The sequence below is a fragment of the Deinococcus radiotolerans genome (assembly GCF_014647435.1).
Lineage (GTDB): Bacteria > Deinococcota > Deinococci > Deinococcales > Deinococcaceae > Deinococcus > Deinococcus radiotolerans.
On sequence record NZ_BMPE01000012.1, the window covers coordinates 1 to 101481 of the forward strand.

General features: G+C 68.2%; 85 protein-coding genes, 3 pseudogenes and 1 riboswitch. Of the genes and pseudogenes, 39 read left to right on the top strand and 49 right to left on the bottom strand.

What is annotated here, in order from left to right; genetic code table 11:
* On the top strand, positions 1-284 hold a 284-nt coding region (locus tag IEY63_RS22290), incomplete at its 5' end, for a hypothetical protein (RefSeq protein ID WP_229784755.1).
* 100 nt (positions 285-384) lie between these two features.
* On the opposite strand, the gene IEY63_RS15835 is transcribed toward IEY63_RS22290, so the two are convergent.
* Positions 385-1335 (bottom strand): tyrosine-type recombinase/integrase, encoded by a 951-nt coding sequence (locus IEY63_RS15835; protein ID WP_189069968.1) that lies wholly within the window; start codon positions 1333-1335, stop codon positions 385-387.
* A 146-nt stretch (positions 1336-1481) separates the two neighbouring features.
* Between IEY63_RS15835 and IEY63_RS15840 the strand changes: the two genes are divergently transcribed.
* Both IEY63_RS15840 and IEY63_RS15845 read left to right on the top strand, forming a co-directional pair.
* The gene (locus tag IEY63_RS15840; protein ID WP_189069969.1) at positions 1482-1733 is read left to right on the top strand and encodes a DUF8778 family protein; all 252 of its coding nucleotides are present in this window, start codon (positions 1482-1484) and stop codon (positions 1731-1733) included.
* Positions 1720-2073, top strand: a pseudogene (locus tag IEY63_RS15845) (type II toxin-antitoxin system PemK/MazF family toxin). The gene IEY63_RS15840 and the pseudogene IEY63_RS15845 overlap by 14 nt, the downstream one beginning before the upstream one ends.
* Positions 2074-2562: 489 nt before the next feature.
* On the opposite strand, the gene IEY63_RS15850 reads toward IEY63_RS15845, so the two are convergent.
* Positions 2563-3258: an SDR family NAD(P)-dependent oxidoreductase gene (locus IEY63_RS15850; protein WP_189069970.1), complete on the bottom strand. Its 696-nt coding sequence runs from the start codon at positions 3256-3258 to the stop codon at positions 2563-2565.
* Positions 3259-3364: 106 nt separating this feature from the next.
* On the opposite strand from IEY63_RS15850, the gene IEY63_RS15855 reads away from it, so the two are divergent.
* Positions 3365-4219: a helix-turn-helix transcriptional regulator gene (locus IEY63_RS15855; RefSeq protein WP_189069971.1), complete on the top strand. Its 855-nt coding sequence runs from the start codon at positions 3365-3367 to the stop codon at positions 4217-4219.
* 79 nt (positions 4220-4298) lie between these two features.
* Here the strand turns inward: IEY63_RS15855 and IEY63_RS15860 are convergent, their stop codons facing one another.
* From IEY63_RS15860 to IEY63_RS15870, 3 genes are all read right to left on the bottom strand, one after another.
* Positions 4299-4496, bottom strand: coding sequence for a helix-turn-helix transcriptional regulator (locus IEY63_RS15860; RefSeq protein WP_189069972.1), 198 nt, complete (start codon positions 4494-4496; stop codon positions 4299-4301).
* The gene (locus IEY63_RS15865; protein ID WP_189069973.1) at positions 4493-4921 is read right to left on the bottom strand and encodes a hypothetical protein; all 429 of its coding nucleotides are present in this window, start codon (positions 4919-4921) and stop codon (positions 4493-4495) included. The genes IEY63_RS15860 and IEY63_RS15865 overlap by 4 nt, the downstream gene beginning before the upstream one ends.
* Before the next feature lie 295 nt (positions 4922-5216).
* Positions 5217-5759 carry a dihydrofolate reductase family protein gene (locus IEY63_RS15870; RefSeq protein WP_189069974.1) on the bottom strand — a complete coding sequence of 181 codons (543 nt, stop codon included), beginning with the start codon at positions 5757-5759 and terminating at the stop codon, positions 5217-5219.
* A gap of 29 nt (positions 5760-5788) precedes the next feature.
* Between IEY63_RS15870 and IEY63_RS15875 the strand changes: the two genes are divergently transcribed.
* On the top strand, positions 5789-6394 hold the full coding sequence (locus IEY63_RS15875) for a TetR/AcrR family transcriptional regulator (RefSeq protein ID WP_189069975.1): 606 nt from the start codon (positions 5789-5791) through the stop codon (positions 6392-6394).
* A gap of 480 nt (positions 6395-6874) precedes the next feature.
* Here the strand turns inward: IEY63_RS15875 and IEY63_RS15880 are convergent, their stop codons facing one another.
* The 4 genes from IEY63_RS15880 to IEY63_RS15895 form a co-directional block, all read right to left on the bottom strand.
* A complete protein-coding gene (locus IEY63_RS15880; RefSeq protein WP_189069976.1) occupies positions 6875-7114 on the bottom strand; it encodes a hypothetical protein in 240 nt (79 codons plus the stop codon).
* 35 nt (positions 7115-7149) lie between these two features.
* Complete coding sequence (locus tag IEY63_RS15885) at positions 7150-7467, bottom strand: DUF6624 domain-containing protein (protein WP_189069977.1); 318 nt, start codon at positions 7465-7467, stop codon at positions 7150-7152.
* Between the two features lie 111 nt (positions 7468-7578).
* Positions 7579-8037 carry a MarR family winged helix-turn-helix transcriptional regulator gene (locus IEY63_RS15890; RefSeq protein ID WP_189069978.1) on the bottom strand — a complete coding sequence of 153 codons (459 nt, stop codon included), beginning with the start codon at positions 8035-8037 and terminating at the stop codon, positions 7579-7581.
* A 110-nt stretch (positions 8038-8147) separates the two neighbouring features.
* A complete protein-coding gene (locus IEY63_RS15895; protein WP_189069979.1) occupies positions 8148-9605 on the bottom strand; it encodes an Ig-like domain-containing protein in 1458 nt (485 codons plus the stop codon).
* Positions 9606-9820: 215 nt separating this feature from the next.
* A riboswitch (cyclic di-GMP riboswitch) is annotated at positions 9821-9904 on the bottom strand.
* Positions 9905-10871: 967 nt separating this feature from the next.
* Here IEY63_RS15895 and IEY63_RS15900 point away from each other — a divergent pair.
* The gene (locus IEY63_RS15900) at positions 10872-11759 is read left to right on the top strand and encodes a hypothetical protein (protein ID WP_189069980.1); all 888 of its coding nucleotides are present in this window, start codon (positions 10872-10874) and stop codon (positions 11757-11759) included.
* 860 nt (positions 11760-12619) lie between these two features.
* On the opposite strand, the gene IEY63_RS15905 is transcribed toward IEY63_RS15900, so the two are convergent.
* The 5 genes and pseudogenes from IEY63_RS15905 to IEY63_RS15925 all read right to left on the bottom strand — a co-directional run bounded on the left by IEY63_RS15905 (position 12620) and on the right by IEY63_RS15925 (position 19107).
* Positions 12620-14044 carry an Ig-like domain-containing protein gene (locus tag IEY63_RS15905; protein WP_189069981.1) on the bottom strand — a complete coding sequence of 475 codons (1425 nt, stop codon included), beginning with the start codon at positions 14042-14044 and terminating at the stop codon, positions 12620-12622.
* A 652-nt stretch (positions 14045-14696) separates the two neighbouring features.
* Positions 14697-15860, bottom strand: a pseudogene (locus IEY63_RS15910) (NF041680 family putative transposase); the annotation flags it as partial.
* Positions 15861-16220: 360 nt separating this feature from the next.
* A complete protein-coding gene (locus IEY63_RS15915; protein WP_189069982.1) occupies positions 16221-17099 on the bottom strand; it encodes a site-specific integrase in 879 nt (292 codons plus the stop codon).
* A 264-nt stretch (positions 17100-17363) separates the two neighbouring features.
* On the bottom strand, positions 17364-18323 hold the full coding sequence (locus tag IEY63_RS15920; RefSeq protein ID WP_189069983.1) for a hypothetical protein: 960 nt from the start codon (positions 18321-18323) through the stop codon (positions 17364-17366).
* 367 nt (positions 18324-18690) lie between these two features.
* Positions 18691-19107 carry a hypothetical protein gene (locus IEY63_RS15925; RefSeq protein WP_189069984.1) on the bottom strand — a complete coding sequence of 139 codons (417 nt, stop codon included), beginning with the start codon at positions 19105-19107 and terminating at the stop codon, positions 18691-18693.
* Between the two features lie 127 nt (positions 19108-19234).
* Between IEY63_RS15925 and IEY63_RS15930 the strand changes: the two genes are divergently transcribed.
* The gene (locus IEY63_RS15930) at positions 19235-19894 is read left to right on the top strand and encodes a hypothetical protein (protein ID WP_189069985.1); all 660 of its coding nucleotides are present in this window, start codon (positions 19235-19237) and stop codon (positions 19892-19894) included.
* A gap of 187 nt (positions 19895-20081) precedes the next feature.
* On the opposite strand, the gene IEY63_RS15935 is transcribed toward IEY63_RS15930, so the two are convergent.
* Both IEY63_RS15935 and IEY63_RS15940 read right to left on the bottom strand, forming a co-directional pair.
* Complete coding sequence (locus IEY63_RS15935) at positions 20082-21485, bottom strand: DUF945 family protein (RefSeq protein WP_189069986.1); 1404 nt, start codon at positions 21483-21485, stop codon at positions 20082-20084.
* Positions 21486-21711: 226 nt separating this feature from the next.
* Positions 21712-23700, bottom strand: coding sequence for a hypothetical protein (locus tag IEY63_RS15940; protein ID WP_189069987.1), 1989 nt, complete (start codon positions 23698-23700; stop codon positions 21712-21714).
* Positions 23701-23877: 177 nt separating this feature from the next.
* On the opposite strand from IEY63_RS15940, the gene IEY63_RS15945 reads away from it, so the two are divergent.
* Together IEY63_RS15945 and IEY63_RS15950 are read left to right on the top strand one after the other, a co-directional pair.
* Positions 23878-27783, top strand: coding sequence for a hypothetical protein (locus IEY63_RS15945; RefSeq protein WP_189069988.1), 3906 nt, complete (start codon positions 23878-23880; stop codon positions 27781-27783).
* Positions 27780-30563, top strand: coding sequence for a DEAD/DEAH box helicase (locus IEY63_RS15950; RefSeq protein WP_189069989.1), 2784 nt, complete (start codon positions 27780-27782; stop codon positions 30561-30563). Before IEY63_RS15945 ends, IEY63_RS15950 begins: the two co-directional genes overlap by 4 nt.
* A 160-nt stretch (positions 30564-30723) precedes the next feature.
* On the opposite strand, the gene IEY63_RS15955 is transcribed toward IEY63_RS15950, so the two are convergent.
* Positions 30724-31269 carry a GAD-like domain-containing protein gene (locus tag IEY63_RS15955; protein WP_189069990.1) on the bottom strand — a complete coding sequence of 182 codons (546 nt, stop codon included), beginning with the start codon at positions 31267-31269 and terminating at the stop codon, positions 30724-30726.
* Positions 31270-31286: 17 nt separating this feature from the next.
* On the bottom strand, positions 31287-32513 hold the full coding sequence (locus IEY63_RS15960; protein ID WP_189069991.1) for a polymorphic toxin type 15 domain-containing protein: 1227 nt from the start codon (positions 32511-32513) through the stop codon (positions 31287-31289).
* Between the two features lies 1 nt (position 32514).
* On the opposite strand from IEY63_RS15960, the gene IEY63_RS15965 reads away from it, so the two are divergent.
* Together IEY63_RS15965 and IEY63_RS15970 are read left to right on the top strand one after the other, a co-directional pair.
* Positions 32515-34317 carry a Tle-like phospholipase domain-containing protein gene (locus IEY63_RS15965; protein WP_189069992.1) on the top strand — a complete coding sequence of 601 codons (1803 nt, stop codon included), beginning with the start codon at positions 32515-32517 and terminating at the stop codon, positions 34315-34317.
* Positions 34318-34331: 14 nt separating this feature from the next.
* A complete protein-coding gene (locus IEY63_RS15970) occupies positions 34332-34751 on the top strand; it encodes a hypothetical protein (RefSeq protein ID WP_189069993.1) in 420 nt (139 codons plus the stop codon).
* A gap of 147 nt (positions 34752-34898) precedes the next feature.
* Here the strand turns inward: IEY63_RS15970 and IEY63_RS15975 are convergent, their stop codons facing one another.
* On the bottom strand, positions 34899-35669 hold the full coding sequence (locus IEY63_RS15975) for a hypothetical protein (RefSeq protein WP_189069994.1): 771 nt from the start codon (positions 35667-35669) through the stop codon (positions 34899-34901).
* Positions 35670-36475: 806 nt separating this feature from the next.
* On the opposite strand from IEY63_RS15975, the gene IEY63_RS15980 reads away from it, so the two are divergent.
* Positions 36476-37030 carry a hypothetical protein gene (locus tag IEY63_RS15980; RefSeq protein ID WP_189069995.1) on the top strand — a complete coding sequence of 185 codons (555 nt, stop codon included), beginning with the start codon at positions 36476-36478 and terminating at the stop codon, positions 37028-37030.
* A gap of 390 nt (positions 37031-37420) precedes the next feature.
* Here the strand turns inward: IEY63_RS15980 and IEY63_RS15985 are convergent, their stop codons facing one another.
* From IEY63_RS15985 to IEY63_RS16000, 4 genes are all read right to left on the bottom strand, one after another.
* Positions 37421-37810, bottom strand: coding sequence for an SMI1/KNR4 family protein (locus IEY63_RS15985; RefSeq protein WP_373290930.1), 390 nt, complete (start codon positions 37808-37810; stop codon positions 37421-37423).
* An 82-nt stretch (positions 37811-37892) separates the two neighbouring features.
* The gene (locus IEY63_RS15990; RefSeq protein ID WP_189069997.1) at positions 37893-38372 is read right to left on the bottom strand and encodes an SMI1/KNR4 family protein; all 480 of its coding nucleotides are present in this window, start codon (positions 38370-38372) and stop codon (positions 37893-37895) included.
* Positions 38373-38437: 65 nt separating this feature from the next.
* The gene (locus tag IEY63_RS15995; protein WP_189069998.1) at positions 38438-39118 is read right to left on the bottom strand and encodes an SMI1/KNR4 family protein; all 681 of its coding nucleotides are present in this window, start codon (positions 39116-39118) and stop codon (positions 38438-38440) included.
* Positions 39118-39615 carry a T6SS immunity protein Tdi1 domain-containing protein gene (locus IEY63_RS16000; RefSeq protein WP_189069999.1) on the bottom strand — a complete coding sequence of 166 codons (498 nt, stop codon included), beginning with the start codon at positions 39613-39615 and terminating at the stop codon, positions 39118-39120. The genes IEY63_RS15995 and IEY63_RS16000 overlap by 1 nt, the downstream gene beginning before the upstream one ends.
* Positions 39616-39904: 289 nt before the next feature.
* On the opposite strand from IEY63_RS16000, the gene IEY63_RS16005 reads away from it, so the two are divergent.
* Positions 39905-40297 carry a hypothetical protein gene (locus IEY63_RS16005; RefSeq protein WP_189070000.1) on the top strand — a complete coding sequence of 131 codons (393 nt, stop codon included), beginning with the start codon at positions 39905-39907 and terminating at the stop codon, positions 40295-40297.
* Between the two features lie 72 nt (positions 40298-40369).
* Here the strand turns inward: IEY63_RS16005 and IEY63_RS16010 are convergent, their stop codons facing one another.
* Positions 40370-40873, bottom strand: a complete 504-nt coding sequence (locus tag IEY63_RS16010; protein ID WP_189070001.1) for a hypothetical protein — start codon at positions 40871-40873, stop codon at positions 40370-40372.
* A 50-nt stretch (positions 40874-40923) separates the two neighbouring features.
* On the opposite strand from IEY63_RS16010, the gene IEY63_RS16015 reads away from it, so the two are divergent.
* The 3 genes from IEY63_RS16015 (at position 40924) to IEY63_RS16025 (ending at position 43003) form a co-directional block, all read left to right on the top strand.
* Complete coding sequence (locus IEY63_RS16015) at positions 40924-41652, top strand: hypothetical protein (protein WP_189070002.1); 729 nt, start codon at positions 40924-40926, stop codon at positions 41650-41652.
* 352 nt (positions 41653-42004) lie between these two features.
* Positions 42005-42271: a hypothetical protein gene (locus tag IEY63_RS16020; RefSeq protein WP_189070003.1), complete on the top strand. Its 267-nt coding sequence runs from the start codon at positions 42005-42007 to the stop codon at positions 42269-42271.
* A 180-nt stretch (positions 42272-42451) separates the two neighbouring features.
* A complete protein-coding gene (locus IEY63_RS16025; RefSeq protein ID WP_189070004.1) occupies positions 42452-43003 on the top strand; it encodes a hypothetical protein in 552 nt (183 codons plus the stop codon).
* A gap of 315 nt (positions 43004-43318) precedes the next feature.
* Here the strand turns inward: IEY63_RS16025 and IEY63_RS16030 are convergent, their stop codons facing one another.
* The 9 genes from IEY63_RS16030 to IEY63_RS16070 form a co-directional block, all read right to left on the bottom strand.
* Positions 43319-44284 carry a carbohydrate kinase family protein gene (locus tag IEY63_RS16030; RefSeq protein WP_189070005.1) on the bottom strand — a complete coding sequence of 322 codons (966 nt, stop codon included), beginning with the start codon at positions 44282-44284 and terminating at the stop codon, positions 43319-43321.
* Positions 44281-45138 (bottom strand): PIG-L deacetylase family protein, encoded by an 858-nt coding sequence (locus IEY63_RS16035; protein WP_189070006.1) that lies wholly within the window; start codon positions 45136-45138, stop codon positions 44281-44283. Before IEY63_RS16035 ends, IEY63_RS16030 begins: the two co-directional genes overlap by 4 nt.
* Positions 45138-46013 carry a carbohydrate ABC transporter permease gene (locus IEY63_RS16040; protein ID WP_229784758.1) on the bottom strand — a complete coding sequence of 292 codons (876 nt, stop codon included), beginning with the start codon at positions 46011-46013 and terminating at the stop codon, positions 45138-45140. The genes IEY63_RS16035 and IEY63_RS16040 overlap by 1 nt, the downstream gene beginning before the upstream one ends.
* A 28-nt stretch (positions 46014-46041) precedes the next feature.
* Positions 46042-46959 carry a carbohydrate ABC transporter permease gene (locus tag IEY63_RS16045; RefSeq protein ID WP_189070007.1) on the bottom strand — a complete coding sequence of 306 codons (918 nt, stop codon included), beginning with the start codon at positions 46957-46959 and terminating at the stop codon, positions 46042-46044.
* Positions 46943-48184 (bottom strand): sugar ABC transporter substrate-binding protein, encoded by a 1242-nt coding sequence (locus tag IEY63_RS16050; protein WP_189070008.1) that lies wholly within the window; start codon positions 48182-48184, stop codon positions 46943-46945. The genes IEY63_RS16045 and IEY63_RS16050 overlap by 17 nt, the downstream gene beginning before the upstream one ends.
* Positions 48185-48221: 37 nt before the next feature.
* The gene (locus tag IEY63_RS16055) at positions 48222-50516 is read right to left on the bottom strand and encodes a PIG-L family deacetylase (protein ID WP_189070009.1); all 2295 of its coding nucleotides are present in this window, start codon (positions 50514-50516) and stop codon (positions 48222-48224) included.
* A complete protein-coding gene (locus IEY63_RS16060; protein WP_189070010.1) occupies positions 50513-51943 on the bottom strand; it encodes an argininosuccinate lyase in 1431 nt (476 codons plus the stop codon). The genes IEY63_RS16055 and IEY63_RS16060 overlap by 4 nt, the downstream gene beginning before the upstream one ends.
* Entirely contained in the window at positions 51933-52955 is a 1023-nt protein-coding gene (locus IEY63_RS16065) for an ROK family transcriptional regulator (RefSeq protein WP_189070011.1), read from the bottom strand. Before IEY63_RS16065 ends, IEY63_RS16060 begins: the two co-directional genes overlap by 11 nt.
* Before the next feature lie 388 nt (positions 52956-53343).
* Positions 53344-54735 carry a replication initiator protein A gene (locus IEY63_RS16070; RefSeq protein WP_189070012.1) on the bottom strand — a complete coding sequence of 464 codons (1392 nt, stop codon included), beginning with the start codon at positions 54733-54735 and terminating at the stop codon, positions 53344-53346.
* A gap of 1341 nt (positions 54736-56076) precedes the next feature.
* Between IEY63_RS16070 and IEY63_RS16075 the strand changes: the two genes are divergently transcribed.
* On the top strand, positions 56077-56544 hold the full coding sequence (locus IEY63_RS16075) for a hypothetical protein (protein WP_189070013.1): 468 nt from the start codon (positions 56077-56079) through the stop codon (positions 56542-56544).
* Positions 56545-56843: 299 nt separating this feature from the next.
* Positions 56844-57659 (top strand): AAA ATPase domain-containing protein, encoded by an 816-nt coding sequence (locus IEY63_RS16080; RefSeq protein ID WP_189070014.1) that lies wholly within the window; start codon positions 56844-56846, stop codon positions 57657-57659.
* A gap of 464 nt (positions 57660-58123) precedes the next feature.
* On the opposite strand, the gene IEY63_RS16085 is transcribed toward IEY63_RS16080, so the two are convergent.
* Positions 58124-58702: a hypothetical protein gene (locus IEY63_RS16085; protein WP_189070015.1), complete on the bottom strand. Its 579-nt coding sequence runs from the start codon at positions 58700-58702 to the stop codon at positions 58124-58126.
* A 237-nt stretch (positions 58703-58939) separates the two neighbouring features.
* On the bottom strand, positions 58940-59596 hold the full coding sequence (locus tag IEY63_RS16090; protein WP_189070016.1) for an SMI1/KNR4 family protein: 657 nt from the start codon (positions 59594-59596) through the stop codon (positions 58940-58942).
* Between the two features lie 433 nt (positions 59597-60029).
* Between IEY63_RS16090 and IEY63_RS16095 the strand changes: the two genes are divergently transcribed.
* The 13 genes from IEY63_RS16095 (at position 60030) to IEY63_RS16155 (ending at position 71518) form a co-directional block, all read left to right on the top strand.
* A complete protein-coding gene (locus tag IEY63_RS16095) occupies positions 60030-60239 on the top strand; it encodes a hypothetical protein (RefSeq protein WP_189070017.1) in 210 nt (69 codons plus the stop codon).
* A 2048-nt stretch (positions 60240-62287) separates the two neighbouring features.
* Positions 62288-62632: a hypothetical protein gene (locus tag IEY63_RS16100; protein WP_189070018.1), complete on the top strand. Its 345-nt coding sequence runs from the start codon at positions 62288-62290 to the stop codon at positions 62630-62632.
* Positions 62633-62883: 251 nt separating this feature from the next.
* Positions 62884-63204 (top strand): hypothetical protein, encoded by a 321-nt coding sequence (locus tag IEY63_RS16105; protein WP_189070019.1) that lies wholly within the window; start codon positions 62884-62886, stop codon positions 63202-63204.
* A 279-nt stretch (positions 63205-63483) separates the two neighbouring features.
* The gene (locus tag IEY63_RS16110) at positions 63484-63993 is read left to right on the top strand and encodes a hypothetical protein (protein WP_189070020.1); all 510 of its coding nucleotides are present in this window, start codon (positions 63484-63486) and stop codon (positions 63991-63993) included.
* 129 nt (positions 63994-64122) lie between these two features.
* A complete protein-coding gene (locus IEY63_RS16115) occupies positions 64123-64767 on the top strand; it encodes a hypothetical protein (RefSeq protein ID WP_189070021.1) in 645 nt (214 codons plus the stop codon).
* Between the two features lie 138 nt (positions 64768-64905).
* The gene (locus IEY63_RS16120) at positions 64906-65553 is read left to right on the top strand and encodes a hypothetical protein (protein WP_189070022.1); all 648 of its coding nucleotides are present in this window, start codon (positions 64906-64908) and stop codon (positions 65551-65553) included.
* Between the two features lie 242 nt (positions 65554-65795).
* Positions 65796-66149 carry a hypothetical protein gene (locus IEY63_RS16125; RefSeq protein ID WP_189070023.1) on the top strand — a complete coding sequence of 118 codons (354 nt, stop codon included), beginning with the start codon at positions 65796-65798 and terminating at the stop codon, positions 66147-66149.
* Between the two features lie 179 nt (positions 66150-66328).
* Entirely contained in the window at positions 66329-66979 is a 651-nt protein-coding gene (locus tag IEY63_RS16130) for a hypothetical protein (RefSeq protein WP_189070024.1), read from the top strand.
* 832 nt (positions 66980-67811) lie between these two features.
* Positions 67812-68201 (top strand): hypothetical protein, encoded by a 390-nt coding sequence (locus IEY63_RS16135; protein WP_189070025.1) that lies wholly within the window; start codon positions 67812-67814, stop codon positions 68199-68201.
* 175 nt (positions 68202-68376) lie between these two features.
* Positions 68377-69552 carry a zinc ribbon domain-containing protein gene (locus IEY63_RS16140; protein WP_189070026.1) on the top strand — a complete coding sequence of 392 codons (1176 nt, stop codon included), beginning with the start codon at positions 68377-68379 and terminating at the stop codon, positions 69550-69552.
* On the top strand, positions 69552-70718 hold the full coding sequence (locus IEY63_RS16145) for a replication initiation protein (RefSeq protein ID WP_189070027.1): 1167 nt from the start codon (positions 69552-69554) through the stop codon (positions 70716-70718). The genes IEY63_RS16140 and IEY63_RS16145 overlap by 1 nt, the downstream gene beginning before the upstream one ends.
* 55 nt (positions 70719-70773) lie before the next feature.
* Positions 70774-71280: a hypothetical protein gene (locus tag IEY63_RS16150; RefSeq protein WP_229784759.1), complete on the top strand. Its 507-nt coding sequence runs from the start codon at positions 70774-70776 to the stop codon at positions 71278-71280.
* 55 nt (positions 71281-71335) lie between these two features.
* Positions 71336-71518 carry a hypothetical protein gene (locus tag IEY63_RS16155; RefSeq protein ID WP_189070028.1) on the top strand — a complete coding sequence of 61 codons (183 nt, stop codon included), beginning with the start codon at positions 71336-71338 and terminating at the stop codon, positions 71516-71518.
* A gap of 79 nt (positions 71519-71597) precedes the next feature.
* Here IEY63_RS16155 and IEY63_RS16160 read toward each other — a convergent pair whose 3' ends face one another.
* Entirely contained in the window at positions 71598-72131 is a 534-nt protein-coding gene (locus IEY63_RS16160) for a hypothetical protein (RefSeq protein WP_189070029.1), read from the bottom strand.
* A gap of 48 nt (positions 72132-72179) precedes the next feature.
* Entirely contained in the window at positions 72180-73718 is a 1539-nt protein-coding gene (locus tag IEY63_RS16165; RefSeq protein ID WP_189070030.1) for a S8 family peptidase, read from the bottom strand.
* A gap of 67 nt (positions 73719-73785) precedes the next feature.
* Between IEY63_RS16165 and IEY63_RS16170 the strand changes: the two genes are divergently transcribed.
* Together IEY63_RS16170 and IEY63_RS16175 are read left to right on the top strand one after the other, a co-directional pair.
* Positions 73786-74007 (top strand): helix-turn-helix domain-containing protein, encoded by a 222-nt coding sequence (locus tag IEY63_RS16170; protein WP_189070031.1) that lies wholly within the window; start codon positions 73786-73788, stop codon positions 74005-74007.
* A gap of 70 nt (positions 74008-74077) precedes the next feature.
* A complete protein-coding gene (locus IEY63_RS16175) occupies positions 74078-75067 on the top strand; it encodes a hypothetical protein (protein WP_189070032.1) in 990 nt (329 codons plus the stop codon).
* A gap of 408 nt (positions 75068-75475) precedes the next feature.
* Here the strand turns inward: IEY63_RS16175 and IEY63_RS16180 are convergent, their stop codons facing one another.
* The 4 genes from IEY63_RS16180 to IEY63_RS16195 form a co-directional block, all read right to left on the bottom strand.
* Positions 75476-75925, bottom strand: a complete 450-nt coding sequence (locus IEY63_RS16180) for a hypothetical protein (RefSeq protein ID WP_189070033.1) — start codon at positions 75923-75925, stop codon at positions 75476-75478.
* A gap of 701 nt (positions 75926-76626) precedes the next feature.
* Positions 76627-77748, bottom strand: coding sequence for an HNH endonuclease (locus IEY63_RS16185; RefSeq protein WP_189070034.1), 1122 nt, complete (start codon positions 77746-77748; stop codon positions 76627-76629).
* Positions 77749-79069: 1321 nt separating this feature from the next.
* Positions 79070-79327, bottom strand: coding sequence for an antitoxin Xre/MbcA/ParS toxin-binding domain-containing protein (locus IEY63_RS16190; RefSeq protein WP_308425234.1), 258 nt, complete (start codon positions 79325-79327; stop codon positions 79070-79072).
* A gap of 9 nt (positions 79328-79336) precedes the next feature.
* Complete coding sequence (locus IEY63_RS16195; protein ID WP_189070036.1) at positions 79337-79486, bottom strand: hypothetical protein; 150 nt, start codon at positions 79484-79486, stop codon at positions 79337-79339.
* 275 nt (positions 79487-79761) lie between these two features.
* Between IEY63_RS16195 and IEY63_RS16200 the strand changes: the two genes are divergently transcribed.
* Positions 79762-80187 (top strand): hypothetical protein, encoded by a 426-nt coding sequence (locus IEY63_RS16200; RefSeq protein ID WP_189070037.1) that lies wholly within the window; start codon positions 79762-79764, stop codon positions 80185-80187.
* Between the two features lie 94 nt (positions 80188-80281).
* Positions 80282-81346, top strand: a complete 1065-nt coding sequence (locus tag IEY63_RS16205) for a zinc ribbon domain-containing protein (protein ID WP_189070038.1) — start codon at positions 80282-80284, stop codon at positions 81344-81346.
* Positions 81347-81634: 288 nt separating this feature from the next.
* On the opposite strand, the gene IEY63_RS16210 is transcribed toward IEY63_RS16205, so the two are convergent.
* From IEY63_RS16210 to IEY63_RS16245, 8 genes and pseudogenes are all read right to left on the bottom strand, one after another.
* Positions 81635-81958: a hypothetical protein gene (locus tag IEY63_RS16210; RefSeq protein ID WP_189070039.1), complete on the bottom strand. Its 324-nt coding sequence runs from the start codon at positions 81956-81958 to the stop codon at positions 81635-81637.
* 32 nt (positions 81959-81990) lie between these two features.
* Positions 81991-82476: a GNAT family N-acetyltransferase gene (locus IEY63_RS16215; RefSeq protein ID WP_189070040.1), complete on the bottom strand. Its 486-nt coding sequence runs from the start codon at positions 82474-82476 to the stop codon at positions 81991-81993.
* Positions 82477-82523: 47 nt separating this feature from the next.
* Positions 82524-83101 (bottom strand): annotated as a pseudogene (locus IEY63_RS16220) (transposase family protein); the annotation flags it as partial.
* An 18-nt stretch (positions 83102-83119) separates the two neighbouring features.
* Positions 83120-84775 (bottom strand): COG1361 family protein, encoded by a 1656-nt coding sequence (locus tag IEY63_RS16225; protein ID WP_189070041.1) that lies wholly within the window; start codon positions 84773-84775, stop codon positions 83120-83122.
* 178 nt (positions 84776-84953) lie between these two features.
* Positions 84954-87446 carry an ABC transporter substrate-binding protein gene (locus IEY63_RS16230; protein ID WP_189070042.1) on the bottom strand — a complete coding sequence of 831 codons (2493 nt, stop codon included), beginning with the start codon at positions 87444-87446 and terminating at the stop codon, positions 84954-84956.
* A 135-nt stretch (positions 87447-87581) separates the two neighbouring features.
* Complete coding sequence (locus IEY63_RS16235; protein WP_189070043.1) at positions 87582-88496, bottom strand: class I SAM-dependent methyltransferase; 915 nt, start codon at positions 88494-88496, stop codon at positions 87582-87584.
* 209 nt (positions 88497-88705) lie between these two features.
* Positions 88706-90349 (bottom strand): S8/S53 family peptidase, encoded by a 1644-nt coding sequence (locus tag IEY63_RS16240; protein WP_189070044.1) that lies wholly within the window; start codon positions 90347-90349, stop codon positions 88706-88708.
* Between the two features lie 54 nt (positions 90350-90403).
* Positions 90404-92773 (bottom strand): tetratricopeptide repeat protein, encoded by a 2370-nt coding sequence (locus tag IEY63_RS16245; RefSeq protein ID WP_189070045.1) that lies wholly within the window; start codon positions 92771-92773, stop codon positions 90404-90406.
* A 372-nt stretch (positions 92774-93145) separates the two neighbouring features.
* Between IEY63_RS16245 and IEY63_RS16250 the strand changes: the two genes are divergently transcribed.
* Genes IEY63_RS16250 through IEY63_RS16265 form a run of 4 tightly spaced genes read left to right on the top strand, consistent with a single transcriptional unit; the run spans position 93146 to position 100402 of the window.
* On the top strand, positions 93146-94561 hold the full coding sequence (locus IEY63_RS16250; RefSeq protein WP_189070046.1) for a DUF4384 domain-containing protein: 1416 nt from the start codon (positions 93146-93148) through the stop codon (positions 94559-94561).
* Positions 94562-94577: 16 nt separating this feature from the next.
* Complete coding sequence (locus tag IEY63_RS16255) at positions 94578-96551, top strand: caspase family protein (RefSeq protein ID WP_189070047.1); 1974 nt, start codon at positions 94578-94580, stop codon at positions 96549-96551.
* Between the two features lie 18 nt (positions 96552-96569).
* Positions 96570-99188 carry an RHS repeat domain-containing protein gene (locus tag IEY63_RS16260; protein WP_189070048.1) on the top strand — a complete coding sequence of 873 codons (2619 nt, stop codon included), beginning with the start codon at positions 96570-96572 and terminating at the stop codon, positions 99186-99188.
* Positions 99189-99214: 26 nt separating this feature from the next.
* Positions 99215-100402: a S8 family peptidase gene (locus tag IEY63_RS16265; RefSeq protein ID WP_189070049.1), complete on the top strand. Its 1188-nt coding sequence runs from the start codon at positions 99215-99217 to the stop codon at positions 100400-100402.
* Positions 100403-101481 lie beyond the last annotated feature (1079 nt).

Genomic DNA, 101481 nt, shown 5'->3' on the forward strand with positions numbered 1-101481 from the left:
CCGACGGCTTTCGAGGAGCAGGCTTACATCCTGAACTGAGGCTCCACCAAACCCTTGACAGATCAGTTCTCCTCCAGGTGCTCGACGCTCATGTCGGCAGCGTCGTGATTGAGGTGAGGGAGGGCGAGCAGTTGGTGTCACCGTATGCGTACACGGACGCATTGGGCGCCTTCTATGACACGGAAGACGAGGATGGCTGGATGGCGATGTACAGCCAGCAGCGGCGGACGGCGTTGATGTCTCCCTCCAGCCATCCACGCGCAGCTCCAGGAGCCGAGCTGTAGGTGAGCTCAAGAAGACAGGCGACCAAAATGGGTCGCCTGTGATGTTGAAGAGGATACCGCGGTATGCACGTGGGCGCCAGGACATGCGGCACACTTGCCGTTAGAAGTCCTCGACTTCGTTCTGGACGTCGTTTTCTTCCAACGCGACGTAGCGGCGCGTGGTATCCACCGATGAATGGCCCAGGAACAGCCCCACCCGGGTAAAGTCTTTGGTTGCTCGGTACAGGCGCGTCCCCGAGTGCTTCCGGGCGGCGTGGAAGCCCCGCCAGGCGAGGCTGTGCCCGGCGGCTTGGAAGGCCAGGCGCATGCGGTACTGCACCTGGTGGTACTGCCAATCGAACAGCCGACCGTCCAGCGTGAGTGGGAAGAGCCCGTGCAGGGCCGTGCGGACCCGGCGGCCCAGGGGCACGCGGCGGACCTTGCCGCCCTTGCCATGCACGGTCAGCTGCGCCCCCTGGATGTCGCTGACCTTGACGTTCAGGGCTTCAGTGACGCGCAGGCCCGCGTGGGCACAGAGGAGGAGGAGCGCGGCGAGCCGGGGGTCGCAGTGCGGGAGGACGTCATCGACCTCGCGCATGTAGGGGGGGTTCTTAACGATGCCGGGCGTAGGGTCCGGGGGGACGTGGGCATCCTCGAAGGGCTGGGCTTCGGTGGCGCCCGCCCAGCGCAGGGCGCGGTAGAGGGCGCGGGCGCCGGCGACGTACTGCGCGACCGTGGCCGCAGAGAGGGTCCCTGACTTTCCTCGACCCTGGGACGGGCGAGTCTGAAGCTGGGCGACGTAGCGCCCGCCATCACGCCGACCCGGCCGCAACAGCTGCACACCGTTCGCCTGGGCCCAGGGGACGAAATCGCGGACGGCCAGGCTGTAGGCGGCGAGGGTCTTGGCACTGGTGCGGGCACCTTTCCGACTGCCGGTGGTCATGTACGCCTGGGTGATCTGCACGAGCGCTTCAGTGTCGTACGTGCTGGCGGCTTCGACGGCGCGGATCCGGAGGGCCTGGTCGGTGAGGTTGGTCAGGGCGAGGGTGTCGCTGCGGCGGACGAGCGTCATGGCTGGGCCTCGGAGATCACGGATACCCGATTTTCGCACTAACAGATATTAGTGTGACTACGATGGCATTACGCCGCGGAAAGATGCCAGCCCGGCAACCTATTCTTCCTACATTATTTTCTTCCAAAAGTACGTACTCTTTTCGTATGACCGTTCAGAAAACCAGTGTGAGTCTTGATACTCAGCTGCTGGCCTTCGCCGAGCACTACCAAATCACCCACCAGCTCCGCTCCCGGTCCGAAGTCTTCGCCGCTGCCCTGACGCTTCTCCGGGAACGGGAACTCGAAACGCAGTACGCCGCTGCCCTCACCGAATGGAATGCCACGGAAGACGCCGACCTGTGGGACTCGGCCGCGGGCGACCTCATGACCAGCGGAGTGCCCAGTGCGCCGAGGTGACCTCTACCTCGCTGACCTTGACCCCGCCCGGCCCAGCGAAGCGGATAAGAGGCGTCCCGTCGTCATCGTCAGTAGTGACGCCATGAACCGAACCGTAGATCGCCTGGGCGCCGGGGCTGTCACGGTGGTGCCCATCACCTCGAACGTCGCCCGCATCTACGATTTCTAGGTGCTGCTCCCGGCCGATCAAACGGGCTTGGCTCAGGACAGCAAAGCCCAAGCGGAGCAGATTCGCACCATCAGCCACAGCCGCCTGAGCCCTGCGCCCATCGGTGTCGTCCCACCGGAGCTGATGCGCCAGCTCGATCACGCGTTGCGTCTGCATCTCTCCCTGACATAACGCTTTTTGACCCGTCCTGTACCCCTCAACTCCTGCCGCAGGCCCCTTCCTGAGCCTCCTGTGAGGCTACGCCTTTCTGATTCGTCCTGCACGTACTTTTTTAATTCCAATGTTTGGCGTTCAGCGATCGGGAGGTCAGGCGCTGCCCGCCAGACCTGCAGCGGCCCAGACATGCCCACCTGAACGTCCTCAAAAGTGCAGGGTTTGCCTCACTGGTCGGCTCAGCGCATAGAGATCCCTTACGTCTGGACTCACGTTCTTGGCGCCAGCAGACTGACTGAGACCGGTCGACGGAGTGGCGGAAACCGTTGCCTGGGAACAACCGTCCGGTCCTGTGGTCGTCAGGCGGCATGGGGCTGCCGTCCACGCCCCACGGTGGCCGGCCCTGTGGACGACCCGGGCGGCCGCGTGAGCGGTGAGGTCAGCGCCACCTGAAGTCCGCTGTACCACGCCCAGGCCCTGTGGACCTGGCTCTGCGCCACGTCCTCGTCACCAGGGGACTCCGCCAAACCGGTCGATCAGGCGTCCGGTTCCTGCTTCGGCAGGCTCGGTTGCGAGGGTGACGATGGCGTCGGTGCCTTCTTCCAGCGTTTGTGGGCCACTGTGGCCGTTCAGGTCCGTTGCGGTGTACCCGGGGTCGGCCGCGTTGAACCGGATGCCGGGAAAAGCCCGGGCGTACTGGGTGGTCAGCATCGTGACTGCGGCCTTGGACGCGGTGTAGAGCGGCGCGGTCACCCTGGATTCGACGCGGTCCGGGTCGTGGGTCACCGCGAAGGACCCCATGCCGCTGCTGACGTTGATCACGACAGGGTGGCTGGAGCCCTGCATGAGGGGCAGGAACGCGTGTGTCACGCGGACGATCCCGACCACGTTCGTTCCGAAGACCTCCATGGCCTGCGCGCCGGTCAGTTGCTCGGCCGGCACGTGCGGGCCGATGATGCCCGCGTTGTTGATGAGCACGTCGATCTGCTCCTCGTGCGCCGCGACGTCCTGCGCCGCGCGGCGCACAGAAGCGTCGTCTGCAACGTCGATCTGCACGAATCGCACGCCCAGCTGCTCCGCAGCGGCCCGGCCCCGTTCAGCGTGTCGTGCGCCCAGCAGGACGGTGTGCCCCAGTTCGCTTAATCGGCGGGCCGTTTCAAAGCCCAGGCCCTTGTTCGCTCCGGTGATGAAGGTGATCGTCATGGGGTGAGTGTGACGGCCCGTTCGCTGCCCGCCCAGGGAGGACGCGACCATAGGACCGTGAGTCCTCCCCTCACGCGGCGCGGCCGCAGGGACTAGCATGAGGCGCATGACGGACCAGACGAGCCTCGCGGCGACACTGCGCGTGTGGCGGGAACGGTTGACGCCCGATCAGGTGGGCTTACCGCTCCGGCCCTCCCGCCGGACAGCCGGGTTGCGCCGCGAGGATCTCGCCGAGCGCTCTGGGCTGTCAGTGGATTACGTGATTCGGCTCGAGCAGGGCCGCGCGACCACACCGTCTGGGCAGGTGGTCGCTGCGCTCGCGGGCGCCCTGCAGCTGAATGTCACAGAACGCGATCACCTGTACCGCCTGACAGGGTTGCAGCCTCCGGGCGACCGGCTGGTGCGTGACTGTCTCACGCCCGGCGTGCACCGCCTGCTGACGCGGCTGGGGGACGTGCCGGTTTCGGTGTTTGCGGCTGACTGGCAGCAGATCTGGTGGAATGACAGCTGGGCAGCGTTGATCGGCGATCCTTCTGCCGTTTCTCCGGAGCACCGGAACTTCGCGGCCTCGCGGTTTCCCGTCCCAGGGTGTCCCGCACGGGTGGAGGCCTGGCCTGTCCGGGTCACCGACCTGGACGCTTCAAAGCGCGGTCTCGTCGCGGACCTGCGTCGTGCCAGCGCCCGTTATCCCACCGACGCGCGTCTGGGTGCCCTGATCCAGCGGCTGCTCGGGGGGAACGCCGAATTCGTCCGGATGTGGCAGTCCGGAACGGTCGGCGAACACACGGAGGACCAGAAGGTCGTCGAGCATCCGGTCGTCGGTCACGTGCGCGTCGACTGTGACGTGCTGACGGCCGGTGATGCCGACCTCAGGATTGTCGCGCTGACGGCCGAAGCGGGGAGTCCCGACGCGCACCGCATCGAACTGGCTCGACAGGTGGCCCGGACCGGAACGACCTGAGGATTTGGCCGTGACCGGGAGGCCCCTGACGTCACGGCGGAAGTGCACCGACGGCCCCTGCGCTGGGGGCCTGTCAGCGTCAGGATGGATCTGGGTGGAAGATGGCCTCAATCGGCTGGCCAAATTCACGGGCGATCCGGAACGCGAGGGGGAGGCCAGGGTCGTAGCGGCCGGTCTCCAGGGCGTTCACCGTCTGCCGTGACACGTTGAGGCGGTCCGCGAGGGCGCCCTGCGTCCAGCCTCGCGCCTCGCGGAGTTCCCGCAGGCGGTTGTTCACGCGCGCTCCGCCTGAGCGGCGAGCATCGCCGTGGTGACGGCCCACGAGAACATCCCGGCCGTGAAGGGCACCCAGGGCAGCGCTGGGTGCTGGAGCCCGGCGAGCGTCAGGAACGCGACCGTGATGGAGGTGGCCATGGCCACGACGAAGCCCACACCCAGCCCGCGCAGGAGGATCAGTTGCTGGTAGTCGTCGCTGCGTCCCAGGTGTCGGACGCTGGCGCGGATGACCAGCAGCAGTGGCAGCACCGGCAGGATGGCCCACAGGAAGCGCCACGCACTGTGGCCTTTGAGGTCCCCCCAGGTGATCACGGCCGCCAGGATGATCAGGTAGCCGAGGATGCCGGGCCAGAACTCGCGGGCGTAGGTGCGGGCGCGGGTCCGGTCGCCGGTGGACGGCGCCGTGCTGTCAAGTTTGTTTGTCATGCCTGATCATGGCGCGGGTACGCCGGTATGTCAAGCTTACTTGACAGGGCGTCGTGGAGGGCCGCGGGCGGTCTGTCCCTCAAGCCAGCCCGCGCGCCCGAATCACCAGCCGACGCACCAGTGGTTTGGCCCATGGAAGGCCCGCGTGGTCGGCACCGAGTGAGGCACGCTCCAGCATCGACCGATGCGTCCCGTGGGTGCTGCTTGGGCGGGGTCGTGCTGCCCACGGCGTCTCCAGGGCCGCCTGAACGGTCGGACGGTGATGCCGCCGTGGAGGTGGACGCCACCGTGATGCTCAGCGTGGGTGTGCCGCCACGACATAGCTGGCCTGCACGAGGCCGCTTGGGAACGCCTGGCTGCTGGTCAGCTGCCACTGCTGTTCAGTGAGGGTGCGGCTGAACAGGGCAATACCAGAGCCGAGCATGATCGGCAGCCAAGAGAAGGTCAGGTGGGTCACCACGCCGGCCTGAAGGGCCTGACGAACAACGTGACCGCCGTCGAGGTAGATGTGATGGTGTCCGGCCAGCCGGACCTGCTGCACGAGATCGCTGAGCTCGCCGTCAAAGGTCTCCTCGCCGTGGCGGGCCAGAAGTGGCCGGCTCGTCAGGACCACGACGCGCTTGCCCGTAAAAGGCCACTCGGGGAAAGTGGTCACCACGTCGTAGGTGGTTCTGCCCAGCACCATGACGTCTACAGACGCCATCAAACTGGAGTACCCCGTGTCTTCCGGTGGGTCGGTCTGAACGATGCTGAGCCAGTCGAGACTGTGGTTCTCGCGGGCCAGGTAGCCGTCGAGACTGATGCCGAGAAACACGCTGACACGCAGGGCAGGCGTCATGACCTAATTCTACATCGTAGAATTAGGTCATGGTGCCGCACGCCACAGGAGACGGACAGAACCGCCCAGCCCTCCGCAATCGCGGTCGCCCCAGGACCGGCAACGCGCTGACCGAGGCGGCCATCCTCGAGGCCGCCCTGACCCTGCTGGAGTCCCGAACAGTCACGTTCTCCCTGCGCGCACTGGCCCGGCACCTGAAGACTGATCCCATGGCGCTCTACCACTACTTCCCCAACAAGCAGGCCCTTCTCGCCGCGGCCGTTCACTCTGCTTTCAGCCAACTGGACCTGACTGAGGCCGATTTCCAGCCCGAAGATGACCTGGTGAAGCGCCTGGAGACGCTCGCAGGACACTACGTGGCGGCCATCGAGCGGTACCCCGGGCTGACCGTCGACATCATCGCCGGCCACGTGCCGGCCCAGGCCGTCATGGCCCACTTTGACCGGCTGTTCGCGCAGGCCACCGCACCGCTGAATCTCCCCCGCACGGCCGTGTCCGAGGCGGGCCACGTCCTGGTGGATTATCTGCATGGGGTCATGCTGGCCGGGCAGGTGGCAGGTCAGGTCTGGCGGACCGGCGTTCGCCTGATCGCGGCGGGCATGCATCACCAGCAGTCCAGCGAGCGTCGAAGCTGATCCACCGCACCGCACCGCGCGCTCGCCGCCCACTGATCCGGCCTGCAGCGGCGCGCCATGTCCACTGGGGATCGTCATCCGACGCTGGGCTCTGCACCGCCACCTGCTGCCCTCGGCCACGGGTGGCGGGCGGCCCCACCAGGGTCAGGAGGACGATCAGGCCTCACGGTATTCACAGGACGACCAGAAGTGCAGGGGGTTCTGCGGACGCCGATCAGCCGACGGAGCAGTTCGTGGATCTGTGTCGGCCGAGTGGGCCTCAGGGCACGTGGGACGCCAAACTGTACGCCCGGCTCAGCATTCCGTCCTCTCCGGTCAGCTGCGCCCATCGTGAGCCGGGAGGGCCCCTGTGAACAATGCTCCCATCATGACCCGGCGCAGTGGGCTGGATCGAGGGCAGAACGAATACGGTGTGCCGCGCCCGCCGCGGGTGCTGGCCAGAACCCGTGGCGGGCGGACGTCGGTCCCTCAGGTCTCGTCTCACTTGATGAGCTGGCGCACCTCCCGGAATGCGGCGGCAAACTCGTCCGTGTCGGGCAGTGGTGGCGCACGACGCTCCTCAGCGGGCGGCAGGATCAGTGGCGGGGGGCTGCCCTGCCCGAGCAGACCGTTCACCGCGACAGCCGCGTTCCCCACGCCCCGCAGCAGGCGGTTCGCGTGCAGGCGCTCCCGCAGTGAGCAAGGAGTCGGTTTGCGCGTGAGTTCGCTGTGGTCATCCATGGCCTCTCCTGACTGCTCGTCTGCCGCTGGCGGACTCACCGGCGCCGCTCGAACCGCTTGAGGTAGTCCGCGAGCGGCTCGAGACCAACCGCCGCGCGGCGCTGGTCGACCCTGGTGGGATCGTCCAGGCGGATCGGGGAGGCTCTGTTTTGCACGCCGCCGTAATGCACCTGCGTGCCGTACACCTGCGACTCCCCACGGCCAAGCCGCACCCGGTCCGTGAGATACGCGAAGTGCTGCGCTTCCCGGAGGGTGCTACGCTGCTGCGTGATCAGGTCCAGCACGCATGCCTGCACCATCAGCGCCTGGTCGGCGTGCTGCGCGAGCAACCACGCGTCCAAGGGCAGGTTCACCGACGTCGCCTTACGACGTGAACCGCCGCACCACTCAGGTCAGGTGCGCCTCAAACCAGCGTCGCGCGGCGGTCCACCGGCTCAGGTCAGCTGGAGTCGGCACAGGGTCCGTCATGACGCCTGTACGGGAGGTGCACCGAAGAGCTGCGGGCGGTCCAGTGCCTTGCGGAGCAGGGCCGCCAGTCGGGCCTGTTCCGTGGCGCTGAGGTGCGCGAACAGCGAGGTCTGCCGGGCGGTCATACGGGCCAGTGGACGCCGCAGCGCCAGCTGACCCGCATCGGTGAGCACCGCACTGTCCATGCGCCGCGTGATGAGCCCCTGCGCGGTCAGGTCCGCGAGGAGCTCGGTCAGGTCCCCGATGAACCGGAGGCGGGCGCTCAGCGCCTTCAACGTGAGCCCTGGCGACGCCTGAATGGCCGCGAGCAGATGAACGGCCTCCACGCTCAGCGCGGACGAGGCGACCTTCGCGGCAAGGTGCACGTGCAGGTCATGGGCGAGCCGCACGACCAGGGTGGAGAGGTCTGCCGAGCGCCGTTCGGTGCGGGAAGACAGGGATGAGTCGACCGACATGCGCCGACCCTCCCGGCTGGCGCGAACGACAGGGTGAGCAGGTCGCGTCCGTGGTGCTCATGAACAGCCCCCACCAGATGGTGGGGGCTGTGGACCAGGACGCTGCGTGCTTAGTGCAGGTGTGCCTGAACGTCAATCACAGCGTCGCTGTTGCTGACCATGGTAATGGTGTAGTCGCCAGGCTGGTACTGGTCGCCGAATTCGATGTAGCCGGTGTTGTTACCGCCGTAGAAAATCGGCTGGTTGGAGCCGTCAGGGGCGGTCAGCGTGGCGGTGAAGTCACCGGGGCCGCTCAGGACCGACATCCAGACGTGCATGTAGCTGTAGCTGCCGTCCCAGTGCACCTTGAAGGTGTTGACCTGCCCGGCCATAAATGTGACGGCGTTGGTGTTCCAGTCGTAGGCGGGCGTGATGTTGTAGGTCACGCCGGTGGGCGTGGTGGCGGTGATGGTCTGCTCAGCGCGGGTTTCGTTGCCGCTGGTGTCCTCCGCGATCACCACGACGCTGTAGTCCCCGTCCTTGGCGGGCGTCCACGCGGCCGTCCAGTTGCCCTGGCTGTCGCCGGTCAGGGCCGCGACGCCGCCACTCTGCTCGGCGGGGTTGTTGCTGGCCACGAGGTTGCCGTCCACGTACGCACGGACGTTCTGCACGCCCTGGTCGTCCCCGACCGTACCGGTCAGGTTCAGCGCGGCGCCCGTCGAGGCCGAGGCGGTCGCGAAGGTCAGCGTGGGCATGACCGTGTCGGTGGTCAGCCCGTTGGTCTGGATCTGCTTGGCGAAGCTTTCGCTGACCGTCTGGTAGCTGGCGGTGTCCGTGCCGGCGACCTGCACCCACGCCTGGAAGGTGGCGGTGACGTTCAGTTCACTGTCGGTGTCCGTACCGCGCGACGTGACGTTCACGCCGATCTTGCTGCCCGCGCCGTTCAGCACGCCGTCGCTGACGTTACCCAGGGTGTAGGTCACGGGGCCGATGTCGCTGGTGGGGACGGTGGCGGACGCGCCGCTGTTCACGGGTGCGGTTTTCAGGTTGAGGCTGAGGTTGAACGTCGTGTCGGTGTACAGCTCGTTCATGCTCAGGCTGGGTGCCAGGGTGCTGGTGGCCGCGTCGTACACCGCGTGGGATTTGATGCGGATGACGGTGTTGTTCTTGTCGACCGTGCCGGCGTTCTCCGCGGCGGGGCCGTACGCGAGGAGGGTGGCGCTGGTCGCGTCGTCCTTGACCTTGTTTTCGAAGGTGTAGTCCCCTTTGGGGAGGAGCAGGAGGCGGTGGTAGCTGTTGGCGCTGTTCAGGGTCAGGGTGGTGGCGCCGGTGCCGGTGGGGTCGTAGGTGGTGCCGTTGAAGGTGACGGTCTTGCCGGCGCTGTCGCGGACGGTCACGTCGTAGTGGCGGGCGGGGGCGTCGCCGGTGAGGCCCTGTGCGCCGAGGCCCTGCCCTGCGAAGGCGGGCGCGCTGACCTCGACCTTCATGAGGGGTCCTTTGGCGGTGGGGGTGACGGCGCGCTGGCCGCAGGACGCGAGGGCCAGGGTGAGGGTGGTCAGGGCAAGGGTGGTGTTGAGGACTGAACGCATGGGTGCTCCTGTGGCGCCTTCCGGGGAAGGGGCCGTGCGTGAAAGGCGTGGTGTGATGCGCGGTGGGCGCGGTCGAACGCAGGCAACTTAGTGAATGTGTCGTTAGCGCAGCGTTAAGAGCCTCGGCAGGGGCGGCAGGAAGGAACGCGTCAGGACTCCAGGCCGGTGTGCAGGCACGCCAGCGGAAAGAACTCGACCCGGGGGCCGTGGACGGGGAGACGCTGCGGTGGGCGCACCACTGGCTCAGTCGGACCAAGGTGCCCGGGTAAGGGCCCGACATCATCGCCTCGCATCAGGTTGCTGTTTAAAAATTCACCTGTGCCTCATACTCTGCGGCTGGTCATTTCACAGAAACCTTACAACGTGAGATGGTTCCATGAGTCTGCAGTGGGCCCTTCCCTGAGTTGCCCTGCCATCCTGCTGACCACAACGCACGCGTGGAAGCCAGGCGCCGCCTCGATGGTGGGCAACGTTGACCGGACGCCCAGGGCCACGCCAGGACACGCCGTCCGGCAGTCGAATATCCCGACGCTCCTCCTTCTGGCGCCACACGCCGACCACCCGCGTCACCGCCTGCCGCGTGGCCCGGAGCAACAGGCCCAGGCCAGCGGCCCGGAGCCGATATGCCAGGGCTGACCGGGTACCGTTCAACCCCCGCTGCCGCAGCACCTCGCGGCTCACGGGGACCAGCCCGGCCGCTCTCATGCAGGGTCCGCGCATGACACGTGAGGCCTTCTTCCGGCGCGGTCGTCATGAAGCAGGTCACCGTCACGCCCAGGTGCACCGCGAGGTGCTGCAGGGAGACGCAGTTCATCTGGCCGTGCGCTTCAGTGTCTAGGTTCAGCGCCAAGGTGTCCATTTCGATCCTGGGCACGGCCAGGCGGGCTGCTGTAGTAATGCAGTCGTCATCATATCGGGCCTGACAACTGACTCGGTGTACACGCCAGTAGCCCCCTTCCTCGAGCACCGCCCGGGATGAACAGTGAGAAGCCCACACAAGGTCGCCGTTTCCCCGCTTTCAGCGTTTGGTGACGTGAGGGGCGAGGCCACCGCTGCCGATAGGCGCTTTCCTGCCGCGCTCATCTGGTCGGGTGCGCCGCGTGTAAGGACGCTGTGACCCGCCAGCCAGCAGAGTATGAGGCAAGAATGAAGTTCTTCACCATTCCTCCCGGTGCGCTCGCCCAGGCCTTCCCGACCCGGGCCAGGGAGGCTCAGCCGTCCACCCGTATTCACCAGGCGCCCCGACGCTCCTGGACAGGAGTCTCCATGCGCCGCACCGTCTCTGCTCTCGCGTGTCCATCCCTCGCCCTACTCCTTGCGTCCTGCGGGCACAGCACCGCCACACCCACCGCCAGTCCGCTTACCGAACTGCGCCTGAGCGCCACTGGATTCATGGTGGGCGCCGCCCCCCAGGACCTCGGTGGCCTCGGCCTCACCAGTGACGCTCCGGCTCGCCACGTCGTCGTCACCGTACGTGACGACTCCGGCCAGGTCGTCACGTTCAACGGCACCACCTACGACCCCACCGGCACCGGCGCAGCCACGGTCGAACTCAACAGCGGCAACCTGTTCCGCCGCACGCTGCTGCTCCCCTCCGGCACCTACACCTTCGAGAACGCCGTCAAGGACGACGCCACCAACGCCACCCTCCTCGCATATGGCCCCGCTGCCGAGAACGCCGGTACCCTCACCACCACCGGGGGCAGCGTCCGCCTGACCGCGCACGCGGTCATGGACCCGGCCAGCAGCGTCCTGGCCCCCACCGAGAACGTCCCCCAGCTGTTCACCGACAGCACCGTCAACCTGGCCCTCAGTCCCAAAACGGCGGGCGTGAACGGCGCGTCCGCGACCGTGCCCACCAGCGACATCAGCGCGGTCACCTACAGCCTCGGGAGCCCAACCGACGGTGTCCTCAACGGGGCGGGCAGCAAGGTGGGCGTGAACGTGACGGCGCGTGGCGCGGCCGATGACACCACGCTGAACGTCACCGCCAGCTTCAGCGCCTGGATCCGCGTCGCCGGGACGGACACGGCCACCTTCCAGAGCGTCAGCGTGAGTTACGCCCAGGGCATCGCCATGTACGCGGTGGTGCAGCAGGCGGCGCCGCTCATGGGCTTCGCGCCCATCTCCGGTCCGCCGCTCAACCGGGGCTGACAAGCCCCGCGACAGCTGACACGCAAGGCCGTCAGCGCCCCACTGTCATACACGGGGCGCTGACGGCCGGCCCGCTTGCGCGCCACGCCAGCACGGGGTGACGGTGGACAGATTGAACGCCTGGAGACCCACGCAGTCACCCATGGGCAGCAGTCCTGATCGGCAGGCGGTCCTGCCCGGCCGCAGGGGCAGGGCGGCCCGCACCAGCCAGACCGTCCACCTGCGCGGGGACAGCACGAGGTGGACGAGCAGATCACGGTGTCCGCCCACCTTGACCGATGGGGCAACGGCAGGCCGCCTCGATGCCGCGGTCCCGGTCAGGATGTCGGGCGGGCAGGGCCCGGCAGCAGAAGCGCGGTGTCCCCCAAGCGTCGCGGCCACCAGACCGGCTCGGGTGCCGGTTGCAGAGACGGCCGAGCCCTCACCGGGCACCGCCACGGACACCGGTGACGCCGTCCACCTGATCCGCAGGGCCACTGCGCTTACCGCCGGCATGACCCCAGCGAACCGTGCAGCTCCGGGACGGGTCTGCGGCCGGGGTGAAGAACGGCGTGCGAGCGGGCCCATGCGCGCGCCGCTCTTCGGACCTCGTGGTTCAATCCTCTGTCCGCAATGCGGCATGCGCGTTCTCAGGACCTACCGGCTGGAGCGGAACCGGCCTGATCCACGGGTGCGTGCAGTCGGTAGCGTTTGCTCCTGGCCTGAAAGCACCACTGATCGGGTCGCCGCAGGATGTCCGCGTCAGACATGAGTCCTGGTGGGTAACCCATTCGCTGGTGGCCGGGCCGCCGCCCCATGAATTCATAAGGAACGCCCACCAGGGGCGGGCGTTCTTTTTAGACGAGCTGGGGGCGTCTGACTTACTGGGCCCAGATCTGGACGGTCTGGTCGACGCTGGACACCACCGTGAAGATGTAGCTTCCGGGTGCCCCCGTCAGGTTGTACAGCTCAGCGTCGTTGTTGGCGTCGTAATAGGGATCCGTCGTCAGCGTCTGACCGGCGCTGTTCTTGAGAACGCCGGACAGCGTCGAGCCGGCGGACCAGGTGTAGTTCCAGGCGTAGATATAGGTCCTGGCGCCGTTGATCCTGAAGGTCTGGGGCACGCCCGCTTTGAACGCGAAGTCCTGGTAGTAAGCCCCGCCCGTTACGTTGATCTCTTGGTAGTCGTTGGCGGTAACGGACTGGTCGACGCGGGTTTCGTTGCCGCTGCTGTCCTCGGCGATCACCGTCACGGCGTACGTGCCTGCGGCCCCGACCAGCCACGGCGCGCTCCAGCCCCCGTTGCTGTCGCCGGTCACCGCGGCGACGTTGTCGCTGGGGTCCATGCTGGCGACCAGGTTGCCGTCCACGTACACGCGCACGCCCTGCACCATCACGTCATCGCCGACTGTGCCCGCGAGGGTCGCGGTGGTGTTCACGGTGGGCGCCGCGGCGTTCAGGCTCAGGGTGGGCATGACCGTGTCGGTGGTCATCACGTTCGTCTGGATCTGCTTGGCAAACGCGATGCTGACGGGCTGGTAGCTGGCCGTGTCGCGGCCACTGTCCTGCACCCAGGCGCTGAAGCTGGCCGTGACGTTCAGTTCGCTGTCGGTGTCCGTGCCGCGGCTGGTGACGTTCACGCCCACCTTGCTGCCTGCCCCGTTGAGCACGCCGTCCGTGACGTTGCCGAGGGTGTAGGTGACCGCGCTGATGTCGCTGGTGGGCACCGTGGCCATGGCCGCGCCGAAGGTGGCGGTCTTGAGGTTGAGGCTGAGGTTGAACTTGGTGTCGGTGTACAGCTCGTTGAGCGTCATGCTCGGGGCGAGCGTCGTGTTGGCCGGGTCGAGCACCGCATGGGACTTGAGGCGGATCAGGGTGGAGGCCGCGTCCACGGTGCCCGGGTTCTCGCTGCCGGGACCGTAGCCGAGCAGGACGTTGTTGGCGTCGTCTTTGACCTTGTTCTCGAAGGTGTACTGCCCGGCGGGCAGCAGCAGGGTCTGCTTGAACTGGTTGGCGTCGTTCAGCGTCAGGGTGGTGGTGCCGGCGCCGGTGGGGTCGTAGGTGGTGCCGTTGAAGGCGACGACCTTGCCCTTGCTGTCGCGGACGGTCACGTCGTAGTGGCGGGTGGGGGCGTCGCCGGTGAAGCCCTGCGCACTCAGGCCCTGCTGAACCCCGGAGAGTGTGCCCATGGGGGCGGCGACGTCCACCTTGACGAGCTGGGCGACGGGGGCGGTGGAGGTGCCGCAGGAGGCGAGGGCGGCGGTGAGGGCGGTGAGGGCGAGGGTGAGCTGAATGCGGTTTTGCATGGGGCTCCTGGGCCAGGACGGTGGGCGTCCCAGCGGCATGGGGGAAGTTGCGGGGGTCGCACCACTCGCTCGGTTCACGCCAGGTGCCCGGGTACGGCGTGAAATTCATTGCGTCGCCCCATGAGCATGCCGTGAGTTTTCTTACAAAGTTCTTTTTTCACTCACCCGAATGGGGGCCCCACCTCGCTGGGTGCTGCGCCGAACGATGGAGGACAGTGTGCCTGACCTATCTGGCCCTACACTCCTGTCCCCAGGTCAGGCCATGATCCTGTGCCCTGCCGCGGTACCGCCTTGCAGCGACGCACCTCGCCGGGCGGGTCGAAACCATCTCTGCTGGACCACACCCGTTCATGACGCAGGCGCCTACGACAGAGCGGCGGTTCCAGGATGACCGGGCTGGTGGCCGCTCCAGTGGATTCAGACGACCGGGCAGCGGTGATCAGAAGGCCTTCTCCATCAGCCCGCAGCGGCACCAGTCGGTGATCACAGGCCGCCCGCGCACGGTCCTGCCCTGACTACAGCAGCGGCCCCCAGCGCGCAGTTAGGCCCGTCGGGCGGCAGCATTGGGTGCCCTTGAGGGTGCTGGTGACCTTAGCTCGTGATTTAAGCCGACCGCGCATGTTGCGGTCGTTTGTTCTAGGATCGGAAGTCGTCAGGCGCTCTTCTTCAAGGCGGGGAAGCGAGGCGCTCGGCCTGAACCCTTCCCTTTCGGTCGTCCGGGTGAACGGCCCGACGGTTTTGGCGCGCACGCTGGACTCCCTAGGGGTACCAGCAACTGGACAAAACCCTGCCGGACTCGACTTGGCGTCAAGCGACCACGTTCCTGTGGTCGCTGCCACGGAAGACGGGTATCGGTCACCACTGGCTGGGCCAAGCGCAGTTGGGTGAAGGCCAGCAGCACCAACAGCGTCCAACGGTCCGCTTGCTCCGGATGACGCAGACGTGGTGTTTCCCAGTTCAGCGTCTGTTTGCAGAAGCGGAAGGTATGTTCCAGATCGAACCGACGCGTGTAGGCGCGCCACAACATCGCCAGATCCGGCACGCCCGGTCCCCGCCACCAGAGCCAGAACGCCTGCGGTTGACGCGTTTCCCGGGGCAACTTCGCCACCTCCAACAACAACACGGTCCCGCTGTACGTCGGCTTGAAGTGACGCGATCCTGGCCGAGTGTCCTGAGTGGTCTTGACGTGGAGCCCTGTCCAGGCACGGACATGGACGGTCCCGTACTGCTCCGTGGTTTCCAGATGCTCCAGATGGGGTGCCGGCCAGGTGGTCTGATCCGCGCACAGAAACTTGGCCCCATGAATGCGTGGGCGACCTCCCTGGGGACCCGGACGAGTCGTAGCATCGAAAAAGAACCGTCGATTGCGCCGCACACGGACAAGGACGCTGACTCTGTCAGCGTCCTTGAGCTTCGACAGGCGGACAGGATCGTACCCGCCATCGAAGACGAGTAGCGGCGATGCGCCGCCTGCGGGAAGCACATTCACAACGTGTTGAACCTGTTCGTCAGCCAGCTCGTGCGCTGTTCGGCCAGGAGCAACTCGACGCACATCAAGGGGTGCAGTCCAGCTGCTGCTGACGGGTCCAAGCTGGGCGACCCAAGAGTAGGACCAGCCCGCGACAACAGGTTTTCCAGCGCTGTGACGACTCGGATGATAGAAGTACCCCCGCTGTGGACTGGTCTCGGCATCGTTCCGGACCCAGGTCGAGGTATCGATGGCAAAGACGAGTGGATGGTCGGCGTTCAGGGTGGTGCCGACGAGTGCTCGAACACGCTCGGCATCGAGCGTGCCCTTGGTCAACGCTGCGTACAGGTATAGGTTCTCCGATGAAGCTATCCAGATGGGCCAGTCCCAGCTCTTTCAGGAGCAGACTGAGTGGTGCGGCAGATCCGGCGAAATCTGCTCAGGCCCGTCAGAACCGCCTTCGTGTACACAAGCGCGAGATGTTCAATGTTATTCACACTCGCACAGGTCGCCCCTCCCGACCTCCACCGCGACCAGGTCAGTCAATGCCGCCCCTTGAGGCAGACGAGGCATCTTGAAGTTGTGGTCGTACTCGAACGTACGGAGGAGCCGTCCTGGCCGGAGTCGGGTGTGGGTCGAACTGAGCGGGCTGGCTCCGCCGTATGGCGAGATACGACCTGGGTTGGTCTGACGTACAGAGTGCTGCGGTTATGGCTCGTCGCGTCGGTGCTTGTCGACGACCTTACCTGCGAGACGCAGGGCGCGCCTATACGCCTGGTCGTTGGTGAAGCCGCTGGCCGCCATGCGGGCAGGGTGGTCGCGGAGGCTGGCGCGGCGCAGGGCGCTGAGGGGAATGTGGGGGATGTCGGCGACCTTGCAGGCTTTCCAGAGCTGCATGCGGAGGTCCTCGGGGGTCATGGGGAAGATGGGCAGGGCCTTTTCGGTGGCGTAGAGGGGGCCACCGGCTTCCTTGAGGAGGGGTTCCAGCGCGCGCTGGGCCGGTTGGGAGAGGACCGTCACGGTCCTGGCGCGGAGCAGTTCGCCCGTGCTGGGCTCGTACCTGGACCAGTTCAACCCGAGCAGTTCCCTGACCTGGAAGGCGTGCTCATCGATGAGGGTGAGGGCCGCGTACAGCTCGGGGCCGCTGGTTTTCGCCGTCTTCAGGAGCTGTTCGATGTCTTCGCGGTCTGGGATGGGGTCGCTGGCGTGTTCGCTGCCGGGGTTGGGGTAGCCGGTCATGGGGTTGATGGTGAGGACACCTTCGGTGATCAGGGCGTCGTAGAGGACGCGCAGCGTGACGACGCGGGCGGTGAGGGTGTTGATTTTGAGGGGGCCGGGGCCGCGGTTGGGGGTGGAGAGCGGGCCGGCGAGCCAGGTGTGGAAGTGGGATGGGGGCTGGAGCAGGTCGATTTCGTCCACGTGTGCCTGTGTAAAGACCTGTTTGAGGTTGCTGTGGACCTGGGCGAGGGGGCGGCTGAGGGCGTCGACCCCGAGGGTGGCGGCGATGGTGTCGAGGTCGTAGTCGCGGAAGGCTTTTGTCAACTTGAGGGCGCGTTCGTCGGCGGGGTGGAGGGTGTCGCCTGGCATCTCACCAACAGTGTATGGGACTGTATAGAACAATAGAACAAAGGAGCGACTCTGGCCAACTTCCTCATTCCTCAGCTGCCAGGACTGGAGCTCAGGTCGGTGGGAGGATCCCACGTCGATCACAACAGCCAGCAGATAGCGCTCACGCCAGAGCCCCAGCCCTACGCCTGTGGAGAGAACCCTGTTCCGGGGTCGCGACAACGTGACTCCGGAACAGAGCTGGAGGGCGTCTCCTGGCCTGAACGCCGTTTCACTCGGCTGGTTTCACGAGTGCTCCACATCAGTGGGCCTGTCCCCTGTGCCCCGTTGCTGTTCAGCTGACTTAAACGCGGGGCCGTGCCCTGACGGTGCTGGGGCTGGGTCGTGGTGGGCGACCGCCTGGGCGAACTGGACGACGCGGTCATAGTGCGTCCTGTTGAGGTACCCGAGGTGAGTGGCGCTCTGCGCGTGGTCCCTCAGGGCGGCGCGGCGGAGTGCGCCTGGGGGAATGAAGGGGAGTTCCGCGTGGCGGGTGACCTGCAGGATGCGCAGCCGCAGGGCGTCTTGTGAGTCGTACGGGAATATGCGCAGGGCCGCCACCGTCTCCAGGGTGCCGTCGAAGAGCGGGTTGTAGCCGGCGCGGTGATGCAGGCGTTCCACGGCGGTGGCGGCTTCCGGCGTGAGTGGACTGACGACGTCGCCACGCAGCAGCGTGCGGCCTTGCGGGTTGAACGCCGCCCACTTGATTCGCAGGAGGGACGCGACCGGGACAGCGTGATGCCACAGCAGCAGCAGCGCGGCGTGCAGGGCGGCATCTGAACGGGCCGCGTGCACCAGCGCGGCCAGGGTTTCCCGCGGCGGCAGGGGATCGGTGCGCCGCTCAGGGGCCGGGGAGTGAAAGTCGAGGAGTGGGTCGCCCTGGATGACGCCGAGGTGCCGCAGGGCCCGGTACAGGGCGCGGAGGGTAAGCACGCGGCTGGTGCGGGTGTTGGGTTTGGCAGGAGTGCCGTCCGCGTTGATGAGGAGGACCTCACTGAGCCACGCGTGAAAATCCGCGGGCGGGCGGAGCAGGCTGACGTAGTCGCGCTGGGCGGCCGTGACGATGGGGCGGAGGTTACTGATGAGCTGAGCGGGCCGGCCCGCGAGTATGCCCTGGGCGTGCAGGGTACTGACGAGCGTATCGAGGTCGCCGGTGTGGAGGGCGTGGGTGAGGGTCCGGGCCTGCTCATCCGCGGGGTGAACCATACTGAAATCATATCTCAATGACAGATATGAGGTAGTATGAAACATTGTCTATTAGTACGAGCCGCTCAACACGATACCTTGCGCTTCAGCACGGGCAGAAGCAGAAATGAGACTCTGACTGGATTGCGCATCCATGGAACGCAAGCGGACAGCTCAAAATCTTCTCATATCTGTATCCACATACATACCGAGCAGATGCGCACTGCTGCTGAGTGACGCCAGCTGGGGCACCACCCGTCAGAATCTCATGAGGGAAGCCATGACCCAGACCTGCCGCGCGACAGGCACCTACCGAGGTCACACCCAGGTACCTATGCGAGTCACGCGGGCTGTCTGGGCGCCCCGGACATCCCCGTACGTGATTCAGTCAGAACTGAGCAACGATCTTGCCATCAACAAAACGGACGTTGACCGGCTTCAGGAAGGTCGTCGTCACCGGCACGTCAAGGCCAGTCGAGAGATTCTGAGTCTGGCAGGTCAATGTGTACCGGTAGGTGTCTATCCCGGACGGATCATAGGGGTCCAATCGCACGATCGAGGTTCCTGGCGCAGTGACGTCAAACGAGGGGACTGCGACGGCCGGGACGTTCCCCTCACTGATGTTGGTGTACGTGTACTTGCTGGTCACGTCCGTTCCGTTGTTCAGCACCTGAATGGTCCAGTTAACGGTCTGACACTTCGTGATCGCCGATCCCTCAACCTGAATCACGGGCGTGTTCGGTGCAAGTGGGGGCGCGTAGGGACCACACGCGGTCAGTGTGGCCGCGCCGATGGCGACAGTCATGAACTGGTGGCTCGTCAGGAACGGTTTGTCAGTCTGAATGGCCCGTGTCGAACATCATCTGCTGGTGATAGAGCGCATCGCACACCTGACCGGCCTCCTAGGAAAGCGTCGCCATAGACTCGACCTTGTGAACCTCCCAGACATCGGCATGAGTCCCGAACTGGCCCGACTGGACGACGCAGCCCGCGCTGTCGCCGATCACTGCAAGCGCGCCCCAGACCAGAGAATCCAGGGGCTCCAAGACCCAACCTTCCAGTATCAGATTGAGGCCATGCGCTACCGACTTGCGCTGACCGACCGGGTGGCCGAGTTAGAACGACAGTTAGTGGGTCGGTACTACAAGCATCTTCCGGTGCGTTGGTTCAGTGAACTGAATGCCGAAGAGCTGCTTCGTGTGCTCCCCACCCTCATCGAGGCGACCTTGGACTGGGGCCACGGCAACGGCTATCTGATGTGGTTCGCGTATGGCTGCCTGGACAGTCTGCCGCGGGATCAGGCGCGCGACCTCTACCTCGAGGTCTTCGCCCGGTCCATGCGGGTGTATGGCATGACGGGTGAATCGCTGAACGAACGACTGATCCACTCGGCAGAGACGTTCGTCACGAGTCAGCAGATCTACCACTCGAAGACCGGACACGAGTGTCAAGCCGCACTGCGGGACGTGATCCGGGTCGAAATGGGCGAGCATTTCGTGACCCTCTACGATCAGGAGTGGGTGAGCATTCGGGCGGACGATGCAGCGGACACAATGTCTGATGGGCCCACGAAATGGACAGACCAAACTTGACGGCCCACTGGAGGGTGAATGTCACAAGGATCCTCATGTAGGGAAGCGAGAGGCTGGACTTATGGCGCTCACGCGACCTCGCTCCTCTGCCTGATGCTCTTCAAATGGCACGGTTAATGGTAGTGAATAGGATGCGTATGCGCCAGCACGGGCGCTCCCACGACACCGTGGGGGCCGGACCCGGCGCTTACTGCATCGGCACGCCGTTGACTTTGACACCGGTCTGGTCGAGCTGCACATCGGTCACGAGGCGGCTGCCTTTCTTGACCAGAATGCCCTGCTCCTGAGCGGCCTGCAGCATCATACCCACGTCCGACTCGCCCGGGGCGAGGTCCCCGGCCAGCGCCTCGATCGCCTGCGCCTCACCTTCAGCGTGCGCCTGCACAGTCAGCAGGGACATCAGGGCGGCGGGGTTGAGCATCAGGGTGCTCCAGTCGACGTTCGCGCCGGCCTTCAGGGCGGCTTTGGCAGTGAGCTGCACCTCGTCCTTGCCGCTCCCCACTGAGAACCGGTCGATGGACACGGTGGGCGCTCCTTTCAGCACCGCTTCGATGATCGGGTTCAGGACGTCCGGATCGAAGTCCTCAGCTTCGAGGTCGAGTCGGCTCAGTTTTGCCAGCGCCTGGCGGTCGAGGTGCCCCACCGTGACCTTCAGGTTCAGGTTGTCGAGCGCCTGGTCTTCGAAGGCCGCTGTGGCGACGTGGTAGGTGGCGCTGCTGGACACGAACTTCGCGTCGCTCTGGACTGCACTTTCGGCTTTGACCGGCCCGAAACTGAACAGCGTCTTGCCATCCTGGGTGGCCTGGACCGCCCCGACGTTCAGCGTGGCCGCAGCGTCCCCCAGCCCGTCGGCGGCGTTCTCGCCGGTCATGAACCACGTCGAGCTCCCGACCGTCACGAGGCCCCCGTCACCTTTCATGGTCAGCCCGGGCCACTGCCCGTCGGAGCGGACACGGTCACCTTCGGCGGTCACGGTGCCGCTCGCGGCCTTCCAGGTGGCGGTCATACCGTCCTCGGTGAACTGGCCTTCCGGCACGCGGTAGGTCGTGACGCTGTTTCCCCCGAACTTGACGAGGGTCTGCAGGCTGATCTTCTGACCGCCGAACGCCTGGTCCAGCGTCTTCTGAACCTCCGCCGGGAAGGTGACGTCCGTCGTGACCGTCGCTGCACCGAACGCCTTGCCCTCGGGGAACGGACCATTGTGCACGTGGCTGGTCAGCGTGATCACGAAGGGCTCGTCGCTCTCCGGCATCAGGGTGAGGGTGGTGACCTGCGTGCCACCCAGGGCGTTCCCCTGGTACGGGCTGCTGACCATGGTCGCCAGGCCGGAGTCTTCCAGGGCCTTCTTGGTACGGCCGAGCTGTTCCTGCACGTCCCGCTGGGTCTGCTGACCGGCGACGACGGCAAGGCCTGCGCCTCCCAGGAGGAGGGCAGCGGTGGCGATCAGGGCAATTCTGACTGGGGCGCTCTTCATCTCGCTTCCATGGTGGGTGACGCCCGGGTGGTTGTCTGCCTCATGTGTGGCCGCGCTGGCGGGGAGGGTCAGGCCGGCGGGAAAGAAGCGCAGGTCCACGTCGCTGTCGGAGCGCACCTCCAGCGCGAGATGACTTCACTTCCGTGGTCGCCGCCTGCGCGTGGATGGGCCGACATCGTCGGTGGTCACGCGATGCCAGAACGCGGCTCGGCATGGAAGAACCGTGAGGCGGCTTCACCACGACCCATCATCTGCCCGCCCACTCAGCACACCATGAAAAGACTGTCTAGGACAATCTTTTCTTTTCGAAAATGGGCACTGAGGGGACACGAACGGATACAGGTCAATGGGCCGCCGCACCCAGCTGGCGGCTGACCTGATGCATGACCTGCCACGCCACGCTGGACGGGGAGAGGCCCCCGGGGTGCATCACGAACGGGACGTGCAGGTCCTGCGCGACGTCGCGCAGGGTGCTGTGGGCGTGACCCATCCAGCGGACTGCGAGGATCACGAGGGCGGTGTCGGGGGTCACGTGGGCGCGGGCGTGCGTGCCGTGCGCGTACGCGTCACTCCCGATCCAGTCGAGTTCGCTCAGGTGGAGGCTCCGCGTCAGGGCCGCGTGGTGGCTGGGACTGGGAACACCACCGAGCAGCACCACGCGGCGGCCTGCGAGCAGCGCCCGCGCGGCCCGCACGTGTGCCGGCTCAGCCGGGTCAAGGTCTGTCTCGTCAGCGGAGGGGGGCCGCACGTCCACGACAGGTTCAGGGACGTGCGACGCGGCCACCTCCGCCTCATCCCCGGCCGAGCGTTCATCCGCTGCAGCAGCCTGCGCCTCAGCGGCCAGTTCGCCCAGCAGTGTGACGAGTTCTGCGCGCAGGTGCCGCTGGCGGGCGGGGGTGAGGGGCAGGGCCTGCAGGGGCCCGAACCGCTGGAAGTACGTCTCGAGGAAGGTCTGCCCGGGGAGGCGAAGGCCCGCCCGGCGGACGGTGGCCAGCAGGTGCCCGGCCGCGAGGCGCAGGGTGCTGTGGGCGCGGGCGCCCAGCGGCGTGCCCGTCAGGTGTGAGGTGACGGTCAGGGCCTGCACGGTGAGGTCCAGTTCCGGGCGCAGCAGGCCCTCGCCGGTCTCCGGGGGCTGCGTGGCCTGCCACGCCCAGAGGGGATCGAGGTCAGCGATGCGCGCGGCTGTCTCCACGATGACTGGGAGGCTCATGCCGGGCGCGCGGGCCACGGACGTCAGGGCCAGCAGCGTGGTGAGGGTCAGGTGCGCCTTCAGGTCCGGGTCGGCCTCAGGATCCAGGCCCTGGGTCAGCAGCGCGTCGAGGTGATCCAGGGACGTCCACAGCGTCTGGCGGCTGAGCGCCTCACGGGCACTGGGTGGACCCCGCCGCGCGGCCCGCAGGGCCCGCAGGCGCCGCCGGGCGTCCCGCGTGCGAGCGGGCAGGTCGGGGTGGGGTCGGCGCCGGAACTGCTTGGCGCGGGGCAGGTCCGGCTGGCCGAGCTGGGCGTGCAGCTCGGCGTGCCAGTGGCGCAGCCGCCGGGTCACCGCGTCGTCCGTGCCGCCTGCCTGGTGGTGGCGGTCCAGGGTGAGCAGCAGCACCAGGGTCAGGTCGAGCACGCCAATCAGGGGCGCGTTCTCGAGCCGGTCGCGGGCGTTGACGGTGAGGAGCAGCAGCGCGGCGTTGCGCTCCCCTTCCAGCGCGCTCTGCGCCAGCTGCCGGAGCTCCTGTTCGGCGGGCATACGCTCCGGCACGCGGGTGGCCGGGGGGGTCAGGGCCGCCCGCAGCGGGGTGAGGGGCGACTGCGGGACCTGCGGCGCGCGGTACCCGGCCCAGCGCAGCCGCGCGTGCACCGCGTCGTCTGCGGTCACGCCGGCGGGCCCGGCGCGGTCGAGGATCAGGCGGACCGCGTGCTGGTCCTCTTCTGGCAGGAGCGGGACGCGTTCCAGGTCCTGAAGGCCTGCCGCGCCCTGGGCGAGGGCCAGGCGCCCGCCGGGCGGCCCCAGGCGGCCGAGGGTTGTGCTTACGTCGTCCAGCAGTTCAAGGAAGAGGACGTCCGGATCGGCGGCGTACACCTCGAGGCCCACCAGCAGCGCCTGCCGGAGCAGCGCCGCGCGGATGAGGGTCCCCTGCGCCTCGACGGTGAGGGTCTCGTCCGTTTCCGCGCGGCGCATGTCCGCGTCCAGCGCGGACGCCTCGGCCTGCGTGAAGGCCTTCAGCGCGTCCGGGTGGGTGAGCAGCGCCGTGAGGTCCACGCGGCCACCCGCGCCGGTCACGCTCAGGCGCGCGTCACCGCGGGGGAGGCGCTGTCCGTCGGGTCCCCGCAGGCGCGTCATGGCCCCAGTGTCCCTCATCCGGCGCGGCCGTGGGCCGGTGTGGTGGGCCGCCCACCCGGCAGGTGCGTCACCAGGTGACGCGGTCACCTGTGATGATGTGAGGACCATGAACGAGCGTTCCAGAAACTGGCCGGTCCGGGTCACGTCACAGCCGGGCACGGGACGGGCGATCCCGGGATGACGGCCGCGCCCGCCCCCGCCTCACCTGCCGAGGGTCCGGACGGCCCTCAACTGAACACCTTCCAGTCCCTGGTCCAGCAGCGGGCCGACGCGGACGCCCACCTGACCGCCTGCCAGGCCGCCCTGCTGGGCTGGGCTGGCCCGGACGTCCCTTTGAGCGTGGTGACGCTGCTGCAGACCGGCGAGCTGCCGCGCGCAGTGGAAGGCGCCGTCCAGACGCAGCAGGAGGCAGAACGCCGCGCTGCCCGCCTGCAGCAGGACCTGGAGGAGCGGCAGGCGAGGCGGGCGCAGTGGACGGCGGAGCTCGCCGCCCTCCAGGGGAGGCGCGCCGCGCATGACCACGACGCAGCGCACGTGAAGGCGCTGGCCGCGCTGCAGCCGGCCGCCGACCGGCTCACCACCGTCCGGGCGCAGCTCGCGCAGGCCCTCACGCGGCAGGCGGGCCAGCAGGGACGCGGGCTGGCCACCCTCTGGAGCGCCGTGTCCGGGCAGGCCGGGGCCCTCCAGCGGGCGGTGGATCAGGCGCGCGCGGATGAGGCGAGGGCCCGGCTGGCCTACGAGGCCTGCGCGCAGCAGCAGGGCGTCCAGCCGGTCCCGGACCCGGCGGACGTGCCGGGGCAGGTTGCGCGGGCACAGGTCCGGCTCACGGCGCAGCAGCAGGACCTCGAGCGGCAGCAGCACGCCGCCCGGACGGCCCTGTGGAGCCTGAGTGATCAGGACGAGGGCACGCGGGCCGCCCTGCGCACGCTGCATCAGCAGGCGGCGTCCGCCTGGCAGGCCGCGCAGCAGGCGCACGCGCTGCCCCGCTGGGACCACTGGGTGGACCTCTGGCGCCGCCGGGAAGACGCGCGGCCCCTGTGGGCGCGGCACGCCGACGCCGAACGTCGCCTGCAGGCCGCCGCAGAGGCCCTCGAACGTCACCTGACCACCTTCCCGGCGCCGCTGCGGGACCCGGACACGGTCACGCGGCACTTCGGGGCCCTGCAGGCGGCGGCCGCCCGGGCCCACGCGGCGCGGGCTGAGGCCCTCGAACGGACGCGGATGCTCGAGGAACGGCAGCGTGAGGCGGCGCGGCGCCAGGCGGAGGAACAGGCCCAGCAGCAGGCGGCGCGCGTCGCCCTCCTGGACGCCCTTCACGGGCGACGTGATCACCTGCAGCACGCGGCCCGCGCACAGCAGGCGCACGCGCAGGCCACGCAGGCCCAGCGCGTGGCCCTCCTCCGGGTCCTGCAGGGCCACCTCGCCAGCCTGAGCGCCGACCGGCCGCACGCCGCCGCGCCGGTGCGGGGGACGCCCACCCGGGCAGCGGCCGCTCCCACCGCCCTGCCCAGCCCGCGCCCACCGCAGGCGGCCGCCACGCCCAGCCCGGCCCCGGAGCGGCCGATCAGTCCGCCGGTGCTGGACCGCGCGCAGCTGGCAGGCGCCCAGGCGCTGCTGGTGCGCCACACCAGCGCCGCGGCGCGCGCCGCCATGTGCCTTGAAGCGCTCGAAGAGTGGGCCGGGACCGGCGTGGACGCCCTGCAGCTCGCGGACGCGGTCAGCCGGCCCCTCCCGGCGGGGCGGGAGGGGCCCGCAGGTCCCGCCACGTCCCCTCCCGCCCCGCCGGCTGACGCGCCGGTCAACCCCGAAACCTGGGACCGGCTGTGGGCGCAGCGGGAGAAAGGCGCGGCCCTCCGGCGCACCTGGCTGGACGCGCGCGCCACCATGACGGACGTGGAAGCCCTGATGACGCCCCTGTGGGCCGGGTGGCCCAGGTCAGCGCAGCAGGTCAGCGCGCTGCGGCTGGCGGTGGAGACGGCCACCCGCGCCGCCCCGCCCGCCCAGCCCAGTGGGCCGCGCCCCCCAGCCCCGGCTCACCCAGCGCCAATTCAATCTGACCCTGCGGCCCGAACCGTCCGGCATGAGACCGCCTCGGCCGACGTCAAACCGGTCGCGGCGGCCCTCCCGGCCTGGACGGCCAAGCCAGTCCGCCCACCCGGCCCGGTGCCGCCCGGCCCCCGTCCCGGGCCGTGGACGACCCCACACCTCACACCCGAGCAGGGGTCGGCCGCACGGGCGCTGCTGGCCCGGTTCGACGCCCTCCACGAGCAGGAACGCCAGACGCGCGCCGCGCTGGACCGCTGGGCCGGCCCGGGCCTGAACGGCCCGCGCCTCGCCCAGCTGGTCAGCGGTCCCCTGCCCGGGGAGATCACGCAGGCCGTGGACGCGTGGGCGCGCACCAGCGCGGCCCCCGCCTCCACGCGGCCGGAACGCGCCCAGATCGCAGCGGCCATCCAGACCGAGAAGGACCGGTCCGCGGCGGTGCTCGGCCCCCTGCGGCAGCTGCAACTGCACGCCGGAGCGGTCATTCAGGCGGAGCACGCCCTGGCGGGCACCCGACCGTCCGCGGTCCCCCGCGCCCAGGACCGACTGCAAGGCGCCAGAGACGCCTACGCCGCGCAGGCGGCCGCGCTGGGCTTCTCCCCTGCCCCGTCGCCCCGGCGGATCGCGACGCTGATCCAGGACGAGCTCACAGCCTTCAACCGGCGCCTGCAGCCCCTGGACGCGCAGTGGAAGGCCCTGGTGGACCAGGCGGTCCCCACGCCGCCAGCCCAGCCCGGCCAGTGGACGCGGGCCTGGGCCGCGGTCCGTGACCGCTACGGGCTGCCCCGGCACCCGGAGGCCTGGGACCGGTCGCTGTGGCCCCGCCGCGCGGAGGGCGAGCGCCTCTGGACGGCCCTGCAGGACACCCGGCGGCAGCGGCAGGCCGCGCAGGAGGACCTCACGGTCCTGTGCGCCACGTGGCCGGCTCAGGCGCGCACGGTGGACGTCCTGCGTCAGGTAGCCGGGCGCGCTGGACCGGGCGCCCGGCCATCTCCCCCACCGCCCCAGACGTTCCCTGTCCCCACGCTCCCTGCACCCACGCCACCGGCACGACCGGGCCCCACGCCTGCCCCGGACGTGCTCCACGTCACGCCCCCTGGTCAGGCCGGTCGGCCCGCCCCCACGGTGCCGCCAGCCACCAGCCGACCATCAGCGGGTGCCCCAGCAGCAGGCTCGCCGGCCCCCGCGCAGACCCCACCCGTCCGCCCGGACCCGGTGACCCGTCCGTCCGGACCGGGCGCGGCCGCCCCACGCCCGGTCCTGCGTCCAGTGGCGCCGCTGCCGCCCGCCGCACGGAACGCGCCGACCGGCCCGGCCGCGGTTCCCCTCCAGGCGCGGGGGATCACGCCACCGCTGACGCCGCTGGCATTCAGCCCGCCGTCGCCCGTGACACCTCCACCCATGCCGACCACGGCACCGCCGCGGCCCCTGGCCGGTCCTGGGCCGTCCCACCCGGTGGTCCGGCCCGCGCCGCTGCGGCCCCCGGTGCGCGGCGTGCCGCAGCCGCCCCGGCCGGGCGCGTGGCCTTCGGCCCCGGCGCGGCCGGCCCCGCGTCCGGAGCCAGCGACGGGACGACTCACCCGGCGCCAGCGGGCCGAGCGGGAAGCGGTGCGGCTCAGTGACCAGTACGACTGGGAGCAGGGGTTCCACCTCATCGCGGACGCCCTGGACCGCGACCGCTGGGGGCAGCTGCGGGAGAGCATTGAGCGGGAGATCGCGCGGGGCATGACGCCCGATGAGTTCGAACTGCTGCTGCACCTGCGGGCCTACTGGCACGACCAGACGCACTACCAGTCGCCGTACACCGCCCGGTACGACAGCCTGCCGTGGGGTCTGGGGATCGCCCTGATCCGCCGCTGCGCCGGCGTACCGGGGCTGGACGATATGATCCTGCTGCTCGAGCGGCTGTATGAGTACGCCCAGGTGGCCTGCTCGGCCCGGTCCCTGCCGGCCTTCTCGCAGCGGCTCGGGGCGATCCTCGACCGGGCGGACCCGGACGTGGACCTCGACTACTGGCTGAGCGCCCGGGAGGCGCGGTGACCCTCCCGGCGGCCGGGGCGTTCGTCACGCACGTCCGGGACGGGCAGACCGGCGTGGTCACCGGGCATGAAGGCGGGCGGCTGGTCGTGACGTGGCCGTCCGGGCGCGTGTCGCGTGCTGGCCGGGCGGACGTCCGCTGCGGCCTGAGCGCCGGGCAGGTCGTGCAGGACCAGCCGCGCAGCCTGCGCCCATCCCTCGGGGAGGGCCGCGTGCTGGACGTGCGGACCCTCGGCGGGCGGGAACAGGCCCTGGTGGAGTTCTGGACGGCCGGGGAGCGCCAGTGGCTGCCGTGGGAGCAGCTCGTACCCGTCTGGAGTGCCCAGACCCTGTTCGAGCAGGGCGTGGCGCCCCTGGCGGGGTTCGCGGAGCGGTTCCGGCTGCGGCACCTGGCGCTGGCGCTGCAGCACTGGCACCGCACGACCGGCGCGCTGGCGCAGGTGGACATCGATCCGCTGCCGCACCAGTTGCACCTCGTGCAGCGCATCCTGCAGAGCGGGAACCTCAACTGGCTCATCGCGGACGACGTGGGCCTGGGCAAGACCATCGAGGTGGGCCTGCTGCTCGCCGCGCTGCGTGCGCGCGGCCTGCGCCGCGTCCTGCTGGTCGTCCCGGCGGGCCTGACCCGGCAGTGGCAGGCGGAACTCCGCACCCGCTTCGGGCTGACCCAGGCGGTGATCTACGGGCAGGACTTCGAGATCAGCGATCCTGCCCAGTGGCCGCTGTACGAGGTGGTGATCGCCTCCATGGACCGCCTGAAGCACGAGCGGCACCTCGAACTCGCGCAGCAGTCCGGCCGCTGGGACCTGGTGGTGTTCGACGAGGCGCACCGCCTCTCCCGCAGCCTGTACGGCCTGACGTACAAGACGTCCGAACGCTACGCGCTGGCCACGGCGCTGCGCGCCCTGACGGAAAACGTGGTGCTGCTCAGCGGCACGCCGCACCAGGGGGACCTCGACCGCTTCGAGGCGCTGCTCGAACTGCTGCGGCCCGGCCCGGTCTGGCGGGAGCGGATCGCGCGGCTGCGGCTCGAACCGGAGCTGCTCTCGGGGCTGGTCATCCGCAACCGCAAGGCGGACGTCACCGACGCGCAGGGGAATTTCATCTTCAAGGGCAAGGTCACCCGCGCGGTCACCGCGGCGCAGAATGAGCCGGAAGAGGTGTTCGACCGGGCGCTGCGCCGCTACCTGAAGCAGGGCTACGACGCGAGCAGAGAGAACCAGAAAGCCATCGCGATCGGGTTTGTGATGACCATCTACCGCAAGCTCGCCGCGTCCAGCGTCGCGGCCATCCAGGGCGCCCTGGAACGCCGCCTCCTGCGTCTGCAACGCCAGGGGCAGGATGACCCGGCCCGGCCGGACGAGGAGGACGGCAGCCCGTTCGTGGAACGGGACGAGCAGGTCAGCGGGTCGCGCAGTGAGTTCTTCTCCGGGGAGACGGAGCTGCTGCGCGGCCTGATCGACCTCGCACGGGGGCTGCGGGCGCACGACACGAAACTTCAGGCGTTCACGCAGACCCTGATTGGCGGCATCCTGGCGGGCAACCCGGACGAGCGGGTGCTGATCTTCACGGAGTACCGCTCCACGCAGGACTACCTCGTGCAGACCCTCGAGCAGCTCGCGCCAGGCCGCGTGGATGTCATCCACGGCGGGCAGACCCTCGAGGAGCGCGCCGCGGCCATCACGCACTTCGAGAACGCCGGGCAGTTCCTGGTGTCCACCGAGGCGGGCGGGGAGGGCTTCAACCTGCAGCGCCGCTGCCACGTCCTCGTGAACTACGACCTGCCGTGGAACCCCATGCGGCTCGTGCAGCGCGTCGGGCGCCTCTACCGCTACGGGCAGGAGCGGCCGGTCGTGGTGTTCAACCTCAACGTCTCCGGCAGCCTCGACGACGAGATCCTGCGGCAGATGTACGCGCGGCTTGACGCGGTCGCCGCGGACCTCGCGTCCGTCGCCGACGAGTACCGCGAGGGCCTGCAGGAGGACATCGTGGGTGAAGTCGCGAGCTTCCTGGACGTGAGGGCCATCCTGGCTGAGGCGGCCACGCACACGCCCAGCCGCACGCAGGCCCGCATTGAGGAGGCCCTCGAGCGGGCCCGGCAGGCCGCGCGGCAGCAGGACGACCTGCTGCGCCACTCCAGCGGCTTTGACCCGCACGCCCTGAGGGGCGAACTCCCCATCGGGGAGACGCACCTGATGGCCTTCGTGGACGGCATGTTCGAGCAGCTCGGCGTGACCGTCACCCACCGCCTCCACGCTGGTCAGGTGTGGGAGATCAAACTCACAGAGGACCTGCAAGTCCAGCTGAACCTCAACCAGAACCAGCGGGTCGCGTTCAACCGCCGCGCGGCCAGCAAGCACAAGGCCACGCTGCTCGACAGCCGCTCTCCCCTGCTGGGCGCCCTGTTCGACCTGGCCGGCACGTACGCCTTCGGGGGTCACGTCGCCCAGACGCCCCTCGGGGCGGGCGGCACCACCTGCGCGGTCCTGCGCTGGCAGGACGACCGCGGCCGGCCCCTGAGTGAGCGCTTCGTGGTCCTTCAGCGGCAGGCGGGCGGCGTCACCCTCAACCCACCGGCTTTCAGCGGGCACCTCCAGCAACCCACGGCGGACACGCCAGGCGTTCCCACGCTCACGGCCGACGCGTGGCCGGACTTTGAACGCGCCCTGCACGACCTGCTCGCCGCTGGGGCCAGCGACGACCTCCACCCGGCCGGGTACCTCGTGACCGGCGTGGCGTGGGCCGGCCAGGAACCTGAACAGCTGACCAGAGCGCTGCCCTGAGGGAGGTGGAGCGAGGCACTCGCGCCGGAGCGCCACGCTTCAGGAAGCGACTGGCTGCCAATCTCCCATCCCGAAGCCGCGGCTTGTATGGCGAGCGTGGGGCAGCAAGAAGAGCGGTCAGGGACTGAAAGCAATCCTCGTCAAGGGTGGCACGTGAGGTCTACGAGGTCGCCTGAGCGATCAGCTCCAGATAGGCTTTCACGTCACCAACGTAGAGTTCGGATTCTTCCTCAGAACCACCCAATGGAATGATAGGGCGCAGGCAGTAGCACGTGTCATACGCCGTCCGGTGTCCTGCCTTCATTTCAATCTTGTGGCGTTTCAGTGTTTCGGGATCATCCGTTGTGCTCTTGGTTCCCAACGCGGCGATAGAGAGAATGGCATTGGAAGAAGCCCTGTCCATTTGTCTATACTGCGGCAGAAACGAATAGAGCGTGCCAGTTTTATCAATCATGTAGAAGTCGGCGAATGAATTTCTCGCTACTGGCGTCATATCAAGATCAAATAATTCTAGCAGCCAGGTATAGTCACTTGGGTCTACTGTCCAGATAAACCCATCTTTCCTAGAGGCTATACCCACTTCCCTGAAGAAAGCCTGCCATTCCTCGGGGAGACAGTTCAGGCCCTGTTCTGAGATGGACTTGAAGGGCTTGGCGGGCTTAAAATCTTCGCGAAACATTTCAATTGCTTCATCTAGTCTTGACACAGTTCCATTTTCCTTCTTTAGCTGAGGGTCAGTCGAACATTAACGTTGACTTTCTTGCAATCTACGCCGGGGTAAGATGCTTGATAAGCTGCTACTTGGCTGTCCAGCTGACCGATTCGTGTTTTCCACTGTGGACCGATCGAACCGTTCACATCCTTTCCGCCCATAGCCATCGGGTGTGCTGGAGCAGGTTCGCCTCCCGCAACCTGGTCCGGGTTATGAAGCGGGCGCTGCTGTTGAATCCAGGTCTCCGCGTGAGGCGCGGCCTTCTTCCGCGCCTCTTTGAGCGTGATTGACGGGTCATTGGCCATGATATTCGCCGCGAGATCATCAATCAAAGCGGCCTTACTCAGCCTCGTGGATGTCCTCTGCGCCCTGTTGGCAACAGTTGTGTCTCTTCCGCTGCCCGTCGCAATGAAGCGCGCCACGAATGCACTCCGGTTCTTTTCCCAGCTCGCGATCGTCATGGCATTCAGGCCTGCTTCCTGCTCTCTGAGTTGCAGCAGGAATTCCCGCTTCTGCTCAGGAAAACTCCCGGTCGTAAACGCAATGTCTACGCGGTGCATCCTCGGCAGATTCAGTTTTGCCTGCTGCGTGACACTCCTGATCACCTCAACATATCTGGCGATCCGATTATTTGTTGTCAGCGCCTGTTCATTCAGTCTATTCTTGACGTTAAAATCATTGGATGTAACTGATTTTTTGAGTATTGACAGACCCTTCCCAACTTCCTGACCCGCCTGCTGGAAGTGTCCAGCCAATTCCTTCCCTGCTCCAACGGCGACAGCCTCTTTCTTGAAATTCTGCAATTGCGAGATGGCGTCCATTGGCGTAGAGGCAATCATGATTCTGGGGCGATTATTCTTGATTTCAGTGTAAACAGAATGCCTTTCTTTACCTGCTGTGAATTTCACCACTCCATAGGTTCCATCTGCCTGGTCTCTCACAGATTCAGGACTCTTCCCTTTGCTTTTGCCGGTCAGTTTCTCGATCAGGCCCTTGACCTTGGCCACGATCTTGTCCACCACCCGGTCGAGCCGGCCGCGCACCTTCTGAATGACTGCCTTGACCTTGCTCCCGAAGTTGCCCAGTCCCGCAACTTTCCCGAGCCAGGTCAGCGCGATCGGAATCATGCCGCCCACTGCCGCCAGAAAGGACGCCTGCGCGTAACGGCGGTCGCGTGGGCACATGAGGCACGCGGGTGACCGGGCGTCCGGTACGCTGCGGGCAGCAGGAGGCTGCATCTTGACCACCGCCCCCCAACAACGCCGCCCGCAGGCGCAACCGGCCACCACCCGCCCCCAGCAGGCGGCGGCGCCCACCGTCACGCCCCAGGCCAGCGACCCTGAGCTCAAAGCGGCCCTGCAATACGCCGCCACGCATCCCGAAGCGCTCGTCGAAGCGCTGAATCTCGGCCGGTTCGTCTACCGCCCACCGAACGCCGGGATCTTCCAGCGTCCCATATATCCCCTGCAGCTCAAAGGGATCTTCGACCGACTGGACCGCGCGGCCCTCCTGGATCTGCGCAAGCGGATGCAGGCTTGTCGTGGCCTGGAGTTCTACGCCGCGCTGGCCACACGCTTCGGTGGGAACTACGCCCTCGCCGTGCAGAAGCGCATCGGCGTGCAGACCGACCTCTCCTCCACTCAGCTGACCTTCCACGCATTCGTGGAACAACTCACCAACCGCGTCTCCTATATGAATGACGTCAACCTGGATACCCTGGCCCGCGATCAGGACCTCCAGGACGCGGACCACGACGGCAACACGCAGGAACTCGAAAGCGGCGTGAAGCCGCAGCAGCTTCTGGCGTTCTTCGGATACCACGCGGGCCCGCCCGTCTCCGGCCTGTGGGGCTTCCAGATGCGGCTGTTCACGCCTGTCCCCCTGGCACAGATCAGGGACCCGGCCGTTCGGGCGAGACGCGCGCAGTTCAGCGAGCCCATCGTGGTGTTCCGCGGGACGGAGGGCGTGCAGGCCACCACCCGGGAAGGCGGGGTCGACACCATGGTGGGCGACTTCGCGAAGGCCAGCGTGGGCGTGAACCAGATCAATGCGAACTGGGACCTGATCCAGTTGACGATGACCCAGGTGAAGCAGGCCGTGTTCGCTGGGCACAGCCTGGGTGGCGGGCTCGCGCAGGTGGCCGCCGCCCGCATGCCGGGCAAGGTCGCGGAGGTCATCACCTTCCAGGCGCCTGGACTCCCGAAGGACCTGGCGGCGCAGTTCACAGCGCACAGTGACGCGCACAGCACCCATTACCGCGTGGCGGGGGACATCGTGCCGCAGTCCGGGGACACGCACCTGCCCGGGGAGATCGAGTACCTCACGCGCTTCACGCAGGCGGGCGGCCTCTCGAAAGCAGCGGTGGACGGAACCAGCAGCCACGTGGCCTACCCGCTGACGACCGTGCTGCAGGGCATGGACCCGACAAAACTGACGCCGGAGCAGCGGGCCATCGTGCAGTACGGCGCGCATGACCGCCAGGAGTCGGGTGGCACGCAGGCACGCATGACCGTCACTGGCAGCCTGAACACGAAGCAGGACCCGCGCCTGAAGGTGGAGTGGGCCCGCAGCACGGTTGTCCCAGCAGCGCTCAACAAGCTGGGGTACGTCGAGGAGATGGTTCAGAAAAACCTCGGGTACAACCTGCTGCTGGAAGCGACGCAGGACCGACTCAAGAGAGACACCACCTACGAGCTGTTCCGGGCGACGTACCTGTGGCTGGGCACCGTGCAGGTCCTGCCGATGTCACAGACGCAGAATGAGATGATGAGTGCCCTGGGCTTGCCCGCCTTCCACAAACCTATGGTGCCCCTCCCGTCTCCCATGAAGGACGTCGCGGACCACGTCAACATTCCGGTCGGGCTGCCCGTCATCCCGTCGTACCTCACGCAGATCCGTTTGAACGGCGGGTACGTGGCGATCAAGGATAGAGATCGTCAAAGGGTTCGTGAAAATCTGCTGGGGCATTGGACGGCGTGGCATCCTGGTCAGACACAAGGACAGGCGTGGCTGAAACGACTTCAACAGGAAGGGCAGCGGTGAGGTGGGGCGCAGTCATGCTGACGCTCCTCCTCACCGCGTGCTGGCAGGGGAAACCAATGGGGAAAACATGGACCAAAGAGGCCTTGCTGGAGTACGCAGTGGACACCATCAAGGCACACACGCCTTCCACTGAAATTCCGTGCCGCAGTACGGCGCTCAATGGACTGCAGGCCTGTTTCGCCGTGAATGGCCCGGTCGGGAGTATCCGGACGCCAGCAGACCAGGCGTTCGGCGAAGAGCTTCATCAGTTGGCGGACTGGGAGTTCGTTGGGGGTGGAGGTGCAGCCACCTATGTGACGCGCGGCGGTGAGGCGCTCGAACTCGGGCTGGTGTATGGGGCGGACGATGGCTACACGATCATCATGGAGAAGCTGCCAAAGGGTGCACAGGGCGTGCTCCACGTGTTTGTTGAATCGTCTCAATTTCGGAATTGACGGTCATGACGGCTGAGCGTCCCGCCGTGCTGCTCGCCGAATGGGCCGCTGGACGTGGCGTGCCGCTGAACCAGACGCACGGTCACGCATGGATGAAGCGAGTCCTTCAGGAAGTACAGCCATGACTGGCTTGTCAGCAATGGTCTGTCACGACGCACCGAAAAAGCAGAGCAGGTCTGTCGTTTCCCGCAGGAGCCCACGTGCTGGTTCCTCCTGCACCTGCGCCGCCTCCCTCAACCGCGCGATGACCGCGGCGCTCAGCAGCCACGCCCGGACCTGCTCCGCTTGAACAGGTCGGTCCGCCCAGTATTCTTGGAACTCAAACTCAACGCCTGCGTCTCCAACAAAGACGTGCAAGCGTGCAGTGTTCATCAGGTGCAGCGCCGCATTCAGGCGGTCATCCGCTGCCCACGCCTCCAGAAACGAACTCAGGTCATCGAACACCAATGCCGCGGCACATAAGGCGTCCTCCACCGGGAACAGGTCGAAACTGACGGGTTCATCCAGACACTGCCGCCACCACACGCGCACGACGTGGCGCACCGCGTCACGCTCCACCTCTGGCCAGGACGAGAACTCTGCCTGGAACGCGCGGCTCAGCACTGCGGTGAGCTCCTCCCTGAGGGGACGACGGATGGCCAGCTCAAGCAGAGGTGGCAGAAAGTACTTCAGATCGGCTGCGCCTCCGATCAGGACCACCACGTTGGCCAGCACGTGTCCCATGAGCTCATCAGGCAGAAGCTGTACGGGGAGGCCATCAATGGCGGCTTGCTCGGCAGGATGCCAGAACTCTTGCCAGAAGGGGTCCAGATCGCGTGGCGCGGCGTCGCTGAAGACGTCAGCGACACGTTGGAGGGCGGCCTGCACGTCCACGCTCAGGATTCGCGTCTCGAGCAGGTCGGGGAGGCCTAGACGCATACCGCATCATGACCGATCCGCTCAGGCCACCACCGACAGACCAAAGTTGATGGCCCATGAGTGGGCCGTCAAGAACGGTCTGTCAGTCGGGTAGTCCTGTTCAGTCACTCACCCAGGTACGCCAGAGTTTCAAGAGTTTTTGCGAAGGCTCACTGACCCAGAGATCAAGATCGACCACCCGTTGGGCTGCTCGCAGCAGCGTCTTGGCCAGTGCATGGGGTGATGCCTCGTGCCCCGCACCAGGTATGGCACCATGTTCACCAACACGATGACTTCGCCGTGTCCCATCGCGACGTTCTCCACGCCGCTGTGTGCGTAAGGAGGCGTGACGACGTCGCTAGGAAAACACGATTGAGGCAAGCTCGGCTGCCCTTTCCGATGACTGGAACTGAAGCGCCCTATTCGTGGGAAGAACTTGGCGGTGACGTTCCAGACTTCATTCGGATCTGCAGCGTCGAGCTCGGCCTGCCCCTCTTGAAGCGCTGAAGTGAGCATGGCCCATGCGGTGGCATCGACCGCGGTGATGGTCTGCTGAAGGAGGGTTAGGGTGGAAGCGCTCTCGTCATGTCCCTGCACGGCTCCACCATTGAGAGAAGTTGCTCTTTCGAGGTGACAGACCGTTCTTGACGGCACATGAATTGCTTTCTATATACTGTTCAGAGTTCCCTCAAAGGTCTCCAACAACTGTCCACGTCACCCTTCCCAACCACACTCTTTCAAAGAGGCGCTCACTGTTGCGGCCCATCCTGATTGAGACAGTGAGCTGCCTCGGAGACATACCAGTGTGCTAGCGTGCCCAACAGCACATGACCAGAACCACGGGATTTTCCGACCTCACGCACCACGACTTCATGGAACGGGTCACCGGCGTCGAAGCCCAGCTGGCACGCCCCCACCGCGAATCCCCCACGCAGGCCGCTCAGTGGCTCGCCTCCGCCCGGAAAACCTATATCTGGGCAGTATGGGCAGAACGGCAACAGGCCACCGACGAGACCGCTGAAGTGAAAGATCAGCTGTCACACGTCGTCGACCAAATCGAAACTGAGTGGTTCACCACCCTGAACCGCATCGACGCTTTCGCCCACGCCAGTCACAAACACAGCCGCCTCCGCTCGATCCTCGGCGACCTCGCCCGCCGGCTGCCCACCCGGGACGCCCTCGCGGAACGGGAGGTCGGCCTGCTGCTCGAACTGCTCGTGAGCGAAGTGCGGATGGTGACCCATCCGCACCACACCAGCGTCCGTGCGCCTGTGCCGGGAAGTGGCCGCATCTCCAAACAGGGCCGGCAGCGCGACGAGGGCCGGGGACCCGACAAGCCCCAGCGGGTGGCCACGTCATCCTCACGCCGCATTAGAAGCTGACGCCACAGCGACGACCCAGACGCGCGCGGCCACCTACGAGACTGTAGCCCGTGCGTAGGCAGCATGCTGCTCTTGAACCGAGTCTCTACTCGACCTGTCCAAACTTTGGCGCCAGCCCAGTGAGATTTGTCGAGACTGACGGGCATCGGATCGAGCATAGGGTGTCGTCAGGTGCACCGGCCTTTAAGGCCCAACCAGAGAGACGGGCGCCCTGAGAAGGACAAACCTGGAGTCAGCCAAGGGGAGGCTTCAGCGCCGCAGCTCCGCTCTGTTACTCAATCTCAAGCAGAGCCTGCCCCTGCGGACCATGGAGAGGGCATTCAGGGCCGTTTCTGAACAACGCTCCTCCTCTGCTCTGCATTCACAGCAACCCGCGGCCCGCCGACCGGCTCAGCTGAGCTGCTGCAAGAAGGCCGCGAAGCTCTCCGCCACCGGAAGTGGCGGCCACGTCTCGTCATGTTGCCAGTACACGACCGCCGGTTCCCCCTCCGCCGAGAAATCGAAGCACACCAGGTTCCCGCCGCCATCCATGCCGAACGGAACGACGTGCGGTTCCAGCCCATGCTCATCCTGCAGGGTGCGCCACTGACTCGGCACGCTCTCGGCGTCCATCTCATCGCTGTCCGCGCTCAGCAGGACAGCCACACTCTTGTCTTCCGGGCCGTCCGGCGTGACGACCGGGAACTCCTGCCGCTCGAAGGAGGCCGCGTTCTGCGTGCGAATCACGTGCAGGTAATTTTCTGGGAACAACCGCCCGACAGCCCGCTCAATGAGCTGCAAGGTATCCATCGTAAGAAGCGCCTTTCCAGTGCCTGTCGTCAGGATGTGACGCAACGCCTGACCATCAGCCCACCCGCCCCCTTCAGTCATAGAGCTGATTGAGGAAGGCGCCTAAATCCGGGGCCACGAAGTACAAGTTCCGGTCACCTTCTGCCCGCGCGTCGTACTCCTCTTCACTGAACCAGTAGAAGACCTGGTCGCGCGTGTCCTCACGCGTCGAGAGGCACACCAGATCCCCGCCGCAATAGGCGATGGGGAACATGCCGCTCTGCAGCCGCCCATCCGTGACGTAGGGCCACTGGACGCGGATGCTGACGTTCTCCGCGTCCAGGGACAGGAAGAACTCCACGGCCGTCCCGAACCAGTCGGTGTGACTCCGGAGTGTGTGCGGACGAGGGGGCATCTCCACCCGGAAGTTCTCCGGGCTGGGGGAGCCGCCGTTGTGCTTCAGCAGGAACGCCCAGTAGACGGCCGGGATGACGAGGCCATGCGCCTGCTCGAACCGGTCGAGGTCAGCGGCTCTCACGGGCGGTTCGCTGTCGGTAATCATCAGGTCACGCATGGTGTCGGTGAATGCTATCCGGCCTGCGGGCGCCCGCGCAGCACGGTTGCCACCGGAGCACCTGGTCACTGGCCAAACCGCACCCGTCGGTCGTAGCCGCCGTACTCGGACAGCCAGCGTTTCCGCGCGTCAGACTGGCCTTTTGTCGCCAGCTGGAACTTCAGGTACGAGCGGACGTCCGTACCTCTGGACTCGTCCCAGACGGCGTAGTGATCGTCCAGCAGGAATAGCGCCGGGTCCTTCTTCTCCCGGAACGCGAGGATGCACGCATGGTACTCGCTGAACAGTTCGAAGGGCCGCATGCTCGCGTGGAAGTCCGCCACGCTCAGGGCCTGCCCGTGAACGCCCATGTTTGGTTGGTCGTACACGTCCTCTCCCCAGTCGCGGGTGAGGACGTCCCGCAGAGGCAGGATGCGGATCGCGGCGGAAGCGTACCCGTCACCGCCATTCTCGACGTCCATGTCGGGGCATTCGAGGAAGAACGCCTCGCGGTCCGCGTCGCTCAGGGCCGGATCGAGGAACCACTTCAGGGTCTGGCCGTTCATCTGCGCGTAGAACGCCCGCAGGTCGTCCGTCAGTTCATACCCCCGTTCGAGGGCCTGAATGTCCGCCGGACTCAGCGGCTCACCCAGGGAGAACCGCTTTACCACGAACAGCGTGCGGCTCAGGTCGTCGGCCAGTCGCGTGAACAGGGCGCGGTAGTCCGGGAAAACGGCGCTGACGGGCGTGATCGCATCGTTGCCCATCAGATTAATTCACTCAGGAGGTGCAGGTACTCGCGCAACCCCACCTTCTGGACGTGATCCAGATTGATCTCACCGCCCAGGGCCAGGGGCGGCAGGATACCGAAGCACTGCTCCGCGTCCAGTGGCCCGTCCCGTTCCAGAGTCGCCTCGAACAAGCAGTGCAGATACAGGTCGTCGAGATCGGACGCGCGGGTCAGGGTCCTGTTCAGGTACGATTCCAACCTCAGATTGGTCATGACACCCGTCACGACCGAGATGAAGCCCACTTCCCCTTCCACGTCGAAGTAGAACACGTCGCCGAACGCCGTTCGCATGAACGGGTACGTCCGTGACGCGTCCGACCCGTTTTCATCGGCGGCCAGGTCGAGCCAAGGGTGATACGGCTCCCGGTGCTCACCCGGGTCGATGACCCTCAGGAATCCGCGGTCGAACGTCGACGTTCCGAAGCGGCGCAGAAACGCGCCGACGTCGGCCGGTGTGCCGGAGGGCAGGTGCACGTCCCTGACCTGCGTGCCCTGGCGCCCGGGCCCGTACCTCGCTTCGAACCGGGCCAGATCCATCATGAGCGGCCGGGACTGGCAGGGACGATGGTCCTGCGTCCGCCCTGGGTGATTCGCCGGGCGGTACCGGCGCGCTTCACGCTGTTGCGCTTCGACCGCGGCAAGGGGACTGGACGGGTCGGCATGTCGTCCACTGTAGTGGTGGCCGGCTGGTCACGGCGCCTCACCTGAGGTGTCCTCTTGGGCACCGGTCGTGCAAGCTGAGCGCATGGGTTTGTCTCTGCCGATGTCACGCGTCTGCACGCTCGTGCCGCCGACCCTCGTCCTGGCGCTGATCTCCTCTGCCCTGGCGTGTCCTGCGAAACCCGGGACGATGTTCAACGGGCTCCTCCCGGCCATCTTGGCGTTCAAGCCGGAATGCGGCGCGGCATACGCGACGTTCAAGAAGAGTGCGGCCGGCGCGAAATGGACGGAGGTGTACGTGCTGCGCCCACCCAACGATGGGGACGCCCTGATCCGCACCACGCTGTCCCGACTCCCCCAGGTGGGATTCCGGCCACTCGGCACCAAACCGTACGGTCAGACCACCGCGTACGTGTTCCGCAAGGGCACGTCCGACCTGGTCGTCCTCACGAAACGGTACACGTGGGGCGTTGTGTTCACCGTGGCCGGCCGGTAGGCACTGCCCCGCTCGCCGCAGTGGTGGCCAAGGTGTGGCCTCCAGCGTCCACGCGTCCCCAGCGCCAGTCGTTCACTGAGGAAGGTGCACGTGGAAGCTGTACCGGAGCGCGCCGCGGAACTCCCCCGTGATCAGGCACGACAGGTGGCTGTTGGCCGTCCAGGTCTGCGTGTAGACCTTCGAACCGTTGGCGACGCAGGCATCTTCGAAGTCGAGCAGGTTCCCGGGCGTGGGCGTTTTGCCGGTCAGTGTGCCCACGAGCACGGCAATCATGCGGGTGTCGAACCCGCCCGGGTAGAGCACGGCGTCCTGCGCGCCAGTGACCCAGTTGGCCGACACGACGCGGTCGTTCTGCCGGATGACGCTCACCACCCGGATCGGCGAATCGTCGTCGTTCTGGGGACCGACGAAGTACCGCCACTCCGTGAGTTTCGGCCCCAGGACGTCCTTGCCTGCGAGGCGGCATGCGTAGCTCCGGCAGAACGCGGATTCCGCGAAGGAGGACGTGGTGCCCAGCAGGGGCGCAGCGCCCGCGACACTGCAGGTGAGGGCCGCGATCAGCACGAGGGAACGCATGGGCTCAGCTTAGGCGGCGGCGCGCTCCGGCGCGTGCTTACATGACCGTGATGAGCGAGAGGCCGGACCGCAGGGAGGCTGCCGCCACGCGGCTCCGCGACCGGCACGCGCCCACAGGATGGCCGCCGCCGGGCGTCGCGGTGGTCCTGATCGGCCTCGCCAGTGCGGCGGCCATCCTGTGCCTGCACCGGCTGGGTCTGCTGTCAGGTCGCCTCGACGTCCTGGTGGCCGGCCTCCTCCTGACGCCCGTGTGGATCATGTGGCGGCTCTGGCGGACTCGGACGGTCCCTGGAGACACCACGCCCCCGGTCCGGCTGCCGAGGCGCGTGCGGCGGCGACGGGGCCTGCCCCGCGATCGGGGGACGCTCGCGCCCGCAGATCCAGCCGAGTACTGGCGGCAGAAGCGGGCCCGTCAGGCACAGGATCGGCGGGCTCAGCAGGTGCGGGCGCGTCGGCTGGAAGCGCTGTACGCCCCGTGGCCCTGGCGCCGGTGGAACGCTCCGGCGCCACTCGCCGAACTGACGGAGCTGCCCGGCCGGCCGGGGCACTACCAGGTCCTTCACGCGAGGGACCTGTGGATCTGGGCGGACGGTGACTGGCAACCCCTGGAGGAGTGGGCCGGCGGCGTCCTGGCGCCGCCCGACCCGGGCGCGCCGGTCCGGGTGTACGGCGCGCGGTTCGACTGGGACGAGCGCCACGCCCCGGTCTACTGGGTGGAGATCGGCCCGGACGGGGTCGTGCCCCCGGCTGGTGACGGGCTCCCCGACAGCAGCTGCTGAGCAGGCCAGCTTGCCCGGTCGCGGCAGGTGCGCAGCATGTAGACCGGTCCAGACGACGCAGGGGAGAGCCTGTCGGACCGCGTTCCCGCCTTACGCCTCGTGCTGACGCTCAGTGCCGCGAGCGCGCAGGCGGCCAGGCTGGAACTGCTGCCCTTCCTGCAGACCGCGCAGCAGATGTGAGCATCACGTTCATGCGGTTCAGCTGCTGAGCTGCAGGTGACGTCTGTCTGCGCCCGCGCGGCAGGACTCCCAACTGGAGGGGCTCACAGGTATCCGGTCCGCACCGATCTCGCCGCGCTCGGTGCACGTTCCCGGGTCGGTGCGGACACGCTGGTCGTCGTAGGGTGGGCACATGGAAGGCGAACTCGGTCTCGTGTATCTCGACGATCTGGATGAGCAGGGCTGGCCGGACGATCCCTTGAGCGACCCCCGGGTGCTGGCATGCAGCGAACCCGTCAAGCTGGAGGCCTTCGCGCAGATCTGGACGCGCCTGGGCGAACAGCTGAACATCCCGTTTGAGCTGCTGGACATCCAGGACCTGCCAGCAGAGGCCGTCCCTGCGGTCCTGACGTGGATTGAGACCCCATCTGCCAGCGACTCGGTGGCCCTCCGGCAGTAACGTCCGGCGCTGGCCGCGTTCCTGCGGGCGGCCCACACCCGGGGTCAGGGCGTCACCGTCTCCCTGTGACGCGGCGGGTCATGCGCGCTTCACCCGCCGGGTGTGGACGCCCGTGGTGCACAGCTTTGCGGGAGCACCCGGTCCTTCGCGGCGCCCTTTCCGGTTCTGTACACTCGAACGATGACGAGTCGCCGAGGCACCGTCCGGCTGGGCACGTGCATCCTGGCCCTGGCTCTGCCGGGTGAACTGAAAGGGGCGGCCCCGGCCGCAATCGCCCAATCGACGCCGACGACCCTGATCCTCTCCCCAGGCGGTCAGGTGACCAGCCGGGCCGGCGTTCGCGTCAGCGCCCCACGGCACTGGCGACCAGCCACCGTTTCACACGTCACGGTCACGGTACGCACGGTCTCACCCGCCTCACTCACCGCGCCCCCTTCGCCGGACGTGAGGCGGGCATCCACCGTGATCGGCGTGCGGGCCAGCGCCACGGTCCAGACGGGCGACGCGGATCGCTTCACGATTTATATTCCTGTGGACGGGCGATCACCGGAGCCCCTGATGCCCCTGCGGCTCGACACGCCTATCCTGGACGCGGCACCCGGCGCGGCCGCCGCCCACGCCGTCTGGGTGCAGGATACCGGGGCGCGCCGGAGCGCCAGGTTCATCGAGTTCGATACGACCACCCTCCCTGCTGGTACGGAACTGCTGTTTGCCGTCGGGCGTGGAGACTAAGGCCGGCACTCCAGGTGAATGCCGACGTCAGAACGCGGCCGCCAGCCGAACGAAGGGAACCGGGCGCGCAGTGGAGCCGGCGGGGCATTGTTGAATTCAGAGTTGGGCGTGCAGCGCGGCACAGCAGGCGCCTGTCCGTCCGCTGAGCGACTGAACTCGGGCCAGAGACGGTGCGGGCGCCAGCAAGGTCACTGATACGGCAAGGGGACAACGGTCGGCCGCGGGTCGCCGCTCGGTCCTGCGTCACCCTCACCACTTTGCGGCACCCAGGGGAGCCGCAGATCAGTCGGCCCGCTCCGCCCCTGCACTGTGGCATTACCGTCCAGGTGCGCGCACGGCAGGCCGGGCCGGTTCTTCTTCTGTGCGCGGGGCAGCGTCCTGAGTCAGGAAGTGGCGCGGACGGGTGGAGATCGCGTGTGAGGCGACCGCGACCGCGTGCTGCAGGGCCGCCTGGAGCGGCTGTCCACGGAGCACGGCCTGAAGGTAAGCGGCGTTCCAGGTGTCGCCCGCCCCGACGCTGTCCACGACCTCCACGCGGGGCGCGTGGACCACGGACAGCTGCCCGCGGTGGAAGGCGAGAACGCCGTCGGCGCCGCGTTTGATGGCCACCACGGCGGACGGCGGCATCTGCGCGGCCAGGGCCGCGGCCGCGGCGGTCACGTCAGGCTCACCGGTCAGGCTGGTGGCTTCCAGCTCGTTGATCAGCAGGTGCTGAACGCCCGGCAGCCAGGACAGGACCTCCGCCTGAACAGCCGCGGTGAAGCCGGTGTCGGGCCAGCCGAAATCGAGGGCGACGGGAACGTGGTGCGCGTTCAGGTGCCGCAGCAGCTCAGGGTACGCGGCCCTCAACTGTGGGGTCAGGAAGGCGCCGGCCAGGAGGGCCGCGCGGACGCGGGGCAGGTGGGGGCGCAGGTCACGCCAGGTGACGTGTTCGAGGTGACCCAGGTACGTGATGAAACTGCGTTCACTGCCCGGGTGGCTGAACGCGGCGGTGACGGAGGTGGGGGCCGCGCAGTCGAGCCAGACGACGGCCGGCGCAGGGAGTTGGGCGCGGAGCCACTGCCCGGCGAGGTCCTGGCCGACCGGGGTGACCGTCCGCGCGTCCAGGCCGAGGGCGTGGCAGGCCAGGGCCGCGTTGCCGGCGTTGCCGCCCACGCGCCACTGCAGGGTCGGCACGAGAACTTCCTGCCCCTCGGCCGGCCACTGCTGGAGGGGACCGAGGATCAGGTCGACGTTGACATTCCCGAGGATGAGCAGGTCGGCCGCGCCGTGGGTCGTCACGGGGCCCCGGCCGGGTGGGGCGCGGCGTGGTACGTCACGTTCAGGCCGCTGAAGAGGTCGTCGAGCGGATACGCGAGGAGCGGCGAGCGCAGGCCGCCCAGGCTGAAGGTCTCTTCTTCCAGGAGCGGCTGCAGGTGGGCGGGGCTGAGGCGGCCGAGGGTGCTGAGTGGGCCGGTCTGGGTGCGGTGTGCGCGCAGCGCGGCGAGTTTGTCCTGCGCGTGTGGGCGGACGTCGATGCGCGCCGCGACGGTGCAGGGGCTGACCGCGTAGACGTCCGGACGCAGGCCGGTCAGGACGCCCAGGCCGGGCTGGGCGTCCGTGGTGGAGGGCGCCTGGAGCCGGCGCATCTCCTCGGTGGTCTGCGTGACGTAGAAGAGCCGCTGGATGGGCACGCCGTGATTGGCCGCGCTGCTGAACGCCGCGGTGGCCACGCGGTGGGCGACCAGGTGATCGGGATGGCCGTACATGCCGTGGGGGTCGAAGGTGATCAGGACCTGAGGCCGGACCTGCCGGATGACGTCGAGAATCCGCTGCTCGATCTCCAGCGGATCGGCGTTGATGGTGGCCTGCGGATCGTCGCGGCGCAGGCGATTTCCGCGGCCACTGTCGCGGTAGTTGAGAAAGACGGGCGGGTGGATGCCCAGGTGCGTGCAGGCCTGCTGGAGTTCCTGCTCGCGCTGCCGCCCGAGGTCCGTGACGCTCAGGGTGGGGTCGGTGTTGCGGCCGGCTTCGCCGCGGGTGAGGCAGACCAGCGTGACGTCCGCACCGCGCGCGGCCGCGCGGGCGAGCGTACCGCCGCAGCGCAGCACCTCGTCGTCCGGGTGGGCCAGCACGGCCAGGAGGGACGCCCGCATCAGCCTTTGAGTCCGGTCATGACGATGCCGTCGATAATCTGCTTCTGGAAGATGGCGAAGACGATCAGGACCGGGATGACGGCGAGGCTGCTGGCCGCCATGATCAGGCCCCACTGGGTGCCCGCTTCACCGTTGAACAGGGCGGTGCCGACCGGGAGCGTGCGGAACTGCGGCTGTTGAATGACGATCAGGGGCCACAAAAAAGCGTTCCAGTTGCCGAGGAAGGTGAAGATGCCGAGGCTCGCCAGGGCGGGACGGACCAGGGGCAGCGCGATCCGCCAGAAGATGCCGAACTCGTGCTCACCGTCGATGCGGGCCGCTTCGATGAGGTCCGTGGGGAGGCTCTCGAAGAATTGACGCATCAGGAAGACGCCGAACGCGCTGATCAGCCCGGGGAACAGGATCGCGAAGTACGAGCCGGGCACGCTGCGCGTGAGGTGCAGGTCGCTGACGCCCACGAACCAGGGAATGACGAGCATTTCCGTGGGGATCATCAAAGACGACAGGATCAGCAGGAAGATCAGGTTCTTGCCGGGAAAGTCGAATTTCGCGAGGGTGTACCCGACGAGGGAATCGAAGAACAGCACGCTCAGGGTGGTGACGCCGGCCACGAGGAGGCTGTTGCCGAACCACTGGAGGAACTTGGTCTGCGTGAGCACCTGGGCGTAGTTGTCCAGGGTCGGCTGCTGCGGCAGGAAGGACAGGTTGAAGAGTTCCTGGAAGCTCTTGAGGCTGGTGAGGACCATCCACGCGAACGGGAAGAGCGTGACGATCACGCCCAGGGTGAGCGCGGCGTAGATCAGGGCGACGGGCAGGTTGAGGCGGCGCGGCCGGCGGGCGGCGCGGGGCGCGCCGGTCTGGCGGGCGGACGTCACGGCCGCTCCGGGGCAGGTGGGGGGACGGTCATGCGTCGTACCTTCGGGTGAGGAATTTGAGTTGAATGACGGTGATCAGCAGGATGATCGCGAACAGCATCACGGTGACGGCGGACGCGTAGCCCATCTGGAAGCGGCCGAAGGCCAGCTGGTAGATGTACAGCGCGACGGTGGTCGTGCTGCTGAGCGGGCCGCCCTGGTCGGTGAAGTTCAGGTTGACGACCTGCGTGAACAGTTGCAGGTAGGCGATGGTGCCCGTCACGACGCTGAACACGATGGTGGGGTTGAGCAGGGGCAGCGTGATGCGCCGGAAGGCCTGCGCGCCGGTGGCGCCGTCAATCTCGGCCGCTTCGAAGTACGTCCGGGGAATCGCGGCGAGGCCGGCCAGGAACAGCACGATCTGGAAGCCGAGGTTCTGCCAGACGACCAGGGCGGCGGTGGTGCCCAGCGCCTGGGACGGGGACGTCAGGAAGCCCTGCGCGGGCAGGTGCAGCCAGGTCAGGAAGGTGTTGACGGGCCCGAACTGCGGGCTGAACAGCCACTGCCACACCCAGGCGGCCGCGACGATCGGGGTGACGTACGGCGCGAAGTACAGCGCGCGGTACAGGCCGCGCAGGGCCGTCACCCGCGAGAGCATCACCGCCACGGCCAGGCCGAGCGCGATCTGGACGGGCACGCCGATGAGGGTGTACACCGCGGTGTTCTTCAGCGCGGTCAGGAAGCGCTCGTCCTGCGCGAGCCGGGTGTAGTTTTCCAGACCGACGAACGGCTGGGTGTCTTTGAGGATGTTCCAGTCGAAGAGGCTCATGCGCAGGGCCATGAGGGTCGGCAGGAACCGCACGATCAGGAAGAAGAGCAGCGGCACCGCCAGGAAGAGGTACGCGGTGCGGGTCTGCTGCCGCCGGATGGCCCCGCCGGGCGGGCGGGCCTTACTTGTAGTACTCATTCAGGAGTTTCTGCTCGTCGGCTGCGGCGCGCTTGAGGGCGCTGGCGGGCGTGGCGCCCTGCAGGATCACGCTGTTGATGGCGTCCACCCAGGCTTTGCGCTGCCCGGCTTCATCCACGAACAGGGTCGAGTGCGCGAAGGGCAGCGCGGCCACGAACGGGCCGTACACCGGGTCGCGGCGCAGGGTGGCGTCGCTGGACAGTTTCTTCCCGGCGGGAATCTCCCCGACGTTCTTGAGCCAGGTGCGCTGCGTGTCGGCGCTCGTGAGGAACTTCAGGAACTTCACGGCCGCGTCGAGTTTGTCGCCCTTGGCGTTCTTGGTGATGCCGTTGACCCAGTACGAGCCGAAGTTGCTGCGGACGCTGCTGCCGCTGAACGTCGGGAGGTTCAGGACGCCCCAGTTGAACTTCGCACCTTTCTGGATCGTGGCCACGGCGAACGACCCGTCGATGATCATGCCGACCTTCCCGGCGATGAACGCGTCGCGGTAGCTGTTGTTGCCGGGGAAGAAGTTCGGCGTGCCGAGCTTGTACTTGGTGTACAGCTCGGTGTAGAAGGTCATGGCTTTCAGGCCGGCGGCGCTGTCGTACGTGACCTGCTTGCCGTCCGCGGAGTACGGCGAGCCGCCGTACTGCCGCACGAGCACCTCGCGCAGCATGTGGTAGTCCTGCCCGTCGGGCTGAATGCCGAAGCCGAGCTGCGTGAAGCGGGGTGGGGCGCCCTTGACGATCTTCTGGGACGCCGCGATGAATTCCTCCCACGTGCGGGGCGGGGTGAGCACGCCGGACGCCTTGAAGAGGTCTTTGTTGTAGAACACCGCCAGGGTGCGCACGCTTGTCGGGAGGGCGTAGTACTTCCCGCCGATCTTGCTGGTCTTGATCATCGGCACGAAATCCCGCTCGATGGCGGCGGTGGGGAAGTCCTTGGCGGGCAGGGGCTGCAGGTACCCGCTGTCGACGTACTGCGGCAGCCAGCCGTAGAAGAGGTTCACCACGTCGGGGCCCTGCCCGGCGGGGACGCTCGAGGCGACTTTCTGGTTGTACGCGTCGTACGGGAAGGTCTCCTGCTTGATCTTGATGTCCGGGTTCTGCGCCTCGAACTGCTTGATCAGGTCGTTCATGGTGCTGACCTTGCTCGCGTAGTCGTACTGCCAGTAGGTCAGGGTGACGGGCGCGGCGGAGGCGGTGACGGTCAGGGCGAGGGCCAGCGTGACGAGGTGTTTCATGGGGTCTCCTTCCAACAGGGGGTGGGGGGGGTACGGTTCAGCGGCCGAGGGTGACGCGGGGCCAGAGGTACGGCAGGGCCTGCTTGCCGCCCCAGCTGAACGACGCCCAGGCGAGGCCGCTCTGGCTGATGTTGGCGCCCGGCCGGGCGTTGGCGGTGTCGCCGTCGTACAGCACGACGTTCAGGCCCAGGGTGTCGCCGGGTTTCGGCTGGGTCGGCATGGCCGCCCAGGGAATCCGGAATTCGAGGTCGTAGCCGCCGTCCGTGCGGCGCGACGCGACCTGCATGCCGGGCGCCGTGGTTTCCATCGGGCCCTGCCGGGCGTCGGCGTCCCGGAAGCCGCGCGCGCCGAAGCCGGCGGTGGTGCAGGGGAACGCCGCGGCCATCAGCGTGGTGGACGTGTCGCGGCTCGCGCCGCTGGGATCCACGGTGATGCCGATCGCGTCTGAACGCAGCTGCGCCTTGACGTCGTCCGGCGCGATGTTGCAGGCCACCAGCTCGTCCTTGACGCTCACGCCGGCGTACAGGTACGTGTCGTCGTAGGCGAGTTTGAACTGCGCGCTGGCGTCGGCGGGACTGTCCGGCGCGGCGCGCCACCACAGGTCGGCCGGGCCGATGGCGCTGCCGGCGGCCTGCGCCAGGTCACTCAGGTCCCCGTCGATGACCGGGGGGACGCTCACCCGCTGGACGGTCAGGCTGGGCAGCAGGTACGCGCTGGCCAGGTCACTGAACGACCCGGCGTTGACGCTCAGGGGCACCAGGGCGCTCTGCTTCCCGGCGGGCAGCGCCGCCGGGCTGGCGGTCAGGGTCACGGTCAGGTCCTGCTGCTCGCCGGGTTTCAGGGTGTACGTGGGCAGAGGGCCGGCCGTCACGCCCGCCGGGAGGGTCAGGGCCAGCGCGCCGCTGGCCGGCTGGGCGGTGCGGTTGGTGACGGTGACGCGCACCGGCGTCGGCTGCCCCACCACGAGGGGGAGGCGGGTGGGGAGGCGGCCGGTCACCCACTCGGTGCCGGTGTCCCGCGCGAAGGCCTGATACGCCGCGATGTCGAAGGTGGGGGCGAACTGCGCGGCCACGGCCGGCACGGGCCGGACGTGCGTCACGGTCTGCCCCGCGACCGGCTGGCCGTCCTGCCGGGCGGCGTACCCCACCGTGAGCAGGGTCGACTCCGCCGGCGCGCCGGCGGGCGCCGTGACCTGGAACGTGGCCGTGACGGTCGCCCCGGGGCGGACGGTCTGCGCGGCGGGCGCGCCCTGCACGGTCCAGCCGTCCGGGCCGCTCACCTGCAGGGTCAGGTCCGTGAGGTCGGTCTTCCCGGCGTTCGTGAACGTCACCGTCACGGCCGACGGCTGCGCGAGGCCGATCTCGTAACTGGCGGGCGCCGCGCTCAGGCGGACGGTGGCGGGACTGCCGGTCTGCGCGCTGAACACGCCGTCCACCAGGGACGTTTCCTTCACGGGGGTCGGCACGCGGCTCGCGACGAGCATGAACGTCTCCGGCGTCGCCGCGCGGGCCGGCAGGGTGTTCGTGGTGTCCCAGCCCTGACTGCGGTAGTTGAACTGCGCGACGCTCTTCAGATCGGCGTACCGCAGGCGGGCGCTGCGGGACACGTCATCGGTGGGCACCGCGATGGTCGCGGCGTCCGCACTCGGGGGGTAGTAGTAGAGCTTCAGGGGCGTGAAGGGCCGCAGGCCCTCGGCGGCCAGGTCCGGGCAGGCGGCCTCGTCACCGGCGGCATTGAATGCGAGCGTGGCCGCGCGGGCGGCCATCTGATGCTGGCCGTGCGTGCCCGGTCCGGGCCACATCGTGACCAGCACCTCGGGCCGGCGCAGCCGCACGAGCCGCACCACGTCACACAAGAACCGGTCGCCGCCCCATTTCTGCGCGGTTTCCTCCGCGGACAGCGTGAAGTAGAAGTCCTGCAGGCCCAGGAAGTGCGGGCTGTCGATGCCCAGCATGCTCAGGGAGCGGCGCTCCTCCTCCTGCCGGATCAGGCCGAGCGCCCGGCCGGTCTCGGGACCCGTGGCGTTGCCGCCCCCCTCCCCGCCCGTGAGGGTGATCACGGTGGCTTTGAGCCCCCCGTCGAGCACGTACCGCGCGAAGGTGCCGGAGACGCCCCCGTCGTCGTCCGGGTGCGCGCCGATGAACATCAGGTCGACGTCCATCAGGTCGGCGCCACTGACACTCGCGCCGTAACTGCCCGCCCCCGGCGTGACCTGCGCGCCCGCGTGGGTGAGGGCGGCGCCCAGCGCGGCCGTGACGAGCAGCGTCGACGCGAGGCGCCCTGAGCGGTGGGCGGCGGCCCTGCTGGTCTTGCGGTGGTCTGATCGGTTCATGCGGGTCCTCCTGTCAGGGCGCCCGGTGAGGCGCGCAAGTGGGTGTGGGCGTCCATGAAGCGCCGGGTGAGGGCGGCGTGGCGGTCCGTATCGGTGTTCAGGCGGTCACTGGCGCCGCGCAGCTGCGCGGCCACGACCTGCGGGGCCGGGCCGCCCAGCGTGACCCGGCGCGCGATGAAGCCCGCCGGGTCCAGGGCGGCCCGCAGGTCCGCCTCGGGCAGCGTGACGCCCACGCCCGCCAGGTCCAGGGGCGTGACGCTGCTCAGCGGGCGGTCCTCGGCGTGCAGCGCGGCGAGCAGGCGTTTGATGCGGGCGTGGGCGTCGCGGAAGCCGTCGCCGGTGAACCGGGTGATCGCGTCGGCGAGTTCCGTCACGACTGATTCCCCCTGCCGCGCTTCGTGCAGCCAGCCCTCCCGGTTCACGAACGGCGCGGCGAGCGACGCCGTGAGCAGCTCGGTGCCCTCGCGGAACTCCTGCCACATGCCGTGCAGGGACGGCTGCATGTCCGGCCCGGGATCGTTGATGTCCCCGAACGGGACGTTGTGGGTGCTCAGCGTGACGCTCTGCGCCATGCCGATGGCCTTACTGAACTTCGTGCGGGCATGCTCGAGCGCGACCGGATTACGTTTCTGCGGCATCACGCTGCTGCCCTGCACGAGGCCGTCTTCCAGCGCGATCAGGCCGCGCGACGCCCAGAAGAGCAGGTCATGCAGCACGCGGGAGAGGGTCGTCGACGCGACCATGACCGTACTGGCCAGCTCGACCTGCCAGTCGCTGGCACTCACGGCGTCGTACGTGTTCTCCAGCGGGCCGTCGAAGGCCAGCAGCTCCGCCGTGCGCGCCCGGTCAATCGGGAAGCTCGTCCCGCCGAGCGCGACGGCGCCCATCGGGCTGAGGTTCAGCCGGCTCAGCGCGCCCAGCATCCGCTGTGTATCCCGGGCGAGGTTGCTCTCCACGGCGCTCAGGTAATGGGCGAGCGTGGTCGGCTGCGCCGGCTGGTGATGCGTGTACGCCACGATCACCGTGTCCAGTTCACGCTGCGCGAACGCCAGCAGTGTGCGGCGCAGGGTCAGCACCCGGTGAAGGGCGCGCATCAGCCGCAGCCGGGCACTCAGCCGGTAGATCGTCATGTCGAGATCGTTGCGTGACAGCGCCGTGCGCAGCGCGCCCGCGGCCGCCGGATCCCGCCGCACGAGCGCCTGATCGAGCGTGAAGAACACGTCCTCGATCCGCGGGTCGTACGGGGGAAAGGGCTCCTCCCGCAGCGCCTGCAGGTGCCGGGCGGCCGCGTCGGCGTGCTGGACGCCGCAGCGGCCGAGCATCAGCGCGTGCGCGGTCAACGCGTCGAACAGGTGCGGCAGCAGGTGCTCAGTGGCGTACTGGTAATCCGGCTGCAACACCGCCTTGAGGTACACGTCATGCCACATGACCCGCTCCTTGTGCGCCGCGCGGACGCAGCCCGGACTCCGGGCCGGCCAGCAGCCGGTCCCGGCACAGCCGGACCGCGCACACGGCGGCCCCACGCCGCGCCGCGTCCGCCGCGTCCGGCTCCTGAACGACCTGCACCGAGGGGGGCAGCAGACCCTCGAGCCGACCTGCGAGTTCACTGCCCCGCCCGCCCTGGAGGCTGAGTACCACCCGCTCCAGGTCCAGCGCGTGACACAGCCCGGCCACGAGGTACGCCGTCGCCGAGAGCCGCGCGGACGCCGAGAGCTGCTCGAGCAGCACGTCCGCGTCCCGGTGCGGCCAGGGGGTCCGCCCCAGCTCGCCGGCCCGGCCCTGCACGCCCCGGTAGAGCACGCCGCCCAGGATGAAGCCCATGCCCGTGCCACTGGCCCGCTCGACGAGCGCGGCCAGGTGCGTCAACTGCGGGCTGCCCGCATGGGCGGCCAGGGCCACCAGGTTCGCGTCGTTCTCGAACCAGACGGGCACGCCCAGGCGCCGCAGCGCCGCCACGTCCAGTTGCGGCACCGCGTTCGGTTCGCCGAGCTCACCGGCCGCGTCGACCGGGGCGGGCAGGCCGATGAGCACGCCCCGCAGCGGCCCGAACCGCGCGTCGAGGGCGCAGGTGCGGACGAGGTCCGCACTGGCCTGCGTCAGATCCGCCGCGGCCACCTGCCGGGTCAGGCCCACCGCCGACTGGTCCGCGAGGCTCACGATCTGCGCGGACATCACGTCCGGTTGCAGATCGATGGCCACCACCGTGCCGAGGTCCGGGGCTGGGGACACCACCTGGGCGGCCCGGCCAGGGGTCTGCTGCGCGCCGCGGGACAGGTACACGACGCGCTCGTCGAGCAGCTGCTGCACCACGGCATTGACGGTGACCTGCGACAGGCCCGTGTGCTGCGCGAGGAGAGGTCGAGTGAGGCCGCGTCGGTCAAGGATCAGCTCAAGGATCTGCCGGCGGTTATGACGCCGCAGTGCATGTGGTTGGCTCATGGCCCCCCTTGTTAAGAAACTTTATGAACTGATGGCCACCTTACACCCGGTACCGCTCCAGCACAGGTCAACCTGACCACAGGGCCCATTGATGGAGAAAACATGAAGAGATTGGTCACCACCACTGCACGGATGACTCACGCAGATCGTGTGGACGGGGCGCGCTGGGCGGCACCAGCAGTGGTCCGGCCTGCAACCGGCGTCAGGGGGCCTACCCTGCAGCTGCACTGGCTTGGCGACCGGCAGCCCGGTGGCGGGCTCCTGCGCAGCCCAGCCGCGCCCAGCGTTCTGGCGGGGACGGCGCGCACGCGGCGGGCCCCCCGTTCAGGCCCTCTACCCGCGGCGCCGTTCAAGCACCGCTCTGCCGGGCGAATCCCACAGGTATGTCTCAGGCCAGCTCATCCACCGGCCGCGCGCTGGCAAGTCGCTGCAGGTGCGCCTTGAGATCATCGACGAACTGCTGCGCCTCAATCCGCGCCAGGCGGAGATGCGCTTCCGTGAGCAGGTGCGCCGGGTCGAGCCGGCCTCTCATCACCTCGTGCCGCAACTGGTCGAGTTCAATCAACGTGAACCGCTTCGAGAAAAGCAGGCTCACGCGCTTGACCGTGAACGTGGCCGCCTCGTCCGGCGTCAAGCCAGACAGTTCTTCACTCCAAGTCGGCAGCACCGGGTCCGGAGCAGCCAGCCGCACCTTCACCTGAGGCGGCGCGGTCGTGGCGCGACCAGTCACTGGAACGGAATCAGGGTACTGATCCGGATTGCGAATCAGGTGCACGAGCGCGTGTGCGGCCGTCTTGCGCACGGTGAGCTGACCACTGCGCAGGAGGCGCTCAAACTGGTCGATACGGCTGAGCAGCACCGACTGCGTGTACTGCCGCGCGAGTTGCCGCGACACGCCGTCCGTAACGCCGTGGCCCCGCAGGCGGTTGAGCAGCGCCGGGCTGACGGGCGTGAACTCCGACGCGAACTGAAACCGCAGCCGCTGCGCGCGGCCGCGGCCCTCGACCGACACGGCCCGCAGGTACCCGCGGCGGACGAGTTCCTCGTGCGGTCCCTCCAGGGCCCGCCGGATCGAATCGGGCCGGGCTGAAGGCAGCTTGCACAGGTCCGCCCATTCGATCAACCCCACGTCGAACTCGTCCACGACGTCATCCGGATCTTCCGGGTTGTACCGCATCGCGTCGAGCAGCCGGAAGATGATCCGCGTCCGTGGGCGGGAGAGCGACTGCATGAGCTCGATGTTCAGCGGTTTCGTGAACCCGCTCCGCAGGGACGCCACGAGCGGCTCGGCCAGACGCACCCGCAGCGTACTGCGGTCGTCGAACTGTCCCGACTGTCCCTGGTGCGTGTACTCGAGCAGCTCAATGAAATGGAAGCGGGCAGTCGTCCAACGGCGGTTCGGGTGGTCCCGCCAGCCTCCGGCGATCTCGTACGACGTCGTATGCAGCCGGTCAAGGCTGGTCATCAGCATCTCGCGGTACTTGCCGTTTCGGTGGAACCCCGCGATCTGCATCAGGTCCGAGACCGCCAGGGTCATCTCACCGTCGTCGGGCATGCCGAGGCTCAGGTAATAATCGATCAGGGCGCTGCTGACGTCGTTATCGATGCCGTGCGGCACGCCGAGCTCCGGAAGCGCCCGGCAGGAGACGCGGACCATGCGTTCACCGTAGGGGTAGGTGACCTTCCAGGTGTTCAGCTCCCCGATCTGATCCTGAGCGGAGATCAGGTTCAGCCGTCCCCAGTTGAGATCGTCGAAGCTGTTGCGGCGTGGTTTGATCATGGGGGTCTCTGCTGTTGATCAACATACTTCTTCTGGACAGAAGATTCTGAAAAGATATGGTGAAAAAACACCACCAAAGACCAGCGAGGTGTGTCCTTCTGCACGCTGTTTTTGATCTCAACCCCACAGGTGTGTCTCAGTGAATCACACAGGTATGTCTCAGGCAGGCGCACCGAATCCCACAGGTGTGTCTCTCCAGCGGATCACAACCCCACAGGTGTGTCTCAGGCGCTTCCACAAGCGTGTCTCAGGAGCGTCCTGTGACACACCTGTGGGGTTTTCCTGTCATCCCACAGGTCTGTCTCAGGGCAAATGAGGGCCATCCCACAGGTGTGTCTCAGTGAACCCCACAGGTGTGTCTCAGGCAAGCAGGCGAAATCCCACAGGTGTGTCTCAGGCAACGCCGCTGCCCGGAAGCTGGGCAGCGGACCACTGCACCTGTGGCGTGACCGCGCTGTACGGAGCCATCTCCTGTACCCCTGACCCGCTGACGACACACCTGAGCGATCCGGAACGCCGCTGGCCTGACCAGCGGCGTTCCAGCTGCTGAGCAAACGCGTCCTCAACCATCCAGCACACTGCGTCCACGGCGCTTTACAGCAGGCGTAGTACGTCATTATCCCCACGAGCATGCCCGCCGGGAGATGCTTGAAGAGCGCCCCTGAGCCTCATTTTTGTGCGATCACAGCACGCCCGGAACGAGAATCACTCGATCAGTGCCATTTCGCTCAGGTGTGTCGTCGGCACGTTGCCCGAATCACTCAGGTATGTCGTTGAGCGGAGAGTCCGCTGTCCCAGTTCACCCTCGACCACAGCCCCTGCCGGAGGCACCGAGTGCCGCGCCAAAACCCGCCGCACTTCTTCGCGCAAGTCGGTAGCCACCTGTCACCGATCGTGCAGCTGATGACCGGGTACGTTGGCGCTCCGCTCTTCAGATTACTTTTCCGTGCCGACCGCAGTTGAGCTGGTGCCATTCGGCCGCCAGCGCGGGGCACATCGTATCTGACAACCCCACAGGTGTGTCTCAGGTGGGTCAGCAGGTCGGCGCCGGCCGAGCGTGACCGAGCCCCCGCTGGCACCTGAGCCCTTCAGAGTCGCCCGGGGCCGTATCCTGTGTACCTATGGCCGATTCGGTACCTGGAGCTCGTCCTCGTGTCGTTCGCCCTGTCGTGCGTCTCCTGAGGTTGAAATTCCGGGCACCCATGTCGGTGTCGTCGCGTATGAACATGACCTGTCATGGGGATACCGGGCATGTGACATCCCTCACGGCCTACGGCGCCGTGACCAAGCAGCATGGTCTCAAGCGCGATCACCGTGCGCGACGACTTGGAGGACGTTGAGATGCCCAGATTAGACGCCTACCCAAATACCCTGGAGACCACCGGGATCGCCGCCGACGCTGCCGTCACAATCGGCAAAGTGACGCCGATGTTTGAACGGCAACGGCCAGCCAGCGTGTCCGACCTTCCGCTTGACTGGGTGGGTGGGGACTCCGATGCGGGCACGCTGCTGGCCCGCATCGCGCCCACACAGCGGGACGTGGCGCGCCTGCGCCGCGCCCATGAGCTCGTGGGCGCCCTGTTCGGGTCGGATCGCCGGCGCGTCTGGCTGACGACGCGGCTGCCTGACCGCGAGGAGACCCCACTCGAGTACCTGGCGGTCCACGGGCCTGACGGGTGGGGCGAGTTGCTGCGGGGGCTGTTGGGCGCCATGCAGGGCGGGAGCTACGCGTCGGAGGCGGACCTCGACTGGGCCACCGAGCGCCTCGCCGGGCACAGGCTCGTCATCCGCCGGTCACAGCCGACCTGACGCGTGGTTGTGCGTCCAAGGGCTCCACTGGCCCAACAGTGGTCATGAGCACCTGACAGGCCCACACGTCATCAGATGTCGCGGTACTGCGGCACGCTGAGGGTGTGGCGACTCTCGGGGGATCAGTCCAGATGCGGCACAGCACCTCCCCCACCGCAATGACCCGGGGTTTTGCACGGAATCTGAAGTTCAAGCCGTGTCTCTTCCCCATACCTCGGCCTACTGCCCCTCGCAATATTCATCAGTGCGGCGCCTCCCAAGGGGAGATCGAAGAGATCCGCATCGACAAGAACACGTACGTGATCCTCACCATGCGCGGGCGGGAAGTCACCCTCCCGTTCAAAGTCACCGACACGGAACTCACGTCCATCGTCAGTGCCTTCAGCGGCTTCCGTGACGACAACCGCACGGGCCTCGACGGCACGCTGCACCGCATCAGCAAAGTCCCAGGCCTGAACAACACCATCGGCGGCATCACCATCCGCATCGCCAAGCACGTCCTCGGGGCAGCCGACACCCTCCTCCCGCACATCCTGCACGCCAAGGGCATCCTCCTGATCGGCCCGCCCGGCTTCGGGAAGACGACCCTCCTGCGCGAGATCATCCGCCACCTCGCGCAGCGGTACGGCAGCAGCGTCGTCATCGTGGACACCAGCAGCGAAATCACCGGGTCGGGCCTCATCAGCCACTGGGCGACGTACCCCACCCGCCGGATCCTCGTGACGAACAAGCGCGAGCAGGGGGAACTGATCCGCCAGGCGTACGCGAACCACAGCCCCCGCTACATGGCCGTGGACGAGATCGGCCATCACGGCGACGCGGACGCGATCGCCTCCACCAAAGCGCGCGGGGTGGGCATGATCGCCACCTGCCACGGGTACACCCTGAACGATGTCGTCCGCAGCCCGGTGTTCTGGCCGGTGCTGGGTGACATCCGCGAGGTGGGCCTGAACCGCCAGCGTCTGAACCCGGCGACGTTCGACGTGGCGGTCGAAGTGCGCGGCATCGGCCGGTTCGTGGTGCACACTGATGTCAGCCGCGCGGTGGACGATTGCCTGACCGGCCTGCCCGCGCGGGGCCTGCACGTGGGCGACTGGCCGAACATGCGCTTCTGACCCCACCGCACCCTCTCCCCTGCCCCCGCCACCCGGCGGGGGTTGTCCGTGCCCGGACGCAGGTGAGGTGCGGCGCGGCCCCTGAGGATCACCCACGTCAACGCGCCAGCCGTCTCACCGGTCATCATGGAATGTCCGCGTCACCTACCCGTGCCCGCCCCGCGTCACCGTGACCATACCCGTCTGATCCGCCCCACCCAGCAGCGACGCCTGCCCCGGCCTACGGGAGCCAACACACCAGCCCGCAGCGCACGACACTGAAGTGGCGCGGCACACACCCGCACTCACATGCGGCGCGTCATCAACATCGGTGACCCGCGCGCAGTTGTTTCCCCCAAACTTGACGAACCCCAGTGCACGCCCACGGACCGGCGACCACCCACCCAGCTCCTCCCCACTCGCCACACCTGAACGTGAACGCCGCACCTGATGTCCAGGCGCGGCGCGTCCAGGGGGTCAGAAGATCACGACCTATTGGAGAGCGCCTGCCCGATCAGGCGCAGGCCATCACGGACGTCTTCAACCACATCGCGCGTCGACTCGCCGCGCTTGTCGCCCGCCGCGCGGCGTTCATCGAGGGCCGCGTCGATCTCCTCCGGCAGTGCCCGCAGCAGGTTCTCGATGACCCCCAACCGCCGGGTCACGCCCTCCAGGGTCTCCTGGAAGTTCCGGTTGATCTCCAGCAGCTGCTCGTTCACTTTCACCTGCGCGGCGTGCGTGCTGCGGAGTTCCTCGATCACGTCCGCCAGTTCCGGCGGCTGCTCATCCGCGCCGTACTGGTCGGTGAGGTACGCGCGGAAGGTCAGCCAGCGGTCCGCGTCGTACCCATCCAGGTACGACTGCACGGTCGACCAGGCGTACGCGGTGACCATCCAGACCTTGCCGGGCTGGGTGAACCCGTCGCGTTTGTGCTTGAGGACCGTCTGCCGCAAGACGGTGATGCGGTCCCGGCAGACGCGGGCCGTCCACCCGTACCGGTTCATCATGAGGGGGATCAGGGGTTCGGTGGTGGTGGCGGCAAACGGTTGGGCACTGAGCGACATCCGCTTCAGTGTACGCGCCCTCACCGCGTGCTCACCCGCCAGGCACGTCCAGGGGAGGCCGTGCGTGTCACAGCTCAGGTCAGGTGACCCGGTGATGATCACCCGTCCCGAACTCACCGCAGGCGGGACACGCCCGTCGCCACCCGGCATCAGTAAGACGCGGTGACCCATCATCACCGCCTGCCCATCGCCCCCCAGGATCACACCCTGCCCGACAGGTCACTCCCCAGCGGGAGGTCACACGCCGCCCGCCGGGCGTAGGGCAGCCGCCCCGTCCTGCTCACACAGGTCCAGTGGGTGCGTGACCTCCGGGTCGGTGAAGCGCACCTCCACAACCCCGGCGTCCCCGTCCTGCGCCGCGCGGCCAGCCGCGACGTTGCGAATGAGGTCCGCGAAGAACGCCGTGATGGAAGACGCGAGCACGAACCGGGTCCGCTCACGCCCGCCGAAGTTCACCACCTGCCCCACCTGCCCCGCCGCGTCCGGATGCAGGTCCACCGCGAGGTACGCGCCACTGTGATCATGCGCCACCGGCAACCAGCCCACGTCGAACCCCACGGGCCTCACGGTGCCCGGCGGATCGACCGCTTCCACGGCCGGGCACACTGAACTCAGGAGGAAGCTGTCCGGGCGGCTGAAAGCGGCGCGTTCCCTGAGCGCCCCCGCCAGGGGCAAGGCGGTCAGCCCGTCGTACAGCCCATGCTCGCGTGACGCGAGGTACGGGTTGAGCAGGTGGAAATAATGCTTGACGTCTGCCGGTACGGTGAGGCCAAGGTCACGTTCGAGTTCGTGGAACAGAGGCGTCAGGTCATCAGGGGCGGGCAGCGGCAGGTCCGGTTGCGCGCCCCGCAGCCAGGACAGGACCGTATGCACTGGGTCAGGGTGGTGGGGCATGGACCTATTCTCCCGGTTCGGGTAAAGGGGGTCGGCTACACTCGGGGTCGTCACACACGAGCTCCCGTAGGAAGGCAGCGTTGAGGCTGGGGCTCGCCCGCAGGTTCGGCTCGACGCGTCACGTCCCCGGGCGCAGGTCACGGTGGCCGCCGAGAGGCAGGAGGATCAGAAGGGCACGACACCTGGTGAGCCCTGCCGATCACACCAGGTCGCCGCTGTCCACTCGGCTTCACGGTGTGAGGTCGACTTCCGCACGAGTGCAAGCGCCGTGAACCGCCGCACCGACTTTGCGGTCATTCCAGCTGCGCGGGGCACGTCCGACCAGCACTCACCACTCGCGGGTCACCGCGACCGCAGAGCACTGGGGCTGTGACCCTCACGGCTTCTTCCACCCGTGAAAGGCCACCGTGATGACGGCCCAACCTGAATGATCATGGGCGACGAGCAGACCAACACGTTCAACCGGCCCGTCCACTGTGCGGGCCGCAGATCACGCGCGCAGGTGTTCGTCAGTGGTGAGGCCTTGATGCTGCGCCGCCCAGGCGGCCACGTGATCGTTCGTCATCCGGTCAATCCGCACCGCTCCGCATCAACGGCAGGCCTTGACCTTACAGCCCAGGTCAGCCGGTCATGTTGGGTGTGACCCGGTGGCGACCACCCGACGTCACCACTCGCCTTGGGGGTTGGTGGTGTGTCGTGAGCTCGAGTGGCGTTGAATTTTTTTGGCGACGCGCCTGGAACCTGGGCTCGGGTCACCCGGTCGGCGTGTGTGTGATCAGGGCCCGACCACCCAACGTCATGACCCAGCTCGTAGGCCCGTGGTGTGTCGTGAGGTCAGCCCACCTCCACTTTTTTCCGGCGACGCACCTCGAAGCTGGGATCAGGTCACCCGGTCAGTGGGTGCGTGATCGAGGGGTGACTGCTGAACTTCATCACTCGCGTCGGGGGCCAGTGGTGTGTCGTGAGGTCAGGTGGCGTCAACATTTTTCCGGCGACGCGTCTCGAACCTGGGTCAGGTCACCCGGTCAGTGGGTACGTGATCGAGGGGTGACCGCTGAACTTCATCACTCGCGCCCTGGGCCGATGGTGTGTCATGAGGTCCAGAGGCGTCAGCATTTTTTCCGGCGACGCATCTCGAAGCTGGGGTCAGGTCACCCGGTCGGCGTGTGTGTGATCAAGGCCCGACCACCCAACGGCATGACCCAGCTCGTAGGCCAGTGATGTGTCGTGAGGTCAGCCCACCTCAACTTTTTTTCCAGCGACGCACCTCGACGCTGGGGTCAGGTCACCTGGTCAGTGGGTGCGTGATCGAGGGGTGACCGCTGAACTTCATCACTCGCCTCGGGGGTCAGTGGTGTGTCGTGAGGTCGGGTGGCGTTGAATTTTTTTTCGGCGGCGGGGGTCGGTGCGCGCGTGAGGTGACGTCCGGGCGTTCGCGCGAGGTGGGTGAAGGCGCGGTGTTGCAGGTGAAGGGTGGGTGCCTCACGAAAGTCATCTAGACAGGTTGGGCGTAAAAACCTGAAAATGCCCCCTTGGCAATTGCCAGGCCAGGCACCCATGTGACCTCACCCTTTGACAAGTCGCCAACCTCATGAAAGCCCCCAACCCTTACGCTACGGAGGGGCATTTTACGGCGTTTTTCCCGATGAAAAAATTGCAAAACTCCTACAGTCCTAGGCAGGATTTCCCCACAAAAGGCCCTTTTACGCCGTCCTTTTTGCCCCTTTTTCCCCCGCCTGGACAGCGTTGCGGGCGCTTCAGGCCGCGGCGGTCCTCATCTTTCCATATCCCGGGTCGTATGGTGGCCCTGCATACTGTATGGATTTTTCGGGCTGGCCGGACCCCTGCGGGGCCACGACCAGCCGTCAGGGGCGGCGCGTGCCGTGCGGTCGACGGCGGGCGGGCCGCGTGTCGTGACGTCGGGTGGGGGCGGTGATGCAGCGCCGTGGACCTGACTGGCGTCACGGCGGCGGGCCACGTCGGGTGTGGTCGCTGGTGGACGGCGGGGGTGATCGGGGTGAGGCGGACCCCTGCGGGGCCACGCTCACCCGGAGGTGCAGCGCGGTGCGCCCTGGGGTCACGGCCGGTGTGGCGGTCGGCCCGCCTGCCGCTTTGGCGTTCGCCGCCGATCGGAGTTCGACGAATGGCGGGGCACGCGTCGCCTCCCGTCAGGCCCTGACGCCCCGGCGAAAGGTGACGTCACCCTCATCACCAGATGTCACCGGCAGGTCCGGTCGGGGTGAGGCGGACCCCTGCGGGGCCACGCTCACCCGGAAGTGACGGGCGCACCCTCTGCGTTCGCGTGACCTGACACCCGGCGCTTCTCGTACACGGCCCACCCGGGCCAGTGTCTTCCGTGTGCCGTTCGCCTGACCTGCCTGCGTGATCGTCCACCCGGCGTGCTCGTGTGCCGTTCTCCTGGCGTACCTGTGTGCCCTTCACCCGGCCCGGTGCCTTGCGTGTGCCGTCCACCTGACCTGCCCATGTGCCGTTCACCTGGCCCGGTGTCTTGCGTGTGCTGTTCACCCAGCTTGCCTGTGCGCCCCCTGCGGCGGGTCGTCACGGGCCGGTCGTCCCTGCCGGTCGGGTGAGGTGGGCCGGGTCTGCGTGACCAGGTGACGCGGCGCTGATGCAGGGTCAGGCGCGCGCCAGGGTTCCTGACGGAACCGCGGCGCGCGGTGGCGGGCGGGCATGTCCCACCCACCTGTCCTGATCAAACGCAACGGCGCCTGGCGGGAGGCAGGCGAAGCTGTCCCGCACTCGAGAGCTGACGGGTGGAACCTGAAGTTCCCCGGTGGCCTGCCGGGGCACGTGACGAGCCTGCTGGTGATGACCGCCGGGACGTACGCACCGAACACGAAACTCCGGGTGCTGGTCACCCGCCCCCGGCGGGATGGCGGCACGGACTGGTACGACGTGGGGGAGGCGTGGGTGTCGAAGCACGGCAAGGCGTTGGTGATCACCATCACGACGCAACTCCCGGCCGGTGAAGCGAAGCTGGTCATCCTCCCCTACCGCACCCGGGCGACCGCATGACCCCGAACAGCAAGACGACCCACCTCAACCTGCCGCGGGCACCTTTCGGCGCGCGGACTGTTCCGGGTGGCGGGGCATTGACCTGCGCAGGTGCCGCGCCTGCCTCCTCGACATCCGGCGCGCGCGAGCGGCCACCTGCTCGTGCGGTCGTGGCGCCGGGTGCGGTGGACGTCCCATCGACTGCGGTGATGGACGTCCCATCGACTGCGGCGCCGGGTGCAGTGGACGTCCCGTCGACCGCGGCGGTGAACGTGACCCTGCTGACCTCACGTGGCGGGTACCGCCCCCTGGGGTTGGGGTGGGCGCGGCCGTTCGGGTTCCGGGTGCACTGCTGGGACCGGCCGGGGGTGGGGCGCGTGGGCGTGTTCCTGCCGGCGGGCGTGTCGGGTCACCTGCCGGTCCGGGTGCAGCTGCGCGGTGAGCTGGGCCGGCTGGGCTCGGGGGTGCTGGTCCCTGGGCTGCGGGCGGTGGTGCTGACGTTCGAGGCGTTCCCCGCCAGCGGGTGGTTCGACGTGGTGATCCCGGACGGGGTGCCACTGCGGATGATCACCGCGCGGCCAGCCCGGACCTGAGTGAACAGCGCGGGGTGACACCGGCCCCCACGAGGGGGGCGCGGGTCACCAGGACCGGAAGGCAAGAACCCCAGCAGAGGTTCACGCCGACCGGACGAAGCAGGCCCGAGCCGCCAGGTGTACATCACCAGGTCAAGGGCACAGGGTGACTCCGGCCCCCTCCGGGGGCGCGGGTCACCAGGAACGGACGGCAAGAACCCCAGCGAAGGTTCGCAGGGCTGAACCCCGGACGACCGGGCAGGCCCAGGGCACACACACGCGCCCAGCAAGGAGCTCATCATGACGACAATTGCCCCCCAGACCACCAGCACCACCGCCGCCCTCAGCGCTGCCGCCAACAAGCCCCACGGGGTCGCCGTCTCCCGCCGCTACGGTGAAGCCGACGCTGCTGGTCACCGCAAGTCCGCCAACACCAACATCGGCGGCGCGTGGTCCTTCAAGGACGGCAAGGTCGGCATGAACGTCCGTCTGTCCGCCATCCCCATGCTCGGCGTGGACAGCAGCCTGATGATCTTCGCCGGTGGCAAGGGGGAGACCTTCACCATCACCGAACCGCGCCTCGTCGCCTTCCAGGTGGTGGAGTTCACCACCCGGGACAGCGAGAAGAAGAAGCGCTGGACGATCATCGGCAGCGCCTTCCGCAGCAAGAACGGCGGCGCGTACCGCCTCGCGGTCGACGCCATCCCCACGGACCTGAACATCGTCCTGCTGCCCCCCAAGGACAAGAACGCCACCGAGGTCGTCGGCACGTCCGTCGATACGCCCGTGGATGCGGTGGCCCCCTTCTAAACCTGCCGGATTCCATGACGCCCCTGGTACCCTCGCGGCACCGGGGGCGTCGCCATGCCCATCCCGGAAGCGCGCACGGCACGGGCGGCCCGGCCCCCTGCGGGCGCACGGGCCGCCAGGACGGCGGGCATGACCACCGCCGAACAGCCCGATGCGCCCTTCGATGCCTGCTTCCGTCCGCCCACGCCACCCGAGCGGACCGCGCAGCTCGAAGCGGCCATCGCCGCCCTGCGGAACCCCACGCATGTCGCCGAGGTCATGCGCCGCGCCGCGGGTGACGTGGCCCTGCTCGTGCCGCACAACGCGGAGACGGGCGCGGTGTACGTCACGCAGGTGGATGGGGACCTGCATGAAATCGCCGGGCGGGACTGGTCGCTGCTGTTCAGCACCACCGCCCGGCCGGGCACGCTTGAACGGATGCTGCGCGTGGCCATGACCGCCCGCCGGCCAGGCGGCGCGACCTGCCCGCCCGCGTGGAAGCTGGAGGTGACGGTCCGGCATCACGTCGAGCACCAGCAGGGGTACCTGTTGTTTCCCACCCGCGCGGCCCTTCAGGCGGGGCAGGCGCTGCTGGAGGCGATGTTCGCCCGGGAGGACGTGCAGGTCCGCCTGTCGGTGCCCGCGCAGGTCCTGCCCGAACCGGCTGACTGGGTCGTCGGGGAGGTGATCGAGGCGCCCGCCATCCGGGGGCTGCTGCACGACCTGGACCTGGACGAGTACCTGCGCGGGGACGCGTACGCGAACCTCAAACGCCGCCTGGCCCTGCCCGGCTGAAGGGCGCGGGGCGGTCCGGCCCCCTGGCGGGGGCGCAGGGACCGCCAGGACCACCCGGCAGACGGGCGCCCCCCGCCTGGCGTTCACCTCCCCCCCGCCCCGCCCTGCCCCGCCGCCGCCGCGGCACTGGAGACCCGCATGACCCACGCCGCCCCCCTGACCACCACTGCCCCCGCCCCCATCGCCGCCGTCCTGCCAGCCGGGAACAGCAGCCTGCCCGTCGGCGGAGGGGTCCTCACCGGCCTGCGCCACGTGATCACCGAAGCCGTCAAATCCGTCACCGGTCACGCGAACGGCCTGGTCGGCGGGCCACTGCTGGGCCTGATGGGCCTGACCGCCGGACAGCCGAAATGCGCCGACCGGGACCACACGCCGGATTTCGTGCGGCTCACCGCGCGCGGGTACGTCGCACACATTCACCTCAAGTCGGTCGTGCCTGAACTGTGGGACGCGGTGCAGGAGGAGATCTACGTCCGCCTGACCGCGGTCAGCCCGCACGTGGAGACGGTGAACATCAGCGAGACCGACGGGGGGCAGCTGACCATCAAGGTGGACCTGAGCACGCCCGAGTCGGTGATGCATGCCGAGGCGCTGCGGACCCTGCCGAGTGCGGGGCTGGAGATCCTGAACGACGACCGCTGGACGGTGCACCGCCGGTACGTGTACGTGACGGGCCGCTTCCAGGGCCTGGTGGAGATCAGCTGGCCGGGGCAGTTCGGGCAGAGCGTCGCCGCGTTCCCCGCGCCGGGTGTCACGCCGGACGTCCTGATGGACCTCGCCCGCTGAGGCGCGCAGGCTCCACTCCCCGCACGGGGGGTGGGGCCTGTTTCCCGTGGAAGTACACCTTATATATAGGCGCGTGGAAGCTGGCGGGCCGCTCGGGTTTCCCGTGAACCTCCACCTTATATATACGCACGTGGGATGACCCGTTCTCTCGGGGAGGCCCGTGAACGTACACCATATATATAGGCGCGTCTCTTGGGGCGGTGTGCGGGAACCCGGGGGCGGTCACGCCCGTACTCCGGGGCATGACCCGCCCCATGCAGACTCAAGCCGGCGGCGCTCCACCGGACCGCCTCAGCCGGGTGGGCGGCGCGGTGGCCGCCGTGGTATTCATCGCTGGAGCGATGTTGCGTCTCAATCACCTGATCACACCCGCGGCAAGCATCGGCATTCAACTGGCGGCATTGCTGCTCGCGCTGGGCACCTGGCGGCTCGATCGGCTGCGCAGCACCAGCACGCTCCTGCTGGCCTGGTGGATCGGCATCAGTGCCTTCGACCTGAGCCGGGCCCTGGAGGCGGACCAGCCGGTGCTGCTGGCCCTGCTGGTGGGCGCGGCGGCGCTGGCCGTGCGGGTGCTGATCAGCCACGCGCGCCGCTGACCGGCGGGGGCGGCGCGGCCTGACGGCACGCGGCCGCCGGGCCGGGCGGGCATGACCCTGAATGACCTGACGGCACTGAACCCACAGCCTGGCGCGGACGCGCCGAACCTGGCGCGGACGCGCCGAACCTGGCGGAGCTCACGGCGAAACTGATCCTGGCCCGCGCGGCGTACGACGAGATGAGCGCGTCGGACGAGTACGACAAGCACACGGAGTATTGGCTGCGTAACCTGAGCTGGGACCTCGAGCGTCTCGGCGTGCAGGGCGCGCAGGTGATGGAGGTGAATGGCGTGCCGTACGAGGTGCGCGTCCAGCCGGACACGTACGCCCAGCTGCGCCGCCTGGACGTCCCGGCAGCCGCGGAGGGTCAGCCCTTCGATTTCTCCGCGCTGGATCTCGGCGCGGACCGGGCGGCGCAGGCGGCGTTCCTGGCGAGCATGCCGCACCTGCATGCCGCGCTGAGCGGGCCGGGCGAGGTGCCGGTGCAGACCCTGCGGGCCGCGCATGCGGAGTTGCACGGGCGGGGCGTGCACGCGCGCGTCATGACCGGCAGCGCGGCGGACCTCACCGAATGGGCGACCCGGTCACCGCTGAGTGAAACCACGGCCGTGAGTGTCTTCTGCCTGCCGCCGGAGGGCACGCACGCGCGGCGGCTGGGTCCGGCGGTGCTGCTGGCCAGTGACACGCGCGCCGCGCACCGGCGGGACCTGGCGGCGCTGACCACGCTGGCCGCGCCGGGTGACCGGGTGATCCTGATCGGCATGCACGTCCGCCTGCTCGGGGAACTGCGGGCCGTGTCCGGCTTGTACGTGAGTGCCCGGCTCACCTGACGCGGCTCAGCCTGCGTGGGTGGAGGCCGGGCAGACCCCTGCGGGGCCACGCCCGGCCAGCGGGAACGGTAAGACCCCAGAGAGAAGGTCAGGCGCGGCCGCAAGAGCTTGAATCCCCGTGCCGGTCCCTGTGAATGCAGCGGCTCCCGGATTGGCGCATCCTTCCCCGATTTGCTGGACCCCACGACTCAACCAGGCCCCTCTACCTCGCGGCGATGCTGACCCACGCGCCGCTGGGGACCCTGCCCAGTCACCACGAAGGAAGGCAAGAAGCGAAGCGGAGGTTCGAGCTGGCCTGAACAACCACGGCTCAGTCACCGCACAAACGGCTGAACGGCAGTGGGTGACACCGGCCCCCTCTGGGGGCACGGGTCACCACGGAAAGAAGGCAAGAACCAACGCACGGTTCGAGGCTGCAAACCCGAATGACCAGGTCCGCCCAGGTCAGACGAGCGCCCAGCCAGGAGATCAACATGACGAACACTGCCCCCAGGCCGCCCCCGTCACCGAAGCCAGGACCACCAAGCTCCATGGGGTCCTGTGTCCCGCAAGTTCGGTGACGTGGACGCCAACGGGCACTGCAAGTCCGCCAACACCAACTTTGGCGGGACGTGGAGCTTCACGGATGGCAAGCTCGGCAGATCGTCCGCGTATCTCGAGGTTTGTGCACCTTGTCTACAGGTGCGTTTACACGCGCAGTGTCCCGCGGGGTTGCCTTGGGCGTGTGGGCGGCGCGGCCTGGCGGCACGCCCCGCCTGAACAGCGCACATGGATGACCACATCTTGTCAGTCTCCTCACGCCTCTTGTTGAGCACGTTGCTGGAGGTGTGCCATGCGTGATGATCAAATGTTCGCGCGAACCTGGCTCTCGGTGGCTTTGGCCGCTCAACTGATCGAGTACGCCCGGGACTTTGGCCTTGTGGCAACGGCCAGCGTAGTGCTGCTCTCTGTCCTGTTGGGCGGTGCCGTCGCGCCGGTGATCAGGGCCAGCCCGTTCCTGCAGGTGGCCCTGATGTGGGTCAATGCCGTGCTCAGCCTGGTCATCCTCGTGGCATCAGCTCTGCAGCCTGAGGCGGCGACTCTCGACCTGACGTTGACGGTGGTGCTGTGGTGGTCACTCTTCGGTGGGCCCGGCTCGGCCTGGCGGTGCCGAGCGCAGCGCTGGCTGAGCGAGGTCACCCTGCTGGGTCAGCCGGTCATGCCTCTGCCCGGCGGGGACTGAGCACGGCGAGGATCCCGCATTCAATCCACCACTGTTCAAGGCAGGTCTTTCCCGTGATGTCAGGCCGGCGTCGCCGGCCTGATCAAGGCAGCAGGGCCCCGTTCGCGCCCTGGCTCACATCATCATTCCGCCTCTTCCGTCCGCTGTGAGCGGACGCTTTGCTTTGGAGATTCCCATGTCACGTCGTATGTATCCAGATCAGCACAACATCCAGATCTCAACGGTCTCTTACCCCGCCGTCCGCCAGCTCATCGCACAGGGCCAACTCATCCCGATCGACCGCGCACCTGAGTCCGATAATCCCATCAAGGGCCTCACCGACGCTGAACTCTACGTGTTGGCCGCGGATGCGCCGATCGAGATCCTCTCTGATGTGGCGTGCGTCATCGGGGGCCTGCCGGTCCAGGCCAAGCTGTACGCGCTTCCCTCGCCGGCCTATCACGCGGTCGTGCGTGCCAACCCATTCACGCAGTACCCCGGCATCGCCGAACTCCGCGCCACACTGCGGACGTCGGCCACCAGTGCCCTTGAGGGCCTGCGCCGCGCTGTACAGCAGGGCCGTCAGCCAGGTCAGCTGGTCGCTGCGGCACAGGAGAGTGCGCAGTTCGTGTCCTGCTGGATGCCGGACCAGACCGTCGTGCAGATCAAGTCGCTGCCCAAACGGGCCGAGCCGGATGTATTTTTGACGCTCGCGTTTCGAGCGGCCTTCACTGGCGTGTTCCCGCCGCGCCGGGAGGCGGCCATGGGCCTCGACGTCGGCCTGCAGCCCCACACGGTGGTGGCCCGAGAGGACGGTCAGGTCAGGCACTATCACCTCTCGCCACTGGTGCGGCTGCCTACGCGGTCGCTGTCCTCGGCGGAGCGTGAGCTCCACGAGATCCTGCAGTACGCCCAGGGGCGTGAGGATTCCGAGGTGGTCGTGGCGTACCTGATCGGTCACGCCAGTCACATCTACGCGGAGGTCCTGGAGCACCGGGGCATGTCCACCAAATATATTGCCCGGAGTCGCCAGCTGGCCCTGCAGGACGCGTTTTACAGCCATCTGAGCCAGTACGCCAACGCGGCAGGCATCCCGTTTACGCGCGTGGATGCGCACCACAGTTCCACGACGTGCCCCGATTGCGAGACCCGAGGCGAGCGCGACCGTGACATCTTCCGCTGCCCAGCCTGCGGCCTGCAGCGCAACGCGCACGAGGTCGGGGCCCTCAATGTGCTCGCGCGCGGCCTCAAGGGCGGGGTGCACCTGCGGACGGGTCGGTGGCGCGCCTCTGGTCAGCCGCGCCGTCCGGCGCGGGATGATTTTGCCGAGTGGGCCGACGCCTATCACTTTCCGGGCCTCGGCCGGCGGTGATGGGGCCGGCCAGGTTGGCGCTGGCCGGGCACCGGCACCTGCTGCTGTGCGTGCAGCGCACGTCCACGCGGCGGTGGGTGCGGGTGGTGCGCGGACCGGATCTCGACGTGGCGCAGGTCACGTGCACGGCCGCGCCCGGTGAGGTGGTCCCGCACGGGCGCGACGTTGATGTGCTCCTCGGGCTGCTCAGCGCGGCGGACCAGGAGCGGCTGGGTGACCCCGTGCGTCTCACGGTCGCCGAGCTGGTCACGCGCAGCTGCCTGCCGCCGGGTGCGCGCGGGATCGCGGCGGTGCAGGCCAGCCTCCGCCGCCTGAGCGGCAGCACGTTCGAGGTGCTCGAGGTCCGGTCCGGTCACGTCCCGCAGCCCTGGCAGGTGACGCAGCACCGGTTGATGACGCCGCTCAGGGTGAGTGGCACGGCGCAGGCTGGGGCGTCCTTCGGCCGGTGGGAGGTAGGCACGCAGGTCCACCTGCAGTTCGGCGCCGTTGTCCTGCAGGCGGTCGAGGCGGGCCTGTTCGCGGGGCTTGACCCGACGGTGCTGACTCGCCTCAGGTCGCCCCTGGCGCGGCACGTGTACGTGGCGCTGGCCCAGGCGCGCGTCCTGCCAGGCGGCACGCTTGCGGCGACCTACCGCGCGCCCCTGCCCGGTTGGGCCGAGCTGCTCGGGCTGCGCGTGGACGCGGCGCAGGTCTTGCGGATCCTGTCCCCTGTGCACGCCGCCCTACATCGCGCCGGTGCCGTGTCCAGCGTCACGCAGCGCGGTGCTGGCGCATCACCGAGCATCGAGTACCACTTCTCAGCTGGGGCGGCCGAGCCGGGCAGCGTCAGCGTTCAATGGGCCGCCCCAGGCCGCCTCGTCAGGGGTCCTCTTGACAGCGGTGCCCCGGGGCCTGACGAGGCGGCACTCACAGATATCTGCCGGCATCCCGTCTTCACGCGGCCCCCGTCACGCTCTCCTGGCACGTACCGCACCGCGCAGGACGCGGCGGCGCTGCTCGGCTGGCGTCTCACCCGCAGCGTCGCCGCTCACCGCGTGCGGGATCAGGCGGTGCAGGCGTACCTGGACGGTCACCTCAGCGAGGCGGACCTGATCGACCTGGGCCGGTGTTCAAGTGCCGCGCAGGCGCGGCGGTGGCTGAGCCGCCGAATGGGCCGCACCTCGTGATCCCTCATACCCTTCCTCCCGCCTGCGGGCGGGGCGCAATCCTTGGAGGTTGCCCATGCGCGCGCTGAGCCGTCTGCTGGGCGTGACGACCACGCCCTTATCAACCCCTGATCCCACACCACTGCAGCAGGTGTCGTTCACCGCGGAGGCGCGCCGCACGCTGGGCGTTCAGCTGCACCATAGGGGACGCGTGCGGGGCGGCCTGCTGTTCGGTGAGGCGCGCGCCGGCACCCTGCATGTCACGGTGGTCACGCCCCCCGCCCTCCCCCACTGGGGCGGCACACTGCTCGAACCGGACGAGCGGTACGTCCTCGGGTGGAGCGACGCCATGTACACCCTGTACCGAGGTCAGGTCGACTGGGTGGGCCACTGGGTCGCCCGAGCCGACAGCACCCTGCCCACCCTCGAGGAGGACCTCGCGTGGTTCGAGCAGGGCGCCGCGAGCGGCCTGTTCGACGAGCAGCATGTGCTGGTCACGGCAGGGTGGGCGGACGGCGTGCTGACCGGCCGGGCATCGGTGATGTTCGGTGGAGCATGGGGCGTGTTACCGGTTCACCTGTAGGCACACGTCACCTTCGGACGACACGCGGCCGGTAACGTGTCACGATCAACGGATCATGTCCGGACACGACGCCGCGAACGCGGCCCTGATCGAGCTCCTGAGGACCGAAATGCGCCGTGACGCTCCGCTGCTCACGCCAGCCAGCGGCCGGGCCGACGGGCCGCAGGACGTGCAGGAGAGCGCGGCGGTGCCCCCCTTAGAGACACTGCCCGATGCGGATGAGGCCGCGGCGGAATAGAGCTTCATTTTGCGTTCCGACACCTGCACAAAGCGGGAGCCGGCGCTCTGGCGCGCGGGCTCCCCTTGAAGGCCAGTGGTTATTTGCGCAGCGTTGCGGTGCACACCACGACGCCGGGCGTGGTGGTGGTGCAGTTGGTCAACGTGGCCGTCCAGTTCCCGGCGATGTTCACTGCAGCGGGCACGGGCGTGGGCGCCGCGGCGGTCGCGCCGCGGACTGGGATGTTGTCCCACCGCACCTGCCCGCTGCGGTCAAGCACCAGGGCCCGCACCACCGTGGTGGTGACCGGCAGTTCCGTGACGATCGACAACCGGACCGGAATGCCTGTGTAGACGTTCCCGCCGACCCGCATGGAGGTGCCCCGGAAGGTCCCACCGAACGAGATGACTTCCGGCGCCTTGAGCGTGCCGTCGACGCCAAATACGGTGACGTCGTCAAAGTACTTGCTGGTGACGCCCTCCTTGGTCAGCGCGAAGGTGACGTCACACACCACCTGCTTGCTCTGCACGCTACAGCCGAGCAACTGGTACACACCATCGTCGCTTGTCACGGTCGTCTGCGCGCCCGCCACGCTGGTCAGCGCGGCCATCATCATCAGGTTTCGTTTCAACATGTCATCCTCCAGGGGTGAGTCGGGGCTTCAGTGCGGGGCGCTGCCGATTCAGCGGCAGGCGGTTTCGGTGGGTGAGACCAGGCGGGCTGTGTCGAGCTTCCCGTACCCCAGGAATTCATCTTTCACGCCGCGGGTGCTGCCGGTCGCCGCGAAGCACGCGGAGAGCTTGTCGTACAGCGCGTCCCCGGTGAGCTTCAGCGTCTTGCTGCCCGCGTACTGCTGATTGGCGTACATCCACAGGCCGATCTGCGCGGCCACCCATGGCGACGACATGCTCGTGCCGCTCCAGTACGACGGGCCGTCCTTGGTGATGGTCGGCACCGCCATCGCAGGCGCCGCGACGTCCACACCCGGCCCGTAGTTGCTGCCCTTCCCCGCCCGGTAGGGATCCACCCAGCGTTCCCCGTTGAACATCACACCCGCCGCCCCGATGGAGTGGTTCAGCCCAGCCGTGTCGGTTGTGCCGTGGACGAGTTCATTCCCGACGGCGGCCACCACGACGATCCCCCGCTGCGCGGCGTAATCGAAGTACGACTGGAGGAACTGCGGGGGACTGAGCGTGGCGTCCGTGCCCCAGCTGGTGTTGATGATGTTCGCCGGGTAGGGGTTGACCACGGTCTGCCCGTTGACCGTGACGCTGCCCATGGCGTACATGAGCGCCTTGGCGGTGGAGCTGTCGGAGAAGTCGCCCGTGCTGGTCGTGCCATTGATGGGCTGCACCTTGAGCAGGTTGTACCCGATGCCCGCGCCGTCGCCGTACCCGTTGGTGGTCAGGGCGATGACGCCCGCGACGGCGGTCCCGTGATCGGCGAAATTGCCGCTTACATTCGGCGCGGCGTCTCCCGCGGTGTGGGTGGCCGCGTTGTACCAACTGCTCTTGGGCACGAGGTTGTATTCCGCCTGGGTGGTGGAGCCGTTCCAGCCGGTGTCGATCACGGCGATGACCGGGTGCGCGCAGCCGGGTTCGAGCTGGCTCCACGCGGCCTGGGTGTTCATCATCGGCAGGTACGTGTCCTGGTTGATGAGGTTCGCGTCGGTGGGCGTGGGCAGGCCCACTGCCGTGCGGGTCTGGAGTGGCTCGGCGTACTGGATGAGGCCCTGCTTGATCAGGGTGCTGGCCTGGGCGGGGCTGAGGTCGGCGGTGAGCCAGTAGCCGCCGAAGGTGTCGTTGATCTGCACGCCGGCGCTGTTCAGGGCGCTCAGGCCCTGGTCGGCGGGTGCGCCGGTGGGGAGCAGCAGGGCCAGGCCACGTGGCGCCACACGCTGCGCGCCGAGACCCTGAAGGTCAGGACTGAGGCCGCTCAGGGCGCGCATGCCGGGCGTGGGCGTGCGGTACATCGCCTGCACCTGCTGGGCGTTGAGGGTCACGGCGGCCTGCGCGCCGAGCGACTGGGCGCCGGCCGATTTGCACCAGGGGCCCTGGGCGGTCTGGCCGTCCCAGAAGCCGGCTTTGGGCAGGTACGTGTCGCTGATGCCCGGGGTGGGCGGCTTGGGCGGGTCGGAGTTGGGGGGCGTCGTGGTGCCGCCACCGCAGGCTGTGAGGGCAAAAACCCCTGTCAGGGCGAGGGAAATCAGTCGAAGGCGCACGCTCTACTTATAGCAAGTCTTTCTTTCACAAGTCGCACTTTTGAGCGCGTCACGGGAACGTACAGGGATGAGTGCTGCGGTACCGGACGAACTTCTCCAGCAGGTCGGTGCGCGCGTCCGGCACTACCGGGAGGCGCTGAAACTCAATCAGGACGATTTCGCCGATCAGGCCGGCATGCACCGGGCGTACGTGGGAATGATCGAAAACGGGCGCAAAGACCTCCGGCTCTCCACCCTGTACCGCCTCGCGGGGGCGCTGCAGGTCGATGTCCGCGACCTCCTCCCCTGACGGCCGGGTCCCGGGTGAGTGCCCGTCCCCGGATCAGCAGATCAGATGCCCGCCCTCACCCGGGACGCAGGTGACAGAGCCCCCGCCGGGGGGGCAGGAAGAACAGCTTGAGGGTCAGCTCGAACAGTGGCGTCAGCAGGAGTTCACGCTGCTGGATCAGCTGGAGGCGCTGCGCCTCAGTGAGACGGCCGCACTGGACCTCCACGGGTACCGGGGCACGCCGCAGCAGATCGGTGAGCAGCTCCGCGCGCAGGAACCCCAGTTCGAGTGGGTGCTGGAGGTCAACCCTGTCGGCGCGGCCGCGCCACTGCCGGACACCGACGCCACGCGGCTCCTTGAGCGGCTCCGGGAGGTCCGTGAGGATGAGGCCCGCGCGCTGCGCCTGCACCGACCGGCCCTCAGTCGCCTGCCGAGTCCCGAAGACTTCGTGCAGTTCGCCCGCGCCGAGCAGCAGGCGCAGGCGTCGGTCGCCGCGCGGCACGAGGGGCGCGACGCCCTGGCGTTCACGCCGCTCGCCGACGCGCCCGCCCCTCAGCGTGAGGCGCTGCTGCGCGCCCTGCAGGACCTGCAGTCGCAGGTCACCACCGCCCGCCGCCGCCCGTCCGCGTGGGTGCCCCGCGCCGTGGACGCCCTGCTCATGGGCCAGTGGGCCCGCTGGCAGGACCTGATGGACCGCACGCAGGACCTGCTCCCGGGCCTCCAGAAGGACGCCGAGTGGATGGACGCCAACGTCATCGCCGGACATGGCGGCCGCGCCCCAGAGCAGATCGAGTGCCGCCGCCCGCCTGAAGAGGGTAGTCGTAAAGCGTGCTACCTCGTGAACGGCCCAGCCGGAGTCGTTCGCAAACACCTGGATGACGGCCTGAGACCGGCTCTGAAGCTCTTAGGAGACTGGAGCTTCACGAGTGGTACGGCGTCAGCGACCTATCAGACGCAGACGGGCCGGACAATGAACCTGAGTGTCGTTTACGGTGGCAACGACGGGTACACCCTGGTGGATGAGCCTGTTCCGCCTGGGCAAGGAACCCTGCACGTGTACGCGGCGCCAGCGACACCGTGACCCAGGCAACGTGACCGTGGGGGGCAGGCCGCTCCGCCGTGCAGGTGCCCAGATCACCACACGGCGCGGTGTCCACCCGTGGAGAGGAGCGGTGAAGAGCGGTCGAGCAGCGGTGGAGTGGAGCGTTCCTGGCTCTCTTTCTGACCGCGTGCTGGCCACCACTGGGCCAGACGTGGACGAGGCCGGAACTGATGAGCCTGGACAGGGGCACGGAGACGGCCCCTGGTGCCGGGCAGATCGCGTGTGCTGACCTTGGCGTGGACGACGGCCGAGCCAGGGGCGGTGCTGCTCGCCGAATGGGCCGCTGGGCATGACGTCCCGCCGAGTGCGGCCCTGACCCGGGCGGTGTGGGCTGACCGATCCGGCCGGATGAGCCCCGGCAGAGGGGTCGTCACCAGGTGCGTGCCTTCACGGCCCGTCCCAGGGTTCTGGCGCGGAGTAGAGCACCTCGGTCTCGTAGGTTTCGTAGAGGTCCTTCTCATCCTCGTACGAGAGTGCCTTGCCCTCAATGAAGCTGGCCGAGAGGCCCAGCATCATCCTCGGCTGGGCCTTCACGCGGAACGTGCCGTGCACCTGCCCGTAATCGTCTGCCCAGCGGGGGGACTGCACCTGATCCCGGATGAGCCCGTCGAGGATGCCCACCACTTCATCTCGCGGCCGTGTCGTGAGGAACAGGCGGCCGCTGTGACCGTACAGGCGGGCAGGGTCGATCTCAAGGAAGTCGGCCTGCGTCAGGCGCGCCAGGATATGCGCGTCGAGCTGCGGGCTGGGCATGAGCTCTCCCCTGGCCTTCTTGATGGCGGTATCCACCGGCTGGCAGGCCGTCACGAGGAGACCGACAAGCAGCAGACGCTTCATCCGGTCCGCCGGCCGGTCCACCGGACGCCGCGCCGCGTCGAGGTAGCCTGGCGCCACCGATCGCCGACGGGCCGGCGGAGCGGGCGCGCGTGACCGGCGTGGGGCGCCGCGGTCCGGTCTGGTGGGGGGCCCGCGCAGTTCAGGCGCTCGCTGTCCATGTGGTGATCAGTCTGGCAGGTGGGCGTGGGGACGCGGTGCACATTTGCCTCTGGGGCTGAGGGGTGAGCGGTGGTCCGGCAGGCCGGACCGCTCGTCGACATGGCTGGCGGCCGCGGCCGATTCGGTCACCGGCACGCCGGGCAGGGCCGTGAGGTCACGGAGGACCCAACTGGACGGGCGTGTGCAGGAACGTATGGCCCGACTGTGGACGACCGGCCACCCACTGCCATGACCGTCAGTGGCGAGCGGCAGGTCGTCATTCTGGGTGGAACGCCGGGACTGGACCACGGACGTGGGGCCGCTGAACAGTGGGCCCAGGGGCGTCCAACAGGGTGACGTCGTCAGCCTGAACATGACCGCCGGGGAACGTGCAGCGGACACCAACCTCGTCCGCTCCGATCAGTGCACCCGCAGCTGCCTATGTGCCGCTGCGGGTTCACTGATCGGAGCGGACGCGCGACCTGAACCAGCTCTGGGAACCGAAGGGGGCCGCGTGCCTGCACCTACCGGTCCGCTGACATCCCCTCGTCCCCTCTCTGCGGTCAATACCGGGGGACGTTGCGGGCCTGCGCGACTGCTTCGGACAGGCGAACCACTTCCAGCGCGAGCTCGCGGGGACCGGGCAGCCACCGACCGAAGCGGGCCGTCACGTCCCGTTGCAGGACGGGGCTGAGCGCCCCGGCGGACCCGTAGGTGGCGTACGTTCCCGACAGGATGGGCAGCGCCTGCGTAAGGCGCCCGGCGTCGGGAATCCGGTCACGCTTGACGTGCTGGTTGTGCCGTGGGTCGCTCGGGATGAGGTTCCAGAGCTCGCTGATCGGATGCGTCGCCACCGGGATGAGGTGATCGAGGTCGAACGCGTCGGGTCCGAGTGGACGGGCGGTCCACGGGCATGTGAACGGCAGCCCGTCCAGCAGCAGGAGGCGCACCTGATGGCGTTCCCACGTCAGCGGAATGCGCGTTTCGGGGGCCGCCGTCAGCAGGGTGAACACCTCTCCCCTGGTGACGCGGGGCGTCTGCTCGACGCGTTCCACGAACAGACTCCACTCGTGCAGACACAGGGCGTCCACCCATAGGGACAGGTCGTGCAGGGCGGACCAGAGGCCCGCTGGGACGACGAACGCCGCCTCCTGCGCCTGCGCTCCAGGGAGGGGCGTGCCGGGCAGGGTCGCCACCGGAGCGACGTGACCGAAGAGTCCGTGCGGTCCGCCCGGTCCGGCGAACTTCAGGGGTTGCCGGACGGCGAGTGCGATCGCGTCGAGCGCCTGCGTGGTGAGCGCACGCAGTTCCGGGGACAGTCGGCCACGGTCGGCCTGCACCTCCGCGAGCAGGAGCGCGCCATCTGCCGGGTGACCGCGGACCTGCGGCGCCTCCCAGGCCCGCCGCAACCGCGTGAGGGCCGCGCGGAAACTCATGTCCTGGCGGCGTACGCCGCCACGGACGGGTCGGCTGCCCTGCTGGACTTCCTGTGGGCCGACGAACGGCCAGTAGAAGACCAGCCAGCGCTCCGCCACGCGGCGCACGGGGATGATGACGTCCTGGTCGGTGAGCCAGGGGGCGTCGAGGGCGAGATCGTTCAGGGCGCGGACGAGGGCGAACTTGTACGTGTTGGCTTTCGCCTCGTGCCGCAGCAGGCTCGCCAGCAGCGCGCGCCCCTCAGCCACGGTCGACCAGTGGCGGGACTGGCGGCGTTGGAGGGACACACCCGGCGGGCGAGCGGCCGGGCATGCACACGCGGCGCGCCCGGTCACTCCAGGCGCGGTGGGTCATGGGCGGAGGAGCAGAAGGATCGATGCTGGGTGACCCGCTGATCACCGCAGCCTCCCGGGGCCGGCGGGAGCTCAGCCCCTGGCACCACGCACGGTCCTGGTTTCGCATGCCCCCAGGGTACGTCAGTTCGTCCCTGGATCCCGGCGCTCCGCCCCAGTCCATGATCGGCACCCTCTGGACCACACCTCCCAGCGCAGGCGCTGGATGTCGCCCTGTGCCGCGCCGGGGAAAGCTGCGAAGGAGCGGACGCCCCCGGCGAAGGGGGCCTGATCCGCAGGAGCAGGGCCTGCTCAGGTCTGACCGACCATAGAACCGGCGGCATCGGGGGCTCCTGCGGCTCCTGCACAGTGGGCGACGAGGATCCTCCCGCTCCAGACCGTCGTCACCTGCACCGCTCGGGTGAGCATCGGCCTGTGGTGAGCGGTCCCGGCTCCGTTGCGCGGCCTGAATATCGATATTCAGAACGGGAGTACCAGAGGCTCATGCGCCGCAGCGGCGTGCAGGCACAGGTAACCAACGCACGGAGAAGGGCGAGGGCCATCCGCTCAGCGGTGCACACAGCCGCGCCGTGCCTTCTGGCTTAACTCCGTCGCGCCTTCGATAAGGGCATGGCCTCGCTTTTGAATATTGATATTCGGGTTGTGCGCCCTCAATCTATCCACAAAGGCGCGTGACCGCTTCAGGGTTGCGAGGGTGCCATCTCCCCAGTCGAATGCATGACGCAGCGGGTCGGTTGACTGCACGCCATAGCTCAACCGAGCGCAGGGAAACAACAGTTGTAGGGCAGGCACAGGCGGGGGCTCCATGAGGCTACCGCCACAGGCGCTTACCTGTGCGGTACAGAGCGGTGGCTGAATATCGATATTCAGGCACCGCTCTGGTGGAGGGATGACCGTCCAGCAGGCTCTGCAGGGCCCGCATCAGCCGCTCGGCCTCCTGCCGCTGCTCGGCGGTGAGTTGGGCCATCCGGCGTGCGGTGAGCCGCCGTTTCAGGGAGAACGCGCGACAGTCCTCGTAGAAATTGCTCCAGGCTGATGCTCATGCGCGGTTGGGCTTATGGCGGTCATGCCCGGCTCACGTGCTGGCCCCGCACTTCACCGCAAGCCCCATGCAGCAGCTCCAGGGTGAATTGGGCGTGGTGAGTGCGCACATGCCAGCCATTCAGGTGGCGCGCGACTCTGCAAGGGACCGTCCGAAACCACGGGCACCGCCGTGTCAGTCCAAGTCGAGGCCTGGTTGCGGGAGGCGGGTGGCTTCGGCGCGGGCCTGCGGGCTGGCCCTGTACTGGCCGCTGCGGTCCCCGTCCAGCAGGCGACGCACGGCGAACAAGCCGGGAATGCCGCTGGTGAGCATCAGCTCAAGGGGCGTGCGGCCCACGAAGAGGTAACGGTCGTTGGGGCGCTTCGGCCAGGCGTCCGGGGTGCGGGTGTACAGGGCATGCAGGGCCGTGTGGATGCCGGTGATGAGGCTCAGGCGGGTGAGCTAGTCGGCGCCGGGTTCCGGGGTGGCGGCACCTGTGCTGGCCCTCTGGATGGTGCAGACGCTGAGGCTGAACAGTTCGTCCTGCTGCTCGCGGGTGAGGTGCCACGCGTCGAGCATGCGGATCACGGCGGGGAGGGTCTGGGTGGCCATGCGACCTCCTCTCGGGGGGTGATGCCTGTCTCGCTGGTCCATCGCGTCGGGGCTGGCACCGGTTCTGCCGCATCGTCTTTGGCGGCATGGTGGCCGTGTCGTCCATCCGTCCTTGAGGGCGGGGCGGCCTGCAGGCACGCCCCGCCGGTGGGCACCGGTATGGCCGATCACCTGTGTCCATGCCGCTCCACCGCCTTCGGCGACTCGTCCATCCCCGTAGTCCATGCCACGGCGTCACACCGGGTCCTCCACGGTGATCCGTCTGGGGGTACCCGGTGATGGCGTTCCTGCGTTCCTGGGTCACCGTCGCCCTCTCGGCGCTGGTCTATGCCTACACGCGCGATTGGGGGTATCCGCCGCTCTTCTGCGCAGTGGGCGTCACGTTCGCCCTGAGCGGGTGGTGGGTACCGGTCATCCGGCGCTCCCCACCCTGGCAACTCGCCCTGTCGGTCGCCAGTATTGTTCTCAGCCTGTCCGCGTCGGTCGCCGCTCGCCCCGATCTGGCCGCCGATACCGTCAACCTGATCGTCACTCTGCTGCTGTGGCTCGCCGCGTTCGATGACGAGTGGCCCCGCTGGCGGCGCCGGGCAGACACGTGGCGCCGCGCGACCACCCGACGGGCTCGCCCGGTCATGCCGCTGCCCAGCGTCCGCCTGCCGATCGACCCGCAACCGGAGCGGTGGGGCCAGAGGTCAGGCTGATGTGCCGTTCCCCTGCGGGGTTGGCGTGAGGACGGCCCGCCACGGGGGCGGGCCGCCCTGAAGGGCAGGTCGCGGTTGCGACCGAGGAGCCTTCATGAGCCACACCGATCCCGACCGTTACGTCACCCGCCTCTTCCGTGACGATTACCCCATCCTGCAGGGCCTCGTCGCGTCCGGCCGTCTCCGCCGTGCGGCTGTCAGTCTGCCGGGCTGGGATAAAGCCACCGTGTTCGAGCCTCTCGTGCCGGTCAGTGCGCACGGTGATCATCACCTGCGTCTCGGGTACGCCGATCTCGGGGCGCAGATCTACGCACTCCCGTCCGCCCCGTACGCCGCGGTCCTGCGCGCGAGCGGCGATTACCGGCAACCGGCCGGGATCGCCGGGCTGCAGGTTTGCTTCGGCGCGCCCGATCTCGACGCCGCCACCTTCCGTGCCGAGCTGCGCGCTTCGCTTGCCCAACCCCTCAAGCTGGACAGCACGCCGCACCTCGCCACGGCCGATCATGGCGGCTGTCACGCCACGTGGTGGCCCAACCGCACCCTGATCCTCGAGTCGGGCGGAGACTGGTTCCTGGCCCTGGCGTTCAACCTGGAGACGCGGGTGATCCGGAGCCCCGGCAAATCGGTCTTCGGTATTGACCTGAATGCCGACCCGGCCCTGTGCATCGCCGATTCGGCTGGGGTCGCCCGCATGATCGGACCGCGCCACGCACTCCTCGACGGCCTGCGCCGCGAGCACCTCGACCGTCCACTCGCCCCCAAAGAGGTTCGGGTCGTTCGCGCGCTGGGGTACGCCTCGGGCCGGGGGCCGCTCGAGGTTGCGCTCCGCGACATGCTCAGCCGCGCCGAAGCTGTGGGCGTCGAGAAGCTCGACACGCGTCAGCTGTACGCCCGGTTCGTGGAGCGCAGCCGCGAGCAGGCCGCGCTGGACTGGCACGTCTCGTGGTTGCCCCAGGCGCTTTACCGCGCCAGGATCCGCCTTCACCGAGTCGACCCGGCGTTCTCGACGCAGGCCTGCCACCGGCACCCGTCGCATCTGGGGATCGTCCGCGGCCGCATGTTCGACTGTCCTCTGTGCACCGAGCTCCAGCACCGCGACAAGAATGCCGCTCGTAATATCCAGGCCCGTACACTCGCCGTTCACCGCCATCCGCGCTGATCGAGAACGAGGGGTTTAGAAAGTCTTACCCTACAGGCGAGGCCGGTGGAGGCAGCCACCTCAAGAGCCCGGGCGGTCGCTGACATGCCGCCCACCGCGGCGTATGCGGGTGCCCTCCGCACTCAGGGGCACAGTCTGCGAGACGTCGCTGCACAGCTGGACGCACACAGTTTTCGTACCCGGCAGGGCGGCTCCTGAAGTGCCGTGCAGGTTAAGTGTGTGCTAGGCAGGAAAAAACTGGATGCCGCTGATCCGGCCGCATAGGGTTGACCAGAGCTGGATACCGCTCTATATTGAAGAAATCAAGGCGACCTCCGGGTCGCCTTCTTCTTGTACGAACACTGGGGTAGACACCTCACCTGTGATCGCCCGCCAGTCACCGTAATGCTGCAGCGACTGCTCGATCTCATTGCGCCGCCGAGAGGCGAGCAGCCCCGATGGTTGCAGGAACTCCTGCACATCCCATTTCGGAAGCCACCGGTGATGGCCAAGAACCGCGGTGATGTGTATCTTCCCGTCGTCCAGCGCCTTCATTTCTTCCGCCGGGATCTCCAGCCCGCGGGGAGAGCAGCCGCTGAACCTCCTCTGATCCAACGCATAAAAGAGCAGCAAGCCGGAGCGCACGTGTGCGTAGGAAGTAAACGTCAGAGGAAGCGGTGCATGACGTGCAGACCTACGAAGCCCAGCGTCGGATGCTTGAACGCCTGCGGCACCGTCCCGATCACCTGGAAGCCAAGAGCCTGATACAACCGCACCGCGGCCGTGTTGGATTCCACGACCGCATTGAACTGCATGGCGGCGAACCCCTGCTCACGTCCCCAGGTCAGCGCATACTCGCTCAGTGCGCGTCCGACGCCCTGTCCGCGCGCCTCCCTGGCCACCATAAAACTTGCCGTGGCCACGTGCGCTCCTGGACCAGGACGGTTTCGCCCCATATGCGCGGTTCCCAGGATTTGAGAGCCTTCACAGGCGACGACCGTGTGATAAGGGAGCGGCTGAACCCATACAGTGTGTGCCTGATCGGCTGACCAAGCAGGGTCATAGGGGAAGGTGTCACCGGTGGTCACGACGTCCTGAACGATGGACCAGACAGCGGACCAGTCGGCCTCGGTGTACTCGCGGATGTGCACTTGAGCAGTGTAACCATCGCCGAGCAAGTGGGGGCGCTGCGCGAGCGTCAGGCGTTGAGGTCTATGAACTTCAGGTTGTGCGCCAGAACGTTCAGGGCCACCTTCAGTCGCAGGGTCAGCAGCGTCTTGATCTGACCCCACCGCAGCCCTGCACCAACCAGCACTGGGAACGCTGCCTCCACGCATTTCCTGGCGGCCCCATACTCTGGCTTCCAGCGTGGATCCATTCGTTTCGCGCCCTTCTTTGGGGGCGTCAGGCAAGTTCCTGACAGGTAGCCCTTGTCCCCAATCTGCTTCGGCCCTCCGTAAGAGGACCATGCCTGATTCATCGTGCACAGCACGATGAATCAGGTTCATTCGCTGGCCGAATCACGTACCGGACGATTCGACCATGCAGTGCGGACCAGGCGTGGAGCCTGAACCCGTAGACGGGGCCAGCAGTACTGAGGCTGTACCGCGCCCGTCTGAACTTGCAGCGTGGCGCCCGCTTGAAGGTGCCGGCTGGAAGTGAATCAGAATCAACCGCGCCGAAATCCAAAACGTGGACTTCGGTGGCAAGCTGTTCGATGACCAGTGTCAGGCGGGCCAAACGTACCCGGGCCTGCGGCTCAGACGGGAAATGCGGAAGTCGCCTTCATGGGGGTCAGCCACAGTGCTTGACACACCGGCCGACCCCTTCACTGCCGGCCGGGACGACGGGACTGACAGAAACCCAGTGTCCGGAGAGGCGAACGGGGGGTGTGGCGTCTTGACTCAGGGGCCGGAGCGTGCTCGCCACGCGGAAGGACCAAGAGACGGTTTGACCGTTCACGGTCACGCGCGCCGCGTATGTTTTTCCGGGGGTGAGGGGGACTTTCGGGATCAGGAAGACGGCACCGTACCCGCTGAGCAGGCTCCGGCCAATCTCCTGCGCACCCACCAGACCGCTCGAGTACCGTCCGGGAGGATCGGTGGTGTTGACGTACTGGGTGCTGCCGTACGCGCAGACCTCGAGGTCCTGGCCATCGACGCTCAGGGCCGCGCCGGTGGCGGTGGTGTCCCCGCGGACGTGGGTGATCACCAGCAGCGGCAGCCCAGTGGATTCGGGCGCGTAGCCGTCACAACTCGTCAGCGGATTAGGCCACTCTCCCCCGTGATACTGGTTGAGGTCCACGGTGGCGCCCGCCGCTGGGAAGGTCGAAACCAGCGTGGTGGACCCCGCCGCCACGACCCGGGACGTGCCCACAGCCGACGCTCTGGAGATGAGGGTCGGGTCCCCCTGGACCTGCGCGTACCGGCCGATGGCCACCAGTGTGGTGTCGGGCTGCAGCAGGCCCAGCGCGTGGAACGGGGCGGTGATCAGCCCGTCGACCGCAGGCGTACTGTTCACGGTGTGGGCGGCGTTTGGGCCCATGATAAGCCCGCTGCGTTCGGCACACTGTTGACCTTCAGGCGTGGCGAACGGCTGGGCGGGATCCTCCGTATGCTCATTGCGGCCCAGGGTGACGGTGTACCGGCCGTGCAGCCAGCAGTTCATACTGCCGGCCAGGTCCAGGGTGTGAGCGGTCAGGCCCGCCTGGGCCCGGAGCGCATTGAACCGTTGATACTCCTGGGAGATGACCGTGCCGACCTCCACGGGAATGCGCATCTCGGCGGTCTTTCCGGCCGCTTCGATCTTCACGGTGACGGGGATAAGGCCCTGTTCCGGGGCGGTGGGGGCCGCGGTGATGGTGACGGTGCGGCCTTCCAGTGAAGCGGTGACGAGGCTGGGGTCTGGACTGGAGACGCTCAGGCGGGCGTCGCGGTCCGCGGTGCCCGCGGGCAGCGTGTAGGTGAGGGTCACGGTCCCGCTGGCACCCGGCTGCAGTTGCAGGAGCGCCGCGGGCGTGATCCGGATGTCCGTGGGGTCAGGGATGACGGTGAGGGTGGACACGCTGGTGTACTGGACGCTGCCGTCCTCGGGTTGTGTGACCACCCGGACCCGGTACGGGCCGGACGCGGCGCCTCTGGCGTCGACAAAGAGTTCACCGGGCGCGCCGAAGCGGTAGGGCAGGGGCGGATCGATGGACACGTGATGGTAGAGGGTGGCGCCGTACCCATTCCAGTTGACGCTGATCGTGAGCTTCACCTCCTGCAGGTCGGTCACGGTGACGGTGGCCGGGGTTATCGTCGTGGTGAACGAGCCCGGCGGCGTGGGTGTCGGGGTGGTCGGCGCCGGGGGTGGCGGGGGCGTTCCCGCCCCGGTTGACGGCACGTTGCAGCTCGTGAGGCCCAGGGACAGGGTGAGGGCGAGGGGGAAACCAACCGTCAGTGCTCGCATACGAAGTCCTCCGGGGGGTTGGCGGCTCAGGCTCGGGATGGGTCGCCCGGCGCGCCGTGGTGAGGGGCCCATGGTGAGACCGGCCCGGGCCACTCTGACTGAGGCCAGGAGCGTGGAGTGAGCCGGCGTCCGGGCCGGCCCACCGCACGGGACCGTCCCGGTCGCGCGGCCCGGCGACTCAGCGTGAGGGGATGAGCCAGGTGAGGTCGAGCAGGCGGGCGCCAAAGTAACTGTCGCCGACGCTCGGCGGGTACTCCCCGCGCACCTGGCTGCTCCAGGCGGCGTAGACGTTCGGGGAGAAGAGCTGCACGAACGGCTGCTGCTGCCCCTCGATCGCCTGGAGTTGCGCGCCGATCACCCGGCGCTGGGCGAGCGTGGGTTCGCGGCTGCCCTGCTCGAACAGCTGCTGCATCTCCTGCTCCCAGGGGAACAGGCACGCCCCGCTCTGGTTGTACGCGTGCAGGTTGCCGCTGCAGGGAATCACGTTGGCGCCGTAGGGCCAGTCGCTGCTGCCGCCACTGAGGCCCAGCAGGATCGCGTCGAACGGCCGGTCCGGTCCGGCGGAGGTCAACTGCTCGACCAGGGTGTTGAAGTCGGGCTTGTTCACGTTGACCTTGACACCGACTTTCATCGCTTCCTCGGCGAAGATCCCCGCGGCCTTTTCCCGGTTGGTGTTCCCGGCGTTGGTGTTGAGGTCGAATTCCAGCACCTGCCCGCTGGCGTTGGTGAGGTACCCGCCGGCGTTCAGCGTGGTGTACCCGAGGGTGCCCAGCAGGCGTCTGGCCTCAGCGAGGTCGTAGTCGAACTTGGGAGCGCCCGGGCTGATCCACTCGCTGAACACCGGGTACACCGAGGTGTACACCGGCTGGCCGCGCCCGCCGAGGATCTCGCTGACCATCCGGGCGCGGTTGGCGAGGTGGCTCATGGCCTGACGGAAGGCCGTTTCGCGGAACAGGCGCTGCTTTTCGGGTTGGCTCGCCCGGTTGAAGTTCCACACGATCCAGGTGCTGCTCGCGGCGGGGCCCAGGTCCCGCAGGACCGTCCCGGTGAGGCCCTGGAGGGCGTCGACGGCGGGGCCGGTGGGGGCGAGCAGGTCAAGCTGGTGGGCTTTGAACGCGTCGAGCTGGGCGGCCGCGTTTCCGGCGGCCAGGACCTGCACGCCGTCCAGGTACGGCAGGGGCTGCCCGGCCGCGTCGGTGACCCACCGGCCGTAGTTCGGGTTGCGGGTCAGGGTGGCGCTGCCGTCCGCGGCGTTGATGAAGGTGGGCACGAACGGTCCGGCGGTCACGATCGTCTCGGGCGCGGCTGTGGCCGGCCACAGCGCGCGGACCGCAGCGGCGCCGCCGGCGCGGTAGGCCGCGCCGAAGATGTGGTCCGGCCACGGCGCGAACGTGAGGGCGGCCGCGTTGGTCGCGCGGGCGGCAGGGAAGGTCAGGCGCAGGGACCGCGGGCCCGTCTCGACGACCGACACGTCCTGGAGGGCGTCGAAGGAGTTGGAGCCGACGGCGGGGTCCTGGTGAATGTGGACGGTGCTGACGATGTCGGCGGCCGTGATGGGCTGACCGTCACTCCAGGTGAGGTTGGGGCGCAGCTGAACGTCCCAGACCAGGCCGTCAGCGGACGCACTCACGGTCCGCGCCATGAAGGGCAGGTACTCGGTGGTGTCCGGGCTCTGGATGAGCAGGCCTCCGGGGGGCGAGAAGCGGCTGATCAGGCTGCCGGCCGTCTGGTCGAGGAAGGGATTGAGGGTCGTGGGTGTGAGCGCGTCCCCGACGCGGAGCGTGCCGCCGCGCTGCGCGTCGCCCGGGGCGGTGACCGTCCAGCTCGGCGGCGTGCGGAAGTCACCGCTGGCCTCCGGGGCGGACGCGTCCACGACGTCGTCGGGGCGGTTGCCGGTCACGGTGGCCGTGGACTGGTAGGTGGCGCCGGACGCGTTAAAGATCCCGCCGCCGCTGACGGCCGCCGTGTTGTCCTGGACGGTCCCGGCGGTGAAGGTCAGGGTGCCGCTGTTGAAGACGGCGCCCCCGCTGCGGTCCGCGGCGTTCTGGCGGACGGTTCCGTGGTCGATGACGAGGGTCCCCGCGTTGCTGACGCCGCCGCCCGAACCGCTGTTCAGCGAGGTGTTCCCCACGAACGCCACGGCCTTGTTCCCAGTGAGGGTGACGTCTTTCAAGGTGAGATTCGCGCCCAGCGCGTTGTAGATGCCGCCCCCCTCGTTGGCGACACTCTGCTGGATGGTGACGTTCTCCAGGCGCAGGGTCCCCTGGTTGAGCACGGCGCCGCCCCGGGTGTAGGACGCGGCCAGCGCCGCCGGCGTGCCCGCGTCCGGGGCGCCAGTTCCGCCCGTGAGGGTGGCCCCCCGCACGGTCACGTGCGCCCCAGGGGTCACCTGCAGCACGCGGCCGCCGCCGGCCCCGTCAAGCACCACGCCAGGGGCGACGATGGTGACGTCCCCCTGCACCGTGAGAGGCGAACTGAGGGTCAGGGTGCCGGGCGTGTCCACCTGAATGGTCGCGCCGGCCGGCGCGGTGGCCAGGACAGCCCGCAGGCTCCCAGGCCCGCTGTCGGTCAAGGTACGGACGGCAGCGACCGGAGGCGTGCCGCCACCACAGGAGGCGAGCAGCAGACCGGCGGTGAGGACACTCCAGGGCAGCAGGTGGGAAAAGTTCATGGGGGCACTCCTTGGCGCCCGGCAGACCGGGCCGGTGAGGGGCCGCCGCGTCCTGCGGGGCCAGGGTTGAAGAGACATTCGCCGCTGCAGACCGGAGTCAGCTGGGCGGAGCGCGGGAACCGGCGCCGGGGCCGGTCATGACGGCAGCGGGGCGCGCCACTGGCCGTACGCGATGGTGCCGTACTCGTCCCGTTCCGTCGTGACGCGCTCCGGGTGTGGCACGTCGGCGAACAGGGCGCGCACCTGCGCTTCCGTGCGGGTGATCAGCCGCCAGTCCATGCACGCGTCCATGAACCCGATGTCCGGGCAGTCCGGCAGGAAGTTCGCGATCAGCATCACGCCGCCCGGGCGCAGCATCTGCGCCATGCGGGTCGTGAGCCGCCGCGCGGCCCCGTCCGGGAGGTAGTCGAACAGGCCAGCGGCGTACACGACGTCCGCCTCGAAGGTCAGCTCACCGGTGATCACGTCGCGGATGTCCCCGGCGATCAGCTCGGTGTGCACGTCCGGGTAGCTGCGCCTGAGCTCGTCGAGGCTCTCCTGGTCCTGATCGACTGCCGCGAACGTGATCGGGTCGCCGCGGCGCACCGCGGACGACTGCCCGAGTTCGCGGCCGTGGCCGGCGGCCAGCGCCACGACGCGCGCGTCCGGTCGGTTCTCGGCCGCGTGATCGATCAGGGTGGCGAGCCTCGCCCGGCGCGCGCGGACCGCGTGCGCGGCGGGGCTGTTCGTGGTGTACGCGTACAGCCGCCCGCCGGGCGAGGCGGGATGCGGGAAACTCAGCGTCAGGCCGTACATGTGGTCGAGCATCACCGCGTCCCCGGCGTACCCGCGGGGTTTCTGGAACGCGCGGTGCGTGAACGGGCAGGCGTGCAGGTGCGCGAGCAGCGGGTGGGCGCGCAGGTCATGGATGCGCTCGGGCCAGTGGGCCGGGTCGTTCAGCAACCAGGTGCGCAGGGCCGGCCGCAACCGTTCCATGCCTTCCCAGTCGCGCTGATCCTCGAACAGCGCCAGCACTTCATCCGCGAGTACTTGAGTGGAACTGAGGGTCATACGGGTACCTCCTGGGCCGCGGCGTCTGCCCGACTGAGGGCACCTTCGCAAGGCGGGCGTGACCGCACCGTGACCGGACGCAGGGCGTGAGACTGGAGTCCGGACCGACGTCACCACAGCACCCAGCGGGACAAAGCGGCAGGGCGGCCTCCCCGGGGGGCCGCCCTGACACGCCTGTGCTCAGCGGATCAACGGTGCGGGTTCTGGAGTCAGCAGGAGTTGGAGATGCGCCGCAGGTCGAGGCGAAGGTGGCTGCACTGCAGTTCAGTGGGCGCTGGCCAACGTGTCTTGCCAGCCTGCACCCAGCGGACCAGAGCGCCCGTCACCAAGGGCGCAGCGAAGGAGGTGCCCCAGTAGGGCCTGGCGTCACTGGCTGCCCGCCCTTGGGCGGTGAGAGGAAGGAAGAAGAACCCAGGAGCAGTGAGGGACGGGTCCGTCGCAACCGGCATGGCCGGCTGAACCAGAACGGTGACTTTCTGGCCGTTGCGCGTTGCCCCGTTCCATGTCCGTCTCGGTTGGCCTCGCTGGAAGGTCTGCGGGGTGGGGTTACTCTGTTGGGACGCGCCGACCGAGTACATCGCGCCACCGGACACCGGATCAACAGCCCAGTCGGCGGGGTACGCATTGCAGTAATCCAGTGGACCACCAGTCCGGCCAAGGCACCGGTCACTGTTGCCGTAGGCGAAGACCAGCGCGGCGCCAGTGGCGACGGCCGCATTAATCCCCTCACGCAGGATGGGATGGTCGTACGGCGTGGCCAGACTCAAGTGAACGATGACGGAGTGCGGATCATCAATCGCTTGGTGCGACGCATCACACAACCCGCGGAGGACCTGTACGAGCGAACAGACGCCTGCCTCATTGCAGGCCTGAGTGAACTTCAGGCCTGCGCCAGGCGCAACGAGACGGATAAGTTCAGCCACCCGTGAGCCGTGTCCCGTTGAGGCAAAGGTGTGGTTGTTGAACGTGAGTTGGGTGGTGAACGGGTCGGCTGGATTCAGGTCGGGGTGGTACGTGTCAATCAGGTAGACGGTCGCTGGGTCTTTGACCGTGTTCGTCCGCGCGTTCAGGTGAATGGAGTTCCACGCGTACGCGTTGAGGAGATCAGGCGCGGCGTCGGACCAGTACGTGGAATCTGCCGGGGGTTGCCTCGCTGTATCCGGGGCGACCATGATGTTTGCGTCCTCGGCGAGCAGTTCTGCCTGATCAATCAGGATGCCGACTTGCCGTTGAAGGACCTCACTCCTGAGTTGGGAGTGGTAGATGGTCAACCCACAGATCCCAACTTCGCCAGGGATTTTCGCTGTTTCAATCAGGGTGACCCCTTCGCTGTTCAATTCCCGCACGACAGCCTCGCGGGCTTGCGTCAGGGCGACACTGTCCCTCTGGCGTACCGGTTTCGTGAAGAGGGTGGCCAGCGCTTCTGGTCTGAAGGAATACTGATCCCCGGATGAAGGTGGGGAGGTCTGGACGCTCAAGACTCCCGTGATCCGGTCCAGGATTTGAATGTTCCGCTTCAACGGGCCAGCCTCAGAGGGACGCTCACCTGACTGCAAGACGCTGAGCACTTGTGGTCCCATTTGCGGGAGCTGGCCGGGGTCTTCGGGCAGCGTCATAATCAAAAACCAGTAGTCCGTATGATCCTCACACGCGACTGGGTAGGCGTGACTGCCAATCCAGACGCTCAAAGAGGTGGTCCCGCCAGTGCAGGTTTCATTCGGTGGGTCACTGATTTTGACCTGAAGCAGCCCCCCCGGGGCGATCTGGCTGGGGTAGATCTCCTCCACAGGAATGGCGGCGCGGGCGACGCTGAGCAGCAGGGCGATCAGGAAGGCGGTCAGGGCTCGGTTCATGGTGGACCTCCGCGGGGAGTCTGTTGGGCTGGGCGTGACCGGGCCGTGACCGCGTCAGGGTGAGCGCAGACCGTCCGGGGCGTCTTTGAACTGCTGAATGAGGTGGTCGGCCTGCACGTCATGCCCAACCTGGCGCAGGAACGTGATGATCTGCAGGGCGTCCTCGAAGCGGCCCTCAATTTCGGCGAGGTTCGACGCGATCAGGGAAATCAGGTTGACGTGGCCGGCCTGCTGGGCGAGGTTCAGTGCTTCGCGGTAGCGTGGCCGGGCGTCGGTCACCCGGTCGCGGAGGTGGTAGACGACCGCCTGGGTGTTCAGGGCGTTGGCGAGACCCACCTGATCACCCGTGGTCCGGTAGCAGCGTTCGGCCTGCGCGCCGAGCGTCAGGGCTTCGTCGAGCAGGCCGGCGCGGTGGTGCACGTGGGCGCTGTTGAGCAGGACGGTGCCCTGGAGGGCGGGTGTTTCGGCGGCGCGGTGCAGGTCGGTGAAGCGGTCCAGGGGCGCGCCGCGGCTGAGGCAGTCGAGGGTGGTGAGGTGCACCTGCGCTTCGGTGTGCCGGGCGTCATCACCGATGAGATGCCAGATGTTCGCGGCCGCGCGGTAATGGGCGGCGGCCGCATCCAGGTCGCCGAGACGATCGGCGGCGTGCCCGAGCGTGGACTGGGCGTGCGCGTACGCAGCGCTCAGGGCGGGCGCGACGGGCGTGGCGAGCGCCTGCGCTTCGCGGGGCTGCCCGCAGTACAGGTGCGCGGCGGCGCGCAGGGCGCGGACGTCGTCACTCAGGGGAAGCGCCTCGGTGACGCGCAGCGCTTCCGGGGCGCGGCCGAGGTCCAGCAGGGCCCAGCCGCGCAGGAGCAGTCCGTCTGGGGTGGGAGGGGCGGCTTCGAGGGTGGTCACGGCGGCCCAGGACGCCCCGCGGCTGCGCTGGACAGTGGCGTGCTCAAAGGCGGCGGCGGCGCAGCCGGGCACGTCGGACGTTTCCCAGAGGTGCCGCGCGGCGTGCCAGTGCGGCCAGGCCTGCCCTGGGGGGAGGTGACGGGCGAGGCGCAGGTGGATCAGTGCCGCCTCGTGGGGCTCGGCGGCGAGGAGTGCGCGGGCGGGTGTGAGCGCCCGGACGGTACCGTCCGGCTGGGTGAGCCCTTCGCGAGTCAGCTGTTCCAGGGCGCGGCTGAGCGAGGCTGCGTCGGTCCCGAGGGCAGCGCGGGTGGCGCGCAGGTCAGGCGCGTCCTGAGCGGTGAGGGTCAGGAACAACCCGAGCAGGTCCGGGCCCAGGTGCGTGAGGTGGTCGGCGAGACCCCGTTCGGGGGGAGCGCCCTGCAAGAAGGCGGTGAGGAGGGCCGGGTGGCCGCCGGTGGCTGCGAACGCGCCGGGATGTGCGGCGAGGTTCACTTCAGTGAGGACCTGAAGGGGCAGATGCAGGGCCGGGGGGAAGGCTGGGGGGGTGCGCGCGGCGATGATGAGTGCGGCGCCAGTGGCGTGGCGGGCGGTCTGCGTGAGGGCCTCCCGGGTGGGTTCGTCCAGGGCGTCCCAGTCGTCGACGGCGAGTTTGAGTCGCGGGTCATGCAGGAGGTCCAGGACGTCGGGGAGGGTGCGGGGTGGGCGGGGGCTGAGGGGACCGAAGGTGGCGTAGGGGTGGTCCGTGCGGGCGGGCAGGTGCCGCCAGCCGCGCGAGGTGAGGGCGCGCAGCAGGGCGGTCTTGCCGAACCCGGCGGCGCCGCTGAGCCAGGCGGTCTGCCCGGCGGGCAGGGCGCCAAGCGTGTCGAGTTCCGCGTCTCGCCCAAGCAGGGGCGCGCCGGTGGGGGCCGTGAACGATGGCAGCGGAAGCTGGAGTTCAGCCGCGTCGCGCCGCACGGCCAGCGAGAGGGGCTGTTCGGTGAGGCCAGCCACCGCCCACAGCCGCAGCAGATCCTCAGGGGCGCATGGGGCCGCGCCGGGCGCGTGGTAGGCCCGGTCGGCGTGCGTGAGGGCCTGATCCAGATGACCCTGAGCGTGGGTGAGTTCCGCCAGCGCCAGGTGCGCGGCGCGTGCCTCCGCACCCAGGGTTTCGCGGGTGTCCAGCACCCACTCCTCGAGTTCCGGACTCAGGTCGAGGTGCAGGCCGTGCAGGAAGGGGCCAGTGGCGAGTTCGGCCGCTTCGGGCAGCTGACCGGCTCGCAGCCGCGCGCGGAAGTCCAGCGCGTCACAGGCCAGGTGCGCTTCCACCTGCTGGTCGGTTTCCACGACCGCGCCGGACAGGGGGCGCAGGCGGATGAGGTGCTGCGCGAGGGAATTCATGGGGTTGGCCGCGTCTGGCCAGAAGAGATCAGCCAGGTGACGGCGGGCCTGCGGGCCTTCGAGGCTGAGGTACGTCAGCAGCAGCAGGGGCTTTTCCCGGCGGTAGGTCACGCCGGTCACCGTCAGGCCACCGAACGTGAGTAACTTCATAGCGCAGTTTAACAAACTCAGGTAGACCGTGCGGCTGATTGTGCCGGGCGCCTCGGCGGCTGGTCACGCTGCGGTCACGGGCCGCTGGCCACACTGTCCTCACCTCGGCTGATCCGGCAGGGACGCAGCTGAGGTCTCAGACGCCTCGTCTCTGCGAGGAGGGAGCGGCAATTCAGGAGTGCCCGGCGTGGCCATCGGCCGGGGGCGGTTCATGCGCCGGCCATTTGGGCCGGCCACCAGCACAGGGTGCGGCCTGCGCCACGGGACGCACAGCGTCCGGCCCGCGGCCGGCATCAATCCGGCGGGTGTGCCCGCCGGTGGAGGTCACACATGGGGAGACGATGGATCGGTGGACTCACCACACTGGGGCTGTTGACCGCCGGGAGTGCCGCGCAGGCGGAGAGCCGCGCGCTGCTGATCGGCGTGGCCGAGTACCAGGACGGGTCCCGGCTTGACGGGGTGAGTGACGACGTTCAGCTCATGCGCGACGTCGCCGTGAAGATGGGCTTCACGCCCGCGCAGATTGTGACGCTGCGCAACCAGGAGGCGACGAAGCAGGGGATTCTCGACGCGGTCGCGCGCCTCGCGCGGGACGTCGGGCCCGGTGAGCGGGCCCTGCTGTACTTCAGTGGCCACGGCACGCAGGTACCTGACCAGGATGGGGACGAGCGGGACGGCTGCGACGAAGCGCTGCTGCCCTACGACCTGGCACATCCCCTGACGGATGACGAGCTCAGCGCCGCGACCGCGCGCGTGCAGACGCCGCACGTGCTGATGGTGGTCGACAGCTGCTTCAGTGGCACGATCAGCAAGGCTCCGTCCAGGAGCATGAACGTGACGGTCTTCCCGAAATTCAAGAGTGGCGCGTCCGGACTGACCTGCGGGGCCGCCATCAATGTGATGGCCGCCAAGGCCTCGGACGCGGTCGGGCGCGGCACGGCCGTGTACGGCCTGGATCAGACGGCCCGGCCCCCCGCACCGGGCCCCGCCCCGGACCGGACTCAGGTGACCTTCAGTGCTGCCGCGCCGAATGAGGTGGCACTGGCCGCGCCGGGCGGTAGTTTCTTCACCCGGGCCCTGCACGAGCGGGTGATGGGCGCCTCAGGCGCCGTGAGTTTCGCGGAGCTGCGCGAGTACAGCGCCGAGTACGCCCGGCGCGCCGTCGAACAGCTCGGGGACGTGCCGTTCACCGCGCAGCATCCCCAGTTGGACGGTCCGGCGGCGCTGCTGAACACCAGTCTGCTGTCGTTCGGGCGGCCTGACCCGGTCACCCGCACGCCGCCAGATCTCGCGCAGGTGCCGTCCGGCGCGGCGCTGCTGGACCGGTACCTGAACACCAGTGGCTTTCTGGTCACGGTCACGCCGTCCGCCGCGAGATTCCGCGTGGGGCAGCCGATCAGCTACGCGGTCACGTCGTCCGACGACGGGTACCTGAACCTGCTGGAACTTGATGAGCAGGGCAACATCGCCATTCTCTTCCCGAATCAGTACGCGCAGGACAACCGCGTGCTGGCCAGCCGCACGTACACGTTGCCTGCCGCGGCTGACCGCCCGTACCGGTTCGTGGCGTCCGAGCCGCTCGGCATCACCCGGGTCGTGGCACTGGTGTCCGCCCAGCCGCTGAACCTCTACACGACGCCCGGCAACGCGGTGGGACCGTTCCGGATGCTGCTGAACCTGGAGCACTTCCAGCAGCTCGCGGCGCTGTTCAAGGCGACGAGTGTGCTGCCGCTACCGACCAGCACGACGCACGGCGCGGGCAGCGCGGTGATCGAGGTGCGCCGGTGACGGCGGGCGGCGCGGGATGAACGCGGCTGGACGCGCCGTGACGGCCTGGCGGGCCGCGGCGCTGGCGCTGCTCACCTGTAGCCTCGCCAGCGCGGCCCCGTCGGCGGTGGTGGAGCAGGTGGTCTGGAGTGAGGACGGGCGTCGCGTGAACCTGACCGTGCAGCTCACTGACCTCGGGGCGCCCGCCGAGGTGCAGTTCAGCGTCAGTGGCGCGCCGCAGAGCCGGGCTCAGGCGCGCGGCACGGCCGTCACGGGTGGCGCCCAGCGCGTGACCGCCGAACTCGACGTGCCCGCCGAACGCCGCTGGAAGCCGCTGGAGATCACCATGTCAGGCCTCCCGGATCTCGAAGGGCAGGTTACGCTCACGCCACCCGCCGGGAACCTGTACGTGCTGGCCGTAGGGGTGGCCACCTTCGGTAAGGGCTTTGCCAACCTCAGTGCGACCGTCAATGACGCGCAGTCGCTGAGTGCCACGCTGGAGCGTCAGCAGGGCCGACTGTACCGGAAGGTGACGTCGTACCTCCTGACCGAGGAGCGGGCCACGCGCGAGCAGGTGGAACGCGCCATGGCGGACATCGCGGCCCGCGCCACGCCGGACGATACGGTGGTGGCCCTGCTCTCCTCGCACGGGGAAGTGTTCGGCGGGACCTACTACACCATGCTCTACCGCGGCGCGGCAGACGACCTTGAGCGGACCGCGCTGCCGCAGCAGGTGATTCAGGCGTTCTACACCAGCGTCAAGGGCCGCACCCTGCTGCTCATCGACACCTGCACCGCCGGCGCGGCGCTGCTGCAGACCAAGGGGGCCCAGGACGCCACCCAGGTCCTCGTTCAGGGCATTAACGACAGTGTCAGCCGCGCCAGCGCGCCCGGCAGTAAGGCGTTCATCAATGAGTACCGCGCGTTCATCACCGCAGCCGGACCCAATCAGCAGTCCCTGGAGTCCGCCTCGCTGGGGCACGGGTACTTCACGCTCGCGGTGCTCGAAGCGCTCGGCAACCAGTTCCAGCCGGACAGTGCCATTCAGGCGAACATTGATCCGAACAAGCCCCGCAGCGAGATTCAGACCCTGCAACTCCTGTCGTACGTGGTGACGCGCGTGCGCAACCTCAGCGCCGACGAAACCGACGCGCGGCGGCGGCAGGTGCCGCAGTTTGACCCAGTTTCGGTGCCGTTCCCGATCGTGCAGTTCGCAGTGAACGTCCCAGTCGACCTGATCGCCGGCGGCGCGCGGGCGTCCCGGCCGGCGCAACCGGACGAGTCGAGTGGCGTGTTCATGTCCCCGCAGGGCGACGACCGCGCCAGCGGCGCCCGCGCCCAGCCGGTCCGAACGCTCACGCAGGCGCTGGCGCTGGGTTTCAGCCGCGTGACGCTGCTGCCGGGCCTCCATGACCTGCCCGCCGAGGTGATTCTGAACCGGCCCGTGACGCTGGACGGCGCAGCCAGCGGCGCCACCCTCCGCTGCACCAGTCGGGACGTGGGTGGCCTGAACATCCAGGCGGACGTGACGCTCATCAACGTGTCCCTGCGCGGCTGCCCGACGGCCCTGACGGTCACCGCGGGTCGCCTCACCATGCGCGGCGGGGAAGTGCGGGGCGCCATCCGCGCCGCGCGCGTCACCCGGGCCAGCGCGGACTTTCAGGGCGTGCAGTTCGCAGAGAACGGCGCGGGGCGCTACACCGCGCTGGCACTGCTGGACGCGGCCGCCACGCTGGACGGCGCCGTGTTCAGGGACAACGATTACGACGCCATCCGCGTGGAGGGCACGTCCACCCTGACCGTGCAGGGCAGCACGTTTGACCACAACGCCCGCTCAGCCACGCGCGGCGCGCACATCTGGGTGAACGGCACCGGCCGCGTCACCCTCACGGGCAGCGCCTTCAGCGGCGCGCACTACTCGGTGGCGTCCGTCAACCCCGGCACGCCCATCACCCGCTGCGCCATCACGGACCGCACGCCCGGACACACCTACCAGATCACGGGATGCTGAGGCATCCAGGAGCCCCATATGCGACACCTGACGCGCTGGACCGCCTGCATGACGCTCACGCTCACCCTCACCGCCTGCCCGCGCACGTCCGCACCCACCGGAGGCAACGTGGCCGCCCTGGGCCTGGGCGCCGGCGTCACGAACGCCATGACCTGCACCCAGCGGGACGGGCGGCTCTACCAGGGCTCCGCGACTGCCGTCGCGCTGGCCCTGCGCGACCGGACCGGCCAGCCCATCGCTGGGACCACCGCTGCAGACCTCACCCTGACCGTCCCCGACGGCCGGTCGTACCGGTTCGTCTCGCCGTATGACCCGGCGATGGGCCCGGACGTCCTCCCCGCCGCAGAGAATGTCTACGTTCTGTGCCAGGCCGCCCAGACGGGCGAGTACACCATCACCGGCACCATCGACCACCAGCCCGTTCAGGACGCGTACACCCTCACGGACCTCACGGCGCCCACGGCAGTCTCAGCGCCCACCACCCTCAGCGCTCAGGGCGTTCACACCGCTCAGGTGAGTGTCGCCCTGCCCGACGACACCCGCGTGGCCCTCGTGAATTACTACCGGGGCGCCCGCACGGCTGCTGGCGCGTACGCCGGCTACCGCGTCGGGACCGGCCTGATCGCCTCAGCCACCACCGCACCGCAGCCCCTCCCACTGCCCAGCCCCGCCGAGGACCTCAGTGCCGCGCAGGCCACGCGCGCGCAGGAAGGCAGCACCCTTGAAGGGGACATCATCACGCAGGCGCCGTCCGCCGCGCCGGACCTCCCCATCGACATCGGGGAACTGTCCACCCGCCCCGGCCGGGCCGCTGCGCCGGTCATGTACGTGCCCGTGACGTTCACGCCGGCGGGCGCCGCCACCGGCACCATCGCCGGCCGGCAATCGATCCCCATCACGCTGCCTGCTGGGCACGTCGCCGGTGAGCCCTACTACGCCGAAGTGATCTCCTCTTCCCTCACGCTGGGCCGCAGCACATCCGTTCAGGACGTGCAGCGCGTGAACCTGACCGTCCAGTACTCCCCGGTCCTGCCGGAATCCACCGCCGGGATCGACTGGACGCCCCGCCTGTCACCCTCCCGCATGAACGCCTGGAACGTCCTGACCGACGCGCCACCCGCCAGCGCGATGTACACGACGCTCACCACCAGCATGCTCACGCCGGACGGCTTTCCCACCGCGCGCACCTGGACCGTGGACGTGCAGGGACCCGGCGGCACCTGGACGTTCACCTACCCGGCCTTCACCGCGTTTGTGCTGGCCTCCCGACCCGCGGCAACCGTGCCCGCCGGCGCGTACACCGCGACCTTCCGCGCGCCGGACGTGGTGACGAGCACGCCGCAGGCCACACTGACCATCACCGACAATGATGTGCTCGGCCCCACGCCCGAAGACGTGAATCTCACGCTGAACAGCGACCTGCAGGGCTTTACCTTTACGGCCGGGAGCGGCCTGCGTTCACACTGGGTGTACGTCACCCAGGATGGCGTTGGCCCCACCGTCGCGAGTGGCGCTTGCCTGCAGGCGCAGCCCTGCGCGCTGCGCGCCCGGGCGCCCCTCAGCCGAGACGCCAGATACCGGGTGGTGGCGCTGTCCACGGACGCGCCGCTGGACCGCGCGCCGCTGGAGACGTCCAGCTGGGATTTCACGCGGCCCGTCCGGTGGACGCTCACCCGACGCGCGGCCGCGACCAACCCGTCAGTGCCGGCGCCCGGCACCCGCTACGACGTGCTGGACGTCCAGGGCAGGGCCGCGATTGAAGCGACCGGTCAGATGACCTTCGGCCTGTTTGACGCCGGTCAGCCGGTGCCACTGCAGGGTGTGCCGGTGACGTGGAGCCTGGCCAGCGTCACCCGCCCAGGATCCGTCACGCTCGATCCCGCCACCGGCACGGTCACCGGGACCGGCTCAGATCTGGGTGAATTCACCGTCAAAGGCGTGTGGAACTCCACTGAGAACTACTCGAAAGAGATCGCCGTGTTTGGCCTGGCCTGCGCGGGCGGCGGGTCGAGTGCCAGCGGCAGCCTCAGTTTCCTGTGTAAGTTCCGCGACGCGAACCTGCAGTCCGTCAACACGGAATTCACGGTCGTGAACCACAACGATCCCATGTGGAACCACGGGCAACCGTTCGTGTTCACCCAGGACAGCGCGTTCAAGAATGCCACCACGCTGGGCGAGTACCTTGACGCGGCGTTCGTCACGCCCGGGGAGTACGACATCACCGCCCGCCCGGCCGGAGCCAGTCCCGGGGCGCTGGCGCTCCCGCCGGTGTACACGGACCGCGTCACCATCGGCGGCGTGGGCCTGAGCCTCCCGAAAGCCGAGGCGGTCACCCTGGCATTCAACGGACCAACCGACACGTTCCGGCTGAGCTGGGCGCCCGTCCCGGACGCCCGCGCCTACAAGGTCCGCGTGCAGTCCGGCGTCCCCCCTGTGGCCACGTTCAACACCTACGTCGTGCCAGCCAGCGACGCGCCCACGCTGGACCTGGGGTACGTGTACGCCCCGCAGATCCGGATCACCGCGCTGAACGTCCCGCTGAGCACCCAGGTGGACGAGGCGCTGCCCAGCACCAACTTCCTGTACAGCGACACGCTGTGCTCAGCCGATCCCGACCTCACCGTGACGTGCGATTAACCGACCAGTCACCAAGGAGTGCACCTATGAAGCACGCTGCCCGCGCCGCCGCCCTCCTGGCCCTTCTGGGCACCGCGCCCGCTGCATATGCGACCAGCGCCGCGCAGGCGTACGTCGTTGCCTTTCGCGCCGACACGTTGCCCGCGGCTGCCCTCACGGCCAAGAGTCCCGGTGAGTTCAGCGCGGCGCTGAACCTGCCAGCGGAAGTGCAGATGACGCGGCCACTCACCGAAGGGACCTTCGCCACGGTCCTCTCCCCCGCCGCGCTGGCGCACCTCAGCGCCGATCCACGCGTGGCCAGCATCGAACCGGACCAGACCGTTCAGATCAATCCCATCCTGAACGTGGCGGCCAAACGCCCCGCGTCAGGCGTGACCTGGGGCCTGGACCGCGTGAATCAGGTGCAGTTGCCCCTGGACCACACCTTCGGCGCGCAGCGCAGCGGCGCAGGTGTGCGCGTGTACGTGCTCGACACCGGCATCCGCGCCGCGCACGCTGAACTGCGCGGCCGGGTCGACGCCGGCTGGAGTGCCGTGCAGGATGGACGCGGCACCGACGACTGCAACGGGCACGGCACGCACGTCGCGGGCACCATCGGTGGCCAGAACGTAGGCCTGGCCCGTGGGGTCACCCTCGTGCCTGTGCGCGTGCTCGACTGCAATGGCCAGGGCCACCTCAGCGACATCCTCGCCGGGCTCGAATGGGTCCGCACGCACCGTCAAGGACCCAGCGTGGTGAACCTCAGCCTAGGCGCAGACGTCTCCCCTGCCCTGGATGAAGCGGTCACGCGCCTCTGGCAGGCTGGCGTGACCGTCATCGTCGCCGCCGGTAACAACGCAGCCGACGCCTGCACGCAGTCGCCCGCCCACGCGCCCAAGGTGATCGCCGTCGGGGCCAGTACCCCGGACGACCGGCGCGCCCCTTTTTCCAATTTCGGGCCCTGCGTCAAGATCTACGCGCCGGGCGATCACATTGAGAGTGCCAGCGCCCGGGGTGATCAGGCGACATCGGTCATGAGCGGGACCAGCATGGCCGCCCCGCACGTGGCCGCGTACAGCGCGCTGCTGCTGCACATCAATCCCTTCCTCACGCCCGACCAAGTGGAACGTGAACTGCTCGCGCGCGCCACCCTCGGGGCGCTCACCGACACCCGAAGTGGCCCGAACCGACTTCTGTACGTGCCGGATTGTCGCATCTGCACGCAGGTGAAATAGCCGCGCTGCCCCCACCCTGCTGGTGGGGGCAGCAGTATCCTGCTCTTCTTGAAGTGCCAGGGTCGCACCTGCGGCCACCGGCGCGCGTCCGATGGACCTGGGCCAGCTTGAGAACTGGGGCAGGCGTGACGGAATCCGGTCAGCCTGAGCTCACGCACGGGCAGGCCCAGCTCCCGCGGACAGTGGCGGTGTTCGAGGGTCGCACCCACCGGGCGGGTGACTGCGGGCGCCGCTGAGGCGCGCCCGGCCACTCCAGGCGCCGTCGTTCAGGGGCGGGGGCCCATAAGGATCGACGCTGGGCGACCCGCCGATTACCGCAGCCGCCCGGAAATGGCGGGGGCTGAGCCCCTGGTGCCACGCGCGGTCCTGATTTCGCACGACCCCAAGGCACGTCAGTTCTTTCCTGGATCCCGGCGCTCCGCCCCAGTGCACGATCAACACCTCTCGACCACGCCTCCCATCACCACCGTTGGCGGTCGCCATCCGCCGCGCTGGGGAAGCCTGCGAACAAGCGGACCTCGCCGACGACGGGGACCCGGTGTGCAGGCGGAGAAAGGAAGACCGAGCGCCTGGGTCTGCCCCTGGCACTGGCGGCATTGTGGGCGCCTGCCGCCTGCAGGTGATGACATCCTGGCCGCCATCTACCGCGCCGATCGGGTGAGCACTGGCCTGGGCTGAGCAGCTCCGTTGAGCCACCTGAATATCGATATTCAGAACTGGAGTGGGAGAAGTCCAGCTCATGTATTACGGTGCCACGGAAGCGCCGATCACCGGCGCACTGAGGAGGGCGAGGGTCATGAGGTCAGCGGGCACAGGGCCAATCCATGCCGACTGCCCGGACGCTGCCGCGCGCCCTCAATCGCAGTGCAGCCTGTGTGCCTGAATATTGATATTCGAGTCTTGAGCTCCCACTGAGTTCGGTGGGACACCAGAAGGCCCCACTATTGCGAAGCCGGTGTCTGTCACATCGAAAGGAAAATCAGTGGGTGCTCTCAATCCAGAGTTCGACTAAGGTGACCTTGCCCCTGTTTCCGGTGCCAGTCTGATTGCAAATCGAGCAGCAGACTGGGAGGCGCATG

Coding starts and splice junctions, on each gene's coding strand:
- IEY63_RS15835 (WP_189069968.1), bottom strand. CDS start 1,335: ATGACGCTCGTCCGCCGCAGCGACACCCTCGCCCTGACCAACCTCACC.
- IEY63_RS15840 (WP_189069969.1), top strand. CDS start 1,482: ATGACCGTTCAGAAAACCAGTGTGAGTCTTGATACTCAGCTGCTGGCC.
- IEY63_RS15850 (WP_189069970.1), bottom strand. CDS start 3,258: ATGACGATCACCTTCATCACCGGAGCGAACAAGGGCCTGGGCTTTGAA.
- IEY63_RS15855 (WP_189069971.1), top strand. CDS start 3,365: ATGACGGACCAGACGAGCCTCGCGGCGACACTGCGCGTGTGGCGGGAA.
- IEY63_RS15865 (WP_189069973.1), bottom strand. CDS start 4,921: ATGACAAACAAACTTGACAGCACGGCGCCGTCCACCGGCGACCGGACC.
- IEY63_RS15870 (WP_189069974.1), bottom strand. CDS start 5,759: ATGACGCCTGCCCTGCGTGTCAGCGTGTTTCTCGGCATCAGTCTCGAC.
- IEY63_RS15875 (WP_189069975.1), top strand. CDS start 5,789: ATGGTGCCGCACGCCACAGGAGACGGACAGAACCGCCCAGCCCTCCGC.
- IEY63_RS15880 (WP_189069976.1), bottom strand. CDS start 7,114: ATGGATGACCACAGCGAACTCACGCGCAAACCGACTCCTTGCTCACTG.
- IEY63_RS15890 (WP_189069978.1), bottom strand. CDS start 8,037: ATGTCGGTCGACTCATCCCTGTCTTCCCGCACCGAACGGCGCTCGGCA.
- IEY63_RS15895 (WP_189069979.1), bottom strand. CDS start 9,605: ATGCGTTCAGTCCTCAACACCACCCTTGCCCTGACCACCCTCACCCTG.
- IEY63_RS15900 (WP_189069980.1), top strand. CDS start 10,872: ATGCGCCGCACCGTCTCTGCTCTCGCGTGTCCATCCCTCGCCCTACTC.
- IEY63_RS15905 (WP_189069981.1), bottom strand. CDS start 14,044: ATGCAAAACCGCATTCAGCTCACCCTCGCCCTCACCGCCCTCACCGCC.
- IEY63_RS15915 (WP_189069982.1), bottom strand. CDS start 17,099: ATGCCAGGCGACACCCTCCACCCCGCCGACGAACGCGCCCTCAAGTTG.
- IEY63_RS15920 (WP_189069983.1), bottom strand. CDS start 18,323: ATGGTTCACCCCGCGGATGAGCAGGCCCGGACCCTCACCCACGCCCTC.
- IEY63_RS15925 (WP_189069984.1), bottom strand. CDS start 19,107: ATGACTGTCGCCATCGGCGCGGCCACACTGACCGCGTGTGGTCCCTAC.
- IEY63_RS15940 (WP_189069987.1), bottom strand. CDS start 23,700: ATGACGCGCCTGCGGGGACCCGACGGACAGCGCCTCCCCCGCGGTGAC.
- IEY63_RS15945 (WP_189069988.1), top strand. CDS start 23,878: ATGACGGCCGCGCCCGCCCCCGCCTCACCTGCCGAGGGTCCGGACGGC.
- IEY63_RS15960 (WP_189069991.1), bottom strand. CDS start 32,513: ATGCAGCCTCCTGCTGCCCGCAGCGTACCGGACGCCCGGTCACCCGCG.
- IEY63_RS15970 (WP_189069993.1), top strand. CDS start 34,332: ATGCTGACGCTCCTCCTCACCGCGTGCTGGCAGGGGAAACCAATGGGG.
- IEY63_RS15975 (WP_189069994.1), bottom strand. CDS start 35,669: ATGCGTCTAGGCCTCCCCGACCTGCTCGAGACGCGAATCCTGAGCGTG.
- IEY63_RS15980 (WP_189069995.1), top strand. CDS start 36,476: ATGACCAGAACCACGGGATTTTCCGACCTCACGCACCACGACTTCATG.
- IEY63_RS15990 (WP_189069997.1), bottom strand. CDS start 38,372: ATGCGTGACCTGATGATTACCGACAGCGAACCGCCCGTGAGAGCCGCT.
- IEY63_RS15995 (WP_189069998.1), bottom strand. CDS start 39,118: ATGGGCAACGATGCGATCACGCCCGTCAGCGCCGTTTTCCCGGACTAC.
- IEY63_RS16005 (WP_189070000.1), top strand. CDS start 39,905: ATGTCACGCGTCTGCACGCTCGTGCCGCCGACCCTCGTCCTGGCGCTG.
- IEY63_RS16010 (WP_189070001.1), bottom strand. CDS start 40,873: ATGCGTTCCCTCGTGCTGATCGCGGCCCTCACCTGCAGTGTCGCGGGC.
- IEY63_RS16015 (WP_189070002.1), top strand. CDS start 40,924: ATGAGCGAGAGGCCGGACCGCAGGGAGGCTGCCGCCACGCGGCTCCGC.
- IEY63_RS16020 (WP_189070003.1), top strand. CDS start 42,005: ATGGAAGGCGAACTCGGTCTCGTGTATCTCGACGATCTGGATGAGCAG.
- IEY63_RS16025 (WP_189070004.1), top strand. CDS start 42,452: ATGACGAGTCGCCGAGGCACCGTCCGGCTGGGCACGTGCATCCTGGCC.
- IEY63_RS16035 (WP_189070006.1), bottom strand. CDS start 45,138: ATGCGGGCGTCCCTCCTGGCCGTGCTGGCCCACCCGGACGACGAGGTG.
- IEY63_RS16045 (WP_189070007.1), bottom strand. CDS start 46,959: ATGAGTACTACAAGTAAGGCCCGCCCGCCCGGCGGGGCCATCCGGCGG.
- IEY63_RS16050 (WP_189070008.1), bottom strand. CDS start 48,184: ATGAAACACCTCGTCACGCTGGCCCTCGCCCTGACCGTCACCGCCTCC.
- IEY63_RS16055 (WP_189070009.1), bottom strand. CDS start 50,516: ATGAACCGATCAGACCACCGCAAGACCAGCAGGGCCGCCGCCCACCGC.
- IEY63_RS16060 (WP_189070010.1), bottom strand. CDS start 51,943: ATGTGGCATGACGTGTACCTCAAGGCGGTGTTGCAGCCGGATTACCAG.
- IEY63_RS16065 (WP_189070011.1), bottom strand. CDS start 52,955: ATGAGCCAACCACATGCACTGCGGCGTCATAACCGCCGGCAGATCCTT.
- IEY63_RS16070 (WP_189070012.1), bottom strand. CDS start 54,735: ATGATCAAACCACGCCGCAACAGCTTCGACGATCTCAACTGGGGACGG.
- IEY63_RS16075 (WP_189070013.1), top strand. CDS start 56,077: ATGCCCAGATTAGACGCCTACCCAAATACCCTGGAGACCACCGGGATC.
- IEY63_RS16085 (WP_189070015.1), bottom strand. CDS start 58,702: ATGTCGCTCAGTGCCCAACCGTTTGCCGCCACCACCACCGAACCCCTG.
- IEY63_RS16090 (WP_189070016.1), bottom strand. CDS start 59,596: ATGCCCCACCACCCTGACCCAGTGCATACGGTCCTGTCCTGGCTGCGG.
- IEY63_RS16095 (WP_189070017.1), top strand. CDS start 60,030: ATGGGCGACGAGCAGACCAACACGTTCAACCGGCCCGTCCACTGTGCG.
- IEY63_RS16100 (WP_189070018.1), top strand. CDS start 62,288: ATGTCCCACCCACCTGTCCTGATCAAACGCAACGGCGCCTGGCGGGAG.
- IEY63_RS16110 (WP_189070020.1), top strand. CDS start 63,484: ATGACGACAATTGCCCCCCAGACCACCAGCACCACCGCCGCCCTCAGC.
- IEY63_RS16115 (WP_189070021.1), top strand. CDS start 64,123: ATGACCACCGCCGAACAGCCCGATGCGCCCTTCGATGCCTGCTTCCGT.
- IEY63_RS16120 (WP_189070022.1), top strand. CDS start 64,906: ATGACCCACGCCGCCCCCCTGACCACCACTGCCCCCGCCCCCATCGCC.
- IEY63_RS16125 (WP_189070023.1), top strand. CDS start 65,796: ATGACCCGCCCCATGCAGACTCAAGCCGGCGGCGCTCCACCGGACCGC.
- IEY63_RS16130 (WP_189070024.1), top strand. CDS start 66,329: ATGAGCGCGTCGGACGAGTACGACAAGCACACGGAGTATTGGCTGCGT.
- IEY63_RS16135 (WP_189070025.1), top strand. CDS start 67,812: ATGCGTGATGATCAAATGTTCGCGCGAACCTGGCTCTCGGTGGCTTTG.
- IEY63_RS16140 (WP_189070026.1), top strand. CDS start 68,377: ATGTCACGTCGTATGTATCCAGATCAGCACAACATCCAGATCTCAACG.
- IEY63_RS16145 (WP_189070027.1), top strand. CDS start 69,552: ATGGGGCCGGCCAGGTTGGCGCTGGCCGGGCACCGGCACCTGCTGCTG.
- IEY63_RS16150 (WP_229784759.1), top strand. CDS start 70,774: ATGCGCGCGCTGAGCCGTCTGCTGGGCGTGACGACCACGCCCTTATCA.
- IEY63_RS16155 (WP_189070028.1), top strand. CDS start 71,336: ATGTCCGGACACGACGCCGCGAACGCGGCCCTGATCGAGCTCCTGAGG.
- IEY63_RS16160 (WP_189070029.1), bottom strand. CDS start 72,131: ATGTTGAAACGAAACCTGATGATGATGGCCGCGCTGACCAGCGTGGCG.
- IEY63_RS16170 (WP_189070031.1), top strand. CDS start 73,786: ATGAGTGCTGCGGTACCGGACGAACTTCTCCAGCAGGTCGGTGCGCGC.
- IEY63_RS16180 (WP_189070033.1), bottom strand. CDS start 75,925: ATGAAGCGTCTGCTGCTTGTCGGTCTCCTCGTGACGGCCTGCCAGCCG.
- IEY63_RS16195 (WP_189070036.1), bottom strand. CDS start 79,486: ATGGCCACCCAGACCCTCCCCGCCGTGATCCGCATGCTCGACGCGTGG.
- IEY63_RS16205 (WP_189070038.1), top strand. CDS start 80,282: ATGAGCCACACCGATCCCGACCGTTACGTCACCCGCCTCTTCCGTGAC.
- IEY63_RS16225 (WP_189070041.1), bottom strand. CDS start 84,775: ATGCGAGCACTGACGGTTGGTTTCCCCCTCGCCCTCACCCTGTCCCTG.
- IEY63_RS16230 (WP_189070042.1), bottom strand. CDS start 87,446: ATGAACTTTTCCCACCTGCTGCCCTGGAGTGTCCTCACCGCCGGTCTG.
- IEY63_RS16235 (WP_189070043.1), bottom strand. CDS start 88,496: ATGACCCTCAGTTCCACTCAAGTACTCGCGGATGAAGTGCTGGCGCTG.
- IEY63_RS16240 (WP_189070044.1), bottom strand. CDS start 90,349: ATGAACCGAGCCCTGACCGCCTTCCTGATCGCCCTGCTGCTCAGCGTC.
- IEY63_RS16245 (WP_189070045.1), bottom strand. CDS start 92,773: ATGAAGTTACTCACGTTCGGTGGCCTGACGGTGACCGGCGTGACCTAC.
- IEY63_RS16255 (WP_189070047.1), top strand. CDS start 94,578: ATGAACGCGGCTGGACGCGCCGTGACGGCCTGGCGGGCCGCGGCGCTG.
- IEY63_RS16260 (WP_189070048.1), top strand. CDS start 96,570: ATGCGACACCTGACGCGCTGGACCGCCTGCATGACGCTCACGCTCACC.
- IEY63_RS16265 (WP_189070049.1), top strand. CDS start 99,215: ATGAAGCACGCTGCCCGCGCCGCCGCCCTCCTGGCCCTTCTGGGCACC.